General features: G+C 56.6%; 101 protein-coding genes and 1 other RNA gene (2 of these 102 cut by a window edge). 70 read left to right on the top strand and 32 right to left on the bottom strand.

Annotated elements, in window-relative coordinates; all coding sequences use genetic code 11:
• Together G5315_RS02960 and pbpC are read left to right on the top strand one after the other, a co-directional pair.
• On the top strand, nucleotides 1-2,723 hold the 3' portion of the coding sequence (locus tag G5315_RS02960) for an alpha-2-macroglobulin family protein (protein ID WP_421332368.1). 2,164 nt of this gene lie to the left of the window's left edge; the window shows 2,723 of its 4,887 coding nt (coding positions 2,165-4,887); its start codon lies beyond the left edge, outside the window; the stop codon is at nucleotides 2,721-2,723.
• Entirely contained in the window at nucleotides 2,689-5,121 is a 2,433-nt protein-coding gene (pbpC, locus tag G5315_RS02955) for a penicillin-binding protein 1C (RefSeq protein WP_421332366.1), read from the top strand. Before G5315_RS02960 ends, pbpC begins: the two co-directional genes overlap by 35 nt.
• 426 nt (nucleotides 5,122-5,547) lie before the next feature.
• Here the strand turns inward: pbpC and G5315_RS02950 are convergent, their stop codons facing one another.
• The gene (locus G5315_RS02950; protein WP_421332365.1) at nucleotides 5,548-6,513 is read right to left on the bottom strand and encodes a hypothetical protein; all 966 of its coding nucleotides are present in this window, start codon (nucleotides 6,511-6,513) and stop codon (nucleotides 5,548-5,550) included.
• A gap of 178 nt (nucleotides 6,514-6,691) precedes the next feature.
• On the opposite strand from G5315_RS02950, the gene thiI reads away from it, so the two are divergent.
• Nucleotides 6,692-8,140 carry a tRNA uracil 4-sulfurtransferase ThiI gene (gene thiI / locus G5315_RS02945; RefSeq protein ID WP_421298638.1) on the top strand — a complete coding sequence of 483 codons (1,449 nt, stop codon included), beginning with the start codon at nucleotides 6,692-6,694 and terminating at the stop codon, nucleotides 8,138-8,140.
• 72 nt (nucleotides 8,141-8,212) lie between these two features.
• Here the strand turns inward: thiI and G5315_RS02940 are convergent, their stop codons facing one another.
• Both G5315_RS02940 and G5315_RS02935 read right to left on the bottom strand, forming a co-directional pair.
• Nucleotides 8,213-8,605: a hypothetical protein gene (locus G5315_RS02940; RefSeq protein WP_042053183.1), complete on the bottom strand. Its 393-nt coding sequence runs from the start codon at nucleotides 8,603-8,605 to the stop codon at nucleotides 8,213-8,215.
• 99 nt (nucleotides 8,606-8,704) lie between these two features.
• Complete coding sequence (locus G5315_RS02935) at nucleotides 8,705-9,337, bottom strand: trimeric intracellular cation channel family protein (protein WP_129503709.1); 633 nt, start codon at nucleotides 9,335-9,337, stop codon at nucleotides 8,705-8,707.
• Between the two features lie 382 nt (nucleotides 9,338-9,719).
• On the opposite strand from G5315_RS02935, the gene flaA reads away from it, so the two are divergent.
• From flaA to G5315_RS02875, 12 genes are all read left to right on the top strand, one after another.
• A complete protein-coding gene (gene flaA / locus G5315_RS02930; protein WP_129503710.1) occupies nucleotides 9,720-10,631 on the top strand; it encodes a flagellin A in 912 nt (303 codons plus the stop codon).
• A gap of 579 nt (nucleotides 10,632-11,210) precedes the next feature.
• On the top strand, nucleotides 11,211-12,116 hold the full coding sequence (flaB, locus tag G5315_RS02925) for a flagellin B (protein WP_129503711.1): 906 nt from the start codon (nucleotides 11,211-11,213) through the stop codon (nucleotides 12,114-12,116).
• Nucleotides 12,117-12,149: 33 nt separating this feature from the next.
• Nucleotides 12,150-12,590: a flagellar protein FlaG gene (locus G5315_RS02920; RefSeq protein ID WP_129503712.1), complete on the top strand. Its 441-nt coding sequence runs from the start codon at nucleotides 12,150-12,152 to the stop codon at nucleotides 12,588-12,590.
• Between the two features lie 26 nt (nucleotides 12,591-12,616).
• Complete coding sequence (fliD, locus tag G5315_RS02915; protein ID WP_216954022.1) at nucleotides 12,617-14,035, top strand: flagellar filament capping protein FliD; 1,419 nt, start codon at nucleotides 12,617-12,619, stop codon at nucleotides 14,033-14,035.
• Between the two features lie 25 nt (nucleotides 14,036-14,060).
• A complete protein-coding gene (gene fliS, locus G5315_RS02910) occupies nucleotides 14,061-14,483 on the top strand; it encodes a flagellar export chaperone FliS (RefSeq protein ID WP_005346697.1) in 423 nt (140 codons plus the stop codon).
• Nucleotides 14,480-14,788 carry a hypothetical protein gene (locus tag G5315_RS02905; protein ID WP_129503714.1) on the top strand — a complete coding sequence of 103 codons (309 nt, stop codon included), beginning with the start codon at nucleotides 14,480-14,482 and terminating at the stop codon, nucleotides 14,786-14,788. Before fliS ends, G5315_RS02905 begins: the two co-directional genes overlap by 4 nt.
• A 6-nt stretch (nucleotides 14,789-14,794) precedes the next feature.
• Complete coding sequence (locus G5315_RS02900) at nucleotides 14,795-16,879, top strand: 6-hydroxymethylpterin diphosphokinase MptE-like protein (protein WP_421332364.1); 2,085 nt, start codon at nucleotides 14,795-14,797, stop codon at nucleotides 16,877-16,879.
• A gap of 85 nt (nucleotides 16,880-16,964) precedes the next feature.
• On the top strand, nucleotides 16,965-18,584 hold the full coding sequence (locus G5315_RS02895; protein WP_421332363.1) for an HAD-IIIC family phosphatase: 1,620 nt from the start codon (nucleotides 16,965-16,967) through the stop codon (nucleotides 18,582-18,584).
• Nucleotides 18,577-18,810, top strand: a complete 234-nt coding sequence (locus G5315_RS02890) for an acyl carrier protein (RefSeq protein WP_129503716.1) — start codon at nucleotides 18,577-18,579, stop codon at nucleotides 18,808-18,810. Before G5315_RS02895 ends, G5315_RS02890 begins: the two co-directional genes overlap by 8 nt.
• Entirely contained in the window at nucleotides 18,807-19,562 is a 756-nt protein-coding gene (locus G5315_RS02885; protein WP_164979937.1) for an AAC(3) family N-acetyltransferase, read from the top strand. The genes G5315_RS02890 and G5315_RS02885 overlap by 4 nt, the downstream gene beginning before the upstream one ends.
• On the top strand, nucleotides 19,559-19,963 hold the full coding sequence (locus G5315_RS02880) for a VOC family protein (RefSeq protein WP_421332362.1): 405 nt from the start codon (nucleotides 19,559-19,561) through the stop codon (nucleotides 19,961-19,963). The genes G5315_RS02885 and G5315_RS02880 overlap by 4 nt, the downstream gene beginning before the upstream one ends.
• A complete protein-coding gene (locus G5315_RS02875) occupies nucleotides 19,960-21,321 on the top strand; it encodes a DUF4910 domain-containing protein (protein ID WP_421332361.1) in 1,362 nt (453 codons plus the stop codon). The genes G5315_RS02880 and G5315_RS02875 overlap by 4 nt, the downstream gene beginning before the upstream one ends.
• On the opposite strand, the gene G5315_RS02870 is transcribed toward G5315_RS02875, so the two are convergent.
• Genes G5315_RS02870 through pseF form a run of 6 tightly spaced genes read right to left on the bottom strand, consistent with a single transcriptional unit; the run spans nucleotide 21,303 to nucleotide 26,588 of the window.
• A complete protein-coding gene (locus tag G5315_RS02870) occupies nucleotides 21,303-22,049 on the bottom strand; it encodes a class I SAM-dependent methyltransferase (protein WP_421332360.1) in 747 nt (248 codons plus the stop codon). The genes G5315_RS02875 and G5315_RS02870 overlap by 19 nt on opposite strands.
• On the bottom strand, nucleotides 22,049-22,309 hold the full coding sequence (locus tag G5315_RS02865) for a hypothetical protein (protein WP_129503720.1): 261 nt from the start codon (nucleotides 22,307-22,309) through the stop codon (nucleotides 22,049-22,051). Before G5315_RS02865 ends, G5315_RS02870 begins: the two co-directional genes overlap by 1 nt.
• Nucleotides 22,306-23,601: a motility associated factor glycosyltransferase family protein gene (locus G5315_RS02860; RefSeq protein ID WP_421332358.1), complete on the bottom strand. Its 1,296-nt coding sequence runs from the start codon at nucleotides 23,599-23,601 to the stop codon at nucleotides 22,306-22,308. Before G5315_RS02860 ends, G5315_RS02865 begins: the two co-directional genes overlap by 4 nt.
• Complete coding sequence (gene pseI, locus G5315_RS02855) at nucleotides 23,594-24,640, bottom strand: pseudaminic acid synthase (RefSeq protein ID WP_421309654.1); 1,047 nt, start codon at nucleotides 24,638-24,640, stop codon at nucleotides 23,594-23,596. The genes G5315_RS02860 and pseI overlap by 8 nt, the downstream gene beginning before the upstream one ends.
• A gap of 6 nt (nucleotides 24,641-24,646) precedes the next feature.
• Nucleotides 24,647-25,903, bottom strand: a complete 1,257-nt coding sequence (gene pseG / locus G5315_RS02850; protein WP_421332357.1) for a UDP-2,4-diacetamido-2,4,6-trideoxy-beta-L-altropyranose hydrolase — start codon at nucleotides 25,901-25,903, stop codon at nucleotides 24,647-24,649.
• Complete coding sequence (pseF, locus tag G5315_RS02845; protein ID WP_227340789.1) at nucleotides 25,893-26,588, bottom strand: pseudaminic acid cytidylyltransferase; 696 nt, start codon at nucleotides 26,586-26,588, stop codon at nucleotides 25,893-25,895. The genes pseG and pseF overlap by 11 nt, the downstream gene beginning before the upstream one ends.
• Before the next feature lie 173 nt (nucleotides 26,589-26,761).
• On the opposite strand from pseF, the gene G5315_RS02840 reads away from it, so the two are divergent.
• The 19 genes from G5315_RS02840 (at nucleotide 26,762) to G5315_RS02750 (ending at nucleotide 49,572) form a co-directional block, all read left to right on the top strand.
• Nucleotides 26,762-27,298: a GNAT family N-acetyltransferase gene (locus G5315_RS02840; RefSeq protein ID WP_421332356.1), complete on the top strand. Its 537-nt coding sequence runs from the start codon at nucleotides 26,762-26,764 to the stop codon at nucleotides 27,296-27,298.
• The gene (locus G5315_RS02835; RefSeq protein WP_021230851.1) at nucleotides 27,295-27,528 is read left to right on the top strand and encodes an acyl carrier protein; all 234 of its coding nucleotides are present in this window, start codon (nucleotides 27,295-27,297) and stop codon (nucleotides 27,526-27,528) included. Before G5315_RS02840 ends, G5315_RS02835 begins: the two co-directional genes overlap by 4 nt.
• Entirely contained in the window at nucleotides 27,528-28,277 is a 750-nt protein-coding gene (locus G5315_RS02830; protein WP_421332354.1) for an SDR family NAD(P)-dependent oxidoreductase, read from the top strand. Before G5315_RS02835 ends, G5315_RS02830 begins: the two co-directional genes overlap by 1 nt.
• On the top strand, nucleotides 28,274-29,632 hold the full coding sequence (locus G5315_RS02825) for an AMP-binding protein (RefSeq protein ID WP_421332353.1): 1,359 nt from the start codon (nucleotides 28,274-28,276) through the stop codon (nucleotides 29,630-29,632). Before G5315_RS02830 ends, G5315_RS02825 begins: the two co-directional genes overlap by 4 nt.
• A complete protein-coding gene (locus G5315_RS02820; protein WP_421262791.1) occupies nucleotides 29,629-30,684 on the top strand; it encodes an acyl-protein synthetase in 1,056 nt (351 codons plus the stop codon). The genes G5315_RS02825 and G5315_RS02820 overlap by 4 nt, the downstream gene beginning before the upstream one ends.
• Nucleotides 30,663-31,868: an acyl-CoA reductase gene (locus G5315_RS02815; RefSeq protein ID WP_421262790.1), complete on the top strand. Its 1,206-nt coding sequence runs from the start codon at nucleotides 30,663-30,665 to the stop codon at nucleotides 31,866-31,868. The genes G5315_RS02820 and G5315_RS02815 overlap by 22 nt, the downstream gene beginning before the upstream one ends.
• A gap of 168 nt (nucleotides 31,869-32,036) precedes the next feature.
• Nucleotides 32,037-33,008: a glycosyltransferase family 2 protein gene (locus G5315_RS02810; RefSeq protein WP_421332352.1), complete on the top strand. Its 972-nt coding sequence runs from the start codon at nucleotides 32,037-32,039 to the stop codon at nucleotides 33,006-33,008.
• A complete protein-coding gene (gene glf, locus G5315_RS02805) occupies nucleotides 33,005-34,186 on the top strand; it encodes a UDP-galactopyranose mutase (RefSeq protein ID WP_421332350.1) in 1,182 nt (393 codons plus the stop codon). The genes G5315_RS02810 and glf overlap by 4 nt, the downstream gene beginning before the upstream one ends.
• A gap of 113 nt (nucleotides 34,187-34,299) precedes the next feature.
• On the top strand, nucleotides 34,300-36,660 hold the full coding sequence (locus tag G5315_RS02800; RefSeq protein ID WP_129505120.1) for an HAD family hydrolase: 2,361 nt from the start codon (nucleotides 34,300-34,302) through the stop codon (nucleotides 36,658-36,660).
• A gap of 19 nt (nucleotides 36,661-36,679) precedes the next feature.
• Nucleotides 36,680-38,302: a glycosyltransferase gene (locus G5315_RS02795; RefSeq protein ID WP_421332349.1), complete on the top strand. Its 1,623-nt coding sequence runs from the start codon at nucleotides 36,680-36,682 to the stop codon at nucleotides 38,300-38,302.
• Between the two features lie 14 nt (nucleotides 38,303-38,316).
• Nucleotides 38,317-39,480, top strand: coding sequence for a hypothetical protein (locus tag G5315_RS02790; protein ID WP_421332348.1), 1,164 nt, complete (start codon nucleotides 38,317-38,319; stop codon nucleotides 39,478-39,480).
• Between the two features lie 60 nt (nucleotides 39,481-39,540).
• Entirely contained in the window at nucleotides 39,541-41,349 is a 1,809-nt protein-coding gene (gene asnB / locus G5315_RS02785; protein WP_129505123.1) for an asparagine synthase (glutamine-hydrolyzing), read from the top strand.
• 223 nt (nucleotides 41,350-41,572) lie between these two features.
• On the top strand, nucleotides 41,573-42,568 hold the full coding sequence (locus tag G5315_RS02780) for a hypothetical protein (protein WP_216953979.1): 996 nt from the start codon (nucleotides 41,573-41,575) through the stop codon (nucleotides 42,566-42,568).
• Between the two features lie 257 nt (nucleotides 42,569-42,825).
• Nucleotides 42,826-44,415: a hypothetical protein gene (locus G5315_RS02775; protein ID WP_421332347.1), complete on the top strand. Its 1,590-nt coding sequence runs from the start codon at nucleotides 42,826-42,828 to the stop codon at nucleotides 44,413-44,415.
• Nucleotide 44,416: 1 nt separating this feature from the next.
• Complete coding sequence (locus G5315_RS02770) at nucleotides 44,417-45,118, top strand: WbqC family protein (protein ID WP_421332346.1); 702 nt, start codon at nucleotides 44,417-44,419, stop codon at nucleotides 45,116-45,118.
• An 11-nt stretch (nucleotides 45,119-45,129) separates the two neighbouring features.
• Complete coding sequence (locus tag G5315_RS02765; RefSeq protein ID WP_129503726.1) at nucleotides 45,130-46,083, top strand: radical SAM/SPASM domain-containing protein; 954 nt, start codon at nucleotides 45,130-45,132, stop codon at nucleotides 46,081-46,083.
• Nucleotides 46,080-47,219 (top strand): dTDP-4-amino-4,6-dideoxygalactose transaminase, encoded by a 1,140-nt coding sequence (rffA, locus tag G5315_RS02760; RefSeq protein ID WP_421332344.1) that lies wholly within the window; start codon nucleotides 46,080-46,082, stop codon nucleotides 47,217-47,219. The genes G5315_RS02765 and rffA overlap by 4 nt, the downstream gene beginning before the upstream one ends.
• A 161-nt stretch (nucleotides 47,220-47,380) precedes the next feature.
• Entirely contained in the window at nucleotides 47,381-48,406 is a 1,026-nt protein-coding gene (locus G5315_RS02755; RefSeq protein WP_421332343.1) for an NAD-dependent epimerase, read from the top strand.
• Nucleotides 48,406-49,572 (top strand): nucleotide sugar dehydrogenase, encoded by a 1,167-nt coding sequence (locus tag G5315_RS02750; protein WP_421332342.1) that lies wholly within the window; start codon nucleotides 48,406-48,408, stop codon nucleotides 49,570-49,572. Before G5315_RS02755 ends, G5315_RS02750 begins: the two co-directional genes overlap by 1 nt.
• On the opposite strand, the gene pseC is transcribed toward G5315_RS02750, so the two are convergent.
• From pseC to suhB, 7 genes are all read right to left on the bottom strand, one after another.
• Nucleotides 49,569-50,690: a UDP-4-amino-4,6-dideoxy-N-acetyl-beta-L-altrosamine transaminase gene (gene pseC, locus G5315_RS02745; protein ID WP_421332341.1), complete on the bottom strand. Its 1,122-nt coding sequence runs from the start codon at nucleotides 50,688-50,690 to the stop codon at nucleotides 49,569-49,571. The two genes, G5315_RS02750 and pseC, sit on opposite strands and share 4 nt — an antisense overlap.
• Complete coding sequence (pseB, locus tag G5315_RS02740; protein ID WP_421332340.1) at nucleotides 50,687-51,691, bottom strand: UDP-N-acetylglucosamine 4,6-dehydratase (inverting); 1,005 nt, start codon at nucleotides 51,689-51,691, stop codon at nucleotides 50,687-50,689. Before pseB ends, pseC begins: the two co-directional genes overlap by 4 nt.
• A gap of 156 nt (nucleotides 51,692-51,847) precedes the next feature.
• Nucleotides 51,848-52,693, bottom strand: coding sequence for a cobalamin-binding protein (locus tag G5315_RS02735; protein ID WP_421332338.1), 846 nt, complete (start codon nucleotides 52,691-52,693; stop codon nucleotides 51,848-51,850).
• Nucleotides 52,686-53,648, bottom strand: coding sequence for a cobalamin biosynthesis protein CobD/CbiB (locus G5315_RS02730; protein WP_421332337.1), 963 nt, complete (start codon nucleotides 53,646-53,648; stop codon nucleotides 52,686-52,688). Before G5315_RS02730 ends, G5315_RS02735 begins: the two co-directional genes overlap by 8 nt.
• On the bottom strand, nucleotides 53,645-54,337 hold the full coding sequence (gene mtnN, locus G5315_RS02725; RefSeq protein WP_005333935.1) for a 5'-methylthioadenosine/S-adenosylhomocysteine nucleosidase: 693 nt from the start codon (nucleotides 54,335-54,337) through the stop codon (nucleotides 53,645-53,647). Before mtnN ends, G5315_RS02730 begins: the two co-directional genes overlap by 4 nt.
• A 167-nt stretch (nucleotides 54,338-54,504) precedes the next feature.
• Entirely contained in the window at nucleotides 54,505-55,437 is a 933-nt protein-coding gene (locus G5315_RS02720) for a ZIP family metal transporter (RefSeq protein WP_005361496.1), read from the bottom strand.
• Between the two features lie 322 nt (nucleotides 55,438-55,759).
• Nucleotides 55,760-56,563 (bottom strand): inositol-1-monophosphatase, encoded by an 804-nt coding sequence (suhB, locus tag G5315_RS02715; protein ID WP_005352992.1) that lies wholly within the window; start codon nucleotides 56,561-56,563, stop codon nucleotides 55,760-55,762.
• A 199-nt stretch (nucleotides 56,564-56,762) separates the two neighbouring features.
• On the opposite strand from suhB, the gene G5315_RS02710 reads away from it, so the two are divergent.
• The 3 genes from G5315_RS02710 to emrD all read left to right on the top strand — a co-directional run bounded on the left by G5315_RS02710 (nucleotide 56,763) and on the right by emrD (nucleotide 59,509).
• Nucleotides 56,763-57,218, top strand: coding sequence for a hypothetical protein (locus G5315_RS02710; protein WP_421235863.1), 456 nt, complete (start codon nucleotides 56,763-56,765; stop codon nucleotides 57,216-57,218).
• 168 nt (nucleotides 57,219-57,386) lie between these two features.
• On the top strand, nucleotides 57,387-58,049 hold the full coding sequence (locus tag G5315_RS02705; protein ID WP_005333923.1) for a glutathione S-transferase family protein: 663 nt from the start codon (nucleotides 57,387-57,389) through the stop codon (nucleotides 58,047-58,049).
• Between the two features lie 263 nt (nucleotides 58,050-58,312).
• Nucleotides 58,313-59,509: a multidrug efflux MFS transporter EmrD gene (gene emrD / locus G5315_RS02700; RefSeq protein ID WP_005333920.1), complete on the top strand. Its 1,197-nt coding sequence runs from the start codon at nucleotides 58,313-58,315 to the stop codon at nucleotides 59,507-59,509.
• Nucleotides 59,510-59,674: 165 nt separating this feature from the next.
• Here emrD and ssrS read toward each other — a convergent pair.
• A non-coding RNA gene (gene ssrS / locus G5315_RS02695) (6S RNA) lies at nucleotides 59,675-59,856 on the bottom strand.
• A gap of 16 nt (nucleotides 59,857-59,872) precedes the next feature.
• Entirely contained in the window at nucleotides 59,873-60,205 is a 333-nt protein-coding gene (zapA, locus tag G5315_RS02690; RefSeq protein ID WP_005333910.1) for a cell division protein ZapA, read from the bottom strand.
• A 173-nt stretch (nucleotides 60,206-60,378) separates the two neighbouring features.
• Here zapA and G5315_RS02685 point away from each other — a divergent pair, with 173 nt between their 5' ends.
• From G5315_RS02685 to gcvP, 6 genes are all read left to right on the top strand, one after another.
• The gene (locus G5315_RS02685; RefSeq protein WP_005346580.1) at nucleotides 60,379-60,948 is read left to right on the top strand and encodes a UPF0149 family protein; all 570 of its coding nucleotides are present in this window, start codon (nucleotides 60,379-60,381) and stop codon (nucleotides 60,946-60,948) included.
• A gap of 177 nt (nucleotides 60,949-61,125) precedes the next feature.
• Entirely contained in the window at nucleotides 61,126-62,349 is a 1,224-nt protein-coding gene (ubiH, locus tag G5315_RS02680; protein WP_421332336.1) for a 2-octaprenyl-6-methoxyphenyl hydroxylase, read from the top strand.
• A gap of 128 nt (nucleotides 62,350-62,477) precedes the next feature.
• Nucleotides 62,478-63,746, top strand: coding sequence for an FAD-dependent 2-octaprenylphenol hydroxylase (locus G5315_RS02675; protein WP_421332335.1), 1,269 nt, complete (start codon nucleotides 62,478-62,480; stop codon nucleotides 63,744-63,746).
• A gap of 416 nt (nucleotides 63,747-64,162) precedes the next feature.
• Entirely contained in the window at nucleotides 64,163-65,260 is a 1,098-nt protein-coding gene (gene gcvT / locus G5315_RS02670) for a glycine cleavage system aminomethyltransferase GcvT (protein WP_058056652.1), read from the top strand.
• Nucleotides 65,261-65,344: 84 nt separating this feature from the next.
• Nucleotides 65,345-65,734, top strand: a complete 390-nt coding sequence (gene gcvH, locus G5315_RS02665; protein WP_005333898.1) for a glycine cleavage system protein GcvH — start codon at nucleotides 65,345-65,347, stop codon at nucleotides 65,732-65,734.
• Nucleotides 65,735-66,033: 299 nt separating this feature from the next.
• On the top strand, nucleotides 66,034-68,910 hold the full coding sequence (gene gcvP / locus G5315_RS02660; RefSeq protein WP_421332333.1) for an aminomethyl-transferring glycine dehydrogenase: 2,877 nt from the start codon (nucleotides 66,034-66,036) through the stop codon (nucleotides 68,908-68,910).
• A gap of 91 nt (nucleotides 68,911-69,001) precedes the next feature.
• Here the strand turns inward: gcvP and G5315_RS02655 are convergent, their stop codons facing one another.
• Entirely contained in the window at nucleotides 69,002-70,555 is a 1,554-nt protein-coding gene (locus tag G5315_RS02655; protein ID WP_216953960.1) for a methyl-accepting chemotaxis protein, read from the bottom strand.
• Nucleotides 70,556-70,759: 204 nt separating this feature from the next.
• On the opposite strand from G5315_RS02655, the gene G5315_RS02650 reads away from it, so the two are divergent.
• Both G5315_RS02650 and G5315_RS02645 read left to right on the top strand, forming a co-directional pair.
• Complete coding sequence (locus tag G5315_RS02650; protein ID WP_216953957.1) at nucleotides 70,760-71,002, top strand: HAD family hydrolase; 243 nt, start codon at nucleotides 70,760-70,762, stop codon at nucleotides 71,000-71,002.
• 291 nt (nucleotides 71,003-71,293) lie between these two features.
• Nucleotides 71,294-71,458 carry a hypothetical protein gene (locus G5315_RS02645; RefSeq protein WP_204381166.1) on the top strand — a complete coding sequence of 55 codons (165 nt, stop codon included), beginning with the start codon at nucleotides 71,294-71,296 and terminating at the stop codon, nucleotides 71,456-71,458.
• A gap of 126 nt (nucleotides 71,459-71,584) precedes the next feature.
• Here G5315_RS02645 and G5315_RS02640 read toward each other — a convergent pair whose 3' ends face one another.
• Nucleotides 71,585-72,655 carry a permease gene (locus tag G5315_RS02640; RefSeq protein ID WP_266133857.1) on the bottom strand — a complete coding sequence of 357 codons (1,071 nt, stop codon included), beginning with the start codon at nucleotides 72,653-72,655 and terminating at the stop codon, nucleotides 71,585-71,587.
• 106 nt (nucleotides 72,656-72,761) lie between these two features.
• On the opposite strand from G5315_RS02640, the gene G5315_RS02635 reads away from it, so the two are divergent.
• Complete coding sequence (locus tag G5315_RS02635) at nucleotides 72,762-73,088, top strand: ArsR/SmtB family transcription factor (protein ID WP_005344826.1); 327 nt, start codon at nucleotides 72,762-72,764, stop codon at nucleotides 73,086-73,088.
• A gap of 88 nt (nucleotides 73,089-73,176) precedes the next feature.
• Here G5315_RS02635 and G5315_RS02630 read toward each other — a convergent pair whose 3' ends face one another.
• Nucleotides 73,177-74,559 carry an amino acid permease gene (locus G5315_RS02630; protein WP_201989206.1) on the bottom strand — a complete coding sequence of 461 codons (1,383 nt, stop codon included), beginning with the start codon at nucleotides 74,557-74,559 and terminating at the stop codon, nucleotides 73,177-73,179.
• Nucleotides 74,560-74,945: 386 nt separating this feature from the next.
• On the opposite strand from G5315_RS02630, the gene G5315_RS02625 reads away from it, so the two are divergent.
• Nucleotides 74,946-75,242: a hypothetical protein gene (locus tag G5315_RS02625; protein ID WP_421332332.1), complete on the top strand. Its 297-nt coding sequence runs from the start codon at nucleotides 74,946-74,948 to the stop codon at nucleotides 75,240-75,242.
• A gap of 239 nt (nucleotides 75,243-75,481) precedes the next feature.
• Here the strand turns inward: G5315_RS02625 and ppsR are convergent, their stop codons facing one another.
• Nucleotides 75,482-76,294, bottom strand: a complete 813-nt coding sequence (gene ppsR, locus G5315_RS02620; protein ID WP_005333888.1) for a posphoenolpyruvate synthetase regulatory kinase/phosphorylase PpsR — start codon at nucleotides 76,292-76,294, stop codon at nucleotides 75,482-75,484.
• A 347-nt stretch (nucleotides 76,295-76,641) separates the two neighbouring features.
• Between ppsR and ppsA the strand changes: the two genes are divergently transcribed.
• The gene (gene ppsA / locus G5315_RS02615; protein ID WP_421332330.1) at nucleotides 76,642-79,014 is read left to right on the top strand and encodes a phosphoenolpyruvate synthase; all 2,373 of its coding nucleotides are present in this window, start codon (nucleotides 76,642-76,644) and stop codon (nucleotides 79,012-79,014) included.
• A gap of 82 nt (nucleotides 79,015-79,096) precedes the next feature.
• On the opposite strand, the gene G5315_RS02610 is transcribed toward ppsA, so the two are convergent.
• Both G5315_RS02610 and ubiU read right to left on the bottom strand, forming a co-directional pair.
• Nucleotides 79,097-79,969: a U32 family peptidase gene (locus tag G5315_RS02610; RefSeq protein ID WP_421332329.1), complete on the bottom strand. Its 873-nt coding sequence runs from the start codon at nucleotides 79,967-79,969 to the stop codon at nucleotides 79,097-79,099.
• Between the two features lie 11 nt (nucleotides 79,970-79,980).
• Complete coding sequence (ubiU, locus tag G5315_RS02605) at nucleotides 79,981-80,976, bottom strand: ubiquinone anaerobic biosynthesis protein UbiU (protein WP_421262768.1); 996 nt, start codon at nucleotides 80,974-80,976, stop codon at nucleotides 79,981-79,983.
• A 189-nt stretch (nucleotides 80,977-81,165) separates the two neighbouring features.
• On the opposite strand from ubiU, the gene ubiT reads away from it, so the two are divergent.
• Nucleotides 81,166-81,699, top strand: a complete 534-nt coding sequence (gene ubiT / locus G5315_RS02600; RefSeq protein WP_101530750.1) for a ubiquinone anaerobic biosynthesis accessory factor UbiT — start codon at nucleotides 81,166-81,168, stop codon at nucleotides 81,697-81,699.
• Here ubiT and G5315_RS02595 read toward each other — a convergent pair.
• On the bottom strand, nucleotides 81,652-82,068 hold the full coding sequence (locus G5315_RS02595; RefSeq protein WP_139474391.1) for a hypothetical protein: 417 nt from the start codon (nucleotides 82,066-82,068) through the stop codon (nucleotides 81,652-81,654). The genes ubiT and G5315_RS02595 overlap by 48 nt on opposite strands.
• Nucleotides 82,069-82,256: 188 nt before the next feature.
• Here G5315_RS02595 and trmJ point away from each other — a divergent pair, with 188 nt between their 5' ends.
• The 20 genes from trmJ (at nucleotide 82,257) to G5315_RS02495 (ending at nucleotide 101,357) form a co-directional block, all read left to right on the top strand.
• Nucleotides 82,257-82,979, top strand: coding sequence for a tRNA (cytosine(32)/uridine(32)-2'-O)-methyltransferase TrmJ (gene trmJ, locus G5315_RS02590; RefSeq protein ID WP_005359790.1), 723 nt, complete (start codon nucleotides 82,257-82,259; stop codon nucleotides 82,977-82,979).
• Between the two features lie 92 nt (nucleotides 82,980-83,071).
• Nucleotides 83,072-83,575, top strand: a complete 504-nt coding sequence (gene iscR, locus G5315_RS02585) for a Fe-S cluster assembly transcriptional regulator IscR (protein ID WP_026035025.1) — start codon at nucleotides 83,072-83,074, stop codon at nucleotides 83,573-83,575.
• A gap of 53 nt (nucleotides 83,576-83,628) precedes the next feature.
• Nucleotides 83,629-84,843 (top strand): IscS subfamily cysteine desulfurase, encoded by a 1,215-nt coding sequence (locus G5315_RS02580; RefSeq protein WP_013723838.1) that lies wholly within the window; start codon nucleotides 83,629-83,631, stop codon nucleotides 84,841-84,843.
• Between the two features lie 41 nt (nucleotides 84,844-84,884).
• On the top strand, nucleotides 84,885-85,268 hold the full coding sequence (iscU, locus tag G5315_RS02575; RefSeq protein WP_005333813.1) for a Fe-S cluster assembly scaffold IscU: 384 nt from the start codon (nucleotides 84,885-84,887) through the stop codon (nucleotides 85,266-85,268).
• Nucleotides 85,269-85,283: 15 nt separating this feature from the next.
• On the top strand, nucleotides 85,284-85,607 hold the full coding sequence (gene iscA, locus G5315_RS02570; RefSeq protein WP_043823953.1) for an iron-sulfur cluster assembly protein IscA: 324 nt from the start codon (nucleotides 85,284-85,286) through the stop codon (nucleotides 85,605-85,607).
• A gap of 236 nt (nucleotides 85,608-85,843) precedes the next feature.
• Nucleotides 85,844-86,362 (top strand): co-chaperone HscB, encoded by a 519-nt coding sequence (gene hscB, locus G5315_RS02565; protein WP_421332327.1) that lies wholly within the window; start codon nucleotides 85,844-85,846, stop codon nucleotides 86,360-86,362.
• A gap of 28 nt (nucleotides 86,363-86,390) precedes the next feature.
• A complete protein-coding gene (hscA, locus tag G5315_RS02560; protein WP_149153151.1) occupies nucleotides 86,391-88,238 on the top strand; it encodes a Fe-S protein assembly chaperone HscA in 1,848 nt (615 codons plus the stop codon).
• A gap of 1 nt (nucleotide 88,239) precedes the next feature.
• Nucleotides 88,240-88,578, top strand: a complete 339-nt coding sequence (gene fdx, locus G5315_RS02555) for an ISC system 2Fe-2S type ferredoxin (RefSeq protein ID WP_005333808.1) — start codon at nucleotides 88,240-88,242, stop codon at nucleotides 88,576-88,578.
• A gap of 173 nt (nucleotides 88,579-88,751) precedes the next feature.
• A complete protein-coding gene (gene pepB / locus G5315_RS02550; RefSeq protein WP_107684978.1) occupies nucleotides 88,752-90,056 on the top strand; it encodes an aminopeptidase PepB in 1,305 nt (434 codons plus the stop codon).
• Nucleotides 90,053-91,336 (top strand): aminopeptidase PepB, encoded by a 1,284-nt coding sequence (gene pepB, locus G5315_RS02545; RefSeq protein ID WP_005359802.1) that lies wholly within the window; start codon nucleotides 90,053-90,055, stop codon nucleotides 91,334-91,336. Before pepB (G5315_RS02550) ends, pepB (G5315_RS02545) begins: the two co-directional genes overlap by 4 nt.
• 267 nt (nucleotides 91,337-91,603) lie before the next feature.
• Entirely contained in the window at nucleotides 91,604-92,032 is a 429-nt protein-coding gene (gene ndk / locus G5315_RS02540) for a nucleoside-diphosphate kinase (RefSeq protein WP_005333805.1), read from the top strand.
• Nucleotides 92,033-92,199: 167 nt separating this feature from the next.
• A complete protein-coding gene (locus G5315_RS02535) occupies nucleotides 92,200-93,303 on the top strand; it encodes a bifunctional tRNA (adenosine(37)-C2)-methyltransferase TrmG/ribosomal RNA large subunit methyltransferase RlmN (RefSeq protein ID WP_005344856.1) in 1,104 nt (367 codons plus the stop codon).
• 11 nt (nucleotides 93,304-93,314) lie between these two features.
• Entirely contained in the window at nucleotides 93,315-94,106 is a 792-nt protein-coding gene (gene tapF / locus G5315_RS02530) for a PilW family type IVa pilus biogenesis/stability lipoprotein TapF (protein WP_085943024.1), read from the top strand.
• A complete protein-coding gene (rodZ, locus tag G5315_RS02525; protein ID WP_421332324.1) occupies nucleotides 94,096-95,064 on the top strand; it encodes a cytoskeleton protein RodZ in 969 nt (322 codons plus the stop codon). Before tapF ends, rodZ begins: the two co-directional genes overlap by 11 nt.
• Before the next feature lie 10 nt (nucleotides 95,065-95,074).
• A complete protein-coding gene (ispG, locus tag G5315_RS02520; RefSeq protein ID WP_005333801.1) occupies nucleotides 95,075-96,190 on the top strand; it encodes a flavodoxin-dependent (E)-4-hydroxy-3-methylbut-2-enyl-diphosphate synthase in 1,116 nt (371 codons plus the stop codon).
• A 138-nt stretch (nucleotides 96,191-96,328) separates the two neighbouring features.
• Nucleotides 96,329-97,606 carry a histidine--tRNA ligase gene (hisS, locus tag G5315_RS02515; RefSeq protein WP_005351051.1) on the top strand — a complete coding sequence of 426 codons (1,278 nt, stop codon included), beginning with the start codon at nucleotides 96,329-96,331 and terminating at the stop codon, nucleotides 97,604-97,606.
• A 3-nt stretch (nucleotides 97,607-97,609) separates the two neighbouring features.
• Nucleotides 97,610-98,260: a YfgM family protein gene (locus G5315_RS02510; RefSeq protein WP_021229680.1), complete on the top strand. Its 651-nt coding sequence runs from the start codon at nucleotides 97,610-97,612 to the stop codon at nucleotides 98,258-98,260.
• Entirely contained in the window at nucleotides 98,253-99,437 is a 1,185-nt protein-coding gene (gene bamB / locus G5315_RS02505; protein WP_005333796.1) for an outer membrane protein assembly factor BamB, read from the top strand. The genes G5315_RS02510 and bamB overlap by 8 nt, the downstream gene beginning before the upstream one ends.
• A gap of 74 nt (nucleotides 99,438-99,511) precedes the next feature.
• Complete coding sequence (gene der, locus G5315_RS02500) at nucleotides 99,512-101,008, top strand: ribosome biogenesis GTPase Der (RefSeq protein WP_043823902.1); 1,497 nt, start codon at nucleotides 99,512-99,514, stop codon at nucleotides 101,006-101,008.
• Between the two features lie 124 nt (nucleotides 101,009-101,132).
• Nucleotides 101,133-101,357, top strand: coding sequence for a zinc ribbon domain-containing protein (locus G5315_RS02495; protein WP_421332322.1), 225 nt, complete (start codon nucleotides 101,133-101,135; stop codon nucleotides 101,355-101,357).
• A gap of 372 nt (nucleotides 101,358-101,729) precedes the next feature.
• Here the strand turns inward: G5315_RS02495 and mltF are convergent, their stop codons facing one another.
• The gene (gene mltF / locus G5315_RS02490; RefSeq protein WP_266133867.1) at nucleotides 101,730-103,214 is read right to left on the bottom strand and encodes a membrane-bound lytic murein transglycosylase MltF; all 1,485 of its coding nucleotides are present in this window, start codon (nucleotides 103,212-103,214) and stop codon (nucleotides 101,730-101,732) included.
• 149 nt (nucleotides 103,215-103,363) lie between these two features.
• Here mltF and purL point away from each other — a divergent pair, with 149 nt between their 5' ends.
• Nucleotides 103,364-107,287 carry a phosphoribosylformylglycinamidine synthase gene (gene purL / locus G5315_RS02485; RefSeq protein WP_421332319.1) on the top strand — a complete coding sequence of 1,308 codons (3,924 nt, stop codon included), beginning with the start codon at nucleotides 103,364-103,366 and terminating at the stop codon, nucleotides 107,285-107,287.
• Nucleotides 107,288-107,359: 72 nt separating this feature from the next.
• Here the strand turns inward: purL and G5315_RS02480 are convergent, their stop codons facing one another.
• From G5315_RS02480 to nuoL, 6 genes are all read right to left on the bottom strand, one after another.
• Nucleotides 107,360-108,901, bottom strand: a complete 1,542-nt coding sequence (locus G5315_RS02480) for an HD domain-containing phosphohydrolase (protein WP_421312101.1) — start codon at nucleotides 108,899-108,901, stop codon at nucleotides 107,360-107,362.
• Nucleotides 108,902-108,917: 16 nt separating this feature from the next.
• Nucleotides 108,918-110,348 (bottom strand): HD domain-containing phosphohydrolase, encoded by a 1,431-nt coding sequence (locus tag G5315_RS02475; protein ID WP_227340748.1) that lies wholly within the window; start codon nucleotides 110,346-110,348, stop codon nucleotides 108,918-108,920.
• Between the two features lie 2 nt (nucleotides 110,349-110,350).
• The gene (locus G5315_RS02470) at nucleotides 110,351-111,475 is read right to left on the bottom strand and encodes an FIST signal transduction protein (protein WP_421332318.1); all 1,125 of its coding nucleotides are present in this window, start codon (nucleotides 111,473-111,475) and stop codon (nucleotides 110,351-110,353) included.
• A gap of 181 nt (nucleotides 111,476-111,656) precedes the next feature.
• Complete coding sequence (gene nuoN, locus G5315_RS02465) at nucleotides 111,657-113,120, bottom strand: NADH-quinone oxidoreductase subunit NuoN (RefSeq protein ID WP_421332316.1); 1,464 nt, start codon at nucleotides 113,118-113,120, stop codon at nucleotides 111,657-111,659.
• Nucleotides 113,117-114,661, bottom strand: a complete 1,545-nt coding sequence (nuoM, locus tag G5315_RS02460) for an NADH-quinone oxidoreductase subunit M (protein ID WP_266133872.1) — start codon at nucleotides 114,659-114,661, stop codon at nucleotides 113,117-113,119. Before nuoM ends, nuoN begins: the two co-directional genes overlap by 4 nt.
• A 98-nt stretch (nucleotides 114,662-114,759) precedes the next feature.
• Nucleotides 114,760-115,343: the 3' portion of an NADH-quinone oxidoreductase subunit L gene (gene nuoL, locus G5315_RS02455; RefSeq protein WP_421332314.1), read on the bottom strand. Its footprint extends 1,264 nt past the window's final position; only the last 584 of its 1,848 coding nucleotides appear in the window; the start codon falls outside the window, past its right edge; the stop codon is at nucleotides 114,760-114,762.

Raw genomic sequence — 115,343 nt, 5'->3', positions numbered from 1 at the left:
CCTGGGGCGGCGGTGGCGAGCAGGCAAGGCCCGACAAGATTGCCATCACTCTCGACAAGCGCGCCTATCAGGCGGGCGACAAGGCCAAAGTGACCCTGGTAGCCCCGCGCCCCGGTAAGGGCTTGCTGCTGGTGGAAGATGGCGACGGCCTGCGCTGGTGGCAGCGTATCGAGCTCAAGGGGGCCGGTGGCGATGCCAAGGATGCCCGCGGCGAGTTCGAGATCCCGGTCAGTCCCGAGTGGCAGCGCCATGACTTGCATATCTCGGCCCAGATCGCCGCGCCAGACAGCGCCTCCAAGCCGGTCAGTAGCCAGCAAGGGCAGAGCTTGCGCTCGGTCGGGCTGGTGCCGCTCACCCTGGATCGGGAAGCGCGCCGTCTGCCGCTCACCCTGAGCGCGCCTGATAAAGCGGTGCCGCTTACCCGGCTGGAAGTGACCGCCACCTCCACCCCCAATAGCCAAGGCCGCGTGGTGCTGGCGGCGGTGGATCGGGGCGTGCTCAACATCAGCGACTACCAGCCCCTCGACCCGTTCGAGATCTTCTTTGGTCGCAAGCGCTTCTCCCTAGATTTGTTCGACAACTACGGCCAGGTGATCCCGCCGCAGGATGGCAAGCTGGCCCGCCTAAACTACGGGGGCGATCGGGCGCCGCTGAAAAAGGGTGGCGCGCTGGAGAGCCGGGTCGAAGTAGCTGCGCTCTGGAGCGGCGAGGTGAGTTTTGACCAGCAGGGCAAAGCGGTGATCCCGCTCGATTTGCCCAACTTCAACGGTGAGCTGGCGCTGATGGCGCTGGCCTGGAACGAACAGCAAGTGGGTGAGGCCGAGCGCGCCGTCAAGGTGGTGGCGCCCTTGGTGGCCGAAATTGGCTGGCCACGCTTTGGCGCCAGAGGGGATGAGACCCGGGCGCTGGTGCAGCTGCGCAACATGAGCGGCGAGGATCAGACCCTCTCCCTTGTCTGGACCCTCAATGGCGGACTCAAGGCAAACGGCGAGCTGCCCGGCACCCTGGCTCTTAAAAATGGCGAGGAGCAGTGGCTGACCCTGCCGCTCACCGTGACCGGGGCGAGCGGCATGGCAAGCCTGCAGTTGGCGGCCAGCGGCAAGGATTTTGCCATCAGCCGCGACTGGACTTTGCCGCTGCGCTCCCCCTGGCCTGCCGAGACTCGCCAGCGTTATCAGATGCTGGCCCCCGGCCAGCAGATGAGCTTTGCACCAACTGAGCTGGCCGGGCTGGATCGCGCCAACCTGCAGGGGCTGCTCAGCCTCTCCGGCACTCCCCCCTGGGATCCGGCAGCCCAGTGGCAGGCGCTGGCCGACTACCCCTACGCCTGTCTGGAGCAGACCCTGTCGCGGGCCTGGCCTTACTTGCTGACCACGGCCGATGAGCGGGCCGCCTGGAGCAAACCCGCAGAGGGCAAGAAAGCGGCGAGCGAGTCAGATGTGCAGCGCGCCCTGCTGCAACGGCTGCAGCGGTTGCAACTGCCAAGCGGCGGATTTGGTCTGTGGGATGGTCGCTCCGATGAGGAGCAGTGGCTCACCGCTTATGCCGCCGACTACCTGCTGGCGCGCAAGGAGGCGGGTGACGCCGTGCCGGAGGCGATGCTCAATCAGGCGCTGAACCGGCTGCAAAGCTATCTCACCGACAGTCAGTATGGTGAGCGCTGGAGCAGTGTCCCCGAGCACAGCCGGCTGGCCTATCAGGCCTACAGCGCCTATGTGCTGGCCCGGGTGGGCAAGGCGCCGCTCGCTACCCTGCGACTTATCTGGGAGCAGCAGGCCGATCATGCCCGCTCAGGTTTGCCGCTCTTGCACCTCTCGCTGGCGCTCTCGGCCATGGGGGATGAGCAGAACGCCGCCAAGGCCCTCAGCCGGGCATTGGCGACCGAGCGCGGGGATGACTATCTGGGTGATTACGGCTCACCGCTGCGCGATGAAGCCCTTGAGCTCTCCTTGCTGCGTCAGCACAAGCTGGCTGCGGAGCGCTGGCCTGATCTCAGCGCCAAGGTGGCCGACACCCTGGCCCACCGTCAGTGGCTAAGCACCCAAGAGCGGCTAGCCCTGTTGCGACTCGCCCGCTTCGACTCGGCCGTCGACTGGCAGGCCAGGGTAACTTCCTCTCTTGGCAGTGGATCCCTGAGCGGTTCGGCTTCGCTGCAGCAGGGCTCCCCCGAGGCACTGGCCGCCAGCGCCGTTACCAACGAGGGAAAGGGATCCCTCTATGTGCAGCGCACTCTAATCGGTTACCCCGAACAGGCGCCAGCACGGATTAGCAAAGGGATGAGTGTGACCCGCAGCTGGTTCAACAGCGACGGTCAGCGTTTTGACCCGGCCAAAGTGAAGGTGGGCGATCTGGTGGTGGTGCGGCTCAATGTCAGCAGTGAATCGGCGGTGCCTGATGCCCTGCTGGTAGAGATGGTGCCCGCTGGCTTCGAGCTGGAGAACCCGGCCCTTGGCAACAGCATCAAGCTCGAAGAGCTCTCCATCGAGGGGAAACCGGCGTGGCAGAGTGAGTGGAACGACTATCTCAAGCATCAGGAGTTTCGCGATGACCGCTACACGGCAGCGCTGGATCTGAGCGAGGGGAGCAACCAGCAGCTGGTCTACCTGATGCGTGCAGTGACGCCGGGTCGCTATCAGGTGCCGCCGACCCAGGTGGAGGATATGTACCGGCCCGAGCTGCGGGCAGTGGGTGAGGATATCCACGAGGTGCGTATCTCTGAGTAACAAACCCTTCCTTGAGCGGGTTCGCCCGCTCACTTTCTGGCAGCGTGGTTGGCTGAGCCTGGGGCGCAGTGGCCGCGCAGGCTGGCGCTGGCTTGGCGGTCTGCCGCGCTGGCTGCGCTTTTCGGTGCTGGGAGTTGTCGCACTGCTGCTGTCATTGCTGGCGCTGGATCGGATTTTCCCGCCGCCGCCACTCGACCCCGCCTATGCGCGGGTGGTGCTCGACATGAAAGGGCGGCCGCTGCGCGCCTTTGCCGATACCAGCGGCGTGTGGCGCTACCCCGTGACCCTGGAGCAGGTCTCCCCCCGCTATATCGAGGCGTTGCTGGGTTACGAGGATCGCTACTTCTGGCGCCATCCCGGGGTCAATCCGGTGGCCATGGTGCGCGGGGTCTGGCAGTGGCTGCGTTACGGGCGCGCCGTGTCGGGCGGCTCGACTCTTACCATGCAGGTTGCCCGCCTCATCGAGCCTTACCACAGGAGTGTGCCCGGCAAGTTGCGCCAGATGGCCCGTGCGCTGCAGCTGGAGTGGCACTATGACAAGCGCACCCTGCTCACAGTCTACCTCAACCGGGCGCCGTTTGGCGGCAACCTGGAGGGGGTGCAGGCGGCAAGTTTTGCCTATCTCGGCAAGAGCGCGGCCAAGCTGACCTATGCCGAGGCGGCGCTGTTGGCGGTGCTGCCGCAGGCTCCCAGCCGCAACCGGCCGGACCGGCATCCCGAGCGGGCCCGCGCCGCCCGTGACAAGGTGATGCAGCGGCTGGTGGCTCAGGGTGTCTGGCCCGAACAGGTGTGGTTGGAGGGACGTATCGAGCCGGTGCTGGCCCGAGGTCACTTCACGCCGATGGAGGCGCCGCTCTTTGCCCGTCTCGCCGCCGACCATCAGGCCGGGGCGCTGGTGCACACCACCATCGACGGGGATCTGCAGCGCTGGCTGGAGGGACGGGTGGCGAGCTACATTCGCCGTTTCCCCGAGCAGACCTCAGCGGCGTTGCTCTTGGTAGACAACAAAACCATGGCGGTGCGCGCCTATGTGGGCAGCGCCGAGTATGGCAATTTGCGCCGCCACGGTTATCTCGACATGGTGCAGGCAATCCGCTCTCCCGGCTCCACCCTCAAGCCATTCATCTACGGTCTGGCGATGGACGAGGGGCTGGTGCACTCGGCTTCTCTGCTCTCCGATGCGCCGAGGCTGGGATCTGACTATCGCCCCGCCAACTTCTCCGGTGCCTTTCAGGGGCCGGTGACGCTGGCCCAAGCGCTGCAGCAATCCCTCAACGTACCGGCGGTGCAGGTGCTGGAGGCGCTTGGGCCGGATAAACTGGTCAGTCGCCTCGACAACGCCGGGGTGAGACTGGCGCTCTCCGATAAGCCCAACCCGGCCATCGCGCTGGGGGCGGCGGGTATTCGGCTCGAGCAGCTTGTCGCGCTCTACAGCTCGCTCACTCGACAGGGGCAGGTGGCAATGCCGGTCTGGCTGGCGGGGCAGCAGGCGGTGTCGCGCCCCTTGCTGAGTCCGGGCGCGGCCTGGATCATCTGGCAAATATTGAGCGCGCAGGGACGGGCTGATCAGCCCTTTGCCAGCGAGGCGACTGGCCGGGTCAACAGGCTGGCCTGGAAGACCGGCACCAGCTACGGCTATCGCGACAGCTGGGCGATGGGAGTCTCCGGTCGCTGGACCATCGGCGTCTGGCTTGGGCGCCCCGACGGCACCCCCATGCCCGGTTTTTATGGCCAGAGCGCGGCGGTGCCGCTGCTGCTCTCGGTCTACTCGCGGCTGGCTGACAACAGCCCCTTGCCGGCACAACCCAACACGGTGAGTGAGGCCGAGATCTGCTGGCCGCTGGGGCGCAAAATGAGCGCGACCCTGCCTGAAGCCTGTTTGCAGCGCCAGAGCGCCTGGTTGCTGGAAGGGCGCGATCCTCCCACCTTGCCGGATCCCATGGACTGGCCCTCGCCGCTGCGGCAAGTTGCACTCACTGCTGAAGGCAAGCCGACGCTGACCCGTTGCCCCGATGCGGCACAATCCGGTTTTCGGGCACTCTGGCCGTTGTCGTTGGAGCCTTGGCGGTCCCCCAGCGAGCGGCGGCAGTCGCTGCTCGCCAGCAGTTGTGCTGGGGAGGGGCAGAGCGCCGAGCTGCAGGCCCCCATTCGCATCGTGGCGCTGGGGGAGGGCAACCTTATCCGCAGCCAGCGCTATCGGTTGCAGCCCAAGGTGCTGGGCGGTGTCGGCAAGCCGGCCTGGTTTCTCAACGGCCAGCGGCTGCGCTGGGATGGCGATCTGGTGCTGAGCGAGGCGGGTCGATACCAGCTGGTGGTGGTGGACGAGGCGGGCAACAGCGATCGTATCGAGTTTCGCGTGGTGCATCCTGACAGTGATGCCGGCACCATCTCCCGTTGATCGTTTTGCCGACAGCCATTGAGGTGAATGTAATTAACCATTTGAAATGCATCAATATTTGATTGGATGAATTAATTTATGAATAATTACGAGTTCATTCAAATCCAATCGGGAGTTCTCTTTTGCTGCGTGTTCTGTGTCCCTTGCTGGTGCTGATGAGTTCGGGTTGTGCCACAACCAATCATGGTGATCACCATGTTTCTCCTGAACGTACCGGGTTCTATTCACCTTTCGAACCCGCTTCCGAGAGTTTTGCGCGTTGCTATCAGAAACAGTTTGCCTGTACCCCTTCCAATATCCGCCGTGACAGGGCGATGGAGGCGCGCAGGAAGGCGCAAGAGCGGGCCAATCATCGTGGTGATGATTGGTAGGCCGCAGATAACGAGAGGGGTTGGCAAATGCCAACCCCTTTTTCATTCCGCCCATTCAGCCCGGTTGGCGCAGATGGCCGAGCCGGGTGAAGAAGTGCTGGCTCTTGCGCTGGTGAAAGTGGCTCTTCTTGATGGGATGGAAGATGAGGTTGCTTTCGGGGTGGCTCGCCTTTAACTGGTGGAGCATGGCTACGGCGGGCAGGCTGGTGCTGACCAGGGTGGTGAGTGGCATGCTGAGGGTCTCGGGCCCGAGCAGTTGATTGAGCCCTTGCTGAGCCTGCTCAAAGCGGGTCAGGGCCGCCGGGTCGGCATAGCCGCTGCCCAGCATGGCGAGCAGGGCATCGAGCGCCTGATTAAACTCGGCCAACTGCTGGCGAAAGCCGCTGCGACTGCGCAGGGCGATCAGTTCTGCAAACGGGATGTCGGCCAAGTGAGTGGGCACTTGCAGCGGGATCTCCAGATGGAAGCAATCCTGACCACCGCGGTTGTGATAGCGGGATTCAAGCAGGTGCAGCAGCCGGTCGAGATAGTCGTGATCGGTGATGAGGGCTCCCTCATTGGCGAGTGCCCACTCGCGGGCGAGCCGCATGGAGAGCAGGTTGGCAAAGCGGCGTGCCATCCTGAACCCGCCCTCCTCCCGGCTGGCAAAACCGTGGGCCAGGCAAAAGCCGTGCAGCCGCTCCAGCCCTGCCTGGGCCGGGCAGAAACAGTCGTGGTTGGCCGGTGTACGCCAGCGACCGATCAACTCCTTGTTACCAAACACCTTGTGACGCACGAAGTCAGGGGCGACAAGGCCGGCAATCTGACTCTCTATCTGGGGAGTGATGGCGGCAAAGAAGGCGGCATCCGGCCGCTCGGCCAGCAGGTCCGTCTCCTGTTCGAGCGTCTGCAGCAGGGCGGTAAGGCCGCTCTTCTCACTGACGGTGAAGACGAAGGCGAGCCGCTCCAGATAGAGCAGGGCAAACTTGAGCCACAGCTCGTCGCGTACTTCCATGCCGGGGTAGTAGATGTAGGTCTTCATCGAATGGGTCTGTGGTCAGGAATGTTGCCGGGACGCAGGTTCGGGAATATACGCAAGATTGCCTCGGTGCGGCAAACATTGCGTGGGGGAATGTGAGCAAACGCTCATCCAGTAGGCGCTGGCCACAAAGTTCTGATATAATTCGCGCCCTTAAATCAAGGTCACCCGAGTCATTACCATGAAGTTCATTATCAAGCTGTTCCCGGAAATCACCATCAAGAGCAAGTCGGTTCGCCAGCGCTTTATCAAGATCCTGCAGGGCAATATCCGCAATGTCCTGCGCCGCTTCGACGACGATGCCCGCGTACGGATGGATTGGGACAAGCTGATCGTGAGCTCCCGCAATGACCAGTTCCGCGAGCAGGCAATCGAAGCCCTGGCCTGCATTCCCGGCATTCAGGCCTTCCTCGAGGTACAAGCCAGCAAGTTTACCGATCTGCACGACATCTTCGAGCAGGTGAAAGCCGTTTGGGGCGACCAGCTCAAGGGCAAAACCTTCTGCGTGCGCGCCAAGCGCCACGGCAAGCATGAGTTCTCCTCCCTCGAGGTTGAGCGTTACGTAGGCGGTGGATTGAATCAGCACTGCGAAAGCAATGGTGTGCGCCTCAAGAACCCGGATGTGAAGATCAACCTCGAGATCGACGGCGAGGAGCTCTTCATCGTCAGCGCCATCCATCAGGGCCTGAGCGGCATGCCCATCGCCACTCAGGAAGATGTGCTGAGCCTCATCTCCGGCGGTTTTGACTCCGGTGTGGCGTCGTTCCAGTTCATCAAGCGCGGCTGCCGCGTGCACTACTGCTTCTTTAATCTGGGCGGTGCTGCCCACGAAATCGGCGTCAAGCAGGTGGCCTATCACCTGTGGAACCGCTTCGGTTCATCCCACCGGGTGCGTTTCACCGCTGTGGACTTCGAGCCGGTGGTCGCCGAGATCCTCGAGAAGATCGACAACGGTCAGATGGGCGTGGTGCTCAAGCGGATGATGATGCGTGCTGCCGCCAAGGTGGCCGATGAATTCCAGATCCCGGCGCTGGTGACCGGTGAGTGTGTGGGTCAGGTCTCCAGCCAAACCCTCACCAACCTGAACGTCATCGACCGGGTGACCGACAAGGTGATCCTGCGCCCGCTCATCACCTGGGACAAGCCGGACATCATCAGTGAAGCCCGACGCATTGGCACCCTAGAGTTCGCCGAGACCATGCCGGAGTATTGTGGGGTCATCTCCAAAAAGCCGACTGTGAAGGCCGAGCTCTCCCGCATTGAAGAGGAAGAGGCCAATTTTGACTTCTCCATTCTGGACAAGGTGGTCTCCGAGGCCCGTTACCTCGATATCCGTCGTATTGGTGAAGAGACTGCCGCTGAAGTGCAAGAGGTGGAAACCACCCAGGTGCTGGGCGCTGACGAGGTGATCCTGGATATCCGCTCTGCCGACGAACACGACGAGAAGCCGCTGGTGGTGGAAGGTCGTGAAGTACTGCATATCCCCTTCTTCAAGCTGGCCACCGCCTTTGGCGATCTGCCCAAAGAGAAGACCTACCTGCTCTACTGCGATCGCGGCGTGATGAGCAAGCTGCAGGCGCTTTACCTGAAAGAGAAAGGCTTTGCCAACGTCAAAGTTTACCGTCCGTAATTTGACGCTCAATCTCCCATAAAAAATCCGGCCAATGTGCCGGATTTTTGTTTTATAGCTCGGAGCTTGGATTTATGGACAGGGAACGGGAGTGAAGGAGTGCTCCCCCAGGCAACGCCAACCCATTTCCGCTCCCCTCATTTGCCAAAGGTTATCGCTGCGATAGAGAGTCAGGATATAGAGCATGTCGTTCTTGCTGCCATCGAGGGCAACCGAGAGTACCAGATCATTATCCAGTTGCTGTGCATGGATGCGACTGGGGATGTCGCTATGACCGACAAAACGAAGTGCTACCTCACGGTAGTCATTGACCCATTTCTGATGTAGCTCGTTCGCCTGACGTATCTGCTGGTTGAACTGCTGCACTGGCGCCGATGCCAGTCGTCCAAAAACGGCTTGTGCTTCGGCATGTGCTGCTGTCACGTTCGCAAGGAGGAGAGTGGTAAGCATACCGATTTTGTGCATGAGAATATCCGGCTAACAACGACTGCTTCTATGACAACAGAAAAGCCCATTTGGTTCAACGCACAACCCACAGAGCCATATTCCACTGCGGGCGTGCTTTCAGTTGCGTTGCAGCGAGAAGGTTGGTAGCGACAGGTGCCAGTAGATAGCAGCTACCCGCAAACCGAACACTGCTGTCATACAGATGAGCATGGCGGTTACTCTGTCCATGTTCGCCTCCAGTGCCAGGGTGTAGAGGATTCCGCCCAAAATGCAGGCTGTTGCATAGATCTCTTTTTGCAACACCATAGGCACTTCCCTGGCCAGTACATCACGGATCATGCCGCCTGCTACCCCTGTCATGGTCCCCATCAGCACGGCGATCAGTCCCGGGGTACCGAAGTTGAGGGCTTTTTGCGCCCCAATCACCGTAAAGAGGGCCAACCCGAAGGCATCCGCGACGGGCAGTACATACCAGGGCATTCTGCGGGGCAGTTTGACCATCCACATCCCGATCAGCGCCGTTGCAATGACCACCCAGATATAGAGAGGATCGCGAACCCAGAACACCGGGGTTGCTCCCAGGATCATGTCGCGGATGGTGCCACCGCCGATGGCGGTGACTGCCGCCAACACCATGACGCCAAATCCGTCCATTCTGAGCCGGCCCGCCACCAGAACCCCTGAAAACGCGAATACCGCAGTACCAAACATGTCGCTGATGTAAACAATCTGCTCAACCAGTGTCTGCATGGAAAACAACTCACGCCAAATTGTTGATGGGGCCGCGATTTTAGGGGCTGGAGAGCCCAATCGCCAACTGTGCTCGACAAAATTGAGAGTCGACACCGCTTTTTTCTCGCATCATGGACAGGGAGGGGCTCGAGTGTGCCTGTTTACCTCCTTGTTGGAGGAGGGGCGCGATGAGTTTCTGCCACGTTTTAGTGGGCGTTTTTTTCCTTAAGTTTATCCCCGACCTGTCGATATATAGGGTAAGCGGCGTTAACGTGATGAAGCGTTGAAAAAAATGCTAAAGACATCGAAAAACGGGCCGTTAAATAAGACGCATCGGGCACAGAAAATAATAAAGCCAGAGCAAATAGAAGAGTAAATTTAATAGCTTAGGAGAATAGTCATGGGCCTTTATATCAACACTAACGTTTCATCACTCAACGCTCAGCGTAACCTGATGAATACGACCAAATCACTGGATACATCCTACACTCGACTGGCATCCGGTCTGCGTATCAACAGCGCCAAAGACGATGCCGCCGGCCTGCAAATTGCCAACCGTTTGACCTCCCAGATCAACGGTCTGGATCAAGGTAACCGTAATGCCAATGACGGTATCTCTGTTGCCCAAACTGCCGAAGGGGCAATGGATGAAATTACCTCCATGCTGCAACGGATGCGTACGCTGGCTCAACAGTCAGCCAACGGTTCCAATAACACTGATGACCGTACTGCGCTGCAGCAAGAGTATACCCAGTTGATGACTGAAATTGACCGGGTAGCCAAAGATACCACGTTTGGTGGTCAGAACCTGCTTAATGGCGGCTATGTGGGCACCTTCCAGGTGGGGGCAGACGCAGGGCAGACCATCACCTTCCGGATGACGACCGCCTTTACTATCTCGGGCATGGCCTCTGCCACCAGTGGTAGTGCGACAGTGGCAACCACGACCTCGGGCGAGCCGTATAACATCACGAAGACAGCAGGAACGCCGGTCACATCTACCAGTATGTCGACCATTACAGCTGCAAGCTCGGCCCAGTCGGCTATGGCCAACCTGGATTACATGATAAAGGTGGTGGACAGCAAGCGTGCTGAACTGGGGGCGGTACAAAACCGGTTTGACTCGACCATTCGCAACCAGGCGAACGTCTCCGAAAACGTTAGTGCTGCACGCTCACGTATCCGTGATGCAGACTTCGCCACCGAGACTGCAAACCTGACCAAGCAGAATATCTTGCAACAGGCCGCATCAACCATACTGGCCCAGGCGAACCAGCGCCCCCAGTCAGCTCTTTCGCTGCTGCAAGGCTAACAAAAGAAAACAGGGCGGTTGTTCAGGCCGCCCTGGTCAAGAGATGGAACAAAGGGGTGTTCGGTTCGCACTCTGTTCTATCGGGAGAGATATAATTCTCTACTAGTAATGCCAAGTGTTGCCCAGCTGTTCAGTTCTGTCACGCTTGGTCATATTCTCCTGAGCATATGCTCATCTTTAGGCCGGTTTACCGGCCTCTTTTTATTGTGTCGTCAAATCGACGTCACTCTACCCAACCTAAGCACAAACCGTGCCACAAAAATAATCCTGTCACACCATCTTGCAACCCCTCTATTACGTCTTGCACTATGTTTGCCATCTGACTTTCCTTGCCATGTACCGGAGAAAAATTGCCGCGTTAGGCAACAATTTTCCTAAAGCTTGCCTCTGCACTGCCGTTAAACAAGGTGAAGCAATCGAGGGGTGTTCGGAATCCAACGTTTGCACTACTGCGGGTGACCTGTCCGTTCAAACAGACACCCGCCAGAAGACTCAGGCTCGTTCAACCTGTTCTTCTAACGGTGGGACGCCGCTTTGACGGCGCAACCCGCAGTCGCATGTTCTTCGGGAGAATATTTTATGGCCATGTATATCAACACGAATACTTCATCACTGAACGCCCAGCGTAACCTGATGAATACCAACAAGTCTCTGGATACCTCTTACACCAGACTGGCATCGGGACTTCGTATCAACACTGCCAAAGATGATGCTGCCGGTTTGCAGATCTCCAACCGTTTGACTTCCCAGATCAACGGTTTGGATCAAGGTAACCGCAACGCCAACGATGGTATCTCGGTTGCTCAAACGGCTGAAGGGGCCATGGATGAAGTGACCAGTATGCTGCAGCGTATGCGCACGCTGGCACAGCAATCTGCTAACGGTTCCAACAACACCGATGACCGTACTGCATTGCAGCAAGAGTTTGACCAACTGACTACAGAGATCAACCGTATCTCCAACGACACCACTTTCGGTGGCCAGAAGCTGCTGGATGGCAACTACAAGGGGTCGTTCCAGGTGGGGGCGGATGCTGGTCAGACTATCACCTTCAAGATGACTTCCGCCTTTACCATCAGTGGGATTGCGGCATCAACCAAGGGAAGCGCGACCGTTGCTACCAGTGCCTCTGGCGAGCCCTATACCGTGACCAAGGGAACATCTGCAGTAACCTCTACCAGCGTCAGCAGCATCAGCTCTGCCAGCGCCGCCCAGCTGGCCATGGCCAACCTTGATTTCATGATCAAGGCGGTAGACAGCAAGCGGGCAGAGCTGGGTGCGGTGCAGAACCGGTTTGACTCCACCATTCGCAACCAGTCCAACGTCTCTGAAAACCTGAGCGCAGCACGTTCTCGTATTCGTGACGCAGACTTTGCAACCGAGACCGCTAATCTGACCAAGCAGAACATTCTGCAACAGGCTGCTTCCAGCATCCTGGCTCAAGCCAACCAAAGACCGCAATCAGCCCTGTCCCTGCTGGGTTAACAGGCTGTGATGAGATAAAAAAGGAGCGACGATATGGCCAATGAAATTGGAATTCCGTCATCGGTCACTCCTTCTTCTCTTCAGTCAAGTAGCAAGAGCGGCCAGTCGGCCGCTCAAGTGCTATCTGGCACAGCAGAAGAGCAGCGGGGGACGGCAAAGGACATGGAAAAGCAACAGGGGCTGCCTGAGCAGGAGAGGGCTGGCAAGCCGAAGATTTCAGACAAGGAAATTGAGAAAGGGGTACAAAACTTGCAAGAGTTCAGTCAGTTGCAAGGATGGACCGTCAATTTCAGTGTTGAAAAGGAACTGGAGCAGGTTGTTATCAAGGTTATGGATGCCGATACCAAATCAATGATCCGTCAGATACCAAGCGAAGAGTTGCTGGCTATCAGCAAACGAATCCAGGCTCTGCGCGAAGGTGATGTGATTGGCGGTGGCTCTCGAGTCGGGTTATTGCTTGATAAAGAGATTTAATAGTTACGTTTGCGAGGAGAGTGAGTATGGCTACTATTACGTCTGCTGGTGCGGGCTCTGGACTGGACTTGGAGTCTGTCATCGCTGCAAGCGTTGATGCCAAAAAGGCGCAGCTGTTGCAGCCAATTACCACCAAAAAGACCAACGCCCAGATCACTCTCTCAGGGGTAGGCCAGCTGAAGTCAGCGATCGCGACTTTTGTCACCACTCTGCAGGCTATGTCAAAGGATGACGCGTTTAACAAACGTGCGATAAACATCACCCAGGATAAAGATAATCCGGTTCTCAAGGTGGAGAGCAAGAGTGGCGCTTCCAACGGGCAATATGACATCAGTGTCGAAAAATTGGCGAAGACCAGCAAATTTGAAGGTAGTTTCGCCTCTTCTACCACGCCCATGATCACTCAAGATGGCACCCTGACATTCAAGGCAGGTGACAAGACCTTTGATGTGGATGTCAAAGCAGGGGATTCACTCCAGTCCATTCGCAAGCGGATCAACAATGATAGTGACAACTTTGGTCTTAGCGTCAATATCATGAATACCTCCGATGGCAAGGCGGCCCTTGTGATTGACTCCGGTGTCAGTGGAACAGGTAAAGATCTGCAGATAACCGGCAGTACACCTGAACTGACTGACAATTTCATCTCCAAGCTGACCCAGAAGCAACAAGCCCGTGATGCCGAGATAAGCGTGGATGGCAATAAATTGACCAGTGCGACCAACACCTTTGATGGCACCATTGTGGGTCTCAAGATTACGGTGTTGAAAGAGTCGGAGAGCACCACTACCACGAACCCGAGTGATGGTACCGTGACGACCACTTACAAGCCAAACAGAGTGGATGTGACGACAGACAAGGCTGGCATCAAGACCATGGTGCAGAGCTTCATCGATGGCTATAACGCTCTGGTGAAGAAGAGCACCGATCTGGGCAAACGCAGCTCTATCGTGGCCGGTGTCAGCCAGAATGATGGTGGAGCCCTGGCGGGGGATGCGACGACCAAGGCTGTGACCAACCTGATGAGTGGCACCGTCACCGAGCCTTCTAACAACTCTTCGACCTTCTCTACCATCTTTCAGTTGGGGGTCAAGATGGACAACAAGGGAGTGCTCTCACTTGATTCGACGAAATTCGATGAAGCGGTCGAGAAGAACTTCGACCAGGTAGTGGCTGTATTTGGTGGCAAGGACGGTGTTGCTGGCAAGTTGGCCAGCCAGCTTGAGACCTACTCCAAGACAGGGGGACTGCTTGCCAAGCGGGAAGAGACACTCAATTCTGATCTGCGTGATGTCAACCGCAAACAAGCAGATGTCGCGGCGCAGCTCACCAAGTATGAAGAGACGTTGAGGGCACGCTACGGCAGTCTGGATACCTTGCTGGCCAAGATGAACAAATCTGCCTCCTATCTCAACCTGCTCAATACCAACAACAAAACCAGTTAATTTGTAGTCAGGAGCTGAGTCTCGTATGTATCGAAAAACGATCAAGGCCTATACAACCCAGAGTTTGCAGTCTGAGCTGGCAGTGGCGGATCCCTATCGCGTGATCCAGTTATTGATGCAAGGGTGTCTCGAACGTCTCGCTCAGGCTCGCGGTGCAGTCGAGCGTCGCGATTTCGAGGGTAAGTCCCAATCTATCTCCAAGACGCTGGCCATTATCAATGGTCTGCAAGATTCACTTGATCTCTCTTATGGCAAGGTCCCCGAAGACCTGTTCGCACTTTATGACTATATGAAAGTGCGCATGATGGATGCCAGCCGTGACATGGATGTAGGCGCCATTGATGAAGTGATGAACCTGATGCTGACGGTCAAGAGCGGTTGGGATGCCATCCCTGTCGATGAGCGAGACAAGGCGCTGGCACAGCAAAAGGTAGGCAGACCGGCATGAATGAGGTCAATAGTACTTCTGTGTCTGCCTTGATGAGACAGGGCGAGCAGTTGCAGTCTCTACTGGTGCAAGGTGAGCTGGTTGCAGCAGAACAGCTGGCTGAACTTTATCTGCATGCTCTGGAAGAGGTATTTGGGTCACTGCCTTGGGGAGAGACACTCAATGTGGAACAGCGGCAGGCACTGATGCAGTTCCAGCTTATTTATGATTGGGTGGGTCAGGAAAAGCAGCAGGCTGAAGCACAATTACGACAATTCTCCCAGGCCGGACGTGCATCCGGTCTTTACAAGCTGAATGCAGGTTAGTCTGACATGGATATCCATCACAAGATTCATGATGTAGAAAGTGAACTGGCACGCCTGGCTCTGCAAAAGCAGCAGGAGGCCGCCATGCTGGAAGTACTCCCCGTTCGTTATGAACTCAATATGGCTGCGTTTGCCAAATACATGCCCGCCATTCATGACTTTTTCAAGGAGTACCAGCCTGCCAGGCCTTTTCGTTTCTTCTGTAATGAAAACGGCGTTCCCAATATTCTGTGGCTCGATGAGGGTATCTCGCTTTATGGGGATGATCCATTTAGCGAGGTTCAGTCGCAGATTGCCGAGGTCATTAAACACAGTGTCTTGCAGTGCATCGATTTTGTGCCCCAGTGGTATATCGATGGCCAAATCCATATCAAATACAACAATGAAATCTCCAAATTAAAAGAGAACTCAGCTCTGGAAGGGTTGCGTCTAAAGGCAGCATTACATACCGATATTCCTCTGGCACTGATGTATGGCATTGGTTTGGGCTACCAGCTCGGTTGCTTGTATGAACAGTGCAAGATCAAGAATCTGTTTGCTTTCGAGCCTGATCTTGACATGTTTTACGCCTCGCTCTTCTGTTTTGATTGGCATCAGCTGCTCGCCTACATGGAGGAGGAGTCGATCAGTCTGCACCTCTTTATCGGTGTTGACGAGCGATTGCTGGTCGCTGACATGATGGAGGCGCTGCATCGCAAGGGGGCATTCTGGTCGGCAAGCTATTTCTCGTTCTGTCATTACCATTCCCCCAAGCTGCACGCCTTGATAACACAGGTGGAAAGGGAGTTCTATCTGCTCAAAACGGGGTGGGGGTTCTTTGATGACAACATCTATGCACTTGCCCATAGCCACACCCATCTGCAAGACGGCACCCCCTTTCTGAAACGGTGGCGCGATAGCCGTGCCTTCGAGCAGATCCCTGTCTTTGTGGTTGGCAATGGCCCCTCGCTGGATCAGAGCATCGAGTTCATCCGGCAGCATCAGCAGCAGGCAATCATTATCGCCTGCGGTACTGCGGTCAGTGCACTCTACAAAGTTGGCGTAAAACCGGATATCTACGTTGCAGTGGAGCGCACCAAGAGCTCAGCCGATTTTCTGAGCATTCTCAATGCCGATGACTTTATAAAGGACACCGTGTTTCTGAGCGTTGATGTCATTCACCCTGAATGCAAGCGCTTCTTTCGTAAAACAGGGTTGGCGTTCAAGCCCAACGAGCCGATGTTCTCCATGCTGATTAGCGCGTTTGGTCAGGCATTTGAGTACGATACCATTGAATTTTCCAACCCGTTCGTCGGCAATACCGGCCTCAATTATGCGGCCTTGCTTGGTTTCAAGCAGGTGTATTTGTTTGGTATCGACAATGGCTATAAAACAGCCGGACAGCATCACTCCAGCCTGAGTCTCTATTACAACGACAAGCAAGAGGCGAAATACGAGGAAAATTTAAAGGATACTTTCCCGGCTCCGGGTAACTTTGGCGACGAAGTGCGTATCAATCATCTGTTTGGGCTAGCCATTCACAATATGGCCAGTGTATTGCGTGATTATCCCGAGATGCAGTGCGTCAACAGTAGTGACGGCGCTTATATAGAAGGGGCAATCCCTCGTCGTGTTGAATCGTTGCAACCTGAATGGCCGGTACTCGACAAAATCCCGCTCATGGATGAAGTGATGGCCACTTGTTTCCAGTCCTTTGACATGAGCAGCGTTGATTTCGCTGCTGCATTGCAGGTGTCGCTGTTCGTTGAGCTGGTAGACAAGTTGCGCGATGACTGGCGCCAGGTAGCCTGTGAACACAATGCGGTATTGGCCATGATGCAACGCCATCACGACTATCTGCTTTATCTGTTGATGAGCCGCGAATCGCATCTCTATCGGGTCTTGATCGGTTCAATGAACTATTTCTACGCCAATATCATCAGCCTGATGATGTCGCAGGTGACAGCAGAACCCGAGGTACTGGCGGTCAAGATAAAAGAGGCGCAGGCAATCCTGGAGTTATTTTTCGAGGACAGCAAAGTGATGTATGCCGATGCGTTCGATGGCCATGATACCACCTATTTTACCGGCCTGGATGTGTTCAAGCGCTAGTCCTTGAATCGGATGGGGATGACTCTGTTCATCTCCATTCCCTAACAGTATGATATAGAAGTATTTAATCCTTTCAGGTGCATATATGGCCACCCTTTCCCTGGCATCCACCGCATTTCTCATGCCCGGTAATGTGGCATGGGCTCCTTTGGCCCGACATGCACAGTTGCAATTTTGCCCTCAAGGTCAATGGCAGCCGATGGCCGCTTGTGACGGACATCTGGTGCTCTGGTTTTGGGAGCAACTGCTGACCGACAGCGAATGCAAGCATTGGTACACCTTGGCTGAACCCGCATTGTCCGAGACCATCGACACCTGGTTGGAAGCATTGCTCTCGCCACTGCGGGGGCTCCCTCATCTTTATCTTGGTGCCTGTTCACTGCAAGGCGGTGGTGTGAGTAGCGCTCTTCATCCCTGGATGATGCAGCTGGATGTCTGCTTTACCCGAGCGCTTGCACGTCACCACATTAGGGATTTGGGGCTGGGTCGCTGGCTCTCTGAGCAGGGGCGAGCCCATTGTGTGGACGAGCGTAATCGTTACCTTCTTTCTTGTCCTCTCTCGATGCACGGCTTGACCAGCCTTGCCGACTGGATTGCCGCGCGTTGGATGCTTGATCAGGCGCCAATACGCAAGGTGCTGGTGCTCGATTGTGACAATACCCTGTGGGGGGGGGTAGTGGGTGAAGAGGGGTTGACTGGCCTTTACCTTGGTCAGGACGGTCTCGGCAAACTCTATCAGTCGTTTCAGGATGCGGCGCTTTACTGGTATCAGCGCGGCGTGTTGTTGGCATTGTGCTCTAAAAACGAGCCTGCAGATGTTTGGCTGGTGTTTGAGCAGCATGGCGCCATGAGACTCAAAAGGCGAAATATTGCAGCATCTGCCATTGGTTGGGGCTCGAAATCTCAAGGTTTGCGACATATTGCCGCCAGCCTCAATCTGGGGCTTGAGGCCTTGGTCTTCTGGGATGATTCCCCCCTGGAAAGGGCTGAAGTTCGCCATGCCCTGCCACAAGTCGATGTCATTGAACCACCAGCAGATATTTGGGCATGGCCTACAACCTTGCTCACTTATGGGGGGTTCTCCCGCATCTTCAGTGGTGATGACGCTCTTCGTCAGGCCTCCTATCTGGCATTGGCAGATGCCGCCCGGTTACGTAGCGAGGTTGGCAGTGAACAACATTTTCTCGCCTCTTTGTCGTTGCGTGCGGCGATACAGCCGTTGGCGGTGGATAACCTTGCTCGTGCCGAGCAGATCATCCATAAAACCAACCAGTTTAATCTCTCCTGTCAGCGATATGAGGCGAGCGAGCTCAAACGGCTGGCGCAGTCTGGCTGGTGCTGGCTAGTGTCGTTGCAGGATCGCTTTGCCGATCATGGTTTGGTTGGCTTGGTGCTGATCATAAACCTCACGCCCAAACTGGCATTGCTCGATACGCTGGCTCTGAGTTGCAGAGTGTTGTCCAGAGGACTCGAATATTGGTTACTGGATAGCGTCTCGGCTGTATTGCGCGAGGCGGGGGTCGAGCGTCTGGTTATTGGCTCGAACCGTTGTGCACGTAATGAACCTGCGCTGACATGGTTGGCATCCCTGTCGTTGGCCCCCTGTGATAATCCGGATCCCGCCCGTTTTTCCCATGAGCATTACCATAGTCTGGCGCTCGAACAGCTGAATTTGCCTTTTTTGGAGTTTTATCACCATGACTGATCTCTTCACTTTGTTGGAACAGCAGTTTCCTTTTGCAACCGTCACGCGAGGCGACTATCAGTTGGGACTTGGGGCCTTTCCGGAATGGGATTCGCTCGGTCATTTCAATTTTCTGTTACTGGTTGAACAGACGTTCTCGGTACGCTTCGAGCCTGAAGAGCTGGCGACGATGAAGCAACTTCGGGATATTCGTGATGCGCTGTTGCGTCGTGGTCTTGCCCTGTGATTGAGGCTCTCTCTCATGCGTTGAGCACTCTCGGGATCGCGCGCGGAAGCGCCTTGATGGTTCACTCTGACGCCATGGCGGTAGCCCAGTTTCCAGGACGGGGCAATGAAGCCGGCATGCATGCTTTTTGGTTGGGGATGCAGGAGTGGCTTGGAAACGAGGGCACTCTGCTGGTGCCAACATTCACGTATAGCCTGACTCGCCAGAGCTGTTTCGACAGGGCGACATCCCCCAGTGAAGTCGGGTTGATGACGGAGCAGTTTCGCACTCTGCCAGGGGTTGCGCGGACCCGCGATCCCATCTTCAGCGTTGCGGTATGGGGAGCGGGGCGTGACCAGGTGGTTGCAGCAGGGGGCCATGACTGCTTTGGTGAAGAGAGCCCCTTCGCCTGGTTGGCGGCCCACGATGGCTGGATTGCCGGTTTTGCCTGTCATCCAGATCGCATTACCTTCACCCACTATGTCGAGCAGCAACTAGGTGTCGATTATCGCTTTATGAAACGCTTTGAGGGTGATGTCCGCGAGCAGGAAATGGTGCGCCCCTGGCATTGTGACTACTTTGTGCGAAGACTCGATCTGGCCAGCGAGATAGATCTTTCCCGTCTGGTTGATGCGCTCAAGTGCCAGGGCAAGTGGCGACAAGCGCTGTTTGGCAGGTTGCCGGTCTGGGCGGTTCGCTGCGCCGACTTTGCCGCGGTGGCAAAAGAGCTGATCGCTGTCCATCCCCATGCGCTCATCAGGGAGGGGAGATGAAACTGCACCATATTGGGCTGGTGGTGGCCGAACTGGATCTTGGCGTACGTTATTGTTGCGAGACCCTCGGGCTTTCCCACTTTAGCGAGCCGGTGCTCGATCCGTTGCAGCGGGTGTATATCTGTTTTGCCTATGATGATGCGGGGATTTGCTATGAACTGATTGCACCTGCCAGTGATGATAGCCCCGTCAGTCAGGCGCTACGTACCCGTCATAATCTGCTCAATCATCTGGCCTATGAGGTGGCAGATCTGGCAATGGCTGCCGAAAAACTGCGGGCCCAGCGTCATCTTCCCCTCGGACCCAGCCAGCAAGCCATCGCGTTTGGCGGCGCCCACGTCCAGTTTTTCCTGAGCCCGCTAGGCCACATTGTCGAATTGATCGAGGCACCCACCCCATGAGTTTTTCACCCAAGAGCGGTTATCTGCCCACCGACTGGGACGACCAGGCACAAGTCGGTGAACAGCTGCATCGGCTGCTCACCCTGCTGTTTCCGCTCAATCGTAGCCTGACCGGGGACGGGGTTCGGCAGTCGCTGGCCCTGTGGCGCGAGCTCTGCCTGCCTGAGCTGCAGATCCATGAAGTGGCCAGCGGCACCGAGTGCTTCGACTGGACAGTGCCTGACGAGTGGAACGTGCGGGAGGCCTACATAGTGGGGCCGGATGGTCGCAGGGTGGTGGATTTCCAGGATCACAACCTGCATCTGGTCGGTTACTCGGAGCCGGTGTGCTGTACCCTCTCGCTGGCCGAGCTGCAGCCCCATCTCCACTCTCTGCCCGAGCAGCCGGATGCCATTCCCTATGTGACCTCCTACTACAAGCGCCGCTGGGGCTTCTGTCTGCCCCATCGACTGCGAGAGGCGCTGCCGGAGGGAGAATATCAGGTAGTGATCGATGCCACCCTGGCCCCGGGTTCGCTCACCTATGGTGACTGGGTGCTGCCGGGGGAGAGCGAGCAGGAGATCCTGCTGTCGAGCTACACCTGCCACCCCTCCATGGCCAACAACGAGCTCTCCGGCCCCTGTGTTGGTGTATTCCTGATGGCCTGGCTTGCGTCACTGCCCACACGTCGCTACAGCTACCGGCTGATGCTGGTGCCTGAAACCCTGGGGGCCATCGTCTATCTCTCCCGTCATCTGGACCAGCTCAAGCAGCGCACCCTGGCCGGGTTCAACCTGACCTGTCTTGGCGATGACCGCAGCTACTCCTTCCTCCCTTCCCGCCAGGGCAACACGCTGGCGGATCGCATCGGTCGCCATGTGCTCGGCCATCTGGCACCGGGCTACAAGGCTTACAGCTTCCTGGAGCGGGGCTCCAACGAGCGGCAGCTGTGCGCACCCGGCATCGATCTGCCGGTCACCTCGGTGATGCGCAGTCGATACGGCTGTTATGCCGAGTACCACACCTCACTCGATGACCTCTCGCTGGTGACGCCGGCCGGTCTGGTGGGCGGCTTCATGGCGCTGCGCCGGGCCATCGAGTGTCTGGAGCTGGACGAGCGCTGCGAGGTCACCGTGCTGGGCGAACCCCAGCTCGGCAAGCGGGGGCTCTACCCGGATTTGTCGACCCGCTATTCGGGCTGGCAAGTGAGGGAGATGATGAATCTGCTGGCCTACAGCGACGGCAAGCTGACCCTGTTCGAGATCGCCGAGACCATAGGGGCGCCGTTCTGGCGGGTGGAGCCGCTGGCGCGGATGCTGCTGGAGGCCGGGCTGCTGCGTCGTCTCAGCCCGCAACCGGACTACTCGATCACCAGATAGGCTGGTCCCGGGTTGTGCGGGGTGCGACGGATGGCGTAGCGATCCAGCCCCAGCACCTCCTTGAGGGCCAGAGTCTCCCCCGGAAAGGCGGGCCAGTTGAGCTCATCGAATGCCAGCACCGACCCCTTGGTCAGGTGCGGCTTGATGAGCTCGAGGCAGCGGCGGGTCGGCTCGTAGAGATCAAAGTCAAAATAGGCCAGCGCAACCATGGTCTCCGGCTGGCGAGCCAGATAGGCCGGCAGGGTCTCGGTCACATCCCCCTTCACCAGCTCATGCTTGACGATATGCTCCAGCGGGCTTTCCGCCTCATGGGCGGCGAGCAGTTGGGCCAGATGCTGCTCATAACCGGGCGTCACCCCGTATGCACCCGGCTGGATGGTGGCGTCACTGCCATCCTGCGGAGCGTGGGAAGGGAAGCCGCTGAAGGTATCGAATCCCACCAGCTTGCGGTTGTAGTTGTAGGGTTCATACATGCCGCGAAACGAGGAGAAAAGCGCCAGGTTTTGACCCCAGCGGGTACCGAAATCCATGATGACGCCGTGGACCGGCACGATCTTCTGATACAGCTCGTGCATGAACAGGATGCGGGAGAGCGACTGGCGCTTGAGGTAGAGGCCCAGGTTGTTCTGCAGCTCGGCTGCGGGCAGCGGGCTGGCGTGCAGCAACTCGCTGAAGGCCTGGCGACGTGACAGCTCTTTCTCGGAGGCGTTGGAAATGGCCTTGATCATCAGTAGTCTCCTGTGTTTGTGTCGCCGGCCGGGGTCGACAGGCAGTGCACCACTTCATATTCGAGGTAATCGGCCAGCCCTAGCCAGTCCTGCCGTTCCTGGCACTGCAGCAGGGCGGCTACCAACCCGGGCGGCAGGTTGCCCTGCTCGGTGAGCACCTCTTGCAGCAGTTCCGGCAATGCCTGACTCGCAGCAACCGACTGCCCCAGTCGAAACTGGTGCGCCAGGGCGGTTAGGCGGGTGATCTGGTCGTTTTTCATTGCACGTACTCCGGGTGATAGCGGCAGCCGGCGATCTCCGCGCCTTCCCGGCTGCAGTTCCAGAACTGTACCTCGGGGTGGCGCGCTATGTAGCGCTCGAGCTCGGTGCGGTAGGCGGAAAAGTTCGGATTGGTCTTGACCCGCCGGCCATGGCCGTCGAGGGCCCAGCTGAGTGCCTGCGCGGCGCTGGGGCCGAGCGCACCATCGGCCCAGCCCGAGTGGGTGAGTTCGCCGGGAAAGGCGAAGTCGGTGCCCAGCAGGATGACCTGGTGGCAACCCATCTGTACGGCGAGATCCACCGCGGGATGAATGACGCTGCCGCCCGAGTGCAGCACGCCCTTGGGGTGCGTCTGCCGCAGCTGCTGATACATGGGGCTGCGGGAGTAGGCGGTCTTGCGCGGCCCCTGCCAGGCCAGCAGGGCTGCCGTGGGAACCGTGGGGTAATAGACCAGGGTGGTCTGGGCCGACTGGGCGGCGGGCAGCCGGTTGCCGTGGATGGCGTCATCTATGGTGACGACGATGTCGGGCCGGATACCGTGGCTGAGCAAAAACGCCAGCGCGGTATCGACGCTAATCAGAAGATAGTCCTGCCGACGGCGCTGCAACTGGGCCTGCAGGGTGGCCAGGTTGTGCTGCAGGGTTGGGCCACTCGCCACGATCAGCGCCTGCTTGCCCTGAGCCAGACCGAACAGGGAGGCCACATCGCCGTCGCCGGCCAGCAGATCGCGGTTTTCCGCCAGCCGCCGGGTGATGTCGGGGTGCTCGGCGTCGAACCTGGCCCGGGCGAACGGCAAATCGATTTCACTCACCAGCCGGTCGCGGATGCGGGCGGCAGCATCTTCCACCAGCAGCAGCTCGGGCGGCAGGGCGAAGAAGGGCAGCCGCACCTCCCCTTCGTCGCCGGCCATCATCAGCTCGACCCTGGGGTCCGTCAGCCAGTCCTGCTGGTCTAGCAGCCGCAGTACAAGGGCAAACAGGGCGCCATTCATGATCTTCACTTCCAGCCGCTTGAGGCTACTGCGCCCCAGCAGGGTGCGCGGCAGATCGCCGAGCCCGGTGCCGTAGAGGTGCAGCACCGGCTGCTCGGGCAGGCTGGCGGCCTGCAGCTCGGCTTCCTTCACCCGGTCGTGCCGGCTGGTGAGCTGTATGCCGTGGAGGCTTAGGGTGGAGCCGAGACCTTCGGTCAGCTCGGCCGGCAGGCTTTCAACGTCCTGTGCCAGCAAGCGGGGCCAGAGGGCGGGCCAGCGCTGGCTGATGAGCCTACCGTGCTGGTTGAAGAGATCATCACTCATCGTTGTCTATCCACTCCCAGCTCAGCGGTTGATTGGCACTCAGGCTGCGGTTGACCCGCTTGCCGATGAGCCGATCGTAATCGGCCGGGGGCAGGCCGAGGGCGGGGCGCACCGACTTGATATGCTCTGCGGTGAGCTGCTCGCCGGCGGCCATCTCCTTGACCAGATAGAGGGAGCGGCGAAATGCACGGTTACCCTGTTCACTGGCGGTGAGCTGGTAGTCAGCCACCCCAAGGGCGGCATGGGCGGTATTGACCGAGGCCACCAGCTCGGTGAGCTCGGCCGGTTCCATGGAGAAGGCGCAATCCGGTCCGCCGTCGGCGCGGGCCAGGGTGAAGTGTTTCTCGATGAGGGTGGCCCCGAGCGCGGTGGCGGCGATGGCGGTGGCAGAGCCGAGGGTGTGATCGGAGAGCCCCACCTCGACCCCGAAGCGCTGGCGCAACATGGGGATGGTACGCAGGTTGTACTCGGCTGCCGGCGCCGGATAGCCGCTGACACAGTGCAGCAGGGCCAGCTGGCCGTTGCCATGCTTGAGCGCAATATCGACCGCGGCGGAGATCTCGGCCTCGTTCGCCATGCCGGTGGACATGATAAGCGGCTTGCCGGTCTGGGCGGCGTAGCGAATCAGGGGAAGATCCACCAGCTCGAAGGAGGCGATCTTGTAGGCAGGACAGTCAAGTGATTCAAGCAAGTCCACCGCACTGAAGTCGAACGGACTGCTAAAGACCGTTAGGCCCAGCTCGCGCCCCTTGGCAAACAGCGCCTGGTGCCACTCCCACGGGGTATGTGCCCACTCATAAAGATCGTAGAGGCTGTGGCCATCCCACAAACCGCCATGGATCTGAAATTCCGGTCGATCACTTTTGAGGGTTATGGTATCCGGGCGGTAGGTTTGCAGCTTGACGGCGCTGGCACCCGCTGCTTTGGCGGCGGTCATGATGGCCAGGGCGCGGTCCAGATTGCCATTGTGGTTGGCCGACAGTTCGGCAATCACATAGGGGGCCTGTTCCTGGTTGATGGGGCGATGATCGATCTGCATCTGTGTTCAGATTCCTGTGCCAAGTTGCCAGCCTTGCGGCGCCGGCTGCCAGGGGGCAGGGGGCGCTATCTGCGGTGGCTCGGCAAGATAGAGGGGAAATTGGGAGAAAATTGTTTGCAAGCGATGTGCCAGCTCTTGCCACTCCGCTGGTTGAAGTGGCCGGGCGGCCTGCCATGTCAGATGCTGACCGTCCAGAGTCAGGGTGAGCAGCAGTTGGTCATCATGGCGTAGTTGCCACTGTTGGCCATCTGGCAACAGTTGATAATCGGATTGTGGTAGCAGCCAGGCGGTGAGCCGATCCAGCCCCAGCCCATCCACCTGTTGCTGGCCGTGGCAGCGATAGTCATCTGCTTGCAATTCAAGTCGTTGCAGGGCCTGCATCAGCCGCTCAGGTTCATCCAGTTCGCTCAGGGTCAGCCGCTCTGCCAGCTGAAAGCGGGCGATCACCTCATCGTTAAACTGTTGGTTGTCGACGATGGGCACCGCCAGGGTCGGCAGGCCGAGACAGGCTCGCTCCCAGGTCATGCCGCCCGCAGCGCCAATGGCGAAGTCGTGTCGGCTCATCAGGTCGGCCATCTGGTCGCTCTGACGCAGCAAGGTGAGCGGCAGATCGGGCAGTTCGGCAACCCTTTGTTGCAGCTCGGGCCAGAAAGGATTGGCCCCACCGGCTACCAGAGTCCAGTTGACGGTTTTAGCCCATGGCAGTCGAGCCAGCGTATTGAGGGTGATGAGGCAGGCTCCGGCCGGATCGGCACCACCAAAGCAGATGAGGCCATGTCGCCACCGGCTGGCCTTTTGGCGTGCTAGCTGGCGATAGGCAGGGCGCAGCAGGGCATAGTCGGTGCCCAGCAGCAGCCGACAGTCGGCAGGGACGAGTGACTGGTAATCGGCTGTGCTGCGCTGTGGCCCCTGATCCAGCAGCAACTGACCATGATGAGGGCGATCGGCCAGATCGTCGATCACCAGCAACTGACCACAGTGACTTGCCAGTGTCTGCTCGATTTGCCGATCAATCTGGTAGTGATCACACACCAGCCACTCCGGGCGCAAGGTGGGCAAGGGGCCTGCATCGTCCAGATCACAGAGAGCGTGATGCTGGTGGGAGTGCAGCAGTGGCAACAGGTGCATAGGTAGCTGATGGCAGAGGAAGTGGCACTCGGCGCCAGCCGTTTTCAGCCGATCGGCGATGGCCAGACAGCGCATCAGATGACCCAGCCCAATCTCGGTGCCGGCGTCGAGCCGGAAGGCAACCTTAAACGTCATCTTGGGCCAGCACTTGATAGAGCAGTTCGGCCAGGTGCCAATCTTCCGGCGTGTCGATGTCGACCACCCTGTGTCTTGGCAGAATATGGCCAATCCCTTCTCCCCCTACCGGGCTGATCCCTCCCAGCCAGGCCGCACGGCTGCCCCAGTAGAACTGGCCGGCATCCTGATAGGCAGGCTCCAGATCCTGAGAGCGTTTCGCCATCTGCTCCGGCCAGAAGGGGGTGACCCGGCCCTGCTCGTCCATGCGCACGGCGCGCTGAATAGGGAAGCCAAACTCGGCCACGGTATAGACAAAGGGAGCATTACTTGCGATCAGTCGCTGATGGGCGGCCTTCAAGTCATCGGCTTGAATAAGCGGGACCGTGGCATAGATGCAGCAGTAGTGCTCTGCCTGGATGCCGAGCTGGTCGAGCCGCTGGATGGTGTCGATCACCACAGGGGTGGTACCTGTGTGATCATCGGCGAGGTTGGCTGGCCGCAGAAATGGTACTTCCGCGCCCAGTTGACGAGCAACTTCGGCAATCTCCTCATCATCGGTGGAGACCACCACCTTGTTGAAACAGCCTGATTGTTGCGCTGCTTGGATGGCATAGGCGAGCATGGGCTGGCCACAAAAGGGGCGGATATTCTTGCGTGGAATGCGTTTGCTGCCACCCCGGGCCGGGATAATGGCGATGGCCATGATGGGTTCTCTCTGCTGGATTAATGACTGGCCAAAGCCAGGATAATCGATGACAACTCTTTGATTATTTTTGATATTATACTGGTTTTTCTGCTTGTATTATCGATTTTTGCTACGGAATGGCGGCCGTGTGGTCGATAAGAGAGACAGGTCATGGAAGTCATGGAAACTGTATGGCGTTGAAGATGAGTTATGGCGTTGAGCTACGCCCGATAGCGCCGTGGGATCTTCCCGCTTTGCGGCGTTGGCGCAATCAGGATGAGGTGCGAATGCAGATGGTATCCCAGACGCGTATTTCGCCACGGCAACAGCGCCAATGGTTCACCGCCACCCGTGAGCGGCGGGATCAGCAGCACTGGGTGCTCTGGTGCAAAGACGTGCGAGTGGGCTACGTCAATCTTAAAGGTGAGTCTCAGGGCGAGCTGCTGGGTCAGGCGATCGCCGATGCGGGGCTCTATCTGGGCAACTCAACCGTGCGGCATCCCATGCTGGCTGTCGCTGCTGCCTTATCTCAGCTTGATCAGGGTTTTGATGAGTTGCACATCGGTTGTATCCGCACCCTGGTTCGGGAGAACAATCGCTCTGCCCTGCGCTTGAATGAACAACTGGGTTACCGCCAAGTTGGGCAAGAGAATGGATTTTTTGCATTGGAACTGCTGCCGGCGAATTATTATGCCGCCCGTGAGCGGCTACGGAGATTTTTCAGATGACAATCGCATTGGAACAGGTTTTTGCCGAGGCGCTGGGTCTCGATATCGGCAGCGTCAGCGATGGGCTGGCCTACAACAGTATCCCGCAGTGGGATTCTGTCGCCCACATGGGGCTGATTGCCCAGTTGGAGGATAACTACGGCGTGCTGCTCGACACCGATGACATTATCGACATGAGTTCGGTCGGCAAGGCGCGCGAGATCCTGGCCAAGTATGGAGTCGCTTTCTGATGCAGGGGCTGTTGCAGGGCAAGCGGGTGTTGATCACCGGTGCCGGGCGTGGCATCGGTCTTGCCATTGTCCGCCAGTTTGCCTCTCAGGGGGCTGAACTGTGGCTGGGAGGCCGTGATGAGGTGACCATGAGCCAGCTGGCGACCGCGATTGGTACCGAGTTTGGCGTGCCTTGCCAGCCTCTCTGTTTTGATGTGGCTGATCCGTCGGCGGTTAAGCAGGCTTTTCAGCAGCTGTTTGCTCAGACTCGTCAGCTGGACGTGTTGGTCAACAATGCCGGCATGCTGGAAGAGGCGTTATTGGGGATGGCGAACCAGACCCATCTGCAAAAGACATTCAGCAACAATACCTTTAGCGTGATCTATTGCAGCCAGTATGCCGTCCGCCTGATGCAACGCAGCGGTGGTGGCAGCATCATCAATCTCGCCTCCCTGATGGGGCAGGTGGGGGCGGCGGGGCTCAGCAGCTATGCCGGTAGCAAGGCGGCGGTGATCGGTATTACCCAGTCACTGGCCAAGGAGCTGGCCGCCAGCCAGATCCGGGTCAATGCGATTGCCCCAGGTTTTATTGATACCGATATGGCGCACGCCATCCCGCAAGATAAGTTTGCCGAGCGGGTGGTCAGCATAGCAATGGGGCGGGTTGGCACGCCAGATGAAGTGGCCAAGGTGGCCCTGTTTCTCGCATCCGACTTGTCGAGTTATGTGACCGGGCAGGTGATTGGGGTCGATGGGGGGATGGTGATTTGAGCCAGCCTGATTTGTTGACACATCTGGTTGAAATCAATGAGGCGCCAGCCTGGCGAGATCCGCAAGAGGGGTGGCTCAGTTATGGTGAGCTGGCTCGGCGTGTGGCGCAGTTGGCCACCACCTATCCCGTCGGTCGTCATTTGGTCTACCTGCCATTTGTGACGTCCACCCGGCATCTGCTGCACTACTTGTTGGCCCTGCGTGATGGCCACGCCATCATGCTGGCCGATCCTGCACAGGATGCCCGGTTGCACCATGAGCAGTGCCAGCGCTTTGGTGTCAGCCTGCGGGTATTGGAAGATGGGGCAGTTGCGCATCTTGGCGATGCGCCCTCGCTTCACCCTGAGCTGGCCATGCTGCTGCCGACATCGGGCAGTACCGGCTCCTGCAAATGGGTGCGATTGTCGCGAACCAATCTTGATGCCAATGCCACGGCCATCGCCGAATATCTGGCGCTGAACGGGCGTGAGCGAGCCATCACCTCGTTGCCACTTTTTTACTCCTTCGGGATGTCGGTACTTAACAGCCATCTTTTGGTTGGCGCCTCGCTGGTTTCATGCACTGCCAGTCCCCTTGAGCGCCACTTCTGGGATGAGGTCAATCGCCACCAGGTCACCAGTGTGGCGGGGGTACCCTTTACCTTTCAGATGCTAAACCGCTTGCGTTTTGACTGGGCCCGCTATCCCAGTCTGATGACCCTGACCCAGGCCGGAGGGCGGCTTGAGCCGGCACTGGCAAAGCAATTTGCCGAACAGGCCTCCTTACTGGGACGCCGTTTTTTCGTGATGTATGGCCAGACCGAAGCGGCACCGCGCATCGCTTGGTTGGCACACGATGAAGTGATGATTGCCCCGGATGCCATCGGCCGTGCCGTACCGGGCGGGCGTCTCTCTCTGCGTCATGAGCCCGGCTTTCCTGACGGGGAGGGAGAGCTGGTTTACCAAGGGCCAAACGTGATGCTGGGCTATGCGGAGCGCCCTGAAGATCTGGCTCGGGGGCGTGATATGGATGCGCTCTTTACTGGCGATCTGGCTCGTTGTGATGAGGCGGGCCGATTCTATCTGACCGGACGGATCAACCGTTTCCTGAAGCTGTTTGGCAAACGGGTGAGCTTGGCTGAAGTGGAAGCCTGGTTGCAGGGGAGGGGCTATTCCTGCGCCGCGACCGGCCGCGATGATCGCCTGTTGGTAGCCATCGAGGCAGACGCGTGCCCCTGTGACGCACTACAGCTGGAGGTGGCCCGCTGGCTGATGGTGCCACCATCAAGCGTGCGTATCTACCAACACCATTTGCCACGACGCAGCAATATGAAGATTGATTATCCGGCCCTGTTAACAGAGCTGGAGCAACTATGAACAAGCTGTTTGATGCGCCGGTTTTTGGGCTGCCCCAACAGGAAAAAAGTGGGCTGCTCCTTGCTCGCCTGAATGAATTGACGCAGCGGCATGGGCAGGGGTGTCCAGCTTTTGCCAATATTCTGTCGGCGTTTGGCTGGGGTCAGGCCTCGACCTACCAAGAGCTTCCCTATCTGGCCGCCCGTCTGTTCAAATTGGCCCAATGGCAGAGCGTGCCGCAAGAAGAAGTATTCAAGGTGCTCACCTCGTCGGGCACCACGGGGACGCCGTCACGCATTGTGCTGGATCGGGATACAGCCGCGTTGCAGAGCAAGGTGCTGGTGAAGATCCTGCAAGAGTTCGTCGGCAAGCAACGGCTGCCTATGCTGCTGGTGGAGCAACCCGCCCTGATTCAAAACCGCAGCGGTTTTTCCGCTCGGGGAGCCGGTGCGCTGGGGCTCTCCTTCCTTGGCCGTGACCATACCTATGCCCTCGATGAGCAGATGCGGCCCAACTGGCCTGTCATCGAGGCGTTTTGTGACAAATATGCGGGCCAGCCGGTCCTGCTGTTCGGCTTCACCTTCATGGTCTGGCAATGTTTGCTGGAGCCGCTGCGTGAGCGAGGTCTGCAACTGCCGTTGACGCACGGCACGCTTTTTCACAGCGGTGGCTGGAAAAAACTGCAACACCTCGCGGTGGATAATCCGGCTTTCAAGCAACGTTGCCATGAACAGCTGGGGCTGAGTCGGGTGCACAACTTCTATGGCATGGTGGAGCAGGTGGGGTCGGTATTTGTCGAGTGTGAGCATGGCCATCTTCATGCTCCCCTCTTTGCCGATCTGCTGGTGCGGGATCCGCTGACTCATCGACCGCTCGGGGTCGGCCAGCCAGGCTTGTTGCAGGTGATCTCCGCCATTCCCCAAAGTTATCCCGGCCACAGTTTGCTCAGCGAGGATCTTGGTGTGCTGCTGGGGGAGGATGATTGCCCCTGCGGCCGTCGTGGCCGTTATTTTCAGGTATCAGGACGTCAGCAAGGCGCAGAGGTGAGGGGATGCAGCGACACTTTCCAGTGAGCCGGTCAGATGTAGAAGATGCCGTGTGGCAAGCGGGGCCAGAGGTTGCTTTCGCGGCTCCCGTCAGCGGCTGGCAAGGTTTTGTCACTCACCCACTGCCAAGCTTTGCGCCCGTCATCTGCGATTTTGTGGCTGCGCTCTCTGCACGTCTGCTGAAGGAGGGGCGAGAGAATCCGGATCTGGCCGCCTTTGGCTTTTGGTTGCGGCCGCGCCAGATTCAGGTACAGCGCAAACGCATGGCAGGACGTGCACCCTTGGGGATGGTTTTTCATCTGGTCCCCTCCAACGTGCCGACCGTCGCGTTCTACTCCTGGATCATGGCGCTACTGATGGGCAATGGGGCCGTGGTACGTCTCTCATCGCGCATCGACCCGGTGCAAGAGGCCATGCTGGCCATCCTGAACAAGCTCTTCTCTCTGCCCGAGTGGCAAGAGATTGTCTCCCGTACCCGTTTTATCCGCTATGACCACGACGAGGGCATCACCGCCTGGCTGTCGGCCCGGTGTCGGCTTCGTATTATCTGGGGAGGTGATGAAACCATCAGCCGGGTACGGGCTATTCCGCTCTCACCCCGCGCTCAGGAAATCGTGTTTCCGGATCGCCGCTCCATGGCGGTGTTGGATAGCCAGTGGCTCGCCAACCTGGATGCTGCTGCGTGGCGGCAAGTGGTCGCGGCTTTGCAACAAGACTTTACCCGTTTCAATCAACAAGCCTGCGCCTCACCCACTACGATTTGCTGGTTGGGCACTCCCGCCAGTACGTTGCGCCGTCGTCTGCTCGAAGGGATCTTCGCCCCATTTGCAGATAATCCCTCCCTGATGATGGAACGCCTTCTCAATAGTCAACAAAATGCCGCCCATGATGGCCAGATGCAGCTGGACACCTTTTCTGGCGTCACCTTATTGACTCCCACCGCCTCTTTGCGGCTTGCACATATCGGAGGAGGTACAGTCGCCGAATTTGTTGCCGATAACCTTGATGAGTTGCTGCTACAGCCTTGGGATATGCAGACCTGTGTCTGGGCTGGCCCGGATATAACGCAGCTTGAGCATGCGCTCCTGGTATCGCCAGGTTGTCGTATCGATAGGGTGGCAAGTCCGGGACAGGCGCTGGCATTCGAATGGCTCTGGGACGGCATCGACATGCTAGCCGCCTGTAGCCGTCGGCTTGCCCGCATTGAATAGTGGATTCCAGGTCACATAAATCAAGTCATATCAATCAATTAGCTTGGTCAGGCACAGCTCTTGCAGTAAATATTGCCATGAAGGGCAGGAAGGGTTGACAGAGACCGTGCGGTAGCCTTGTCCATTTTCTCCAATTCGCTTCTTTTTTACTCTACTTCTGGATCCTCTATGAAAGTCAGCGTACTGGTGCCGGTGTATAACCTCGGGCGCTTTATCGAGCCCTGTCTGCTAAGTCTGCTGGAACAGCAAACCAATTTCGATTTTGAGGTCATTGCCATTGATGATGGCTCGAGCGATGACTCCTGGGCCATTATGCATCGGCTGGCACAGCAGTGGCCGCAACTCAAGGCACTGCAGAATGCGCAGAATATGGGGTTGGCCAAGACCCAGAAACGCTTGCTGAGAGCGGCTACCGGTGAATACATCGCCTATGTCGACGGGGATGATCTTGCTCTGCCGGGCAAGCTGCAGAGCCAGGCCGATTATCTTGATTTGCACACTGACTGCACGCTTTGCTACCACGAAGCGGAGATGTTTGATGATGAAACTGGCGCACGGATCAAGCTATTCACCCGCGATTATTACAATGCCCGCTATCTTGAACCTGTGATGACACGGGAGGCATTGATCCGCTTCGGGGTGTTCGTCAATGCAAGTTCCATAATGTTTCGCCGTTATGAAGGGATGGAACATGCCATCGATGAGGGGTGCAAGATCATCCTCGATTATCCTTGGCACATCTTGAACCTCTCCCACAATCCGGGGACGCTGGATTTTATCCCCGAATTATTGGGCCGCTATCGCTTCCATACCCAGAGCTTTGGCGGACAGACCCGCAAATCGGCAGAACGTCGTGAGCAGTCGCTGCGCGATCTGCTGCGGGCCTGTGATAACGCCGCTGCGTTTGGGGCGGATCCCTTGGTTATTGCCCAGGGGCGTGCCCATCACTACTACTCTGCCGCACTCTACTTTCTGCGGCAGGATGATGTCGTGCGCTTCACTCAGCTTATCGAGCAGTCGGTCGATGCTGTGGCAAGGCTAGCACCGGGTTGGTTCTTCGACGAACGACATCAATTGGCATGGGCAGAACGGGCCCATCCCGCGCGTGTCATGCAGCAACTGTTTGGAGATAGAGCGTGAGCTATCAGGCGATCGTCATCGGCGCCGGGCTGTCCGGTGCCGTCATGGCTGAACGAATGGCCAGCCAGCTCGGTTGGAAGGTGCTGGTGCTGGAGCAGCGCGACCATATCGGGGGTAACTGCTTCGACGAGTATGACGAGCATGGTGTGTTGGTCCATCGCTATGGGCCACACCTCTTCCATACCGACAACAAGGAGGTGTGGGACTACTTGTCGCAGTTTACCGAGTGGTTGCCTTACGAGCATCGTGTGTTGTCACGCATTGACGGGCAGTTGGTGCCGATCCCGTTCAACCTGACCAGCATTGAACGCTGCTTTCCGGCGGAGAAGGCAGCGGCCATGATTGAGGCCCTTCAGGCCAGATTTGGTGAGGGGGCCAGAGTGCCCATCATGGCACTGCGGCAGGAAGCTGAGCCTCTGCTGGCTGAGCTGGCCCAGTTCATCTATGAGCGAGCCTTCGTCAACTACACCAGCAAGCAGTGGGGTGTATCGCCAGAGCAGGTCTCGCCCGAGGTCACTGCGCGCGTGCCGGTTGTCGTCAATCGTGATGACCGTTACTTTATTGATCCCTTGCAGGCGGTGCCCGCGCAGGGTTATACCGCCATGTTCGAGCGCATCTTGGCGAACCCCTTGATTGAGGTGAGGCTATCCATTCCCATGGGGTCCCGCGTCAGTCTGGATTGGCAACAGAAACGGATACTGCTGGATGGCGTGCCCTTTGCCGGGCCCTTGGTCTATACGGGGATGCTGGATCAGCTGATGCCGGCGGGGCACGACGGCTTGCCGTACCGTTCACTGCGCTTTGAGCACTGTCATCTGCCGCAAGCTCAATTTCAGCCGGTGACCACGGTCAATTATCCGAATGAAGAGGCCTATACCCGCATCACCGAATTCAAGCATCTGACGGGGCAGCAACATCCCGGCACCAGCATCGTTTATGAATACCCCTGCACCTATGTGGCCGGGCAGGGGCTGGAGCCTTACTACCCGCTGTTTACCGATGCAGCCAAACAGCATTATCAGACTTGCCGCGATGAATTGGCCCAGTTCCCGCAACTGATTGCTTTGGGCCGCCTTGCCGAGTATCGCTATTTCGATATGGATGATGCAGTGGATAACGCGCTGAACAATTTCTCTCGATTGGTTTCCGATGCCTGTTTTGCTGTTTTAAATAAGTAATGAATATAATCTATTGCAGAGATAGATATTTTCATTCCGCAAAAGCATTCGAGTTTTTGAGTGTGAATGCTTTTTATGTGATTTCTTTTATTTTGATGCATGTGTAGGTATATATGAGTCATTATGCGGTGATGTCTCCCGAGTTGCGTGATTTACTAGAAAATAGCCAGTTTCTAACTGCTCTTGATCAGTATCTTTGCATTGATAAAATAACACATATTTCATTGGATATTTTTGATACATTATTGCGTCGTGCATGTGATGAACCCTCGTGGGTTTTTGAGGAAGCAGCGAGACGGTTGCTAAATAGAGGTCTTAATCTGCCAATAGAGGCAGAAGATTATAGATTTTGTCGCCTCGAGGCTGAAGCTCGTGCTCGCAAACTAATTTCAGGTGAAGAAATTAGTTTTGACAATATTTTTGAACAGCTGCCTTTTAGTGATGAAATTAAGGCGGTGCTTAAAGTTGAAGAGCTGAAAGTAGAACGAGAAGTTCTTTATCCAGACCCGATTATTCAAGAAGTTTTGGTGCGTGCACAACGTAACAATAAACTGATTGTTTTTATTTCCGACATGTATTTGCCAGAAGCTTTTTTGCGTGACTTTATTTCAGAAAAATGCCCTGAAATTTCTTATAATTATCTGTTTGTTTCATCAAGTGTTGGGTTGACCAAGCAGAGTGGCGCTCTCTTTAGCCATGTAATTACTCAGATAAAGCTGAAACCAGAGCAAGTTTTGCATATCGGTGACAATCCCAGGGCTGATGTGCAGTCGGCACGGCAACATGGTTTGGCTTCATTGCATTTTGATATCCCAGAGAATTTGTCTGAGGTGTTGGAAAACGAGAAAATTTATCGGGTAAATGTGCCATCGACCATGCAACATGCCAGGAAGCTGGCCGTCCTGTCGATGCCACAACAGCTTTCCGAGGAGGAGCAATTTTTCTACACATATGGCGCCTTCATCCTTGGACCCGTCCTGACGGCATTTGCCAAGTGGGTTCTGCAGTCAGCCAAACGACTGCAGGTAAAAAACATTTTGTCACTGATGCGAGAGGGCGGCATCTTTGCTGCCTGTATCAACCGCCAGGTCGATTTTCAATCACAGCAGTACCCAGATATACGCTGTCAGACCTGTTATGCCTCACGCAAGGCAACCTATTTGCCCGCGATAGATGATAGCCAAGTGGAAGAGGCTGTTTCCCAGACCTTGATGCGCCGCAATTACACCGTTCGTGACTTTTTCAATGAATTTGGTGTTCAGGATGTCAGGTTGGCATCCTTTCTTGACACGCCACTGGCGCTTTTGGATCAAATTGCCATCGATGGGCAAGATGGTCTGCAACTGATGGCTGAAGTGTTTGAGCAAAATATCGAGCAGATCAAGAGCAGTATTCAGCAAAGCAGGCTGGACATGCGAGATTATTTTGTTGGCTTGACGGGAAATGCTCCCTATCTGCTAGTCGACTTGGGTGGCGGTGGGACGATTCCCTCTCAAATTAGCAAGGCCATGTTGCAACAGCCAATGAGCAGTCTGTTGCTCTACTGTAACCATAGAGGCAGCAAAAACTCCGTTATCACGCCGATCAGTGCCTTTATTCCGGTGCGTAACGATACCATAAAGGGGATCAAGAAGATTGCCCGTTCACCAGAGATTTTTGAAATTGTTCTCGTTGGTTTGGAAGGGAGCACACTGGGGTATCGGCGCACAGCGGAAGGGAAAGTTGTGCCGCGACAGGCAGAGGTTCGCTACAGTGCCCAGCATCAGCAAAATATCCGGAGTTTTGAGGCTGGAGTTAATGCCTATCAGTTATGGGACCAGTCGCTGGGCATCGCCGAATCCGATTTGAGTGAGCGCATCTCTTTTTTACGCATGATGGAGCGTCTGGTCGAGTGTCCGGTATCGAGCGAGGTGCACTATCTTGGTAATCTGGTTCATGAAGACAACTTTGGCTCGGAGCGTAGTTACAAGGTTATTAATTCCTCCGGGTTGGCGCGGATCCACTCAGAAGGAATAGAAACCTTCTATCGCAAGTTCAGTAAAAACATGTCTTATGGTGAGCGTTGGTTGGCTTGGCCACAAGGTTCCCTGAGTCGGCTGGATCCTGATTTGATGATGGATTTTGTCGGCTTACGCGATGCACGTTATAAGCATGCCCAAGCGATCGATAGACTTCTGGAATTGATGCAAAGTCAACATGCCACCGAAGTCATAGTGTATGGGGCGGGAGAATTCTTTGAGTGTCTGGCACCTGAACTGATTAAAAAAAGCATCCGTATCCGTACCGTGATCGATAAAAAAGCCAACTTTGGACACTACCAAGTGATGGGATATGACGTTATATCATTATCCGAGTGCTCAATTCCATCTGGTTCTGTACTGATTGTCGCGTCCGCCTCCTTTGTGGACGAAATAAAACGAGACATCTTTGCGACTATATCCAGCCAAGATGTGACCATATTGTCATTGAATTGAATTCCAAGGAAACCGACACATGCTGGATCTGTCGATGAAACATGCCCTGCCTTTTGATGCGTTATTGCATCAGGAACTGCTGTCCGGGAAACGCAAGGCGATTGCCTGGGGGGTGGCGGGAAATCTTTATTATCATGTGCTCCAATCCCCTTATCCATTCGTCGCCATCATCGATGGTCTTAACGGTCCTCAAGTCGGTCAGTTCGCCTGTGGCATTCCGATTGTAGGGCCAGATATGCTTAATAATTGCGCAGTAGAGGAGGTGGTCATTGTCATCTTTTCAGATTTACAGCAATTCGGTGGGCAGATTATCGAGCAACTAGGTCATTATGGCGACTATCCCTATATCACTCCCTATGTTGAGGCAACCTGCCAGCCATCGGCGATGTTGCAGCAAAAGCTTGAGCGGTTGATCCGCGAGCGTCGAGCACATCGGCTGCCCCAAGTAGTGCAGCGTGTCGTGCTATATATCCACTCCTTGGTCAAAGGAGGTGCTGAGCGGCAGATAGTATTGCTGGCCATCGGATTGCGCCAGCTGGGATGGGAAGTGCATTTGATCTCGGTGAAGAATAAGGGGTTGGAGGTTAATCACTGGGAGGCGCTTCTTCGCTCTCATGGTGTAGAGCTCTACTTCGTGCCTTCTGCCCGTGAGTGCTGGCCGAACTTGGAGCAGGAGGAAAATAGCTACCAGTTGGCTAATCAATTGGCACCCTTCTTTGAGCCCGGACTGCTTCACGGCATTCTCACTGCCTATGACTATATGCAACGTGTTCAGCCCAAACTGGTTATCGCCTATCTAGAAGACGGTAATGTCATTGCTTCTATGGCCGCAATTTTCGCGGGAGTAGAACAGATCATTATCTCTGGAAGGAGTGTTGCACCCTCAGAGTTTCCTGAATACCTGGCCGTTTATGATGAGTCGAGGTTGGCAGCTTACTATCGTCTGATGACCGAGGTGCCAGGAATCGTTTTGAGTGTTAACTCCATGGCAGGGGCGCAGTCGTATGCTCGCTGGCTAAATTTGCCTGAATCTAGCATCCCCGTAGTGAAAAATGCGGTCATGGCCAAGCGGGTTGAGGGACAAGAGCCTTTACAGCAGTTAGATATTCATTTATCGGCCCCAATATTGATGGGGATAATGCGACTGTCTCCGGAAAAGTCCCCATGTCGCTTTATAGAGGTTGTCGCTTCTGTCATTGCCAAACTTCCTCAAACCCATGCAATTTTAATCGGTGATGGACCATTGCGCTCAGAGGTCCTTGCTTGCATTGCGCAGCAGCCGTGCCGCGATAACATTCATGTCGTGGGTGTGAAAGATAATATTTTTGAATGGTTAAGTTGTGCCAGCCTGCTCATTTCCACCTCCAGTCATGAGGGAATGTCTAATGTTATTTTGGAAGCACAGGCACTTGGTTGTCCTGTTGTAGCGACAGATATTCCAGGAAATAGCGAAACTGTACTGACAGAGTTTTCTTGTGACTTGATTCCCTATGGGGAATGGGGTTTGATGGTTGAAAAGATAGTGTCATTATTAATGGGGAGTGGAGAGAAGACATCAGTTGGTTTGGTGGAAAAGATGAGTGAGCATTATTCACCACGTATACTTGCTGAAAAAACACTGGCACTGACTAATAAAAAATAAATCGGAGACGGAATATGGATGTTATCTTGTTCGGTGCTGGTGAAGTTTGTGATTCATTTATAAAAAGACTTCCTAAACGATTTTCAATATTGGCTATTGCTGATAATAACGAAAATTTACATGGTCAGTTTAAAGGTGAGCTTCCTATTATCTCTCCTGATGAAATTCATCTATATAAGCCAAATTTTATTATTCTCTCTTGTCTTCAGAGGCATGTCTCAGATATCTGTGCTCAACTCGTCAAATTGGGGCTGGATGATTTATATTTACCCTTTCCTTATGATGAGGAAAGTGAAATAAAAGATCGAGAGAAGCAGGAAGTGAAAGGGCTAATCGGACGTGAGCTCGTGGATGAGATAATAGGAAGTAAAAACACTAGCGGTAGTGTATTTTATCATATATCACTTGGTAATCATTTCGAGAAATGCCGTGAACAATATATTTCAAAGCCGGTAAATCGATTTTTACATATAGGTTCTGGTCATTCCCTTGGGGTGGAGATATATAGTCTATTACGATGGGGCGGGGAGTGGACCGCGATCGAACCATTCCCGGGACTAAGCGGGAAATATCCTTTCAATGATCATGTTTCAATGATTAAAGATTTAATGGGGCTTTTCAATGTCCCATGTAAGGTAAATGATGGTATTGTATTTAATGATGATGTTGAATCATTCCATCTTCATGATCATCATGGCACTAGACTAAATTACTTTCCTGAGATAAAGCTTGAAGATTTCAATGATGATGAAAAATATGATGTATGCTATTCGTGTGCCGTAATGGAGCATGTTGTAGATATTCATTCATTCGTAGCCAAGACATTTGAGCTATTAGCATCAGGTGGTTTTGCTTTTCACTGGATTGACCTCCGAGACCACCGGGATTTTTCACGACCACTTGATTTCCTGACAATAGGCAAGTCAGAGTGGCGTGACCATTATGGTGATGCTGGCCACTTTTTACATGGTAATCAGCTGCGTTATAGTGATTATCGACAGATATTTTTACAATGTGGCTTCAGGATTGTTGCTGAAGATAAATATATGAAGAATGATAGAGAGCATATTCAGGAAGTCTCTGTCGATTTCGCAGATGAGTATGCATCACTGGGATGGGAGGATTTGGAAGTCGCTGGTGTGCTATTCGTTCTGGAAAAGCCATCGCATGATAGTTGATTATTCTATGATGTCTCATGCGTGACATCATGTGTTGGCTTACCTTTAGGGAGTTATAAAATGTGCGGTATAGCCGGAATAATGAGTATTCATGGTCAACATGATCCTGCGTGGTTGAAACAGCAGGCTAATAGAATGGCGGAGGCGATGACCTATCGAGGGCCTGACGACCGGGGTCTTTGGGAGTCGGATGACGGACGCTGTGTTCTGGCACATTGTCGATTGAGTATTCTGGATGTATCGCCTGCCGGGCATCAACCAATGCATGATGCACAGCAACGAGCCTGTATCGTATTTAATGGGGAGATCTACAACCATCTTCAGTTGGGGGGGCGTCTTAAAGACGCCGGCATATCATTTACTGGCCATTCTGATACCGAGGTATTGGTCAATGGCCTGGTACGGGAAGGTGCTGACTTTCTGACCCGGCTCGAGGGGATGTTTGCACTTGCCTACTATGATCGTGAGCGCAGGGAGTTGCTGCTGGCGCGTGATCCGTTTGGCGAGAAGCCACTCTATTATGCCGAGTTTGACGGTTTGTTGGTCTTTGCCTCCGAGCTGGCGGCTTTGACCCTGGTGCCAGGATTCCCTGCCCGCATTACGGTTGATACAGTCGCCCATTATCTGGCTTTCCAGCACCCCGTCGGGGAACGCACCCTGTATCAACACGCCAGAAAGTTGCTGCCGGGGCACTTGATGCGTGCCGTGACAGGGGCGGTCTCACAGGCAGAGCGTTACTTCCACTTTATCTGTGCCGGTGACCATATGCCGTCACGCCCGCTGGAGGAGCAGGTTGACCAGCTTGAGGATCTGTTGCTGCGTTCGTTATCGCGCCGCTTGGTCGCCGATGTGCCGGTGGGGGCTTTTCTCTCCGGTGGTGTCGACTCCTCGACGGCGGTGGCCCTGATCACCCGTCGTTTGCAACGGCCGATCCGCACCTTCTCCATCGGTTTTGAACAGGCGCCGGAGAGCGAACATGAGGAGGCTCGGGCTTTTGCCGATTTCCTCGGAACCGAGCACACCGAACAGCTGCTTCGTCCAGAGGCTTTTGTTGAACAGGTAGGTGATCTGGCGCGGCGCATGGATGAGCCCAATGCTGATACTTCCTGTGTGCCAACTTATATGGTCTCGCAGCTTGCTCGTCAGCAGGTCACCGTCGCGATTACGGGTGACGGGGGGGATGAGCTGTTTGGCGGTTATGGCCGTTACCTGCAGACACTGGTCGCCGCCGAGGGCAGAGAGCAACAGATGCAGGCGCGTAGCTGGCATCTTGGGCGGGAGTACTACTCTGGTCGCATCTTGCTGTATGCCGATCGCCAGTTGGAACAGTTGTTCGGTCGGATTCCGTCCGGTACTGGTGATCACTTGATGGCGCTGCGCAGGCGTATCGATATGGATAGCCGCCCGTATCTTAATCGCCTTCGTGAGGCCGATATTGCCAATTATCTGCCGTTGGTATTGGCCAAGGTAGATCGAATGAGCATGCTGCACAGCCTTGAGTGCCGCACGCCCTACCTGTCGACCGAAGTAGCTCAGTTTGCCGCAGGTTTGGCACAGTCAGAGCTGATTGCACAAGGACAGGGTAAGTTCCTGTTGCGCCAGTTGGCCAAACGCTACTTGCCGGCGGAATGGATCGACAGGCCGAAAAAGGGTTTCAGCATAGATCCGTTCAATCAACAGGCCAAACAGAGTGCGATTACGCAACTGCGTCAGCAGGCCTCTTCAGGCCAGCTCTGTCTGCATCAGTTTATCGCTCCCGACCGGTTGCGGATGTTGCTGGATAACCAGTTTGACGGTATGACCTTCTATCATGTTTGGGGTTTATTGGTGCTTGAGATCTGGTTGCAGTCCCATGAGTTCAATTTGTGAGATAACGCTTTGGGCTAAAAGTTATTAAATAATATTAATTATAATGACCGAGCCCACTATTATGAATATATTTTATGGCTATATAATAAAGGCGAAGAATTTTTGAAGTTTATAACTGCGGTTGAAATTATAGCCTTGTTTACATTGTTTGTGAAATATAATTCATTCGTGAATTGATAAGTCTTTCTTATAACTTCATATTATATGTTACGGGAGTTCTGTGATGGGTATGACGCCAGCTATGTTTAATAAAATGAAGAATCACTTTCCTGAAAACTTTAATTCGATAATTGAGTTAGGGTGCCAGCAGTTTTATTCATTAAACTCGGCAGAGATAATTGATGAAGAATTAAAGAATTATCAGGATGGTGATTTTACAAAATCTATGTATGAAAACCTAGGTTTAAAATATGATTCTGTGGATGTTTATGATGGGACAATATTTTGCGATTTTAATAGTCAGATGCTCGAGTTATCTCATCAGTATGATGTGGTAACTAATCTTGGAACTAGTGAACATGTTTTTAATCAATATAATGTTTTTGCGTCAATACATAACATTACAAAGAAAAATGGATTAATGATTCATTGTTTGCCTATGAAGCATTCCCCACATGGACTTTTTACATATAATGTTGATTTTTTCATTTCACTTTGTTTTTCAAACAACTATGAAGTCGTTGAGTTAGTATTTGGTTGGAGAGGTACTGATGGTGAGTATACATTTGGCTCATTGTCAGACGTCGTTGAGCATCAGACAACTGAACAATATGCTTTCCTAGTGGCTAGAAAATGTCTGGAAGATAAATTTGTTTCTCCGCAGCAGATAATATATAACCCTTTGATATCTATTGATAAAGTGATAGCGTTGTGCTCTGATGACATCTATTTGTTGAGCCAAGTTGTTCAATATCCTTTCACGGATAATGTTCTAAATCATACGCTCATCTTCGATGAGGTAAGCAATAGTTATTCTGAAGTACTTCTATATGGTGCTGGTCATATCGGACAGGCCATTTTAAAATTTTCCAAGCACAGGAAAAAAATTAATATTATTGTTGATGAACACTCGCATGCTATGAATGACTTCAAGGTTAACACGTTGGGGGATTTAGATGCTATTAATTCACCAGTCTATATAGCATCGGATTTCTATCGAGAGGAAATTAGACGTGCTTTATTGATGAAATTTGATGGGAGAGTTGTTTTTTTAAACTGATAAATAGCTATAGATATTATAAGTTATTTTATTACTTTCCTTTTGTTTTTAGTCTCCAATTTTTTATGAATTACTCTTTAAATTTATCCTTTGATTCTTCCTTGACGAACCAGTTCGAGCTAGTGTATTGATTTTTAGAGATTCCTATATGTTATAGATTGTTCATTTTTTGAAAAAATGGTATTAATCGCATCAGTTATTATTTAAGGCTGGTAATTTTATTCGGCGTATTGTTAACACAGGGTTGTGGGGGCGGCGTGAACATTGTTGTTTTTGATTTCAATAAGAGTGTCGGTGGTGCGGAGACATTTAACTGTAGATTTATTGACTATCTTGTTGGATTAGGTGATTCCGTTGCCGTAGTTGGATACGAGGATTCTGCACTTTTTGGGCTATTGGATAACAAGAGTGTAAAGATAAAAAAGTATATCATTCCAGAAATGGATGATTTCTTTGTTTCTATTTCAAATCAATCGTATCTGGGGGCACTTGGACAGAAAATTATTGATGATTTTTTTGGGGAAGATATATATGTTCTCGCTTCATATTTTGAAGTTTTGCATAGGGCTATGCATGTCTTCAATGGAAATAAAAGAATTCATATATTGACTGGGATGTTGCATCCAGAAGCTTGGAGTATCTGGGAGCCAGGGATTGGATTTAACGCATCTCGTGCATTCAAACCAAAGTTAATTAATGAAACTTGGCACTACCAGCGCCAATTATTATTAAAGTTGGATCGAGCACATGCAATCTGGTATCCCAATGACATATATCGTAAATATAATTCTGAGTATTTTTCTGTTCCACTTAATCATCACTCATCTGCCACTGTTCCTGTTGAGCCCGTAACACAAAAGATACGGTACAATATTTCTGCTCCAGAAGAGTTTATGAAGGTGCTCTGGCTCGGGAGATTTGACTTTTTCAAGAATGAAAGCATCTTGAGTTTTATTGACAGCTTGAATGTTGTTCTTAACAATAAACCTCAGCTGCATATACTTTTTGATTTGATAGGATATGGATATGCTCTCTATGAGGATGAAGTTGAATCATATAAAAAGCTTGCGCATGAACGCCTTGAAATTCGTATCTTAGGAAAGAGAAATGAATCTGATATATACAGCCTAATTGAATCTGAAAAATATCATTTCGGTGTTGCAATGGGCTCCTCAGCATATCATCTTGCAATGATCGGATTACCTGTGATTGCCATAGACTCTTGTGTTAAAGGATACCGTCGTCTAGTGAAAGGGGTGTGGCTTGATGAAGCTTCAGACGAGTTTGATGAAGGCTCAAGTCTTTATCTCTCGCTAATTGGGGAGCCTTCCCCACAGCGAAATGATATTCATGTTATGCTTGAAGATGTATTCCAATATGGTTTTCTCGAAAATAAATCAAGAAGCTGCTGCAACTATGTTGAACAGTTTCATAATATTGACGTTATTTTGCCGAAAATCAGAGGTTTTTTACTTGAAAGTTCATTTTCAGAGAAATTTACGTATCGATTTAAACGAAATTTGCCAGATGAGTTTTACTATCGATTTGGAAGAAAAAGAAATATTAAAATAGCTATTTTTGGCACTGGCTCTGGCGCAAAAAAATTCTATGGAAAACTTCATTCTGACCTTGTTTTTTCTGACAGGGAAATAAAGGTGAAGTGTTTTTTTGATAATGACGATAGTAAATTTGGCGCTATATTTTGTAATGCCCCAATAGAAAAGTTTACACTGGAGGCCACCAATGAACTTGATGTGGTTATTATTGCTTCTGATTACTGGCCCGAGATTAAAGCACAGATGATTTCATGTGGTTTAACACGTTCAAAAATATTAAGAGCATACTAACTTGCATAAAAAGATAGCAATCATTCAATCTAATTATATTCCTTGGATAGGCTACTTTGATATTATAAACAGGGTGGACGAATTTATATTTCTTGATTCTGTCCAGTATACAACAAGAGATTGGCGTAACCGCAATAGGATTATGACCACACAGGGTGCTGTATGGTTAACAATACCCGTATGTCATGTTGATAGAAATCAGAAAATATCATCCACAAAAGTTGTCGATAATCTATGGTGTCAGAAGCATTTTGCTATAATTAAAGAGCGATACAAAAAGGCGCTTTTTTTTGATAGATATATAGATGAAATTAAATCATGGTATGAAGATGCACGTGAATTTGAGTATATCTCTGATATAAATATCATGTTTATTAAAAAAATCATGCATTTATTAGGGATCACCACCCCCATCTTTACGGATAGTCATTACTTGAATGGGGGGGAGGTTAGCGATGCAACGGAAAGACTGATCGTCATTGCTGAAAGAGCTGATGCAAGTATTTATTTTTCTGGGCCGGCGGCAAAAAATTATTTAGATATCGGGCGCTTTGAAGAAAGGGGTATCGGTGTTGCCTGGATGGAATATCCTGAATATGCTCGCTATCCCCAGAACGGATCTGGTTTTGATTGCCGCGTCAGTATTATCGATGCTTTATTATGTGCTGGCGGTGATTTTGTTCATAGCGAACTAAATTATTAGTAGGAGGACTCATGGCTAAATATGGTTTCTATGATCGACTGTCATCGGAGTTTCCATCACAGGTCATTGTAGATATTGCTGAAATTTGTAATTTAAGATGCATACATTGTCCACACCCTCAATTTAAAGAGTCTGAACATTATTCCGCAAGATTGTTAGACCCTGAACTAAACAAGAAGCTGATCGATGATATAAGAGACAATAGCGACGGACATTGCCAGTATATACGATATACCAGCAATGGTGAGCCACTTATGCATCCACATGCACATGAAATGATCCAGTATGCTGTCGAGCATAGTGGCACGTTTGTCACGTTAACCACTAATGGTACAGTTCTTAATGAGAAAAAACTAAAACAGTTATTAGAAAGTGGCCTTCATATGATTGATGTCAGCATTGATGCCTTTAACGATGAGACTTATGCGAATATTCGTGGCGGGCGTCTTGAGCAAGTGCGACGTAATATAATTAGAATGATCGAACATATCAAGACAGGGCAATACAGAACTCGTATTGTTGTGAGTTTTATTCGTCAGGCAGGCAATGAAGATGAGGTAGATGATTTTTCTCTTTTTTGGAAAAATCAGGGAGCTGATGAAGTGCTGATCAGGAATTTACATTCGGCGGCAGGTATGTTGGCTCAAGGGGAAGCTCATTCCCATGAGTCAAGGCGCCCATGCTTATATCCATGGGAGCGTTTGACCCTGGATCCAAAAGGTGAGCTTTCTTTTTGCCCGACAGATTGGGCGTATGCATCCAGTTTCATTGATTACAGGAAGACAACGCTAAAAACTGCTTGGCAGGGAGCATTTTTAAACGAACTGCGAGAGGCTCATCTTAATAACGATTTCAAATGCCATACTTTTTGTGGGCAATGTCCTGATTGGAGACTGACAACATGGCCTGATTCAGGAAGAAGTTATGCAAATCTTGTCAGTGACATTAAGGTTATTATGAAATGAAATCATATCGCAATTGGATACCATATAATCGCCCCAATAATATTGGCCATATCACTGAAAGTGATGGAGAATGTTTAGGTATCGGTGTTAATAAAAAAAAATGTGAGGAACTATTACACGATATATATAATGCAAGGCGAGTTTTTTTAACGCCATCCTGTAGTGCATCTTTGGAGATGGCAGCTTTAGCTATGGATTTGCAGCCAGGGGATGAGGTAATACTGCCAAGTTTTACATTTGTTACCTCTGCAAGTGCTTTTGCCTTAAGGGGCGCAAAATTAGTATTTGTCGATATCAGGCCAGACACTTTGAATATAAATGAGCAGCTTATTGAAGAGGCTATTACAGTTAGAACGAAAGCCGTAGTGGTTGTTCACTATGCCGGTGTTGCATCAGAAATGTCTTCTATAGTCGATATATGCAATCGCTATAATCTTGTATTGGTTGAAGATGCTGCACAAAGTATCATGTCAACATATAAAGGACGGCCACTTGGTTCAATTGGTCAATTTGGCTGCGTCAGCTTTCATCATACTAAAAATATTCATGCCGGTGGTGAGGGCGGGGCTTTTTTAGTAAACGAAGATAAGTACCATGGTATATGTGAAATCATTCAGGAGAAAGGAACTGATCGTTCAAGGTTTTTGCGTGGAGAGGTTGATAGATATACATGGCAAATTTTATCATCTAGTTATGTAATGTCAGAGGTTCAAGCTATAGTCTTGTTGCAGCAATTACAAAACGCGAGAGAAATTACGAATGCTAGATTAAAAAAATGGCTTTTTTATCATACATGTTTATCTGAGTTGGCTAATGCTGGAGTGCTCACACTTCCTGCCGTTCCGGCACATGTTGAGCATAACGCTCATATATATCATATAAGAACAAGATCCCCTGACGAACAACAGGGATTATTTAAATTCATGCGCAATCTTAATGTGGAAGTTACCTCACACTTTGTACCTCTGCATTCTAGTCCGGCTGGTATTCGATATGGTAGATTTCATGGCGATGATATAAATACCACAGCGGTTTCTAGAATGCTGTTACGTTTACCTTTACATGCAAGCCTGACTGAGTCGGAGCAAGTATTCATTATTGATGCGGTCAGACACTTTTTTGTAGTCAATAATTAAAGCTAATCATAAATTTAAATGAATTAGATGCATTTTATTAATGATCTTATAAATATTCATAAGCTATAATATTTGTAATATACATATGGATATTGGCACTCAGTAAGATAATGATTTCACCTTAGCGTATAACCAAAAGCAATTTTTAACAGGTATGTCGTATGAAATATTTTGTAACTGGTGCAGCGGGATTTATCGGTGCGAAGGTGTGCGAACTACTGTGCTTGAAAGGGTATCAGGTTATAGGTATTGATAACCTAAATGATTACTATGAGGTATCTCTTAAATTAAGTAGACTTGAACAGTTAACTCCATTTTCTAACTTCAAGTTTGTAAAAATGGATGTCTCTGATAGAAAATCTATCCTGACTCTTTTTTCCAAAGAGAAGTTTGACAGAGTAATTCATCTTGCCGCTCAAGCCGGTGTTCGCCATTCAATGGAATCTCCCTTTTCTTATATTGATAGCAACGTAGACGGATTTTTGGCAATTCTGGAAGGTTGTCGTCATCATCATATTGAGCATCTTGTTTATGCATCTTCTAGCTCCGTATATGGAATGAATGAGGAAATGCCATTTAGAGTGAGTGAACCCACGGACCATCCTATTTCGTTATATGCAGCGACAAAAAAAATGAATGAGCTGATGGCGCACACATATTCTCATTTGTATGGTATCCCAACCACAGGATTGCGTTTTTTCACAGTTTATGGCCCGTGGGGACGGCCGGATATGGCATTATTTAAATTTACTAAATGTATGCTGTCTGGACAGCCAATAGATGTATATAACAATGGTCTGTTAAGCCGAGATTTCACATATATAGATGACATTGCTGAAGGTGTGATCCGGGTAGCGGACGTGATACCGGTTGAAAATCCTGCCTGGCGTTGCGCAACTGGTTCTCCAGCTGATAGCAGTGCCCCTTATCGTGTATTTAACATTGGTAATGGTAGGCCGATTAAAATAGTTGATTTTATTCAATCTCTCGAGCAAGCGCTGGGGGTTAAAGCTATAAAAAATATGATGCCCATGCAGTCGGGTGATGTTTATGCGACATGGGCGGATACTGAGGATTTATTTGCTACTATTTCATATCGCCCATCAATGAAGATAGAACAGGGCATTCAGAATTTTGTTGAATGGTATCGCTCTTATTATCAATTTTGGGATGTGAAGGTTCAATAATGAAAATTGCCGTTGTCGGTATAGGTTACGTAGGTTTGTCTAATGCAATATTGTTAGCTCAGAACCATCATGTTGTTGCATTTGATGTTAATCCAGAAAAAGTGTCCATGATTAACAGGCGACAATCTCCCATTATTGATTCTGAGATCGATCTGTTCTTTAAACAACGGACTTTGGATCTTACCGCAACCTTGGATAAGTCAACTGCTTACGAACATGCTGACTATATTATAATTGCGACGCCCACTAATTATGATCTTGATACAAATTGCTTTGATACTGCGTCGGTAGAGTCAGTTATTCTTGATATTATGGACGTTAATCCTGATGCAGTAATTGTAATAAAGTCTACTGTTCCTGTTGGTTTTACCGCTAAAATGCGGATGACTCATAATTACGAGAATATTTTCTTTTCCCCCGAGTTTTTACGTGAAGGGAGAGCATTATATGATAACCTTTATCCATCACGTGTTATAGTCGGGGCAACAAGTGAATATGCACGAACATTTTCTAGACTTATGATTGAGGGGGCAATAGAAAAAAATGTTTCTGTAATTTTTACTGAAAGCACGGAAGCAGAGGCAGTAAAATTATTTGCTAACACATATCTGGCGATGCGAATCGCGTTTTTTAATGAGTTGGATACATATGCTCAAAAAAATAATCTAGAAACAAAGGATATTATTGATGGTGTTTGCCTTGATCCTCGTATTGGCCACTATTACAACAATCCATCTTTTGGTTATGGAGGCTATTGTCTGCCAAAAGACACCAAGCAGCTTCTGGCAAATTTCAACCAAGTGCCCAGCAACCTGATTAGAGCTATAGTTGATGCTAATACAACGAGAAAAGATTTTATAGCTGATACAGTCATCGCGACTAATCCTAAACGAGTGGGTATTTATCGACTAGTTATGACGGCTGGCTCGGATAATTTTAGAGCATCGGCAATACAGGGAGTCATGAAAAGAATAAAGGCGAAGGGTATTGAGGTTGTTGTTTATGAACCATCCTTAATGGAACCTTATTTCTTTAGGTCAAAAGTCATCACTGAAGTATCCGAATTTAAAGGTATGTGTGACATTATACTTGCCAATCGAATGAGTCCTGAATTGGTCGATGTGATTGATAAGGTCTATACACGCGATATTTTTGGCTACGACTAAAGCAAACTGCATATTTTCAATTGCTGTGCGTTTGTCAAACCAGGAAAGAGTGGCAAGGTCATTGCTCCTGCGTAATATTGCTCTGTAGAGGGCAGAGGAGTTTGAGTCCACTTTTGATACCAAGGTTGTTTGTAAATAGGTATATAGTGCACGTTGGCGCCGATATCCTGTTTGCGTAACGTTTGGAAGAGCGCACTGCGTTGTTCAGGGGCTACATGGTGAACATAGAGATGGAAGGCACTACGCCGCTCGCTGTTGAAATATCGAGGTAGCTGTTGTGGTGCCAGTCTTTCGAAGTAGTACCGGGCAATCTTGTTACGCGTGTTAATCCATGTCTCCAGATTGGCCATCTGGCTCAGCCCTAGTGCGGCTTGTATATCGGTTATCCGGTAGTTGAAGCCAAGCATCTGTTGCTCATAGTACCAAGGGCCGTCCGGTTCATTGATAAAGTCTTCCGGTTCACGGGTGATGCCATGGCTGCGGAGCATGCGCATCGTCTTGGCAAGCGCAGGGTCGTTGGTCATGGCCATGCCACCCTCGCCAGTGGTGATGATCTTCACCGGGTGGAAGCTGAATACTGTGATGTCGCTATAGCGGCCATTGCCGGTAGGCTCACCATGATAACGGGCACCAAGGGCGTGGCAGGCATCTTCGATGATCTTGAAACCGTACTTTTGTCCCAGGCGGTGGATCTCCTGCATATCGCAGGGGAGGCCGGCAAAGTGCACCGGTATTACTACCTTGGGTAGTTTCCCTTCCGCCTTGGCAGCAATCAGCTTCCTCTCCAGTTCCACTGCGCACATGTTGCCGGTATCTGGCTCAATGTCGACGAAGTCGACTTGTGCACCGCAATAGAGAGCGCAATTGGCTGATGCCACGAAGCTGATGGGGGATGTCCAGACCCAATCACCGTGGCCGACGCCCAGCGCCAGACAGGCAATGTGCAATGCTGCAGTACCTGAATTGACCGCCACCCCGAATTTGGCTCCACAGTAGTCGGCAACCGCTTGCTCGAAGCTTGGAACGACTGGCCCTTGGGTCAGGAAGTCGGACTTGAGAACTTCCACGACAGCATCGATATCTGCCTGGCTGATGGATTGGCGGCCATAAGGGATCATTCAGTTCTCCCCTTTTGGTTCATTTTCAAAAGCTGTTCAATGGTAAAAAAGTGAGGGTTGCTGCGAGAGTTATATTCGAAGCCCTGTTCTACCATTTTTCCTTTTTCGCCCGCCGCTGTTTTGGAGAAATCGTTGTTGCGATTATTGAAGTTGATGGTTGGACCAATCACGAAGAAGTCATCAAACTCGAAGGTGTGATAAGAGTCATCGGCAGGGCACATCACTTCATGGAGCTTCTCTCCCGGGCGAATGCCGATGATCTTGTGTGGCAGGTACGGTGCCATGGCACTGGCCAAATCTGTGATGCGAACAGATGGCAATTTGGGAACGAATATTTCCCCCCCCTTCATCCGCCCAAAATTATCCAGAACGAAATCCACCCCTTGTTGCAAGGTGATCCAGAAACGAGTCATCTCTTCATGGGTGATGGGCAAGGCGTCAATACCCTGATCAATCAGCTTTTGGAAGAAGGGAACGACAGAACCGCGGGAACCAACAACGTTGCCGTACCGAACGACTGCAAAACGGGTGGGGTCTTGCCCCGCAATGTTGTTGGCCGCCACGAAGAGTTTGTCTGATGCCAGCTTGGTGGCGCCATAGAGATTGATCGGGTTGGCGGCTTTGTCAGTTGAGAGGGCGATAACCTTTTTGACTTGATTGAGCAAGGCTGCCTGGATGACATTCTCAGCACCATGGATATTGGTTTTGATGCACTCCATGGGGTTGTATTCAGCGGCTGGAACCTGTTTCAGTGCTGCTGCATGAACCACGTAATCGACGCCACGCATTGCCATGGTAAGCCGGTTGGCGTCTCGGACATCACCGATAAAATAGCGCATGCAGGGGTCGTTAAACTCCTGCTGCATCTCGAACTGTTTCAGTTCGTCACGAGAATAGATGATGAGCCGTTTCGGCTTATAACGTTCCAGTACTGTCTTGACCAATCGTTGGCCAAACGAGCCGGTGCCACCTGTGATCAGTAGCGTTTTATCGTTGAACATTGTGGGCATCTCGTCATAAAAACAGTAGATGAATCATATGCTAGCAAATAAAGTACCAGCTTTTTTGGCAAAGAGTGTGATCCATTCACAAAAACAGTTTTAAAGATTTGGGCGCACCCAGACCACCTCGGATTGGCTCGCATCAGTAGAGCTTTATCAAGATGTGCTGGAGCTCTGCGTGCTTAGCTGAATAGCCTGGCAAACCTCTTCAACCCCCTTGAGGGCTCTCGGGGTGAAGCGGTGCAGTTCATCCGAGTTGATTAAATCGAGTCGTTGATGCTGCACCGCATCGAGATTGGGCCACTTCTGCCAGTGACGCAGGGCGTCAGGATCTTGACTCCCTGCCAGGATCAGCGCGGGGTTCGCTCTGATCACCTGTTCCATGTCCACTTGAGGGTAGGGGGTCTTGGCATTCGCCATGACGTTGATCCCGCCGCAGAATTCGATGGCCTGAGCAGGCCAGGCATTGCCACTGACGCTGGTGAGCGGAGGGTACCAGAGCTGGTAGAACACCTTGACGCCGGTTGGTTGGCCATAGCGCTGTTGTAGCTCATGCAGGCGCGCCAGATAGCGATCGGCGGCCTCGTTAGCACTCTTTTCCACACCCAGCAATTTGCCCAGCGCCCGCATCTCGGTGGCCAGCGAGGCAAAATTGGTGGGCTCCGAGTAGAAAACCGGGATCCCCAGCTGTTCCAGCGGGGTCAGCATGCGAGACTGGGCCGAGCGCCAGCCGAGGATCAAGTCCGGCTTTTGCGCCAGCACTGCCTCGACATTGATGCTGCGATAATTCGCTACCTTTGGCTTGGTTTTGACCTCGGCTGGGTAGTCGGATGCATCGTCAATGGCCACCAGTTTGTCGCCGGCACCGATGTCATAAAGCAGTTCGGTCAGGTGAGGAACAACGCTCACCACCCGGGTCGGTGTGGCGGCAAGCAGGGCACCGGGCAACCAGGCAAGCAGCACGCAGGGCAGCCAGACAGCCAAGCGCAACACTCTACCCATGAAATAACCCCGCTACCGTGACAACCAGCGCCAGTATCAACCAGCCCCAGCCGCACCCTTGCAGAATGTTGAGCACCTTGCGCGGTGTCTCGCTATCTGGTTCAGCACCAGTGCCGATGACGGGCCAACGCTGGAGAGCCCCCTGATAGTAGCGAGGGCCACCAAGTCGGATCCGGCACTTGTCTACCAGCAGAGTGAGCAGCATCCCCATGGCGGGATAGGGCCAGAGCGCGCCACTGCGCAGCAGCTGTGCTGCCTGTTTGAGACGGCTTGCCAGCAGTGGCAGCCCCAGCAGCAAAATGACGGAGGCATTGAGCACCTGATAGAGGGCACTGGCGGCGCGACCAAAGTGGTCGAAGGCGGGGTCTTTGCGACTCCAGCTCTGATTCATCAGCTGTACCAGCCGCCAGAGCAGGGCGCCCTGTACGCCAGCCAGGGCATATCCCAGCAGCGGGCCAGCCCATTGGCCGACCAGACGCAGGGCGCTGCTCTCCGTCACCGCTTTGGCGAGCCCCATGGCCGAGAGTTTGCCTGTCTCCCGTTTGAGCCAGGGGGCGGACTGCAATCGTGCCAGCGGCAGGGTCTCCTGGGTGGCGAGCGAGCGGGTGGCATGGGCGAGTTCGCGCAGCGGGCGGGATTCGAGCATCAGCAGCAGGAACAGCAGGTCGAAGATCGGCTCGCTCAGGGCCAGATTGCGTAATGACCAGAGCCCGGCGGCGCAGGGTACCCAGACCACCAGCATCGCCAGCATACCTGCTTGTAGCTGCTGGCGTGGCGTGCCATCGGGTCTGTGTACCTTGTGCCCCAGCCGGGTCAGCAGGGGCGTGACGGCCGAAAGACGCAGATGGGATGGCCACGGGATCACCGCCTCCAGCAGGGCTGCCCCCACCAGAATGGCCGCCGTCGTCGAGAGGAGGGCGTCGGCCATCAAATCAAGCGAGCCGGTCTCGCTCACAGTTTGCCGAGCATCTTGATAATCACTTCGGCGGAGTGCTTGCCGGCCACTTCGATGAAGGCATCGAAGGATTCAACCTGTTCCTTGCCAGCGATATCGGACATGGCGCGCACCACCAGATAGGGCACGTTGAACATGTGGCACACCTGACCGATGGCGGCACCTTCCATCTCGACCGCCAGCATCTGCGGGAAGTCGGCGCGAGCCTTGGCGATGGCGTCCGGTTTGCACATGAACTGATCGCCGGTACAGATAAGGCCGACCTTGGTCTGGTGCTTGCCCTGCTCGGCGATGCAATCCTGAGCGACCGCGATGAGCTTCTCGTCGCAGGGGAAGGCGGCAGGTTGCTGCGCCATCTGGCCCATCTCGTAACCAAAGGCGGTTACATCTACATCGTGGAAACGCATCTCGCTGGCGATCACCACATCACCGATGTGCAGGTCCTGGGCAAAGCCGCCCGCAGAGCCGGTATTGATGACGCAGTCGGGGGCGAATTTTTCCAGCAGCAGGCTGGTGGCCACGCTGGCGGCGACCTTACCGATACCGGAGCGGGTCAGGATCACCTCTTTGCCTGCCAGCATCCCTTGATAGAACTCGCAGCCGCCCAGTTGCAGGGTGGTGGGGTTGCTCATCTGGCTGCGCAGCAGGGCAACTTCTTGCTCCATGGCGCCGATAATACCTACTTTCATTGCTGACCTCGTCTTGATAGCCGTGTGGCTGAATTTAAGTTGCTGTAGATCATAACAAAAGATGGCGTCGGCGCCGAGAGGCACAAGCGAAAGGAGAGATGAAGCGCGGCGCTCCATATGGGAGGCCGCAGGTGACAAAAAGCATTGATGAGGAGGGGAGAGTGCCTTTAGCCGAGCGCAGTATCGAGGGTCATCATCAGGGCAAAGCCTGCCATCAGACCGAGGGTGGCATAGGTCTGGTGACCGTTGCGGTGAGTCTCCGGGATCACCTCGTGCGAGACCACAAACAGCATGGCGCCGGCGGCGAGCCCAAGTCCGATGGGGTAGGCGATGGCAAGGCCACTGGAGAGCCCCACTCCGAGCAGGGCGCCAACCGGTTCGAGCAGGCCGCTGGCGATGGCAACCAGCACCGCGACAGAGGGGCGAAAACCGGCGGCGCACATGGCCAGCGCCACCGCCAATCCTTCCGGAATATCCTGTAGTGCGATGGCAGTGGTAAGCGGCAGCCCCACCGACATATCCCCCTGCGAGAAGCTCACCCCGATGGCCATCCCCTCCGGCAGGTTGTGCAGGGCGATGGCAAAGACGAACAGCCAGACCCGGGAGCAGCTCTCGTGGCCGGGGCCGCAGGGGCCGGTTTTGTCATGCTCGTGCGGGGTGAACTGATCCAGCCCCAGCATCAACAGCACCCCGAGGGTCATGCCGACAACCACCACGGCGGCGGCGCTAAAGCCGTTGCCGGTGATCCCCTCGGCAGCCTCCAGCCCCGGCAGCAGCAGGGAGAAGGCGCTGGCCGCCAGCATCATGCCTGCGGCAAAGCCGAGCATGGTGTCCTCCACTTTTTGCGGTACCGAGCGTAGAAACAGAGCGGGCAGGGCGCCGATGGCGGTGGCGGCAAACCCGGCGGCACCACCTATCAGGCCATAGCGCACGCCGCTGGTCACCTCGCCGGTAGCGAGCATGATGAGACTCTGCAACAGCAGCAACAAGACGGCAGCCAGCGCGATAAAGAGGCCGAGAGCAGTGAGCGGGCGGCTTTGCATCTGGCTGCGCAGTTGCTGTGACCAGGATAACGGAGGAAGAGCTGAGAGATGGTCCATGGCATGACCTCAAGGTGTGCAAAGTGGATGGTGGCATTACATCGATTCGGCCGCCCCTTGTCCATGTCTGCAGGGCGATTGCCGCTATCTGAAAATCTGGAAAGAGTTTATCCAGGCAACCACATGGGAACTCTTATCGGTAGCCAAAGGCGGGGGGCAAGAGGGGTTGTCTGCAAATGGCTGAAGTGGATGTTGAGAGGCAAGTGGGGATGCATCGCGAACTCTTTTAAATCAGCTGTAGATGTCTGCCTTGGTGTTCGGATAACAGATACAAGAAAACCGGCTTGCGCCGGTTTTGTTATCTGTCTGCTCGAAGGCTGGCTTATTTCGCCAGGGACTCCGGCAGCTCTTCACGGATCTTGCCGAGCATCTCTTTCAGGACACGCGGGTTGGCAACCACGATGTTGCCGGAGTTTTCGTAGTTGTGACCACCTACGAAGTCGGTGACGATGGCGCCAGCTTCTTTGGCCAGCAGTTCACCGGCAGCGGTGTCCCAGGGCTTGAGGCCGATTTCCCAGAAACCGTCGACGCGACCGGCAGCCACGTAGGCCAGATCCAGTGCGGCAGAGCCGGAGCGACGGATGTCGGCACATTCGATGAACATGCTCTGGAACATCTTCAGGTAGGACTCGATGTGGTGCTTTTGCTTGTAGGGGAAACCGGTCGCCAGCACGGTGCCAGCCAGCTCTTTGGCTTTGCCGACACGAATGCGGTAGCCGTTCAGCTGGGCGCCGCTACCACGGGTAGCAGTAAACAGCTCGTCACGGATGGGATCGTAAACAACGGCTTGTTCAGTCTTGCCCTTGACACGCAGGGCGATGGAGACGGCAAAGTGCGGAATGCCTTTGACCAGGTTGGTCGTGCCATCCAGTGGGTCAATGATCCATTGATAGTCCGGATTGGTACCGGCAATCTCACCAGACTCTTCAGCAACAATGCTGTGCTCCGGGTAAGATTTTTTGATGGTGTGAATGATGGCCGCTTCGGCTTCACGGTCAACGTTGGTCACGAAGTCATTGCTGCCTTTTTGGATAGCCTCAATGTTCTCGGGCTGGGAGAAGGCTTTTACTACAACTTGACCGGCGTTGCGCGCAGCGCGCACGGCGATATTCAGCATCGGATGCATAGGTTCACCACTGGATGTTAAAGAACGGGGGATAACAGGACGCGGTATGATACCAGTATTTTGTGCGATGGCAACTGTTATCCCCCTACGACTAATTGATTGCGACTGCCAGATCTGACGGCTCCAATATAGACCAGATCTGCGCTAGTCTTATCCCAGCAGCCGGATACAGGCTGTCATGAGCATAGGGATATGAGCCATGAATTTGTCATTAGTGAGTCAGAACGTGTCTGCGGCCAGCGAGGGACTGTTGGCCATCTTGCGGTCATCACCCGAGTATGGTGATCACTTTGCCCACATCACCGTGACCCCCCTTGCCCAGTGGCAACCGGCCAAGACGGAGGCGGCGATCCTGCTGATCGACGGCGATGCGCCCTGGCAGGATGCCGGATTTACCCGGGGAGAGGATGAGACGATCGGTTTGCCGGTCTTGCCGTTGCTGATCCGCAAGGGAGACAAGGAGCTGACGGTCTGTGGGCCGGATGTGCGTGACCCCCGTTTCTATTTTGTCTCAAACGGCATCGTGCTGGATGAGTCTGAGCTGGCCGAGCCTGCCTGCAGCCGGGTGCTGCTGCGCAAACTGGAGTCTTACTTCCCGTTGCTTTCCCGCCTGATCATGCTGCGCCAGCGCAAGCCGGTCGCCATGCTCAACTAGCATTTACCATTGCCAGAGCGCACCAGCGGCGCACCGTGGCCTTGTTTGGCCTACGGTGCGCCGCTTTTTAATGGTCTGGAGCCGGTCACTTGTTGCAAGATGAGGCGGCTATGGTGTTGCACCCTGTTCCAACCGTGCAATCTGGCTATGACCAACAAGGAGTGAATCATGATCGACTTTTACACCGCCGCGACCCCCAATGGTTTCAAAGTGGCGATCGCCCTCGAAGAGCTGGGTTTGCCCTATCGGGTCATTCCTCTCGATCTTTCGGCGCTGGATCAGAAGAAGCCCGAGTTTCTCGCCATCAACCCAAATGGCCGTATTCCGGCTATCGTCGATCGGGATAACGACGATTTCGCCGTATTCGAGTCGGGGGCCATCCTCATTTATCTGGCGGAGAAAGCGGGCAAGTTGCTGCCCGCTGATCCCAAACGCCGCTCTCAGGCCATCCAGTGGCTGATGTTCCAGATGGGCGGGGTAGGACCCATGATGGGGCAGGCCAATGTCTTCTACCGCTATTTCCCCGAGAAGATCCCCGCCGCCATCGAACGCTATCAGAAAGAGGGGCGCCGTCTATTCGAGGTGCTCGACAGCCATCTGGCCCATCACGAATATCTGGCGGACGAGTACAGCATCGCCGATATTGCCACCTGGCCCTGGGTGCGTATTTATGACTGGAGCGGCATCTCCATTGAGGGATTGCCCCATCTGCAAGCATGGATGGATCGCATGGCAGAGAAACCTGCCTGCCAGAAGGGGATCACCATACCGCCACGCAAGGAGCAGCCCGATGAGCTGATCAAGCAGGCGCAGCAGATGGTAACCCGTTGATTTTTAACTGCTGACGGGGCGTAAAGCCCCGTAATATTAGAAAAACTAAGGCAAGCCGATTATAAAGATTCGTTCGTTTTTTGTGAGCTGAATCACTATGATGCCCCCATACCACCAAGCGTCCTGTGCGGTGGCTTGGCGGGCTCCCCGCCTACTGTTTCCAACACTGTTTTTGATTGCATCACAGCCTCTGTGATCAGATTCCTCTGGGCCATTTTGTGCCAGAGGTGCGGCAGCATTTTTTCGATTTTTTTGGGACTGATATGGATCGGCACAGTTTTTATCCGTTGTTTTTATTGACCATTCTGATGGTCGCTGTGGGCCAGATGACCCAGACCCTTTATGTTCCCTCCATTCCCATGATGGCGGGGGACTTCAATGTGGCCTCGGGCCAGTTACAGGCGGTGATGGCCTGTTACCTGATCCCCTATGGCCTCTCCCAGTTTGTCTACGGGCCGTTGTCGGATCGCATCGGCCGTCGCCCGGTGCTGATCGTCGGCATGATGGTGTTTCTGGTAGGCACCCTGATCATTCAGGTCATCCCCCATTTTGCCGCCCTGCTGGTGGGCAGCTTTATTCAGGGGCTGGGTACCGGTGCCGGTGGCGCCATGAGCCGTACCGTGATGCGCGATCGCTACAACGGCGCCGAGCTCAACCGCGCCAACAGTCTGGTGAGCATGGGGGTGATCTTCTCCCCGCTGCTGGCACCGGTGCTGGGGGGATGGCTGACCGAGCTGTTCAACTGGCGCGCCGGTTACTGGTTCCTGTTCGGTTTTGGTGCCGTAGCCACTCTGGCGATCATGGCCTGGTTTGGTGAGACGCTGCCTGCTGCTGCCCGTCAGCCGCTGCGCGTCGGTGCTGCCTATCGTCATGTGCTGGGCAACCCCAAGTTTCAGGGCAACCTGCTTTGCCTGATGGCGACCTTTGCCGGTTTGGCAGTGTTCGAGGCTGCGGCCGGTGTGCTGCTGGGCGATGTGCTGAAACTGAGCGCCCGTACCGTGAGCGTGCTGTTCGTGCTGCCGCTGCCCGGCTATCTGTTCGGGGCCTGGCTCTCTGCCAAGCTGAGCTTCCGTTTGACTCAGGGCAAGCTGATGCGTCTGGGGATCGCCTTTCTGGCGCTCGGCTCCCTCATCATTCTGGTGCCGGGGCTGTTCGGGGTGGTGAGTGCCGCCTCGCTGGTCGGTGGTGCGGCTGTCTACTTCATCGGTAGCGGTATTCTCTACCCGACCGCCACTTCCTGTGCCATCGAGCCCTTCCCGGGTCAGGCCGGTACCGCGGGTGCCATTCTCGGCGGGATGCAGAATCTGGGGGCCGGTGTGGTGACCCTGCTGGCGGCCGGTTTCCCGATGACCGGTCAGGTGACTCTGGGTGCCATCATGACCCTGATGGTGCTGATCGTGGCGCTGAGTTTTGTCTGGTTACGCCACCATGGCTCCCCCCACGAGCAGATGGCAATTTGATCTGCCGCTCTCTTTGCATCTGGAGCAAGCCCACCCTCAGCGGTGGGCTTTGTTTTATCCGGAGAGCGGGCTAGGAGATCGCATTGGCTTGATGTAGTGATCGATGTTGTGAGGTTAATTCCGGAAAAGAAAAAGCCCGTCACGCTGGTGACGGGCTTTTGCTGTTGGTACCCCGAGATGCCGTTGCCGGTTTGGGCCCTTGAACCGTCGGTTCAAGGCGGGGATCGGATCTGACCGCAGGCTTCTCGGTCGTGCCGAGCATGCGCAATAGCCAGAAGGCAGATCCCCTGTTTGGTATGAATATCGGCTCGGGGACTTGAACCGGCTGACAAACATCCCAGGGAATTTTAAAACGGTTTGCGATTAGGGCTGTTGCCCCTCTTCGCTGGAATCACCATATTGTCCGTGCTCGATCAGGGCCGCTTCGATGGTGCGCTGCAGCATCTTGATCCGCTTGTCCATGGTCTCAGAGTATTGGTGGTTCTTCTCTTTTTCAAGGCAGAGCTCATGACAGAAATTGAGCGCTGCCATGATAGCCAATTGCTCGTTGCTGGAGACTTTGGAGCGTTGACGCAGGTCGATCAACTTGTCGGTCAGCTGCTCGGCGGCCTGGCGCAGGGCATCCTGCTGTCCCAAGGGACAGGATACCTTGTAGGGACGTCCCAAAATGACGATTTCTACGGCCTCTGTGCTCATGCCTTCCTCAATACGGCGGAGCTGATTTCCGCCTTTATCCACGTGGACAACTGGGCGGGACTATATAGCGCAGATGCATAAGTTTCAAGGCCTTGCTGGCTCTGCAAGAGGGAGAATGCTAGGATCCTGACCATTAATTCTGCAAATTTGACTGAACTTTGAGCGGATCCTCGATGAGCAAAACGAACCCCCTTAAATATGCGGCAGTGGCCGACATCATGGAACAACATGAGCTGATGGCCAGCGCAGTAGAGGCACATGGTGTGATCTGCGGTCTGGTGTGCGGCGGTGTGGCACTGGACGACAAGAGTTGGGTGCCCCATTTCAACGATCTGGTGAACGACGGTTTCGGCCTGCCGGCCCCGGTGCGCCAGGTGATGACCGATCTTTATCACAATGTAGTCGAGAGCTTGATGGCCCAGAAAGGCGTCGAGCTGCTGCTGCCAAGTGATGATGCCCCCCTCGACGAGCGCATCGATTCGCTGGTGGACTGGTCACAGGCGTTTCTGGCTGGTTTCGGCGTGGTGCAGCAGGAGCTCTCCCGCGCGTCGGAAGAGCTGCAGGAGATGATCCAGGATATCGCCAGCATCACTCAGGTCTCTGCCGAGTTCGATCAGGAAGATGACGAGAACGAAGCCTCCTTCCTGGTGCTCTACGAACACGTCAAACTGGGGGTCATGATGGCCTTCGAAGAGTTTGGCAAGCGCCCCGATACCCCGAGCGCGCCGCCGACCCTTCATTGAGGCGCGGGTCAACGCGATCCTAACTGAATCTGCAAGAGCGCCTGATGGCGCTCTTTTTTATTCCCTTGTGGTGGCTAACCCTGTGAGGCGCAACCGGTTTTTTGCCGGTGACCTCGCATTCGGCCAGCGGCTTTGTGATAGCATGAGGCCACCTTTTTCACTTCTTCCTCTCTGCTTATGTCTCAATCTGATGTGCGACAGGTCGATGTCACCCTGGTCGGCGGTGGAATGAGCGGTGCCGTGCTGGCCCTCTCGCTGGCCGCCCTGCTTCGATCCGATGGCTCCCCCCTCGAGATCCTGCTGCTGGAGGCAAGCGTCCCCGAACAGCACACCCATTCAGGGTTCGACGTCCGCGCCATTGCGCTCTCGGCCGGTACCTGTGATGCGCTGTTGCGACGCGGACTCTGGCCGCTGTTTGCCCCCCATTGCGCCCCCATTACCCAGATTCATGTCTCGGATCGGGGCCACTTCGGTCAGGCTCGCCTGTCGGCTGCCGAATACGGTCTGCCCGCGCTGGGCCAGGTGATCGAGCTTGCCGCTGCCGGTCATGAACTGCAACGGGCGATGGCGGCCTCTCCCAATATCCGGGTCTGCTGTCCGGCCCGGGTGAGCGAGATTGTGCCCGATGAGGAGAAGGTGACCCTCACCCTTGAGGGCGGTGAACAGATTGAGACCCGCCTGCTGGTGGCGGCAGACGGCGGCAACTCCTTTGTGCGTCAACACTTCAAGTTGCCGGTGACCCGCCACGACTTTGAGCAGCACGCCATCATCGCCACGGTCAAAACGGCGCAAGACCCTGCAGGACGCGCCTTCGAGCGCTTTACCGAAGGGGGGCCGCTGGCCCTGTTGCCGATGCAGGAGGGGCTCTCCTCTCTGGTATGGAGCGTCGGGCAGCATGAGGTGGATGAGCTGATGGCCCTCGATGAGGTGGCGTTTCTTGCCCGTCTGCAGCAGGCCTTTGGCTGGCGGCTCGGTCGCTTCGAGCGATGTGGCGTGCGTAATGTCTATCCGCTCATTCTGACCGCCTGCGACTATCCGCTGGCCCAGCGTACCGTGCTGGTCGGTAATGCCGCCCACGCCCTGCACCCTATCGCCGGACAGGGCTTCAACCTCGGGATGCGGGACCTCGACCTGCTTACCGGCGGCGTAGCCAAGGCGTTGGCAGAGGGGGAGGATATCGGCAGCTTCAAGGTACTGAGCGGTTACTGGCAGCAGCGTCAGCGCGATCAGGAGCAGACCGTCTGGCTCACCTCTTCGCTGGCCCAGCTCTTCTCCAATGGTCACGATCCGCTGGTGGCGGGGCGCAATCTGGCGCTCACCCTGATGGGGCGATTCCCGTGCCTCAAGGCGCCGCTTGCCTCGCGCACCTTGGGCTTTGTCGCCGATGTGTGCGGCAACTAGCCAGCACTTGTTGAGTGGAACCTGTTGACCACCATTCGTTGATCAAAACCTATTGAATAAAGAGGTGATGCCTGCGGGCGTCCCCTCGCTGGCCAGCCGGTCAGCCCTGAAAGGATGAGATGATGCAGATGCAGATGCAAAATGTGGATGTGGTGATTGTCGGTGGCGGCATGGTGGGGCTGGGGCTCGCTGCGGCCCTGAAACATAGCGCCCTCAAGGTGCTGGTGGTGGAGGGACAACTGCCCGACCCGCAGCTGGGGGAGGTGGCCGATAACCGGGTCAGCGCCCTGAGTCTGGCCAGCCAGCAGATCCTGCGCCATGTCGGCGCCTGGGACGGCATTGAAGCGCGCCGCCTGCAGGCCTACGACAAGATGGCGGTGTGGGAGCAGGACAGTTTTGGCCATATCGACTTCGATGCCGCCAGCCTGCGTCAGGCCAACCTCGGCCACATCGTCGAGAATCGGGTGATCCAGCTGGCGCTGCTTGAGGCAATTGAAGGTGCCAGCAATATCCAGTTGCTGACCCCCGCCAGAGCCAAGAGCCTGCAGAGCGGCCCGGCGGGCGCCCTGCTGCTTCTTGAAGATGGTCAGGCCATCTCGGCCAAACTGGTGGTGGCTGCCGATGGCGCCCACTCCTGGGTGCGCCGTCAGGCTGATATCCCGCTTACCAGCTGGGATTATGGCCACCACGCGCTGGTGGCGACGGTGCGCTGCGCCGAACCCCATGAAGCTGTTGCTCGCCAGATCTTCACCCCGGATGGTCCGCTCGCCTTTTTGCCGCTGTGGCAGGAGAACCTCTGTTCCATCGTCTGGTCGCTGCCTGCGGCCCGCGCCGAGGCGCTCTGCACCTGCGATGACGAGCAGTTCAATCGCCAGCTTACCGCCGCCTTCGATGCCCGGCTCGGTCTGTGCAAGGTGGAGGGGCCGCGCAGCGCGATTCCTCTTACCGCCCGCTATGCCCGTGACTTTGCCCGCGAGCGGCTGGTGCTGGTGGGAGATGCCGCCCACACCATCCACCCGCTGGCGGGGCAGGGGGTCAACCTTGGCCTGCTGGATGCTGCCGCGCTGGCGGAGCAGATCTTGCAAAATCATGCCGCGGGTGAGGATATCGGCCTGCTCGCCAACCTGCGCAGCTACGAGCGCTGGCGCAAGAGCGAAGCGGCTCGCATGCTGGCGGCGATGGAGGGGCTCAAGCGGCTGTTCAGCGGGGCCAACCCGCTCAAGAAGCTGGTGCGGGGCGTGGGATTGCGCGCGGCCAATCTGCTGACGCCCTTCAAGGAGGGGGTGATCCGCGCCGCTATGGGGCTGGAGGGCGAGTTGCCCGCATTGGCCCGTCCTGACTGGGCTGTTGCTGCGACCAAGGGCAGTACCATGCAGGCCAAGGGTGAAAAAAACTAATATTACTCGCGTTTTTTGACAACAAAAGTAATCCGACAAGGCTGATGACCCGTTTTGGGTGTCAGCCTTTAATTTTGCTCTGGAGCGAAACGTTTTTCTGCAAATTGTGACGAAACGGTAAAAATCAAAATTTAATCTCGCCTGAGTCGGCTTATAGCTGTTTTTATCACTGCATTTATCTTAGTGTCTGGAGTCAGTTTTACGGGAGGGGATTAGTTTTTTTTGAGCGGCACGCTCGCCTGCTTGTCATATAATCCGCTCCGTTCAAGGAATCCCTCTTGCCTGGCAAGGGCAGGAGCGAGCACACACTTTTGGATCCGGTCGCTTTTTGCTGTACGTAGTGCAGTCAGAGCGGTGGCGCGGGTCGCAAGGGTGGTCGCCAAAGCGAAAAGGCTTTTTGCTAAGGAAAGAATGCGATGATCCAGACTACTGTACTGCATCCCAAACACCTGGAAGCCGGCGCCAAGATGGTGGACTTCCACGGTTGGGAAATGCCCATCAACTACGGCTCCCAGCTGGAAGAGCACCACGCGGTGCGCAGCGATGCCGGTATGTTCGATGTCTCCCACATGACCATCGTCGATTTGACCGGCGAACGGGTCAAAGCCTTTCTACAACACCTGCTGGCCAACGACGTGGCCAAACTCACAGCCCCCGGCAAGGCCCTCTACAGTGGCATGCTCAATCCGGAAGGCGGCGTCATCGATGACCTCATCACCTATTACCTAACCGATACCTTCTACCGGCTGGTGGTCAACTCCGCTACCCGCGAGAAGGATCTGGCCTGGATCCGCCATCACGCCATCGATTTCGATATCACAGTGACCGAGCGTCCCGAGCTTGCGATGATTGCGGTGCAGGGCCCCAACGCCAAGGTCAAGGCCGCAGCCGTGCTGAGCGCCGCTCAGCGTACCGCCGTGGTGGGGATGAAACCCTTCTTCGGCGTGCAGGCTGGCGATCTCTTTATCGCCACTACCGGCTACACCGGCGAAGATGGTTATGAAATCGTGGTGCCGCAAGAGAAAGCCTGCGAGCTGTGGCAGGCACTGCTGGATAACGGCGTCGCCCCGTGCGGCCTCGGTGCCCGCGATACCCTGCGCCTCGAAGCGGGCATGAACCTATACGGTCAGGATATGGACGAGTCAATCTCTCCACTCGCCGCCAACATGGCCTGGACCATCGCCTGGGAGCCGAGCGATCGAAATTTCATCGGCCGTGACGTGCTGGAAGCCCAGAAAGCGGCGGGCAACCAGCCCAAGCTGGTGGGGCTGGTGATGGAAGAGAAAGGGGTGCTGCGTGCCGGTATGCCGGTCACCTTCACAGCGGCAAACGGTGAGAAGCGGGAAGGTGTGATCACCTCCGGCTCTTTCTCCCCCACCCTGGGCTACAGTATTGCCCTGGCACGGGTGCCCCGCGATATCGGTGAATTGGCCGAGGTGGAGATCCGCAAAAAGCTGGTCACCGTGAAGGTCACCAAGCCCGCTTTCGTCCGTAACGGCCAGAAGCTGGTTTAATACCGTTTTGGGGGAGGGCTGTGCCTCTCCCATCCCTTTTCATATTCGTTTTTAAACGCGACTCAAAGATCAAAGGAAGCACAAATGAGCCATATCCCGAGCGAACTGAAATATGCCACTTCCCACGAGTGGATCCGTGTTGAAGCCAACGGCGAGGCCGTGGTCGGTATCACCGAGCACGCCCAGGAGCTGCTGGGTGACATGGTGTTTGTCGAGCTGCCGGAAGTGGGCAAGCAGGTCAGCGCCGGTGACGACTGCGCCGTGGCCGAGTCGGTCAAGGCGGCCTCCGACATCTACAGCCCGGTGAGCGGCGAGATCATTGCCGTCAACGAAGAGCTGGAAGGGAGCCCCGAGCTGGTCAACTCCGATCCCTACAGCGCTGGCTGGCTGTTCCGAATCAAGCTCGATGACGAGAGCGAGCTGGCCAACCTGCTGGATGCCGAAGGCTATCAGAACGTGGTGGACGAAGAGTAATGCCCCCGGGCCCTGCCAACACAGCAGGGCCCCTTTGTATGACCACCAGCCGGGCAAGCGCCGGCCGGTGGAAGGGTGAAGTCGCCCGCGCCTGCCGTTTGCCAGTCTAGGTGCCTAGGGGGCAAACAGGCCGGTTCGCAACAAGGCGATCCCCTCTTGATGCTGCCGCAGCATCCGGTGCCGCACCCTGTCTGCGGGACCCAGAACATGAGTGGAGTCGGTATCAGCCGACGATCAGGAACATCAGGTCTTGGTTATCAGGATGTCATGCCAGGACTTATTTATCAGGAAATAGGGAAATGACCCAGTCACTGTTTGAACTCGAGCAAAAAACCGATTTTGTCCGCCGCCATATCGGCCCGGGCGAGGAAGAGCTGCGCCAGCTGCTGGCGACCGTTGGGGCCGAAAGCCTGGACGATTTGATTGAACAGACCGTGCCCGCCGCCATTCGCCTGCCGGGTCCGCTGGGGATCGGTGCCGGCATGACCGAGGTGGAAGCGCTGGCCAAGCTCAAGGGCTATGCCGCTCAGAACAAGATTGCCAAGAGCTATATCGGTATGGGTTATCACGATACCCATGTGCCCCACGTCATTTTGCGCAATGTGCTGGAAAATCCGGGCTGGTATACCGCCTACACCCCCTATCAGCCCGAGCTGGCACAGGGCCGTCTCGAAGCCCTGCTCAACTTCCAGCAGCTGACGCTGGATCTGACCGGCATGGATCTGGCAAGCGCCTCCCTGCTGGATGAAGCGACCGCCGCCGCCGAGGCGATGGCGCTGGCCAAGCGGATGGCCAAGTCCAAATCCAACCTCTTCTTCGTGGCCGATGATGTGCACCCGCAGGTGATCGATGTGGTCAAGGAGCGCGCGGTTCACTTCGGTTTTGACGTGGCGGTTGGCGCCGCGAGCGATGCAGTGAGCGAAGAGGTGTTTGGTGCCCTGTTCCAGTACCCCACCACCACAGGTGAGGTGAAAGATCTGCGCGCCCTGATTGCCGCGGTACAGGCCCAGAAAGGATTGGCCTGTGTCAGCGCCGATCTGCTCTCTCTGCTGCTGCTCAAATCCCCGGGTGAGCTGGGTGCCGACGTGGTGTTGGGCTCCGCCCAGCGCTTTGGTGTGCCCATGGGCTACGGTGGCCCCCACGCCGCCTTCTTCGCTACCCGCGATGCCTACAAGCGCTCCATGCCGGGCCGTATCATCGGTGTCTCCAAGGATGCCCGCGGCAAGGCCGCCCTGCGCATGGCGATGCAGACCCGCGAGCAGCACATCCGCCGCGAGAAAGCGAATTCCAACATCTGTACCGCTCAGGTGCTGCTGGCCAACATGGCGAGCTTCTATGCCGTCTACCACGGTCCGGTGGGGCTGAAAACCATCGCCTCCCGCGTGCACCGCCTCACCACCATTCTGGCGCTTGGCCTCAAGGCCAAGGGCGTGGCCCTCAAGCATGCCAGCTGGTTCGATACCCTGACCGTGCAGACTTCTGACAAGGCCGCGCTGATCGCCAAGGCCGAGGGGCTCGGCATCAACCTTCGTGCAGACCTAGATGGCGCGGTAGGGGTGTCACTCTCTGAAACTACCACCCGCGCTGATGTGGCCGAGCTGTTCGATCTCTTCCTCGGTCAAGGTCATGGGCTCGATATCGAGGCTCTCGACAAGGCGGCTCAGGCCCATCACGCTATCCCGCAGGATCTGCTGCGCACCGATGCCGTGCTGACCCACGAGGTGTTCAACAAGTACCACTCCGAAACCGAGATGCTGCGTTATATCCACCGTCTCGAAGCGAAAGACCTGGCCCTCAACTACGCCATGATTTCGCTCGGCTCCTGCACCATGAAGCTCAACGCCACCGCCGAGATGATCCCGGTGACCTGGCCCGAGTTCGGCAAGTTGCACCCGTTCGCTCCGCTGGCGCAGGCCAAGGGCTACCAACTGCTGCTGGCCGACCTCGAAAACTGGCTGGTGAAGGTGACCGGTTACGATGCGGTTTGCATGCAGCCCAACTCAGGTGCTCAGGGCGAGTACGCTGGTCTCTTGGCCATCAAGAAGTACCATGAATCCCGCGGCGAGGGGCATCGCGACATCTGCCTTATTCCGGCTTCTGCCCACGGCACCAACCCGGCCTCTGCCCAGATGGCGGGGCTCAAGGTGATCGTCACTGCCTGTGACAAGTCCGGCAACGTGGATCTCGACGACTTGCGCGCCAAGGCCGCCGAGGCGGGGGATCAGCTCTCCTGTCTGATGGTGACCTACCCCTCCACCCACGGGGTGTACGAGGAGACCATCAAGGAGGTGTGCGACATCGTTCACCAGCACGGTGGTCAGGTCTATCTGGACGGCGCCAACATGAATGCGCAAGTCGGGTTGACGGCACCGGGCTTTATCGGGGCGGACGTATCTCACCTCAACCTGCACAAGACCTTTGCCATTCCTCATGGCGGTGGCGGCCCGGGCATGGGCCCCATCGGCGTGAAGAAACATCTGGCACCGTTCGTGGCCGGTCACGCCGTGGTCAAGACCGACAAGGAGAGCCGTGACAACGGCGCCGTGTCGGCGGCACCGTTCGGCTCGGCCAGCATCCTGCCCATCAGCTGGATGTATATCGCCATGCTGGGCGACGAGGGGCTGAAGAAATCCACCCAGGTGGCCATCCTCAACGCCAACTACCTGGCCAAGAAGCTGGGTGAATCCTTCCCCGTGCTCTACTCCGGGCGCAACGGTCGGGTGGCCCACGAGTGCATCCTGGATATCCGCCCGCTCAAAGAAGCTTCCGGCATCAGCGAGATGGACGTGGCCAAGCGGCTGATGGACTACGGCTTCCACGCGCCGACCATGAGCTTCCCGGTAGCGGGTACCCTGATGGTCGAGCCGACCGAATCGGAATCCAAGCGCGAGCTGGACCGCTTCGTGGAGGCGATGACCGCCATCCGTGCCGAGATCGCCAAGGTGCAGGACGGCCACTGGAGCCTCACCGACAACCCGCTGGTCCATGCGCCGCACACCCAGGACGACGTGATGGATTCAGAGTGGTCCCGTGGCTACAGCCGCGCCGAGGCGGTCTTCCCGTCCGACGCCGTGCGCGCCAGCAAGCTGTGGCCCTCTGTGAACCGCATCGACGATGTCTACGGGGATCGCAACCTGTTCTGCTCCTGTATCCCGACTGAGGATTACGCCAAGTAAGTGGCGTCCAGGAGCAACAGTTAAGCCGTATAAACAACAGGGCCACCCAGACGGGTGGCCCTTCGTTTACATGGACTTTATCTGCATGCTGCTATCCGAATGTCCGGCTTAGGTCCTTGAGCTGGCTCGCTTTGCTCTGCAAGTTGGCACTGGTTTTACTGACCTGATCGATTTTGAGGCTGTTATCGTGAGAAAGTGAGGATATCTGATTGATATTACGACAGATCTCCTCGATCACCGCTTGCTGCTGGGTCGCTGCAGCGGAAACTTGATTGGAAAAATCAGAGACCTTGTCTATTTCGATCACGACCTGATTCAGGTTGCCGGTGCTTGCCCGAGTGGTTGCGAGGCAATCATTGGTTCTGGTCACATTGAGATGCATCATCTCTTTCCATCCCCCGAGGGTTTGCTGGATATGACCAATGCTGCTCTGGATCTGCTCTGTTGCTCTATGGGTTCTGGTCGACAGGCTGCGTACCTCGTCAGCCACCACTGCAAAGCCGCGTCCCTGATCGCCCGCCCGCGCTGCTTCAATGGAGGCATTGAGTGCCAGCAGGTTGGTTTGATCCGCAATCCCGCGAATTTCACTCATGATGCTGCCGATCCGTTCGGACTCGCTTGCCAGCTCGACGGCTGACTGGAAGGCCTGCTCTGCCTGGGTAGCCAGTGCCGACATCTCTTCTCCCGCATCGGAAAGCTGATTGCTGGTGGTGATGCAATGGTTGCGCGCCTCTTCGATCTGCTGGTTGCTGTCCTGAATATTGCGGCTGATCTCTTCGGCAGCTGATGCCATCTGGGTAACTGCGGTGGCGACTTGCTGAATTTGCATATCCTGTGAGGAGATATCCCTGCTGGCCAGTGCGGCCGAACCACTCAAATTGTTGGCCATGGCATTGAGCGAGAGTGTGGTGTCATCGACTCTTCCCAGCACGGTACGGATTCTGGCTTGCCAGAGCTTGATATGGAAATCGGCAATGCTGTGGGGGGCATCCCCCGAGAAGATCAGGCGGCTGATGCTGTCGTAGTCCTGCTCAAGCTGTTGCAAGAATCGCGGTGTGAGGAAGAGCGCATTACGGTTGAACCAGAGGGTGGCCAATAGGGGAATGATGATCCAGAGCGCCTGCAGTGGTGTGAGCAGCCAGAGCGCGCTGATCACGCTGAGCAGCAGCAGGGGTATGGTCATGATGGCCGGAGTGAGCAGGCGCTGCCCCATGTGAATGGCGGAGCCGGTTTCGCGTGCCTTAAGGGTTTTGTACATCTTGTTGGCACGCGCTTTGTGCTCTGCGGAGGGTCGGCAACGAACGGATTGGTAACCCACCATCTTGCCATCTTCATAGATCGGGGTGACATAGGCATCAACCCAGTAATAGCTACCATCCTTGCAGCGGTTTTTGACTATGCCCCGCCACGGCTTGCCCGCTTTTAGATGGGCCCAGAGATCGGCGAATGCCGCCTTGGGCATGTCTGGGTGGCGTACCAGGTTGTGATGTTGTCCCAGCATCTCTTCAAGGCTATAGCCTGCCACCTGACAAAACGCCGGGTTGGCGTAGGTGATGTCCCCTTTGAGATCGGTGGTCGATACCAACTGGACGTTGTCGGTAAATTCAACTTCGGTATCTGTAGTGTGAGGTGTGTTGGTTACCATGATCAGGCTCCGGTTTTACCATAACGGAATGCATCGTCTGAGTATGGCAGAGGCTGCTCATTTTATTGTGTTGTTGCTCATTAACTGTTCTGCGCCTAGCAGGGGCATCTACACATCTTCCATCGCAACGGTTTGGCGGGGGACGCAAGCCAAGTAACATCGCATGACTTATAGCCACGCAGCGATACAGGTAAGGCAATTAAGTTGGGGGCGATTTTATGGAATTATGACGGCACCCTGGTCAATTCGGTGCCGCAGAATATCGATATCGCCAAGCAGATCCTGGCTGAAGTCGCCCCCCATCTGACCGGCGATCAGTTACCTCGTTATCTGCGCAGCGAAGCGGAGTATCACCATGCCAATCACGCCGCCAAGAACTGGCAGGATCTCTATAGGGATTACTACGGTTTGTCGCGGGACGAGATGGTGCAGGCTGGCAGTCTGTGAGCCAAACATCAGGAGAGACAGGGACTTAGGTGCATTTTTTAGGAGCTGGAGGTGGTGATTGACCATTTCTCTGCCATTTCCCATGGCATTTGTTCGAAAAACGCCTAAAAACCCTTCTCCGGGAGCTTGAACTGCATGGTGTGAACAGCCAGTTCAAGGCCGTGGCTGGCTACGATGACGTGCCCGCACAGTAGCAAAAAACACCCTTTCGGCGGCCTCAAATGTCTGGAGTCTATCTTCGGCCCAGCCAGGTGTCCGTCGCTCATCTATATCGGTGATCATGAAGCGGATGTGCAGTTTGCCCGTCATTTGCAAGGGGCGCTTGGCGAGCAGAGCCGTGTGATCTCGGTGGCTGTCGCCTATAGCCGCGCGACCCCGGAGCGCTGGGAACACCAACCCGACCATATCGCCCGTGACGTCGAGGATCTGCTCCCCATCGTCGGGCAATATCTGTAACGCCGGTTGCAGATTGCCGTACGGAATAGACAAACGCCGATCAGTTGATCGGCGTTTTGTCTATGGGAAGCCTGATGGTTTCACACTCAGCTGGCTTAACACCCTGTCTGTTTAATGATGGGCGACTTAAAACAGCAGTTGCATCAGGTAGCCCATCAGGATCGCCATGCCGAGGATCACGGTAAGGAAGGCCGCAATCATCGGAGTTCTGAACATCGATTTGAGCAGGATCACCTCGGTCAGACTGGCACCGGCACTGCCGATGATCAGCGCCATGACTGCGCCCATTCCCATCCCTTTGCCCAGTAGTACCGACGCCAGCGGGATCACGGCCTCGGCACGGATGTAGAGCGGGATCCCGACGATGGCGCTGAAGGGGATGGCCAGCGGGTTGTCGGCACCAGCATGGGCGGCGATCCACTCGGCCGGAATAAAACCGTAAATAAACGAGCCGATGAGCACCCCCAGCAGCAGGAAGGGCAATACCGCTTTGAACTGCTGCCAGGCATCGAGGCGAGCTTTGACCCAGGCGGTGGGGAGCTGTGGCGCACGAGTCAGGGTTGCCGTGCCATCGCCGCAGCAGGAGAGGGTGGCCTGTTCTGCCATCTCTGGTTGCGGTGCCGGGCAGCACGCTGCCCCGTTGAGGGGTTTGATTGCACGAATGGCGCTGCGTTGGTTGTCACTGCAATGTGCTTGAGTGGTGGCGCGGGTCGCCGGGCCACAGCCGCTACCGCAAGAGGGGGTGGCCTCTTTGGGGTCGATGACATGGCGCTCGAACCCGAGCCTGTCGAGCAGCATGCTCGCCATGACGGAGACGCTGGCAGCGATCACGGCGTAGAGCAGGGTCACTTTCCAGCCAAAGGTGGCCCACATCAAGCCGACGATGATGGGGTTCAGCAGTGGCGAGATAAACAGGAAGGTGAGGGTGGGGCCAAAGCCAGCCTTGGCCGAGAGCAGCCCTCTCAGCATGGGGATGGTAGAGCAGCTGCAAAAGGGGGTGACGGCGCCGAGCAGGGCAGAGAGCAGATAGCCCTTGCCGTGGCGGGCCCCCAGCATCCGCTGGATCTTCTCGTCGGGGATCTTCTGGCGGATCAGGCTGACCCCGGCGCTAATGACCAGAAACAGCACCGACAGCTCGACAGCCAGAAACAGGAACATCTGGGCTGCATCGGTCAGCATGGTTAACCACTCATTCATTGTCGTATCCTCACCTGGTTTCTATATTTCCAAAATAATCGAAATGAATGGCCGGTCAAGATATTTCTGGTATTATCGAAATATCAAATTTGTGGAGGGCGCAGAGATGCAACTGGAAGAGGTCGCCAAGGCATTGAAAGAGCTGGGTCATCCGACTCGGCTGTTTATCTTCAAGCATCTGGTCAAGGCAGGAGAGCAGGGGCTGCCGGTGGGTGAGCTGCAAAAGCAGCTGGCGATCCCCGCTTCCACCCTCAGCCACCATATCGCGGCGCTGGTCTCGGTGGGGCTGGTGAAGCAAAACCGGGAGAGTCGCACCCTGCTTTGCGTCTCTCAATACGCGGTGCTGGAGGAGATCATCGCCTTTTTCCGCGACGAATGTTGCGTCAACAGCCCGGAGCATCGGCAAGATCAAAGGCAAGAACTGCCTTCCTGAGGGCTACGGCTGCTAGTCGTGCTGCGCGCAATCAAAAAACGCCGATCATGCGATCGGCGTTTTGCATTGTTTTTCTCAGCTACGGGCATTAACCCAGATTGGCTGCGACCTTGCTTTGGGCTTGTCCTTTGCGCTTGATGACGAAGCCGATGCCCAGTACCACCAGCCAGGCCGGGATCAGTTCGACCGAGATGCGGAAATCGGGGGTCATATACATGATCACCAGAATACCGGCCATGAACGCGAGGCAGAGGTAGTTGCCGAAGGGATACCAGAACGCCTTGAACTTGGGCTGGACGCCTTCTGCGACCTTGGCCTTGCGGAACTTGAGGTGCGCGAGGCTAATCATCGCCCAGTTGATCACCAGTGCGGAGACCACCAGCGCCATCAGCAGACCGAAGGCCTTGCCCGGCATCAGGTAGTTGATCAGCACGCAGAGCAGGGTAGCGATGGCAGAGACCGAGAGGGCAACCAGCGGTACACCGCTCTTGTTGGTCTTGAGCAGCACTTTCGGGCCGTTGCCCTGTTTGGCCAGACCGAACAGCATGCGGCTGTTGCAGTAGACGCAGCTGTTGTAGACCGACAGCGCCGCCGTCAGCACCACGATGTTGAGCACGGTGGCGACCAGATCGCTGTCCAGTGCGTGGAAGATCATCACGAACGGACTGCCGCCTTCGACCACTTTACCCCAGGGGTAGAGGGACATCAGGATGGCCAAGGCGCCGATGTAGAAGATCAGGATCCGGTAGATCACCTGATTGGTGGCCTTGGGGATGCTCTTCTCGGGGTTGTCCGCTTCCGCGGCGGTAATGCCCACCAGCTCCAGACCGCCAAAGGAGAACATGATCACCGCCATTGCCATCACCAGACCGCTGATGCCGTTGGGGAAGAAACCGCCCTGAGCCCACAGGTTGGTGACGCTTGCCTCGGGTCCGCCGGCACCGGAGATGAGCAGATAGCCGCCAAAGCCAATCATGCCGATGATGGCGACCACCTTGATGATGGCGAACCAGAACTCCATTTCGCCAAACGCTTTGACGTTGGAGAGGTTGATGGCGTTGATCAGCACGAAGAAGAAGGCTGCCGACATCCAGGTCGGGATCTCTGGCCACCAGTACTGGACGTAGATGCCCACCGCGGTCAGCTCGGCCATGCTCACCAGCACGTAGAGCACCCAGTAGTTCCAGCCGGACGCAAAACCGGCAAACTCACCCCAGTATTTGTAGGCAAAGTGGCTGAATGAACCGGCTACCGGCTCTTCCACCACCATTTCACCGAGCTGGCGCATGATCAGGAAGGCGATAAAGCCGCCGATGGCATAACCCAGCAGGACTGAGGGGCCTGCCATCTTGATGGTTTGGGCAATGCCCAGAAAGAGGCCGGTGCCGATGGCGCCGCCCAAAGCAATCAACTGAATGTGGCGGTTTTTAAGGCCGCGCTTCAGCTCCTCACCGTCTTGTTTCAAATCCATGGGTCTGTCCTTACGTCTCTGTTGTCTCTGGTCGGTGTTGGGCTCATCCTGAGCAGGCCGCAGTGCGTAGCCAAAACCTGACGAAAGCTGTATTTATTTCGTTACGCAATGCCATTTTCAATTTTTAGTGTTGGCTGGCAACCGAAGCAGAATAGTGATAATCCGCCATGAATGCACCTGTTTTCCATCTCTAATGGCCGTGTTTTGTACCAAAGGCAGCTTTTTCATGATCTGAAGAGGCTTCTTGGTAGTTTTTGGTTGATATTTGTGCAATCGAATTCTGTTTTGTTGACATTTTGTCTTGTTGGTGTGCTTTTGTTGTGCCAAGCCACAAATGGATGCAAATGATGCCAAACAAGCGAGAGTACAGGGAAGAGTGCAGGGAGTTGGAGTACAGGGAACGCGAAAGCGTGCTGCAACAAGGGGTTGGCCGGGGAGTGTTGGTGGCGCTCTGGTTAGGGATTGCCGCCAGTCCGCTGTTGTTGCTGGTGGCCGCAACCATGCTGCTGGGCTGGCTCTCGCTCGGTGATCAGGGGTTGCTGCACTACTGGCAGCAGCTGTTGCTGGTTGGCGGGGTAACGGGTGCTGTTGCTGGCGGTTGGTTGGCAGAGCGGGTTCGCCTGCGCCACGGTTTGCTGGCCTTCTATGCCCGGTTGATGAACAACCCTGAGCTCAATCGTTAGGTAACGCTGGCTGTTTGCCGAGCGCAGCAGAACGGAATCGAATAGCGGCTAACTGGCAGCAGGTGACAAGGGCACAACGCTAAGGTCGACAAGAAGAGGGATAAGCATTTGTGGTGCTTATCCCTTTTTTATCCACGCTTTTCACTGTCATCTATGTGAATTGCAGTTCGCCACAGCTGACTTTCGCCGCGACACTGTAATTTTTATCTTTTGTTGATGCCGACAGCTGTCAAGCTGGCTTAACAGAGCTGGCGGCGCAGACCGGTCGCCTCGAGGACCTTGGCGCTGATCTCCTCCACCGAGTGGGAGCTGGTATCGAGGAAGCGGATCGCCTCCTGGCGAAACAGTCGCTCCACGCAGGCCAGCTCCTGCTCGCACTGTTCGATGGAGGAGTAGCGGCTGTTGGCACGGCGCTGGTTACGGATCTCATGCAGCCGCTGCGGCGCTATGGTGAGGCCAAACAGCTTGTGACGGTTGGCCTTGAGGGGGGCGGGCAGCTCCAGCATGCCCATGTCCTGCTCGATAAAGGGGTAGTTGGCGGCACGAATGCCGAACTGCAGCGCCAGATAGAGGCTGGTGGGAGTCTTGCCGCAGCGGGAGACCCCGATCAGGATGATGTCCGCCTCATCGTACTCCCTGGTGGTGATGCCATCGTCGTTGGCAAGTGCGAAGTTGACCGCCTCGATGCGATCGTCATAGAGCTTGCGGTTCTCCATGCCGTGGGTGCGGTGGAGGCGGGGCTCGGCTTTGACCCCCAGTTCCTGCTCCAGCGGGCTGACGAAGGTATTGAGAAAGTCGTGGCCGCACGCCTCCGATTTCAGTACCTCTTCCCGTACCAGCGGGTCGACGATGGTGTGAAACAGAATGGGGCGTACCCCGGTCTGGCGAAACTGCTCGTCGATCCGCATCCGTACCTGACGGGCTTTCTCCAGTGTCTCCACAAAGGGGATAGTGATCTGCTCGAAGGCCAGCGGAAACTGGCTCAGTACCGCGTGGCCGAACACTTCGGCGGTGATGGCGGTGCCGTCTGAAACATAAAATACGGTGTGCACGTAGGGCTCCTGTGATACCGCGGGTGGGGTCGCATGGGGTAAGGGGTGAGAAGTATCTCCCGAAACCATACCTGTTTTGTCAACCGGTCTGCTGTGCCCAAGTTGTGAAGTGGCTTGCAAACCTGAATCGTTATCTTTTTGTGTCGCCATTGTAGAATGTTCCGGTCATTCGACCATCCCCAACGCTTGCTCGGGGATTTTTTTGAAAACCAATAGAAAACGTTTTCATGGTCGTTGGCAACAGAAGAAACAGACAATAACGCACCTGACTTACCCATAACCTCATCGATTAAATCGGGCGCACGAGGTGCTATGGCATCGGTGCCCACCAACCTGGAGACATCCAAGTGCAACAGTACGTGCTCTGGTACGAACAACTCGGAATGCAGGACGTAGAACGAGTTGGCGGCAAGAACGCATCCCTTGGCGAGATGATCAGCAACCTCTCTGGCGCCGGCGTATCCGTGCCGGGGGGCTTTGCCACCACCGCCTTTGCGTTTAACGAGTTTCTGGAGTCAAGCGGCCTCAACGGCAAGATCCACCATCTTCTCGACAATCTGGACGTGGACGATATCGCCGCCCTCAACCGGGCCGGTCAGCAGATCCGCGACTGGGTGATCGACGCCCCGTTCCAGCCCGAGCTGGAGCAGGCGATCCGGGTTGCCTATGAAAAGTTGAGTGCAGGAGTCGAGGCCTCGTTTGCGGTGCGATCCTCCGCCACCGCCGAGGATATGCCGGACGCCTCCTTTGCCGGTCAGCAGGAGACCTTCCTCAACGTACGTGGCATCGATGCCGTCATGACGGCGGTCAAGCATGTGTTTGCTTCCCTGTTCAACGATCGCGCCATCTCCTATCGGGTGCATCAGGGCTATGACCACAAGGGCGTTGCCCTCTCGGCCGGGGTGCAGCGGATGGTGCGTTCCGATCTCGCCGCCTCCGGCGTCATGTTTACTCTGGATACCGAGTCCGGCTTCAACGACGTGGTTTTTATCACCGGGGCCCATGGTCTTGGCGAGATGGTGGTGCAAGGGGCGGTCAACCCGGACGAGTTCTATGTGCACAAGCCGACCCTCAAGGGGGGGCGCCCGGCGGTGGTGCGCAAGACCCTCGGCTCCAAGCTTATCAAGATGACCTACTCGGACGATGCCGGTCACGGCCGCCAGGTGAAGATTGTCGACACCGATGAGGCCGAGCGCAGCCGCTTCTGCATCAGCGATGAGGAGGTGATGGCGCTGGCGAAACAGGCCCTTATCATCGAGCAGCACTATGGCCGCCCGATGGATATCGAGTGGGCTAAGGATGGTCAGGATGGCCAGCTCTATATCGTGCAGGCTCGCCCGGAAACCGTGCGCAGCCGTCAGGAGGCCAACACCCTCGAGCGTTTTGCCCTCAAGCAAGCGGGTAAGGTGTTGATCGAGGGGCGTGCCATCGGCCACAAGATTGGCGCGGGCCCGGCGCGGGTCATCTCCTCCATCAGCCAGATGGACGAGGTGCAACCCGGCGACGTGCTGGTGACTGATATGACCGATCCGGACTGGGAGCCCATCATGAAGCGGGCCTCCGCCATCGTCACCAACCGTGGCGGCCGCACCTGCCATGCTGCCATTATCGCCCGCGAGCTGGGCATTCCGGCAGTGGTCGGCTGTGGCAACTCCACCGACCATATTCAGCCGGGCCAGCGGATCACCGTCTCCTGTGCGGAAGGGGATACCGGTTTTATCTATGACGGCGAGCTGGACTTCGATGTGGCGGTGACCGAGGTGGGCAATATGCCGCGCCTGCCCATCAAGATCATGATGAACGTCGGCAACCCGGACCGCGCTTTCGACTTTGCCCAGTTGCCCAATGCAGGGGTTGGGCTGGCGCGCCTTGAATTCATCATCAACCGGATGATCGGCGTGCACCCCAAGGCGCTGCTGGAGTTTGACCAGCAAACCCCAGAGCTGCAGACCACCATCGGCAAGATGATCGCCGGTTACGACAGCCCGCGGGAGTTCTATGTGGCCAAGCTGACCGAGGGGATCGCCACTCTGGGGGCCGCCTTCTGGCCGGAGCGGGTGATCGTGCGGATGTCGGACTTCAAGTCCAACGAGTACGCCAATCTGGTGGGCGGTTGTGGCTACGAGCCCCACGAGGAGAACCCGATGATCGGTTTTCGTGGCGCATCCCGCTACATCGCCGACAGCTTCCGCCCCTGCTTTGCCCTCGAGTGCGAGGCGATCAAGCGGGTACGCGATGTGATGGGGTTGACCAACGTCGAGGTGATGATCCCCTTTGTGCGCACCGTGGGCGAGGCGGAGCAGGTGATCGACATCCTGGCCGAGAACGGTCTGCGCCGCGGCGAGCGGGGGCTCAAGGTGATCATGATGTGCGAGATCCCGAGCAATGCCCTCTTGGCAAACAAGTTCCTCGAGCACGTGGATGGCTTCTCCATCGGCTCCAATGACATGACCCAGCTCACCCTTGGGCTGGATCGGGACTCGGGGCTGATTGCCCACCTGTTCGACGAGCGCAACGAGGCGGTCAAGGCACTGCTGTCGATGGCGATTCAGGCCGCGCGCAAGGCGGGCAAGTACGTGGGGATCTGCGGTCAGGGGCCATCCGATCACCCTGACTTTGCCGCCTGGCTGGTGGAGCAGGGGATTGACTCGGTGTCGCTCAACCCCGATACAGTGGTCGATACCTGGCTCTATCTGGCGGAGCAGCATGGCGCCAAGTAAGTCACTATCGACATGAGTGATTAGAAAGGGGGGCCTAATGGCCCCCTTTTGATCGCTATTATCTTATGTTTTGCCCTTGGGCTTATTCCACCAAGCTCATGCCAGGGATCTGGCGCCAGTAGCCGTTGCAGTCGCTTCCTTGCTGCAAGGAGAGGGGAGCCTGGCCCTGCCGGTTGGCTTTGAAGCGGGCCAGCATCTCCAGCGTTTCCATCCCTTGCGGCGAAAGCCTGACCACATCTACCAGACCTTCCATACCAGCCAGCTCGTTACCCAGGTTGTAGCAGTAGCCGGACTGGGTCTGGATCCCGTTGAGATTGAACACCCGCTGCCCCTCGCGGCTGTTGGCCAGTCGTCCGGTGGGGTAGTTGATGCAGGCGAGCTCGCAGTTGTCTTTCGGTTTGTCGAGGGAGCGGGCGGTGAAGCAGCGCGCCGAGTAGGCGAGCGGCAGATGGCCGTAGGCAAACACCTCCACCTCAAATTGGTCGCGCAGGGAGCCCAGATCCTGATTGAGCTGGATCAGCCAGTCACGGGAGAGCTCCACCGGCATGACCCAGCGTTTCATCCCCTGTTTGAGCAACATGCGCAGCACATCGGCGTTATAGGCGTTGATGGCGGGGCCACAGACGAAGGGGATCCCTGCCTCCCAGGCGAGTTGCACTGTACCGAGATCGTTGGCTTCGACCATCAGGTCGCCATTGTCGACCAGCCGCTTCACCTCCTTGAGTTCGGAGGGAGCGGAGATAAGGGCGAGGGTCGAGAGCACCACCTGCTTGTCGGAGCAGGCCATCTGACGGGCCAGCGCAATCCAGTCATCGACTTTGAGTTCGCGTCGCTTGCTGCAGACGGTCTCCCCCAGATAGATGATGTCGGCCTGACTGTCGGCAGCGGCATGGTAAAAGGCTTCGGTATCGGCTTTGGGCCAGTAGAAGAGCAGAGGCCCGAGAGAAAATTGCATGGGTGGACTCCTTATTGCCACTGACGATGGTAGGCGCCGAGGGTAGTCTGGCTACCTTCGGAGACGCGGGCGAGCTGGGCATCCCACTCAGCTTTGACCTGATAGGCCTCGGGATTGGCCTGATAGACATCGATGGCTGCACGCCAGACCCGGGTCACTTGCTCCACATAAGCGGGGCTGCGCTGGCGCCCTTCAATCTTGACCGACTGGATCCCGGTCTTGAAGAGCTCGGGCAGGAGACCCAGGGTATTGAGACTGGTGGGCTCTTCCAGCGCGTGGTAGGTCTGGCCATCCACGTCGAAACGCCCCTTGCACAGGGTCGGATAGCCAGCATTTTCGCCTGGGCCGTAGCGGTCGATCAGCACCTCGTTGAGCCGCGACTCGAGACCATTCGGGGTCTCTTCCCAACGGACGAACTTGGCCGGTGAGCAGGCGCCGACGGTGTTGGGACTCTCGCCAGTCATGTAGGAGGAGAGATAGCAGCGCCCCTCGGCCATGATGCAGAGGCTGCCAAAAGCGAATACCTCAAGGCCAACATCGGTCTCGCGGGCCAGCTGCTTGACCTGATGCATGGAGAGCACCCGGGGCAGCACCACCCGTGTGACATTGAATTGCTGCTGATAGAAGCGAATGGCGGCGGCATTGGTGGCGCTGGCCTGCACCGAGACATGGAGTTCCATCTCGGGGTAGTGGCGGCTGGCATATTCCAGCACGGCGAGATCGGCGATGATTAATGCATCGGCGCCGAGGGCCACCCCGCGATCAACCGCCTGTTTCCAACGCGCATCGGCCCCGGGATGGGCAAAGGTATTGATGGCAATATGCAGCTTGCGACCATGTTGATGCACATAATCTACCGCCTTCTCCAGTTTGCTGTCGGTAAAGTTGAGACCGGCAAAGTGGCGGGCATTGGTGTCATCCTTGAAACCGATATAAACGGCATCGGCCCCGTTATCCACGGCGGTTTTCAGTGCCGGCAAACTGCCTGCCGGACAGAGTAATTCCATTGGTACGCTCCGAGAGTGCATATGAAGGGCAAACGAGCCCTGATTGTATGCAGCCATGCACTCCCGCTTTTTGACCTGAGGCAGCTTTGTGTGGCTTTACCCTTCTTGAGGTAACCCTGCACAAGTTTGATTTCCAACAGGATCTTGCCGCTCTCCCTGTGTTTGAATGCGCAAAAAAGGGAGTCTATCGTGTTTCAACAACTGCAACGCCGCCTGGTCGAACAGGCTCCGCGCTTCTTGCGCCATCCCCTCAAGCTGGTTCCGTTCAATCTGCAAAAGCAGCTGATGGAGAGTTTGCTGGCCCGGGTTTTCAAAGAGGCTATCGAAGATGGTGATTTCGAGTTTCTGGCAGACAAGTGGCTGAAAGTCGAAGTCTCTGATCTGGAGTTGTGCTGGTTTATCAGTGAGCAGAATGGCCAGCTGGTGGTGGCTCGCGAGTGTGACAAGGCCGATGTCTGCTTCAGCGGTACTGCCAACGACCTGATCCTCATCGCTGGTCGCAAAGAGGATCCGGACTCGCTCTTTTTCCAGCGTAAGCTGAAGATAGAAGGGGATACCGAACTGGGTCTTGAGGTGAAAAACCTGATGGACAGTCTGGATCTCGATGGCTTGCCAAGCCTGATGAAGTATCCCCTGATGGATCTGGCGACGTTTATCGAACGCGCCCGTACCGCGTCAGCGCAGGCTCCGGTGCAGACGGCGCCGGGCGGGATCCCGTCTTAAGTGGGCAATCACCCCATGGGCATGGCGACGATAATGGTGCCGTGCCCAGAGGCAACGACAGGCCCACAGACAGGGCACCAAGGCGATGAGTGCTGCAGGGGCGGGCAGCTGTGACATGGCCAGCCCCGCAGCCAGCCAGATAAAGGGTTGCGCTTCATACAGCCACTCCGGCTGTAGCCAGCGTTTGCTCGGAAAGATAATCAGATCGGTACGCCGGTAGCTGGAGCGCATCATCCAGGTCACCGCTCCGGCGATAAACAGCAAGGCGCCTGCAAACCAGAGCAGGGGCTGTTCACTCAACGTAATAATGGCAATGGCTGCCAGCAGGTAGAGGCTGGGCAATCTCTCATAGATAAAGGGAGGAAGCATGGCGTGGTGTCTCCTGTGCCGTTTATCGGATATCCATCAAGTTTAGTCCCCCCCCTCTCACTTCCCTCATGCTGGTTTGTTATACAAACGGGTGGTTTTGTTCTGAAATGGCTCGGCTTTTACGGTGCCAACATCGTGTTCTCTTATGTTACAATTGCGCGCCATTTTTGACTGAAGATTGACTGGGCATGTTGGATCAGATTCGTATCGTTTTGGTAAACACCTCTCATACCGGCAACATGGGGTCTGCGGCACGCGCCATGAAGACCATGGGGTTGACCCAGCTGGTATTGGTTGATCCGCAAGCCTTGCCGGATGACAATGCCTTCGCCCTGGCGGCTGGTGCCAGCGATGTGCTTGCCAATGCCCGTATCGTCCCGACTCTGGACGACGCGATCGCCGATTGTGGTTTGGTGATTGGCACCAGCGCCCGCTCGCGAACCCTGAGCTGGCCCATGCTCGATCCCCGTGAGGCCGGCGAAAAGTCGGTAGTCGAGGGGATGCAGCACCCGGTCGCGCTGGTGTTTGGCCGTGAACGCACTGGTCTCACCAACGACGAATTGCAAAAGTGCCACTACCACGTGGCCATTCCGGCCAATCCTGATTACAGCTCCCTCAATCTGGCCATGGCGGTGCAGACTCTCTGCTACGAAGTGCGGATGCGCTGGCTGCAGGGGCAGGCCGCCGAGCCTGAAGATGAAATGGCCTATCCGAGTGCCGCCCAGCTGGAAGGGTTTTATCAGCACCTGGAACAAACCCTGATGAAGACCGGTTTTATTGCCGATGACCATCCGGGTCATGTGATGAGCAAGCTGCGTCGCCTGTTCAATCGGGCTCGGCCGGAAGCGGCGGAGCTCAACATTCTGCGCGGTATTCTGACCTCGGTGCAGAAAGCGCGCGTACCGGATTAATCCGACTGATTTACTCAACCATATACTTGACTGTTTTTGTCGGGTATGTGACCATGTGCCCCATTAAATTGCTTCGCAAGACGGTAAGGCACATGAGACTGACTTCAAAAGGACGTTACGCTGTAACCGCCATGCTCGACGTGGCGCTGCATGCAGAGCAGGGGCCCGTCCCCCTTGCCGATATTTCCGAGCGCCAGGGCATCTCGTTGTCCTATCTCGAGCAGCTCTTTGCCCGCCTGCGTAAACATGGTCTGGTGAGCAGCGTGCGTGGCCCGGGTGGTGGTTATCGCCTCGGGTTGGCCCCAGGCGAGATTTCGGTTGGTCAGGTGATCACCGCGGTCGATGAGTCGGTCGATGCCACCAAGTGCCTCGGCAAGGGCGGCTGCCACGGTGGTACCCAGTGCCTGACGCACTCCCTGTGGCGTGATCTGAGTGAGCGGATCTCCAGCTTCCTCGGGGATATCACCCTGGCCGAGCTGGTACGCCAGGCCGATGTGCGCCGCATTGCCGGCAAGCAAGATGAACAAATGAAGACCGTGTTGTCCCTGGTTGATCGGGCAGAACACGGCGATGTGAGCTTGAAAGTCCAACTATAAACGTGCTTTCCACAGCGGGACTCTGTATGACCCGGACTGTGACGGAGAAAAACATGAAACTGCCTATTTACCTTGATTATTCGGCAACCTGTCCGGTGGACCCGCGTGTCGCAGAAAAAATGATGCAGTGTCTCACCATGGATGGCCTGTTCGGCAATCCGGCTTCCCGTTCTCACCGCTTTGGCTGGCAAGCCGAAGAAGCGGTGGATCTGGCCCGTAATCAAGTGGCAGATCTGATCGGTGCCGATCCCCGCGAGATCGTCTTCACTTCCGGTGCGACCGAATCCAATAACCTGGCCATCAAGGGTGTTGCCCACTTCTATGCCAGCAAGGGCAAGCACATCATCACCTCCAAGACCGAACACAAGGCGGTGCTCGATACCTGTCGCCAGCTGGAGCGTGAAGGGTTCGAGGTGACCTATCTTGAGCCGATGCCAAACGGCCTGTTCACTATCGAGATGATCGAGAATGCCATGCGTGATGACACCATCCTGGTCAGCATCATGCATGTGAACAACGAAATCGGTGTGGTTCAGAACATTGCCGCCATCGGCGAGTTGTGCCGTTCCCGCAAGATCCTGCTGCACGTGGATGCCGTTCAGAGTGTGGGCAAGATCCCGGTAGATGTGGAGGCACTGAAAGTGGATCTGCTCTCCGTCTCTGCGCACAAGGTGTATGGTCCGAAAGGGATCGGTGCACTGTTTGTTCGCCGTAAACCCCGCGTTCGTCTGGAAGCCCAGATGCACGGTGGCGGCCACGAGCGCGGCATGCGTTCCGGTACTCTGCCGACCCACCAGATCGTCGGGATGGGCGAAGCTTTCCGCATCGCCAAAGAAGAGATGGTGAGTGAAGGCGAGCGCATCTTGGCTCTGCGCCAGCGTCTGTGGAATGGCATCAAGGATATTGAAGCCGTCTACATCAATGGCGATCTGGAGCAACGTGTTCCGGGCAACCTCAACGTCAGCTTTGCCTATGTGGAAGGGGAATCCCTCATCATGGCGCTGAAAGATTTGGCGGTCTCTTCCGGTTCGGCCTGTACCTCCGCCAGCCTGGAACCCTCCTATGTGCTGCGCGCACTGGGTCTGAACGACGAGCTGGCACACAGCTCCATCCGTTTCAGCATGGGTCGCTTCACCACCGAGGAAGAGATTGACTACGCGGTCAAGCTTATTCGTGACTCCATCGGTCGTCTGCGCGAGATGTCCCCACTGTGGGAGATGTACAAAGACGGCGTCGATCTGAACACGGTCGAATGGGCTCATCACTGATCCACCGGGTCAGTGAGCAACAGAATTAGCAGGAGTGAGATATGGCTTACAGTGAAAAAGTAATCGACCACTACGAGAATCCTCGCAACGTCGGTGGTTTCGACAAGAATGATCCCAGCGTTGCAACCGGCATGGTCGGTGCGCCCGCCTGTGGTGACGTGATGAAGCTGCAATTGAAGATCAGCGACGAAGGCATCATCGAAGATGCCAAGTTCAAGACCTACGGTTGCGGTTCTGCCATCGCCTCCAGCTCCTTGGTGACCGAATGGGTCAAGGGCAAGACCCTGGACGAAGCGGCTGGCATCAAGAACACCGATATCGCTGAAGAGCTGGCCCTGCCACCGGTGAAGATCCACTGCTCCATTCTGGCTGAGGACGCCATCAAGGCCGCCATCGCCGATTACAAGCAGAAGAAAGGTCTCTAAGCGCCGGAGAGCAGTATGGCTATTACCATGACAGATGCCGCCGCGGCACGGGTTTCCTCTTTTCTGGCTAACCGGGGCAAGGGCATTGGCCTGCGCCTCGGCGTCAAAACCACAGGCTGCTCCGGTCTGGCCTACGTGCTTGAGTTCGTTGATGAACTGACCGATGAGGATAAGGTGTTCGAGCAGCAGGGCGTCAAGATCATTGTTGATGCCAAGAGCCTGATCCATCTGGATGGCACCGAGCTGGATTTCGTCAAGGAGGGCCTCAACGAGGGCTTCCAGTTCAATAATCCCAACGCCAAAGGCGAGTGTGGTTGCGGCGAAAGCTTCAGTGTCTGAGATGTTTGACGTGAATGATCTTTCGTCTGTTGTTGAACGGGTCAGATATGTTTAGTTCAACAATACCTTCTCATGCGCCAAAGGCGAGTGTGGTTGCGGCGAAAGCTTCAGTGTCTGAGTTTTTTGACGTCAATGATCCTTCGTCTGTGGTTGAGCGGGTCGCACATGACCCGTTCAACCACATCTCATTTGCCAGGGGCGAGTGAGGTAGTGGCGAACGTTTCCAAGAGGTTTGCATGAATCATTTCGAGCTGTTTGGGCTGGTTGAAGGCTTCGAGCTCGATACCCGTCAGTTGGCTGATACCTACCGCCAGCTGCAAACCCAATTCCATCCTGATCGTTTTGCCACCTCCCCCGAACGGGAGCAGCTGGCTGCGGTGCAACGTGCCGCCCAGATCAACGAAGCATTCACCACCCTCAAGGCGCCGCTGCGCCGTGCAGAATATCTGCTCTCCCTGCGTGGCACTGATATCCGTGGTGAACAGCAGACCCTGCAAGATAGCGCGTTTCTGATGCAGCAGCTGGAGTGGCGCGAGCGTCTGGCCGATCTGAAAGATGACGCCGACCCTGAGCGCGCCATCAAGGATTTTCGCAGCGAGATCAGGCATGATCACCAGATGTTGATGCAGCAGCTGACCGAGTCTCTTGCCGCCGGCAGAGATCTCGTTGCCGCTGATTGCGTTCGCAAACTCAAGTTTGTCGACAAGCTCCTCGAAGAGCTGGAACGATTCGAAGACTCGCTTCTCGAGTCTTGATCCTTTAACGCTGGAAGTTTCATTACCCATGGCATTACTGCAAATCGCCGAACCCGGCCAGAGCGCTGTTCCTCATCAGCACAAACGTGCCGTCGGCATCGATCTCGGCACCACCAACTCTCTCGTCGCTGCGGTTCGCAGTGGTCACGCCGATACCCTTTGCGATGAGCAAGGGCGCGACCTGCTTCCGTCAGTGGTGCACTATCAGAGCGACACCATTCGGGTCGGGATTGATGCCAAGCGCGAAGCGGCGCTCGATCCTCACAACACCATCGTCTCGGTCAAACGGATGATGGGCAAGGCGCTGGCCGATATCGATACCCGCCAGCAACCTTACCAGTTTGTTGCCGCCGACAATGGCATGCCGCAACTGCAAACCCGTCAGGGGCTGGTCAATCCGGTGCAGGTCTCGGCCGAAATTCTCAAAAAGCTGGCCGAGCGTGGCGCCCAGACTCTCGGGGGCGATCTCGATGGCGTGGTCATTACCGTGCCCGCCTATTTCGATGATGCCCAGCGTCAGGGCACCAAGGACGCGGCCCGTCTGGCCGGTCTGCACGTGCTGCGCCTGCTCAACGAGCCGACTGCGGCCGCGATTGCCTATGGCCTCGACTCCGGTCAGGAAGGGGTGATCGCGGTTTACGATCTGGGGGGCGGCACCTTCGATATCTCCATCCTGCGTCTGCACCGCGGTGTATTTGAAGTGATGGCGACCGGCGGCGATTCCGCTCTCGGCGGCGATGACTTCGATCACCTGCTGGCAGACTGGATCAAGGAGCAGGCGGGCCTCTCCGGTGAGCTGGATGCCCATCTGCAGCGCGAATTGCTGGATGTGGCCGCGGCCGTCAAGCACGGCCTCACCGATACCGACAGCGTTCCCTGCACCTTTGCCGGCTGGCAGGGTTCAGTGAGCCGCAGCCAGTTTGATGAACTCATCACCCCGCTGGTGAAACGGACCTTGCTGGCCTGTCGCCGCGCCCTGCGCGATGCGGGCCTTGAGCAGGTGGAAGTGCTGGAAGTGGTGATGGTCGGTGGCTCCACCCGGGTGCCGTTGGTGCGTGAACTGGTGGGCGAGTTCTTCCAGCGTACGCCGCTGACCAGCATCGATCCGGATAAAGTGGTCGCCATCGGCGCCGCCATCCAGGCCGATATTCTGGTGGGTAACAAGCCCGATGCCGAGATGCTGCTGCTGGACGTTATCCCCTTGTCGCTGGGTCTGGAGACCATGGGTGGCCTCGCCGAGAAGGTGATCCCGCGCAACACCACCATCCCGGTTGCCCGCGCCCAGGAGTTCACCACCTTCAAGGATGGTCAGACCGCCATGGCCATTCACGTGGTACAGGGTGAACGCGAGTTGGTGGCCGATTGCCGCTCCCTGGCCCGCTTTACCCTGACCGGTATTCCGCCGATGGCAGCCGGCGCCGCCCATATTCGCGTCACTTTCCAGGTGGATGCGGATGGTCTGCTCTCGGTCAGCGCCATGGAGAAATCCTCCGGCGTGCAGGCCGAGATCCAGGTCAAGCCCTCTTACGGGCTGGCGGAGCAGGATATCCTCAACATGCTGAGTGCCTCCATCGAGAATGCCCAGCAGGATATGGATGCCCGCATGCTGGCCGAGCAGCAGGTTGAAGCCGACCGGGTGGTCGAGAGTCTCAATGCGGCGCTGGCCGCCGATGGCGATGCCCTGCTGAACGCAGCCGAGCGTGCCGAGATTGATGCCGCCATCGCCCATCTGCTGACCATGCGCAACAGCGGCGCAACCCATCAAATCAAAGAAGCCATTGAGGCAGCTGATGCTGTCAGTGGCGAGTTTGCAGCCCGCCGGATGGACGCCTCCATCCGCAAGGTGCTGACCGGACAAAACGTCAACAAGGTGTAATATGCCAAAACTGATCATTCTTCCTCATCCCGTACTCTGTCCGGATGGCGCCGCCCTCGAGGGGCAAAGCGGCGAGACCATTCTGGATGTGGCGCTGCGCAACGGTATCGAAATCGAGCACGCCTGCGAGAAATCCTGTGCCTGCACCACCTGCCACTGCGTGGTGCGCGAGGGCTTTGACTCGCTCGAGCCAAGTGACGAGCTGGAAGACGACATGCTGGACAAAGCGTGGGGGCTGGAGCCGGAATCCCGTCTCAGCTGCCAGGCAAAACTGGCGGACGAGGATCTGGTGGTGGAACTGCCCAAGTACACCCTGAACCTTGCCTCTGAACGCCATTAATTACACATGAGTGAATTGCACGTGCAGCATCCTGTGGTGCTTCAGTGATATGGTGGAAGGCCGTGACCCTCGTGGGCACGGCCTTTTTTGTATTCGTTATTCTCTCTTTGCCAATAAGCTCTTTCCCATAAAGAGTGCTTATACATAGTGCCAGTAAAAAGGAAGCAAACACGATGGCTGACATGATGAAGGTAGCCTTATCCACCCAGGCTGCGGCCGCCTATTGGGGCGAGGGCGCCCAGCTCAGTTTCAATGGCGACGAGGCACTGATCCATCTTGGTGCCGCCGGTCAGGAGAAGGATGTTCTGCGCACCGTTCAGCGCGCCGCCCGTCGCCTCGAATCGAGCGGGATCAAGCGGGTGACGCTGGTCGGTGAAGGCTGGGATCTGGAGCGTCGCTACGCGTTCGCCCAGGGGTTCTACGCCGCCAAGGGATCGCGTGAACTGGATTTCGGCCAGCAGAGCGACGGGGATGCCCGTGAACTGGATGCGCTGCTCAAGGCGGCTCGCTGGGTACGTGACATCACCAATGGCTGTCCGGAAGAGATCTACCCCATGAGTCTGGCGGAATCGGCCCTGTTGCTCATTCGTGGTCTGGCCGGGGATCAGGTTACAGCTCGCATCACCGCCGGTGAAGCGCTGCGCGAGTCCGGCCATATCGGGATCTGGTCGGTTGGCCGTGGCAGCGAGCGCGAGCCTGTGTTGCTGGAGCTCGACTACAACCCGACCGGTGATCGCAATGCACCCGTGGTGGCGGCGCTGGTGGGCAAGGGGATCACTTTTGATTCCGGTGGCTACTCCATGAAGTCCTCTGACAACATGCTGCCGATGAAGTCCGATATGGGCGGCGCGGCCATGGTGACCGGCGCGCTGGCGCTGGCTATCAGCCGCGGTCTGAACCAGCGGGTGAAGCTCATTCTCTGCTGCGCCGAGAACCTGGTCTCCGGCCACGCCTTCAAGCTAGGCGACATCCTCACCTACAAGAACGGCATCTCGGTCGAGATCCAGAACACCGATGCGGAAGGTCGTCTGGTGCTGGCCGATGGCCTGATGGCGGCCTCCGACAGCGGTGCGGCTTATATCCTTGACGCAGCCACCCTGACTGGCGCCGCCAAGATGGCGCTGGGGCGCGACTACAATGCGGTGTTTGCCCTCGATGAGACCGAACAGCAGCGTGCGCTGGCCGCCGCCAAGGTGGAAAATGAACAGGCGTGGGCGCTGCCGCTGGAGCCCTGGCATGCCAGCCAGCTCACCTCGGCCTTTGCCGATCTGGGCAACGTCGCCTCGGCAGAAGGCACGGCCGGTGCCACCACGGCTGCTGCGTTCCTTTCCCGTTTCGTACGTGATGAGGGTAAGGGTTGGGTGCACCTGGATCTGGCGGCCTCTTATCAGAAATCGGGCAACGATCTCTGGGCGACCGGTGCCAAGGGGCACGGTCTGCGCACCATCGCCCGTTGGCTGCAGGAGGTGACCGCATGAATGTCTGGTTAAGTCGTGAATTTGCACCGGCCGAGTGGGGGGAGGGGGCGCTGCTCTCTCACCGTGCCGACGGCATGGTGATCCATCTGGTGACGGCCAATCCGCTGCTCGATATCCAGCAGGCGGCCCGTCGCCTCTGCCAGCAGGGGATCCAGAAAGTGACCCTGGCTGGTCACTGGGAGCGTGAACAGCAGTGGGCTTTTGCCCAAGGGCTGCAAACCCCCAAGGCGGAGGTGCAACTGCAGTGGGCCATGTCCTCGGAAGAGGACAGAGAGGAGCTGGAAGCGCGTTGGCTCTGCGGCCGCTGGGTGCGCGAGATGACCAATGCCACCCCGGAGCAGTTGGGCCCGCTGGAGCTGGCGGTGGAAGCTGCCTCCTTTATTACCGAGCTGGCGCCGGACAAGGTGAGTCATCGCATTTTGAAAGGCGAAGCGCTGCAACAGGCGGGCTGGGTCGGCCTCTATCAGGTGGGCCGCGGCAGTGCGCGCGAACCGGTATTGCTGGAGCTCGACTTCAACCCGGGGCGTGACCCCAAGGCGCCGGTAGCGGCAGCGCTGGTGGGCAAGGGGATCACCTTTGACTCCGGCGGCTACTCCATGAAGAGCTCCGAGGGGATGCTCACCATGAAGTGCGACATGGGTGGTGCGGCGATTGTCACAGGTGCGCTGGCGCTGGCTATGCTGCGCGGGCTCGACAAGCGGGTGAAGCTGATCCTCTGTTGCGCCGAGAACCTGGTCTCCGGCCACGCCTACAAGCTGGGCGACATCCTCACCTACAAGAACGGCACCACGGTCGAGATTGTGAATACCGATGCCGAGGGGCGGCTGGTGCTGGCCGACGGCCTGCAACTGGCGAGCGAGTCCGGCGCACCGCTGATCATCGATGCCGCGACCCTGACCGGCGCAGCCGTGATGGCGCTGGGTGGGCGCTACAATGCTCTGTTCGGCCTCGACAAAGGGTTGGTAAGCCGCGCAATGACCTATGCCGATGCCGAGCATGAGCCTGCCTGGCCGCTGCCGCTGGAGCCCTGGCACCGCCAGCAGTGCCCCTCCCATTACGCCGACACGGCCAACAGCCGTCCGGTGAAGGGGGGCGGGCCGGGTGGCGCCTCCAACGCGGCGGGTTTTCTCTCCCGTTTCGTTGCCAACGAAGGGATGGGCTGGTTGCATATCGATCTGGCAGCTTGCTTCAGTGACAACGGCGATGCCCTCTGGGCGCCGGGGGCCAATACCCTGGGGATGCGCACCATAGCGCGGGCCTTGCTGGCGGAAGCCAAATAGGCGAGACAAGGCACCTTCGGGTGCCTTTTTCATGCTGTTCGAATTGTGAACAAAAGATGGGGTTTTGGCGGCTTAAGGTAACTATCGTGCGCAAGCGCACATATTTTCCGGCTCTGCTCGGTCAAGATGAGTGTGGATGTTGATTGCAAGGGAGTGATGTTTAATAAAAAGTTGCTTGTTTGTGTGTTTTTCCGGTTTTTGTTTACGTATAATCGCCAGCGAACATGGATTCTAACAATAAAACTCTGTAGTTAAGGAAAGATATCAATGGCCATCGAACGTACCTTCTCTATCGTCAAACCGGATGCTGTCAGCAAGAACCTGATCGGTGCCATCTATAGCCGTTTCGAAAGCGCAGGCTTGAAAGTGGTGGCATCCAAAATGCTGCACATGAGCAGTGAACAGGCTGCCGGTTTCTATGCCGAGCATCAGGGCAAGCCTTTTTATGACAATCTGGTCAGCTTCATGACCTCTGGCCCTGTCATGGTGCAGGTGCTGGAAGGGGAAGACGCCATCCGTCGCAATCGCGAGATCATGGGCGCTACCAACCCAAAAGAGGCGCTGGCTGGTACCTTGCGTGCCTGTTATGCCGAGAGCATCGATCGCAACGCAGTGCATGGCTCCGATGCACCTGCGTCCGCTGCCCGCGAAATTGCCTACTTCTTCTCTGACAACGAGATCTGCCCGCGCGGCTGATTTTTGTGGATGATGACCCAAGGGAGCCTCGGCTCCCTTTGTTGTTTTCGCCGTTTACGCAATATCCCTCTATTCTCCAGGTGGAAAGCCAGACCCATTATTTGTACAATGCCGCCCCCTGACGTCGTCAGCCAATAATTGATGAAGTGTTTGAACTGAGGCCATTGATGAGCGAAACAAAAATCAACCTGCTGGATCTTGATCGGGATGCCATGCGTGCCTTTTTCGTCGAACTGGGCGAGAAGCCATTCCGGGCAGATCAGGTCATGAAGTGGATCTATCACTTTGGGTGTGATGATTTCGATCAGATGACCAACGTCAACAAGGTGCTCAAAGAGCGCCTCAAGGCGATCGCCGAGATCAAGGCGCCCGAGATCAGCCGCGAGCAGCGCTCTGCCGATGGCACCATCAAGTGGGCTCTGCAGGTGGGCGATCAGGAGGTAGAGACCGTCTACATCCCGGAAGATGACCGCGCGACCCTCTGCGTCTCCTCTCAAGTTGGCTGTGCGCTGGAGTGCAAGTTCTGCTCCACGGCTCAACAAGGCTTCAACCGCAATCTGAAAGTCTCCGAGATCATCGGTCAGGTGTGGCGTGCGGCCCGCGTGGTCGGTGGCAAGCGTCCCATCACCAACGTGGTGATGATGGGGATGGGCGAGCCGCTGCTCAACCTCGCCAACGTGGTGCCCGCCATGCGTCTGATGATGGATGACTACGGCTTTGGCATCTCCAAGCGCCGGGTGACCATCTCCACCTCTGGCGTGGTACCTGCGCTGGACAAGCTGGGTGACCAGATCGACGTGGCGCTGGCTATCTCCCTGCACGCCCCGAACGACAAGTTGCGTTCAGAGATCATGCCGATCAACGACAAGTACAACATCGAGGAGTTCCTCGCCGGTGTCCGTCGTTACCTGGCCAAATCCAATGCCAACGGTGGTCGGGTGACCGTCGAATATGTGCTGCTCGATCATATCAATGACGATATGCAGCATGCTCACGAGCTGGCCAAGGTGCTCAAGGATACCCCGAGCAAGATCAACCTGATCCCGTTCAACCCCTTCCCGGGCAACCCTTATGGCAAGCCGAGCAATAGCCGTATCGATCGCTTCTCCAAGGTGCTGATGGAGTACGGTTTCACCGTGATTGTCCGCAAGACCCGTGGTGATGACATTGATGCCGCCTGTGGTCAGCTGGTGGGTGACGTGATTGACCGTACCAAGCGAACTATCAAAAATCGGATGCAACAGGATGGGATTTCCGTCAAAATGGTTTAAATGCTAAGCCATTGTATAGACAGGGAATGGATACACGTACATTGATCGTAGTGGCAGCGCTCTGCGCGCTGCCAGGCTGTGTGACCGAGACCACTTACGCTGGCCAGAACTCGACCCAGCGTGAAGTGGGTCCTGACCTCAAGGCGGCTGCCCAAACCCGCCTCGACCTGGGTATCCAGTACCTGCGTCAGGGCAATGCCGAGCAGGCCAAGTTCAATCTTGACCGTGCCCTCCAGTATGACCCCTCCAACCCCCAGATCCAGATCGGTTTTGCCTACTTTTACCAGAAGGTAGGAGATTTCAAGGCAGCCGAGACCCATTACAAGAACGCCCTTGCCATGGATCCGTCCAATGCTGACGCAATGAACAACTATGGTGCCTTCCTCTGTGATCGCGGCAGGTATGCCGAGGCAGATCAGGCGTTCAACCAGGCTGTTATTCAGCCAGGCTACGTAAAAATTGCCGATACCTATGAAAATGCGGCACTTTGTGCGCTGCAAAATCGCAGAAATGATAAAGCAGGCGAGTACTATCGCCTGGCCTTGGGGTATAATCCCCGCAATCCAGGGTTATTGCTGGACTTGGCCGAGCTTTCCATGAAAGATGGCAAGCTGCCTGATGTGCAGTCCTACCTCGCCCGTTTTGCCGATGTGTCAGACGAGAACGAGGAGAGTCTCTGGTTGAGACTTCGGCTGGCACAGGCGATGGACAAGCCGGCATTACTTCACCAATTCGGGACTGAGCTGGTAAGGCAATATCCCACTTCGCAACAAGCCAAGCGTTATTTAGCCAATGACTATTGAACAGCAACACGATTTTCAAGACGACTCCCAGGCAGTAGGCCCAGGCCAATTGCTGCGCAACGCCCGTGAACAGCTTGGCTGGACACGAGAACAGGTTGCGTCCCGCATTCACCTTCGTCTGACCCTGATCGCCGCTATCGAATCGGATACCTACGACAAGCACACCTCCCATACCTTTATTCGGGGCTATCTGCGTACCTATGCCAAGCTGGTCGGGATCCCCGACGAGACCATTCTGGCCGCTTACGACAAGTTGGGTCTGACTCCTCCCGACAATATCGACATGCAGAGCTTCTCCCGTCGCTCCCGCCAGCAAGCCAACGACAGTCGGCTCAAGGTGGTGACCTGGCTGGTGATCCTGGTGTTGATTGCGCTCTCGGTCGCCTGGTGGTGGCAGAGTACTTCCCGTCGCTCCGCCGGTGATGAAGCGCTGGCAGCCACCGAGATGAGTGCAACCAGTTCGACTCCGGCTGAACCTGCTATCACGCCGCCCGATGCGATCAACACCGCCCCGGTGGAAGGCGCAGCCATCGCACCGGCCGCAACTGACATGACTGCCCCTGCGGTGGTTTCCGATGCGACGGCTACCTTGGCGCCTGCTTCTGCGGCTGTGGCCCCGAGCGATGTCAGTGCGGCTGTCGGCACTGCGACTGATGCTGCGGTATCCGGTGCCAATGGCACCGAATCTGAAGAGGCTGTCGTTGATCCGGCGACTGCGCCGCAACTGAAGATGAGCTTCACCGCCGATTGCTGGCTGGATGTGAAGGATGCCAACGGCAAGACCCTGTTCAGTGGTCTGAAGAAGGCCAACGACGAGCTGGTGCTGGAAGGCGCCGAGCCCCTGAAGTTCATCATTGGCGCGCCCATGGCCGTCAAGCTTGACTACAAGGGGCAGTCGTTTGATATGAGCCGTTACAACAACGGTCGTACAGCCCGCTTCTCACTGCCGCAGGAGTAATCTGTTTCCCATGTCTTCTCACGAATCTCCCATCATTCGTCGTAAATCCAGACAGATCATGGTTGGTAATGTACCGGTTGGGGGCGATGCCCCCATTACCGTGCAGACCATGACCAACACCAAGACCACAGATGTCGCCGCCACCATCGAGCAGATCCAGCGGATCGAGCGGGTCGGTGCCGATATCGTCCGTGTCTCCGTGCCCACCATGGAAGCGGCGGAAGCCTTCCGGCTCATCAAACAGCAAACCCGCATCCCCATCGTTGCCGATATCCACTTCGACTATCGCATCGCCCTGAAAGTGGCCGAGTACGGTGCCGACTGCCTGCGTATCAACCCGGGCAACATCGGCAACGAGCAGCGGGTGCGCTCGGTGGTCGATTGTGCACGCGACCTCAATATCCCGATCCGTATCGGGGTCAATGGCGGGTCGCTGGAGAAAGATATCCAGGAGAAGTACGGCGAGCCGACCCCGGAGGCGCTGGTGGAGTCCGCCATGCGCCACGTGGACTATCTCGATCGCCTCGATTTCCAGGATTTCAAGGTGAGCGTCAAGGCCTCCGATGTGTTCCTGGCAGTCGGTGCCTATCGCCTGCTGGCCAAGCAGATTGAACAGCCGCTGCACCTTGGCATCACCGAAGCGGGCGGTTTCCGTGCCGGCGCGGTGAAGTCTGCCATTGGTCTGGGTATGTTGCTCACCGATGGCATCGGCGATACCCTGCGTATCTCGCTGGCGGCGGATCCGGTGGAGGAGGTAAAGGTCGGTTTCGATATCCTCAAATCCCTGCGTATTCGCTCCCGTGGCATCAACTTTATCGCTTGCCCATCCTGCTCACGGCAGGAGTTCGATGTGATCGCTACCGTCAATGCACTGGAAGAGCGGCTCGAAGACATCATCACCCCGATGGATGTTTCCATCATCGGCTGTGTGGTGAATGGCCCGGGCGAAGCGCTGGTCTCCGACCTTGGTCTGGCGGGTGCCGCCAACAAGAGTGCCTTCTATGAAGGGGGCCAGCGGGTCGATCGGCTCGACAACAAGGATCTCATTCCAACTCTGGAGCGCCGCATTCGCGCCCGCGCCGCCATGCTGGATCCCGCTAACCGGATCCCGATGGACAAGGAGTGAGCGAAACAGGGCCACATTGGGTGGCCCTGTTTCCAGGTGACTGATTTTAAATCCCGCATCCGGATTCCCTGATTTTACCTTGGGGGGGAAAATCCCTATAATGCGGCCAAATTTTACCTCTTTTTCTCGAGTATCAACGTGGCAAAACAGATCCAAGCTATTCGCGGTATGAATGATTGCCTGCCGGAGCAGAGCCCGGTATGGCAGAAGGTTGAACAGATCCTGCGCCAGGTCGTTGCCAGCTATGGCTACAGCGAAGTGCGCATGCCGATTGTCGAGCAGACTCATCTGTTCAAGCGCGCCATCGGTGAAGTGACCGACGTGGTCGAAAAAGAGATGTACACCTTTGAAGACCGTAACGGCGACAGCCTGAGCCTGCGTCCGGAAGGGACCGCCAGCTGCGTCCGTGCCGGTATCGAACACGGTCTGCTCTACAACCAGGAACGCCGGATGTGGTACATGGGCCCCATGTTCCGTCACGAGCGTCCCCAGAAGGGCCGTTATCGCCAGTTCCACCAGTTCGGTGTCGAGCTGTTTGGCATCAACGGGCCGGACATTGACGCCGAGCTGATCATGCTGACCCACCGTCTGTGGCGTCTGTTTGGCATCAGCGAGCATGTCACCCTGCAGCTCAACACCCTGGGTCAGAGCGCCGAGCGTGCCGCTTACCGCGATGCGCTGGTGGCCTATCTGGAGCAGTACAAGGAGCAGCTGGACGAAGAGAGCCAGCGCCGCATGTACAGCAACCCGCTGCGGGTGCTCGACTCCAAGGATGAAAAGGTGCAGGCCATTCTGGCGGGGGCCCCGCGTCTGTTTGACCATCTGGGCGAAGAGAGCCTGGCCCACTTCGAGGGGCTCAAGCGCCTGCTCGAGTCTGCCGGTATCAAATACGAAGTGAACGAGCGTCTGGTGCGTGGTCTTGACTACTACAACCTGACCGTGTTCGAGTGGGTCACCAGCAGTCTGGGTGCCCAGGGCACCGTCTGTGCCGGTGGCCGCTACGATGGTCTGGTAGAGCAGCTGGGCGGTCAACCGACCCCGGCCGTGGGCTTTGCCATGGGCATGGAGCGTCTGGTGCTGATGCTGGAAACTCTCGAGCTCAACGCCGATATCCGCCCGGCGGTGGATGTCTATCTGGCGATGGTGGGCGAGGGGACCGAACAGGCTGGCTTCCAGCTGGCCGAGCGTCTGCGCGATGCCCTGCCGGACCTGCGCCTCATGAGCCACTGCGGTGGTGGCAACTTCAAGAAACAACTCAAACGTGCCGACAAGAGCGGCGCGGCAATCGCCCTGATCCTTGGTGAGACCGAGGTGCAAAACGGGGAGATCACTATCAAATATCTGCGTGGTCAGGCCGAGCAACAGACCGTCAAGGTTGACGCCGCCATTGCCCTGCTGGCAGCCAAAGGAGAGTAAGCTGTGGAAGTCTATACCACCGAAGAACAACAGGTTGAGGTTATCAAGGAGTGGTGGAAAGAGAACGGAACCTCGGTGATTGCCGGGACCGTGATCGGTCTGGTCGGTCTGTTCGGCTGGCGCTATTACAACCAGCACCAGCAAGAGACCATGGAGGCCTCCTCCCACTCTTACAACCAGGTGATTGAGCAGCTGGCCAAGGGCGATGCCGCCGGTTTCGAGCAGGCACAGCAGTTTGTTACTGCCAACAAGGGTGACTCCTACGGTGAACTGGCCGCGTTGCAACTGGCTGCCGCTGCCGTCAAGGCGGGCAAGCTGGATCTGGCTGCCGAGCAGCTGGAGCTGGTGGCGACCACGGGTGACGAGAGCATTCGTCCCATCGCGGCGCTGCGTCTGGCCCGTGTGCTGAATGATCAGGGCAAGGCAGATGAAGCGCTGGCCAAGCTGGCAACCATCCAGAATGAGGCCTTCAAGGCGCAGGTAGCCGAAGCCCGTGGTGATGTGCTGCAAAAGCAGGGCAAGACCGAAGAGGCTCGTGATGCCTATCAGGCGGCGGCGGATGCCGGCGGCCTGCAGGGTAGCGCCGAGCTCAAGCTGAAAATGGACGATCTGGCCCTGCCGGCCGTAGCGACTGGTGAGGCACCGGATGCGTAATCTATTCAAGATGGTGGCGCTGGGGGCTGCGGTCTCCTTCGCTCTGCAGGGTTGCTCCCTGTTCAGTTCCGAAGAGGATCTCAACCCGATGGCGCCGCTGCCCAAGGTTGAATCTGCCTTCACTGCCGACACCGCATGGTCATCTACTGTGGGTGATGGCATCGGTGACTTCTACTCCCAGCTCAAGCCGGTGGTGGAAGAAGATCGTATCTATGCGGCGGCCCGCGACGGCGATGTCAGCGCCTTTGACCGTGCCAGTGGCGATCGCCTCTGGACTGTCGATCTGGCCGACCTGCCGGTCAACGCCGACAAGCGCAGCGCCCGCCTTTCCGGCGGCCTGGTCTCCCGTTACGGCAAGCTGTTCCTCGGTTCCGAGAACGGGGTGGTCTACGCCCTGAACGAAGAGAATGGCGAAGTGCTGTGGCAGACCAATGTGCCCGGCGAAGTGGTGGCAAGCCCCGCGGTGGAAGATGGCCGCGTGGTAGTGCTGACCACCTCCGGTCGCCTGATCGCCCTCGACACTGATGAAGGCAAGATGCAGTGGTCGCTCTCCGAAGAGCAGCCGCCACTGACCCTGCGCAGTGCCGGTGCACCGGTGATCACCAACGGCGCCGTGATTTACGGTCGTGCCGATGGCAAGGTGGGCATCGCCCTGCTGAGCAATGGCCAGCCTGTGCGCCAGTCCAAGGTGGCTGATCCGCGCGGTGCCACCGAGCTGGACCGCATGGTTGACGTCGATGCCAGCCCGCTGATTGCCGGTGATGAGCTCTACGCCATCGCCTACAACGGTCAGCTGATGGCGCGCAAACTGATGACCGGCGATGAAGTGTGGAAGCGCAAGTATTCCGGCTATCGCGATCTGGCGATGACTGGCAATGCCATCGTGCTGACCGACAGCCGCAGCCATCTGTTTGCCATCGACCGTCGCAACGGTCTGGAGCTGTGGTCCAACACCCAGCTGGAAAATCGTACCGTCACTGCACCCGTCATCTTCGGTGACTATGTGGTGGTGGGTGATGTGGAAGGATACCTGTATTGGCTTGATCGTACCGACGGTACCATCAAGGCGATGCAGCAGCTCGATAGCAGTGGTCTCTATGCCGCCCCGCTGGTGGATGGCGAGACCCTGTATGTGCAGAGCCGTGACGGCAAGTTGTACGCCCTCAAGCGTCCTTGATCGTCCGATAATGTGAATATCCGGCTCCTGGTCTTCGGACCCGGAGCCTTTGTCGTCTTGAGAATGAGGCTTTTATGACTCCTGTAGTAGCCCTGGTGGGCCGCCCCAACGTGGGGAAATCCACCCTGTTTAACCGCTTGACCCGTACTCGGGATGCCCTGGTTGCCGATTTTCCCGGTCTGACCCGGGACCGTAAATACGGTCAGGCGAAGTTGGGCGAGCTGGAATTTATCGTGGTCGATACCGGCGGTATCGATGGCACCGAAGAGGGGATCGAGCTGAAGATGGCCGAGCAATCCCTGCTGGCCATCGAAGAAGCGGACGTCGTGCTGTTCATGGTGGATGCCCGTGCCGGTCTGACCGCGGCGGATCAAGCCATCGCCGAGCACTTGCGCAAGGCCCACAAGAAGGTATTTCTGGTGGCCAACAAGACCGACGGTATCGACGGTGATTCCGCGGTCTCCGAGTTCTACGGTCTGGCGCTGGGCGAGGTCTACCAGATCGCGGCCGCCCACGGTCGTGGCGTGCTGAGCCTGCTGGAACTGGCCCTGGCTCCCCATCTGGAGACCCTGGTCGACGCTGCTACCGATGAAGATGCGCAGGATGAGGAAGAGGAGGACTTCGACGAAGAAGCCCTGCTGCGCATGGTGGCTGCCGGTGAACTCGATACCAAAGAGGACACCAAGGAGACCCCGTTTGCCGACCTGCCCATCAAGTTCGCCATCGTTGGTCGTCCCAACGTCGGTAAATCTACCCTGACCAACCGTATGCTGGGTGAAGATCGGGTCATCGTCTATGACATGCCCGGCACCACCCGTGACTCCGTTTACATTCCGATGGAGCGTGACGAGCAGAAGTATGTGGTTATCGACACCGCCGGTGTGCGTCGTCGTGGCAAGGTGCACGAGACGGTGGAGAAGTTCTCCGTTATCAAGACCCTGAAAGCTATCGAAGATGCCAACGTCTGCCTGCTGGTGATCGACGCCCAGGAGACCATCACCGATCAGGACTTGAGCATCCTTGGCTATGTGCTCCACGCCGGTCGCTCCGTGGTGCTGGTGGTGAACAAGTGGGATGGTCTGGATCAGAAGGTGAAAGAGGATGTGAAGAACGAGCTGGATCGTCGCTTGGGCTTCATCGACTTCGCTCGCGTCCACTTCATCTCCGCCCTGCACGGCAGCGGTGTCGGCCATCTGTTTGAATCCATTCAGGAGGCTTACCAGTCCGCCACCCGTCGTACCAGCACGGCCATGCTGACCCGCATCATGCAGATGGCGCAGGAAGATCACCAGCCGCCGATGGTCAACGGTCGCCGCGTCAAGCTCAAGTATGCTCACGCCGGTGGCTACAACCCGCCGCGCATCGTGATCCACGGCAACCAGCTGAACGACTTGCCGGACTCCTACAAGCGGTATCTGATCAACTACTTCCGCAAGTCCCTCAAGATCATGGGCTCGCCGATCCGGGTCGAGTTCCAGGAGTCGGTCAACCCGTTTGAAGGGAAGAAGAACACCATGACCCTGAGTCAGGAACGTCAGCGCAAACGCCTGCTGAAGATGAAGAAGAAATAAGCCCTTGCGGCTGCCCTCACCGGCAGCCGCTTTGTTATCCTCGCCATGTTAAGGTGAGGAATAAGGGGAGGGGGATCTGCCATGGAACAAGACCATGGCAGATCCACTTTTCGAGGAGTTGATTATGGAAGTCCTGCTTTGTCCATCATGCCAGGCTGAACTGGATACCCGCAGCAAGGAGCAAACCTGTGGTCAGTGCCAGGCCATTGTGCGGGTCACCGCGCTCTGTCCCACCTGCCATATGGAGCTGGAGCGGCTCAAGGCGTGTGGTGCGGTGGATTACTTCTGCAACCACTGCAACTCGCTGATCTCCAAGCGGACGGTACAGTTCAAGGCTGAGCTGGTTTAAGACGATATTCAGGTGAGAAAGAAGATAAAAAACCCGGCGAATGCCGGGTTTATGCTGTGTGCTCTGCAATAAGCAGGGTATAGGATCGATTTCTGCGCCACAGGTTGCGCTTGATGTCATTAAGCTTGAGTTTGCGTCTGGGGCTCCAGCTGCACTTCGCTTTTCTGACCAGACTGATTTTTCTACGTTTTTGCATCTTGGTCTCCTCCCAACTCAGGTGGCCGTCCCGGCCTTGGGTCATTGATGGAGCCCATCCGAAATTGCTGTTATTTAATCTCTCAACATAATGAAAACAATGCGATTTCGGATAGGCTCCGATGTGAATCGATGGTAACAGAGAAGTTTGTGTGAAGACAGCCGAATAATGGCTGGTTAGCGCATGGTGATCTGATTGACCACTTCGGCGATGATAGTCGGGCGCTCGGCGATCTCCGGCTCGCTGTCGTTGTCGAGACTCTCCCGCTGGTGGGCCTTCTGTTGCTCGTTATCGAGCCAGAGCAGGCTCTGGTAGTACTGACGCACGTTGTTGACATAGTTGCGAGCTTCGCTGCCGCGGGCATAACCGTAGCGCACCTTGCGATGCCAGCGTGCTTGCTGCAGCAGAGGCAGCACATCCTTGACGTCGCTCCAGGCGTCGGGATTCTTGCCGAGCTCTTTGGTCAGGCGGCGGGCATCCATCATGTGGCCGTAACCGATGTTGTAGGCGGTGAGGGCAAACCACACCTTCTCGTCATCGGGCACCGAATCCGGCACCTTCTCCATCATCTGTTGCAGATAGAGGGAGCCACCCTTAATGCTCTCTTCCGGATGAAGCCGGTTGTTGACCCCCATCGCCTTAGCGGTGGGCTCGGTCAGCATCATCATGCCGCGCACGCCGGTGTAGGAGCGGGCCTGCGGGTCCCAGTGGGACTCCTGATAGCTGATGGCGGCGAGCAGACGCCAGTCGATATTCTTGGCGTGAGTCTGGAACAGCGGCTGGTACTTGGGCAGCAGACTCTTGGCGCGCTTGAGGAAGGTGCGGGTATCGACAAAGTCGAAGTTCTGCACGTGGCCGAAGTACTTCTCGTCCAGCTTTGCGATGGCACCATCCATAAATCGCTGACCGAAAAAGTCGATGACGCTGGCGTAGAGGCTGTCATCGGGCAGCTTGCTCATGGCCCAGGCAACAGTCTGCTTCTGGGCCAGGGTCAGCCCTTCGGTGAGCTCGGGGTAGTAGCGCTGACTGCGTGCCAGTACGGTATCCTGCACCACCGTGTAGTCAATCTTGCCATCCACCACCTGCTTGAGCAGCTCCTCCACATCGGCGTTGTGGCTGGTGCTCCAGGCTAGTTTCGGATTCTCTTTGCTCATCTCTTTGAGTAGGTCTTCCCCGGTGGAGCCTGCGGCCACCATCAGCTTGCCTTTTATGTCGTTCAACGAGGCCGGCTTGGGCTTGCCGTTACGGTAGACCAGCTTGGGGGAGACCTGGTAGAAGCCCGGACCGAAGCGAAACAGCTCGCGACGTTCCGGTGTGACCATGATGGCGGCCGCCGCCAGATCGACTTTGCCCTTTTTCAGCAGTGTAACCAGTTCGTCAGTGGTGTTGACCGGGATGATGGTGAGTGTCACCCCCAGCCAGTCGGCATAATTTTGTGCCAGCTCGTAATCGAACCCCTGGGCGAGGTCGTCACGCTGGTAATAAGAGGTGGGACCATAGATGGTGCCAACCCGGATCTCGCCTCGCTGGCGGATCTGCTCCAGCTGGCTGGAGGGGCTATAGAAGTCGCAGCCAACCAGCGTCAGCGTCAACAACAGCCCGATAAACAGTCGAAAAATGCAGCGCAAGTAGGTGAGTACCTTTGTTGAAAAAATCGGCATTTGTCAAAAAAGAGGCACCTTTATACCAGAGAGTGTGCGCAGAGTCACACTGCTCGAAGTGAGAAAAACGTTTGTCCGCTGTGAGCCAGATCCCTATAATACGCGCGTCTCAATTCCCCCCCACTTTAAAACTTGGTGAGAAAGGTCATATGGATATCTTGCGTGGTGCCCCAGCACTGTCTGATTTTCGTGTCCAAAAACTGCTGCAACGCTTCGCACAGATGAGAAACGAGAGTGGAGTAGAGAGCGGAGTAGAGATAGAGGATGTCTATGCCGAGTATGTGCACTTTGCCGAGCTGACAAGCCCCCTCTCTCCCCCCGAGCGAGCGACCTTGGGCCAGCTCTTGCGCTACGGCCCGACCATCCCCGAACACACCCCCAGCGGTCAGCTGTTTCTTGTTACCCCCCGCCCCGGCACTATCTCCCCCTGGTCTTCCAAAGCAACCGACATCGCCCACAACTGCGGCCTGAAACAGGTCAAGCGGCTGGAGCGTGGTATTGCCTATTACCTGACCATCAAGGGGCAGGGTGAGCTGAGTGCCGCCCAGCGCAGCACCATTGCCGCCGTGCTCCATGATCGGATGATGGAAGTGGTGTTTGCCAAGATGAGCGAAGCTGCCGCCCTGTTTGCTCACCACGAGCCGCGCCCCTTCACCCAGGTGGATGTGCTGGGCGGTGGTCGAGCAGCCCTGGCCGAAGCCAACGTGGCGCTCGGTCTGGCGCTGGCCGACGACGAAATCGACTATCTGGTGGAGAACTTCACCAAGTTGGGTCGCAACCCCAACGACATCGAGCTCTACATGTTCGCCCAGGCGAACTCCGAGCACTGCCGTCACAAGATCTTCAATGCCGACTGGACCATCGATGGCGAGCCGCAGCCCAAGTCGCTATTCAAAATGATCAAGAACACCTTCGAGCAGACGCCGGATCATGTCCTCTCTGCCTATAAAGACAACGCCGCCGTGATGGAAGGGAGCCAGGGTGGCCGCTTCTTCCCGAGCCCGGCCAACGGCGAATACCAGTATCACCAGGAACAGGTTGACATCCTGATGAAGGTGGAGACCCACAACCACCCGACCGCCATCTCCCCGTTCCCGGGCGCAGCTACCGGCTCCGGCGGCGAGATCCGCGACGAGGGTGCAACCGGTCGCGGTGCCAAGCCCAAGGCGGGTCTGGTCGGTTTCTCCGTCTCCAACCTGCGCATTCCCGGCTTCGAGCAGCCCTGGGAGCAGGATTTCGGCAAGCCGAGCCGCATTGTCAGCGCCTTCGACATCATGCAGGAGGGGCCGCTCGGCGGCGCCGCGTTTAACAACGAGTTCGGCCGTCCGGCCATTCTCGGCTACTTCCGTACCTTCGAAGAGGAGGTGCCGAGCCACAACGGCGTCGAGGTGCGTGGCTACCACAAGCCCATCATGCTGGCAGGCGGCATCGGCAACATCCGCACCGAACATGTCCAGAAAGGGGAGATCCCGGTCGGCGCGGCGCTGATCGTGCTGGGCGGCCCGGCGATGAACATCGGTCTGGGCGGTGGTGCCGCATCCTCCATGGCCTCCGGCCAGTCGGCCGAAGATCTCGACTTTGCCTCGGTGCAGCGTGATAACCCAGAGATGGAGCGCCGTTGCCAGGAGGTGATCGATCGCTGCTGGCAGCTGGGTGACGACAACCCTATCGTCTTTATCCACGATGTGGGGGCGGGTGGTCTCTCCAACGCCATGCCGGAGCTGGTCAACGACGGTGAGCGCGGTGGTCGTTTCGATTTGCGCGCCATCCAGAGCGACGAGCCGGGCATGAGCCCGCTAGAGATCTGGTGCAACGAATCCCAGGAGCGTTACGTGCTGGCGGTAGCGCAGGACAAGCTGCCGCTGTTCAAGGTGCTGTGCGAGCGCGAGCGCGCCCCCTATGCCGTGATCGGCACCGCGACCGAAGAGAAGCATCTGACCCTCTCTGACAGCCACTTTGACAACCAGCCCATCGATCTGCCGCTGGACGTGCTGCTCGGCAAGGCGCCCAAGATGCACCGCGACGTGGTGACCCTGCCTGCACAGGGCAAAGCGCTCCAGCTCGATGGCATCACTTTGAGTGACGCGGCCGAGCGGGTTCTGCGTCTGCCGACCGTGGCGGAGAAGTCCTTCCTTATCACCATCGGCGATCGCAGCGTGACTGGCTTGGTCAATCGCGACCAGATGGTTGGCCCCTGGCAGATCCCGGTGGCCGATTGCGCCGTCACCGCTGCCACCTATGACAGCTATCACGGCGAAGCCATGTCCATGGGCGAGCGCACTCCGGTGGCGCTGCTCTCCCACGCCGCCTCCGCTCGCATGGCGGTGGCGGAAGCGCTCACCAACCTGGCGCCGGCTCATATCGGGTCGCTGAAGCGGGTCAAGCTCTCCGCCAACTGGATGGCCGCTGCCGGTCACCCGGGGGAAGATGCCGGTCTCTATGAGGCGGTCAAAGCGGTAGGTGAGGAGCTCTGTCCGGCCCTTGGCATCACCATTCCGGTGGGCAAGGACTCCATGTCCATGAAGACCCGCTGGCAGCAGGATGGCAAGGAGCACAGCGTCACCTCGCCGCTCTCCCTGCTCATCTCCGCCTTTGCCCGGGTCGAGGATGTGCGCAACACCGTCACGCCACAGCTGCGTACCGATCTCGGTGAAACCGACCTTATCCTCGTCGACCTTGGCAATGGCAAGCAGCGCCTCGGCGCCTCGGCACTGGCGCAGGTCTATCGCCAGCTGGGTGACAAGGCGCCGGATCTCGACAATCCGGTCCAGCTCAAAGGCTTCTTCAACGCCATTCAGGCGCTGGTGGCCGATCGCAAGCTGATCGCCTATCACGACCGCTCCGACGGCGGCCTGTTTGTCACTCTGGTGGAGATGGCGTTTGCCGGACACTGTGGTCTCGACATCCAGCTCGATCGTATCGGTGGCGAGCTGTTGCCTGCGTTGTTCAACGAGGAGCTGGGCGCCGTCATTCAGGTGCGTCGTGAAGATAAAGAGGCGGTGATGACCCTGCTGGCCGGCCACGGTCTGGCAGCCAGCTCCCATGTGCTCGGTACCGTGCGCGAAGGGGATCTCATCACCCTGCAACGGGCCGGTCAGGAGGTCTATCGTGCCAGCCGTACCGCCCTTCGCACCATCTGGGGCGAGACCAGCTGGCAGATGCAGCGCCTGCGCGACAACCCCGAGTGCGCCGACAGTGAGCACGCGGCCCGTCAGGACGCCACCGATCCGGGTCTGCATGCCAAGCTGACTTACAACCCGTCCGAGGATGTGGCTGCTCCCTATATCGCCCGTGGGGTCTCCCCCCGTCTGGCGGTGCTGCGCGAGCAGGGAGTCAACTCCCATGTGGAGATGGCGGCGGCGTTCGATCGTGCCGGTTTCGCGGCGGTCGATGTCCATATGAGCGACATTCTCTCCGGTCGCATCAAGCTGGAAGAGTTCCAGACCCTGGTGGCCTGTGGCGGTTTCTCCTACGGTGACGTGCTGGGGGCGGGGGAAGGCTGGGCCAAGTCCATCCTGTTCAATGACAACGCCCGCGAGCAGTTCCAGCGCTTCTTCGAGCGCGGCGATACCCTCTCTCTGGGTGTCTGCAACGGTTGCCAGATGATGTCCAACCTGCGAGACCTCATCCCGGGTGCCGATCTCTGGCCGCGCTTTGTACGCAACCGCTCCGAGCGCTTCGAGGCCCGCTTCAGTCTGGTTGAGGTGCAGGAGTCCCCATCGGCCTTCTTCGCTGGCATGGCAGGCTCCGTGATGCCCATTGCCGTTTCCCACGGGGAAGGGCGTGTCGAGGTGCGCGATGCCGCTCACCTGAACGCACTGCAGCAGAGCGGTCTGGTAGGACTGCGCTTTGTCGACAACCGCGGCAGCGTGACCGAGCTGTATCCTGCCAACCCGAACGGCTCGCCGGATGGTATCACCGCCGTGACCACCACCGATGGCCGCGCCACCATCATGATGCCGCACCCGGAGCGGGTGTTCCGCACCGTGGCCAACTCCTGGCACCCCGACAACTGGGGCGAGGATGGGGCCTGGATGCGGATGTTCCGCAACGCCCGGGTTCGTCTGGGTTAATCGCGACTGCGCCAGCGCATAAAAACAGAAACCGGCCAAATTTGGCCGGTTTTTCAATATGGGCTCTGTCGATCAGGTTTGGCCGTGGCCAAGTTCATGAGGGGTAAACTCTCCCCGATCCAGAATACGCAGACAGGCATCGACCACGGCTTCATCCAGCTGGACTCCCCGCATGGCCATGATATGGGTTCGGGCCTGCGCAATCCCCAGGGCAGCACGGTAGGGACGATCCGATGACATGGACTCCACTATATCGGCGACCGTGAGAATGCGCGCTTCCAGCAGGATCTGCTCGCCTTTTAACCCTGATGGATAGCCGGAACCGTCGAGATACTCGTGGTGCTGGTGGATCATCCGGGCTATGGGCCAGGGCAGGGCGATATCCTTGAGCACCAGATAACCTGCTGTCGGATGCTCCTTGACCAGATTGAACTCCTGGGGGGTCAGTTTGCCCGGTTTGGTGAGGATCTCGACAGGGACCTGGATTTTGCCGATATCGTGCACCATGGCGCCCAGATAGAGACCGCGTAGCGGTTTATCACCCAACCCCAGTTCTCGGCCGATGGCCAGCGCCAGGGTAGCGACATGCTTCTGGTGTCCGGCGGTGTAGGGATCGCGTTGTTCCAGCACGGCAGCGATGGCTCCCAGCGCATCCTCCAGGGCCAGCTCCAGTTGGCGGGCATGCATGGTTTTTTCACGCTGGGCGGCAAGATAGGCCTGCTGGGTTCGACGTGCCTGCAGGCCATAGGTCAGGTAGTCGGCCAGTCCGTTGAAGAGATGCACCTCCTCATCGGTGAAGGCTCTGGCCTGCGTGCTGTGAATAAGCAGTCCGCCTGGCACAGTGGCTTGCCACTGCAATGGCAGCAGCAGCCGTCCCCTCAAGGTGGCGGAGTGGTGGACCAGTTCGGTGCCAAGTGCTTCGTTGCGCATCTCGCCTGAACTGATTGCACTGATCAGGGCTGCGTCCCGGGTGAGCCAGTTATCGCTGGCAAACCAGACGGCCTGACCTGCCTGCGCCAGGATCTGTACTCTGTTCTGATCAGCGGTCTGCAGTACGGTCACCAGGGGAAAACGGCCATCGAAAGTGATGGCATCACAGATCTCCTGCAGTAGTGTCTGTTCATCCCCCTGCTTGAGCATGGCATGGTGGGCGCGGGTTATTGCTTCCAGCGTCCAGGTATATTGCTGGAGACGCTCCTGCTGCTGTTTCTGGTCGGTGATATCTTCGAAAAAGACAGCGACACCGATCACCTTGCCCAGCTCATCGTACAGGGGAAACTTGGTGGTACTGAGCCAGCGGTCTTCACCCCCTTTCAGATAGGGTTCTTCGTGATGCCGGGTTTTGCCGCTGGCCATGACCTGGAGATCGTCATCCCGGTAGCGTTGGGCCAGCTCGGCCGGGAAAAAATCGGCATCGCACTTGCCAACCAGTTCGGCCGGGGTGAGGGCCAGATCGTCGGCCAGCAGTCGGTTGCAGGCGATGAAGTGTGAACGGGTATCTTTCAACAGGACGCGATAGGGCAGCTGTTCCATCACCTGATGGAGCAGGGCTGCGGTGGGGTGAGAGCTGACGCCCGGTGGCTGAATGGATGGCGGTAGATCTTTTAACATCATCTTGGTGCAACCAGAGTCAGGTGGTAGTAAAGCGGTAGCCCGCTTGCCAGACGGCGAAACAGGCATCGACCACCTGTTCGTCGTAATGCACACCGGCATAGCGCGTCAGCTCGGCGAACGCATCGGTGAGAGAGAGGGCGCGCCGGAACGGACGGTGGGCCGTCATGGCGGCCAGGGAGTCGGCGACCCGTATAATCCTCGCCTCCAGCGAGATCGCATCCCCCTGTAGCCCTTGTGGGTAGCCGCTACCATCGAGATTTTCATGGTGCTGCATCACTATGGTGGTGATGGGCCAGGGGAAGTCAATCTGTTGCAGGATCTCGCGGCCAGTGTCCGGATGCTGTTTGATCAGTTCGAACTCAACCGGCCTCAGTTCCCGCGGGCGTGTGAGGATCTCCGCCGGGATCTGCAGCAGGCCGATGTTATGCACCATGGCCGCAAGACCCAATCCATCCAGCTGCTCTTGCGGCAGTTGCAGCTGTTGACCTATAGCCAGCGCGAGATCATGCACGCGCCGTTCGTGTCCTGCCGTGACCGGATCTTTGTGGGCAATCGCGGAGGAGAGGGCCGCGATGGTCTGAAACAGCAGGGTGCGCTGGCGCTGCTCGCTTTCCTTGATATGGGTGATGTCGACCAGTGCCCCTATGATTCCGGCCACCTCGCCCTGATGGTCATAGAAGAGATCCTTGAAGTTGAGCACCTGGTAGCGGTGGCCGCTGCGATCAAACAGCGTGTGTTCAAAATATTGCGGCTGCCTGCTGCGCAGCACCTCCATGTCCCTTTGGGTATATTCGTCCGCCATCTCCGGGGGCAGGATTTCGTCCACCCGCTTCCCCTGCAGCTCGGCCTTGCTGATCCCGGTGACCTGGGTAAAGGCCGGGTTGCAGCTGAGAAAGCGCCCTTCGACATCCTTGTAGAACACCGGGATGGGAATGGCCTTGAGCAGGGATTCGTTGAGGCGCTGCATGTCGACCAGCTCGGCCTGCTGGCGCCTGGCGAGCTGTTCGCTGTCCTTGCACAACTGGATGGCGCGCGCCAGATTACCGAGAACCGGGCTGAACAGATGGCAGACCGGCACTGTGTGCTGCTGGGGTTGGGGGGCCAGCAGCAAGATGAGATATCCCCCGTCAACCCTGAGCCGATAGGCAAAGTGGTACGGTCGGCCACCGGGGAGAGGCAAGGTCGTTTGCAGCGCACATTGGTCACCTTCAACAATCCAGGCAGGCAAGGAGAGCAGCGAGCCACTGTGCCGGGATAGCTGATCATCACCAATGACCTTGAGCAGCTCATATCCTTCCCGTTGCTGCTGCAATACCACACCAACCGGTGTGGCACAGTGAAACATAAAGCGCTGCAACACTTTGGTGAGCAGGGCATCGAGTGTGACCTCCCGACCGATGCAGAGGGCGAGATCGCAGACAATGGCCATGGCGTGATCGTTATTCATTGCTAACCCTCGCTGAGACAGAGGATGGCACCGTTGTGAAAGAGCGGGTAATCCCCCGGCCTTACACTTCCTATCTCGCCAAGAGAGAGGGCCCCGACCAGCTCGTGGGCTCCGCTGTGGCTAAAGAGGGTCTCCAGCTCCAGAGTGCTCTGTTCGCCGAAGTGCTGCTGACGGCCGGCGCAGTAATAGATCTCGAGGCGCTCGGGTGTACCGTGCCGGCCGAGCTTTTCGGCCAATTCGACAGCGTGCTCTGTGGGGCTTTCCGGGGCTTTCAGCAGTGTGAGAATACTGTGGTCAGGCACCTCTCCGACGCAGAGCAGGGCACCTTCGTCGGTAACGGCGACCGGGATCCGCACGATCACATCGCCATTGGCTCGCAGCAACCCCAAGGGCAAATGTACACCGTACCGATAGAACTGCTCTGGTGTGAGGTTTTGCTGGAACTGCTGCCGGATCAGGGATTGATAGCGGCTAAAAGCCGGCTCCCAGTCGATAAAGGAGATCTTGTTGCCTTCACTGCTGGTGGCGAGCATGGGCTGGGCAGTGAGTTGATAGCCGTGCTCCAGCAAGGGGGGACTGTGGGGGGAGAGCAGTGCACAGCTGACCCCATGCCCCAGCAATCTCTGGGTGTCAAACAGGCAGGGCATGGCTGTGAACTGGCCGCTACCTGCATTGACACCCGCATAGTTGACCCTGTCCGCCAGCCTTAGATAGATCCCCTCGAGCAGGGTTGCAATATTGGGGAGCATGGCGTCAAAGGTGAGAAAGAGGGTGGGAACCTTCTCGGTGTCCGGCCATTCTGCCAGTCGGGACGCCAACTGCTCGCAGATGATATCGGCCAGTGTATCGGCACTGGCTGTAGGGGAGAGCGAGAGCAGCAGAGGATTGTGGGATGCTGGTCGGGGCAACAGCCAAGCCCCCCTTTCGTGGAAACCGTGCCGACTGACAAGGCGTGGAAAGATGGCGCCGCAGAGTTGAATGTTGAGGCGCTGACACTGCAGCTGCAGATCGGCAACGCGTGCGGCATCCCGCTCGGCTAGCAACACATCGAGTCGTTGCCCCTCATAGGGAAGCAATGCATCGGCCAGTGGATGCGCATCAAATTGATGAAAAGTAGGCTGCATCATCGCTCGGAACTCCATTCCTGCCAGTCATCAATATATCAGCAAGGGGGTTGGATGAATACCGGACGAGACCAACGGCTGCACGGGGTGTGAGATGCCAACACAAAAGGGTCTCTGCCCGCAGGCAATCCACATAAAAAAGAAACCGGCCACATGGGCCGGTTTTGAAGGGGAATGAGCCGGGTTACTGCAACACCACCTGCTGGAACTCTTGTACCAGACTGATGACCGGCTGGGGATAGAGCCCCAGCAACACCACCAGGGCGGCAGAGAGCAGTACCACCACACCACCGGAGGAGAGCGCCCAGTCGGCGCTGGCATCGCGCTGCTGCATGCCCGGTTCGCGCAGATAGAGGGTCACCATCACCTTGAGGTAGTAGTAGAGACCCAGTGCGCTGCCGAGCACGATGGCGCCGGAGAACCACCAGAGCTGCGCCTCGACGGTGACGCCGATGAGGTAGAACTTGCCGATAAAGCCGAGGGTCATCGGGATGCCCGCGAGTGACAACATCATCACCGTCAGTACGGCAGTCAGATAGGGGCGCTTCCAGAACAGACCGCGATAGCTGTGCAGGGAGTCGGCATCCTTGCCGCGATAGGGGCTCGACATCATGCTCACCACCCCAAAGGCACCCAGGCTGGTGAACAGATACATCAGCAGGTAGACCCCGGCTGCTTCCACCGGCATCTGGCCGAATCGGCTCGCCACGATCACCGCCAGCAGGTAACCGAAGTGGGAGATGGAGGAGTAACCCAGCATCCGTTTGACGTTGGTCTGCACCAGGGCCAGCAGGTTGCCGACCAGGATGGATATGACCGCCATGGCTGCCAGCAGCCAGTGGATCATGGGATCGCTCGCCGCCGGTACCGCCAGATAGAAGCGCAGCAGCACGGCAAAGACCGCCACCTTGCTGACGGTGGCGAGGAAGGTGGCCACCGGTGCCGGGGCCCCTTCGTAGACATCCGGGGTCCAGAGGTGGAAGGGGGCCAGGGAGAGTTTAAAGGCAAAGCCGACCAGCATTAACCCCAAACCCCCCATCAGCAGCGGGTGGTGAGCCGGGCTCTCGGCCAGGGTCTGCCCCAGGGCTGCAAAGCTCAGGCTGCCTGCCTGTGCATAGAGCAGCGCCATGCCAAACAGCAGGAAGGCGGTAGCGGCGGCAGAGAGCACCATGTATTTCACCGCTGCTTCCAGCGAGTGGCGCTCGCGGTAGGCGTAACCCACCAGACCGAACATCGGCAGGGTCAGCATCTCGATCCCGATAAAGAGAGAGGCGAGGTGACGGGAGCAGGCCAGCACCAGACCACCAGCGGTGGCGATCAGCAGCAGCAGGAAGAACTCCTCCCGGTTGTCCGGGTAGGCTTTCAGCCACGATTGACCGAAGGTGCAGGTGGCCAGGGCGCCGATGAGTACCAGTCCCATGTAGAAGACGGCGTAACTGTCCACTTGCAGCAGCGGGGTGACCCCCTGATCCCCTTGCGCCATCACGATGGGCAGTGAGAACAGTGCCAGGTTGAGGCCAACAATGGTCACGGTAAAGGCGGTGGTGACACAGCGGCGCCAGGCGATGGCCAGCATCAGGGCCGCCATGGCCCCGGTGGTCAACAGCAGGGGAAGCAGTGCCAGCAGTTGGGAAGCGGAGAAAGTCATTGCAGGGCTCCAGCAGTCGGCAGCAGATACCAGTGCAGCACGTTGATAAGGCTGCTGCTGGCGGTGTCAATCACGGGTTGGGGATAGAGGCCAAGCAGAACCAGCAGGCCCGCGATCACCATCATCATGGTCAGCTCGCGGCGATCCAGCCCCTTGAGCATGCTCTCATCCTTGGCGGGGCCAAAGCAGGCGCGCTGCAACATGATGAGAGAGTAGACAGAGGCCAGTACCAGACCGAAGGTGGCGACTGCCGTGATGACAGGGGCAACCTGGAAGCTGCCGACCAGGATCAGGAACTCGCCGACAAAGTTGCCGGTGCCCGGCATGCCGAGCGATGCCACCGAGAAGAACAGCATCACACCGGGCAGATAGCGCAGACGCCCCCACAGGCCGCCCATCTGGCGCAGATCCCGGGTGTGCAACCGCTCGTAGAGCTGACCGCAGAGGATAAAGAGGCCGGCAGCGGAGAGACCGTGGGCGATCATCTGCACCACGGCGCCCTGCAGGGCCAGCTCGCTACCCGAGTAGATGGCGATCATCACAAAACCCATGTGGGAGATGCTGGTGTAGGCCACCAGCCGCTTGATGTCGGTTTGGGCGAACGCCACGATGGCGCCATAGACGATGCCGATAAGGCCCAGCACCATGGCGTAGGGGGCAAATTCGGCGGAGGCTTCTGGGAACAGCGGCAGGGCGAAGCGCAGCAGACCGTAGGCGGCGGTTTTGAGCAAAATACCGGCTAGATCCACCGAACCTGCGGTCGGCGCCTGACTGTGGGCATCCGGCAGCCAGCCGTGCAGCGGCACCAGCGGCATCTTGACCGCGAAGGCGATGAAGAAGCCCAGCATCAGTAGCCACTGTACACCCTTGCTCATCGGGGTATTGAGCAGATCCAGATAGTTGAAGGTGAATACACCGGTAGCATGCTGGTGGGTCAGCACCAGCCCGATGATGGCCACCAGCATGATAAGGCCCGAAACCTGGGTGTAGATGAAGAACTTGGTTGCGGCGTTGATCCGTGATTTGCCGTCAGTGACTGAATGGCCCCAGAGCGCAATCAGGAAGTACATGGGGACCAGCATCATCTCCCAGAAGAAGAAGAAGAGGAACAGGTCCAGCGCCATAAAGACGCCGAGTACGCCACCCAGGATCCAGAGCAGGTTGAGGTGGAAGAAGCCGATGCGTTGCACGATCTCTTTCCACGAACAGAGGATGGCCAGCACCCCGATAAAGCAGGTGAGCATCACCATCAAGAGCGACAAGCCATCTACCGCCAGATGCAAAGAGATGCCGAAGCGGGGGACCCACGGCAGGCGCCACTCGGCGGCCCAGGCGGAGGCAGCACCGGTGACGCCCGCGCTGTCGAGACCCGTGGTGGCAAGGGAGAAGTCACCACTTAGCCAGATGGCACAGGAGAGCAGCAGGCTGGCGCTCATGGAGAGCAGGGCTACCCAGCGGACAAACTGCCCGCCGAGACGCTCCATCTGCCAGCAGAGCAAGCCGCCGATAAAAGGAATTAGCAAGATCCAGAGTAAGGTCACGGTATCAGCTCTCGTTCAAGTTCATATGAGATTGCGCTCCCTGTTCCATCAGGGAGAGCAAACAGCCTGGCTGTATGATCGTCCGGTTGTTCATCGCGTTACCCCAGCAGCAACAGCGCCAGCACCAGCACGGCGCCGATCCCCATGGAGGCGGCATACCAGCGCAACTTGCCGGTCACGGTCCAGGCCAACAGCTGGTTGCCACGCAGGGCAAACCAGGCGGGCAGGCCCATCATCCAGTCCAGCGGATCCTGCCCGACCAGACGGGTCGCCAGCAGATAGGGTTTGACCCACAGCTGGTCATAGAGCCAGTCAAAGCCCCAGGCGTTGAACCAGAGGGTGCTGAGCAGGCGGCCCGGCGCACTGTTGGCAATGGAGGTGGCCAGACGGCGCTCACCAAGGAACAGAAACGCGGCCAGCGCGATGCCCGCAATGGCGATGATGCCGGAGGCAACCTCCAGTGCATGGCGCCCCTCTTCGATATGATCTCCCGGGCCTGCCGGCAGCACACCTGCCAGCGGCGGGGTGATCAGCGCGCCTATGCCGGTGGAGAGCACCAGCAATACCAGCAGCGGCAGGTGGTGAGCCAGACCGTGGCCCGCGTGGGCTTTGGTCTGCTCTTTGCCATGGAAGGCGATAAAGATCAGCCGGAAGGTGTAGAGCGAGGTGAGGAATGCCCCTA

It is taken from the genome of Aeromonas sp. 603607 (assembly GCF_049171595.1).
Classification (GTDB): Bacteria; Pseudomonadota; Gammaproteobacteria; order Enterobacterales; family Aeromonadaceae; genus Aeromonas; species Aeromonas veronii.
The sequence above is the reverse complement of the archived record's forward strand: the minus strand, read 5'-3'. Positions and strand labels throughout refer to the sequence as shown.

Excerpts from the sequence above, each read along its gene's own strand:
- G5315_RS02950 (WP_421332365.1), bottom strand. The coding sequence starts at position 6,513 with ATGAAGACCTACATCTACTACCCCGGCATGGAAGTACGCGACGAGCTG.
- thiI (WP_421298638.1), top strand. The coding sequence starts at position 6,692 with ATGAAGTTCATTATCAAGCTGTTCCCGGAAATCACCATCAAGAGCAAG.
- G5315_RS02940 (WP_042053183.1), bottom strand. The coding sequence starts at position 8,605 with ATGCACAAAATCGGTATGCTTACCACTCTCCTCCTTGCGAACGTGACA.
- G5315_RS02935 (WP_129503709.1), bottom strand. The coding sequence starts at position 9,337 with ATGCAGACACTGGTTGAGCAGATTGTTTACATCAGCGACATGTTTGGT.
- flaA (WP_129503710.1), top strand. The coding sequence starts at position 9,720 with ATGGGCCTTTATATCAACACTAACGTTTCATCACTCAACGCTCAGCGT.
- flaB (WP_129503711.1), top strand. The coding sequence starts at position 11,211 with ATGGCCATGTATATCAACACGAATACTTCATCACTGAACGCCCAGCGT.
- G5315_RS02920 (WP_129503712.1), top strand. The coding sequence starts at position 12,150 with ATGGCCAATGAAATTGGAATTCCGTCATCGGTCACTCCTTCTTCTCTT.
- fliD (WP_216954022.1), top strand. The coding sequence starts at position 12,617 with ATGGCTACTATTACGTCTGCTGGTGCGGGCTCTGGACTGGACTTGGAG.
- fliS (WP_005346697.1), top strand. The coding sequence starts at position 14,061 with ATGTATCGAAAAACGATCAAGGCCTATACAACCCAGAGTTTGCAGTCT.
- G5315_RS02905 (WP_129503714.1), top strand. The coding sequence starts at position 14,480 with ATGAATGAGGTCAATAGTACTTCTGTGTCTGCCTTGATGAGACAGGGC.
- G5315_RS02900 (WP_421332364.1), top strand. The coding sequence starts at position 14,795 with ATGGATATCCATCACAAGATTCATGATGTAGAAAGTGAACTGGCACGC.
- G5315_RS02895 (WP_421332363.1), top strand. The coding sequence starts at position 16,965 with ATGGCCACCCTTTCCCTGGCATCCACCGCATTTCTCATGCCCGGTAAT.
- G5315_RS02890 (WP_129503716.1), top strand. The coding sequence starts at position 18,577 with ATGACTGATCTCTTCACTTTGTTGGAACAGCAGTTTCCTTTTGCAACC.
- G5315_RS02880 (WP_421332362.1), top strand. The coding sequence starts at position 19,559 with ATGAAACTGCACCATATTGGGCTGGTGGTGGCCGAACTGGATCTTGGC.
- G5315_RS02875 (WP_421332361.1), top strand. The coding sequence starts at position 19,960 with ATGAGTTTTTCACCCAAGAGCGGTTATCTGCCCACCGACTGGGACGAC.
- G5315_RS02870 (WP_421332360.1), bottom strand. The coding sequence starts at position 22,049 with ATGATCAAGGCCATTTCCAACGCCTCCGAGAAAGAGCTGTCACGTCGC.
- G5315_RS02865 (WP_129503720.1), bottom strand. The coding sequence starts at position 22,309 with ATGAAAAACGACCAGATCACCCGCCTAACCGCCCTGGCGCACCAGTTT.
- G5315_RS02860 (WP_421332358.1), bottom strand. The coding sequence starts at position 23,601 with ATGAGTGATGATCTCTTCAACCAGCACGGTAGGCTCATCAGCCAGCGC.
- pseI (WP_421309654.1), bottom strand. The coding sequence starts at position 24,640 with ATGCAGATCGATCATCGCCCCATCAACCAGGAACAGGCCCCCTATGTG.
- pseG (WP_421332357.1), bottom strand. The coding sequence starts at position 25,903 with ATGACGTTTAAGGTTGCCTTCCGGCTCGACGCCGGCACCGAGATTGGG.
- pseF (WP_227340789.1), bottom strand. The coding sequence starts at position 26,588 with ATGGCCATCGCCATTATCCCGGCCCGGGGTGGCAGCAAACGCATTCCA.
- G5315_RS02840 (WP_421332356.1), top strand. The coding sequence starts at position 26,762 with ATGGCGTTGAAGATGAGTTATGGCGTTGAGCTACGCCCGATAGCGCCG.
- G5315_RS02835 (WP_021230851.1), top strand. The coding sequence starts at position 27,295 with ATGACAATCGCATTGGAACAGGTTTTTGCCGAGGCGCTGGGTCTCGAT.
- G5315_RS02830 (WP_421332354.1), top strand. The coding sequence starts at position 27,528 with ATGCAGGGGCTGTTGCAGGGCAAGCGGGTGTTGATCACCGGTGCCGGG.
- G5315_RS02820 (WP_421262791.1), top strand. The coding sequence starts at position 29,629 with ATGAACAAGCTGTTTGATGCGCCGGTTTTTGGGCTGCCCCAACAGGAA.
- G5315_RS02815 (WP_421262790.1), top strand. The coding sequence starts at position 30,663 with ATGCAGCGACACTTTCCAGTGAGCCGGTCAGATGTAGAAGATGCCGTG.
- G5315_RS02810 (WP_421332352.1), top strand. The coding sequence starts at position 32,037 with ATGAAAGTCAGCGTACTGGTGCCGGTGTATAACCTCGGGCGCTTTATC.
- G5315_RS02800 (WP_129505120.1), top strand. The coding sequence starts at position 34,300 with ATGAGTCATTATGCGGTGATGTCTCCCGAGTTGCGTGATTTACTAGAA.
- G5315_RS02795 (WP_421332349.1), top strand. The coding sequence starts at position 36,680 with ATGCTGGATCTGTCGATGAAACATGCCCTGCCTTTTGATGCGTTATTG.
- G5315_RS02790 (WP_421332348.1), top strand. The coding sequence starts at position 38,317 with ATGGATGTTATCTTGTTCGGTGCTGGTGAAGTTTGTGATTCATTTATA.
- asnB (WP_129505123.1), top strand. The coding sequence starts at position 39,541 with ATGTGCGGTATAGCCGGAATAATGAGTATTCATGGTCAACATGATCCT.
- G5315_RS02780 (WP_216953979.1), top strand. The coding sequence starts at position 41,573 with ATGGGTATGACGCCAGCTATGTTTAATAAAATGAAGAATCACTTTCCT.
- G5315_RS02765 (WP_129503726.1), top strand. The coding sequence starts at position 45,130 with ATGGCTAAATATGGTTTCTATGATCGACTGTCATCGGAGTTTCCATCA.
- rffA (WP_421332344.1), top strand. The coding sequence starts at position 46,080 with ATGAAATCATATCGCAATTGGATACCATATAATCGCCCCAATAATATT.
- G5315_RS02755 (WP_421332343.1), top strand. The coding sequence starts at position 47,381 with ATGAAATATTTTGTAACTGGTGCAGCGGGATTTATCGGTGCGAAGGTG.
- G5315_RS02750 (WP_421332342.1), top strand. The coding sequence starts at position 48,406 with ATGAAAATTGCCGTTGTCGGTATAGGTTACGTAGGTTTGTCTAATGCA.
- pseC (WP_421332341.1), bottom strand. The coding sequence starts at position 50,690 with ATGATCCCTTATGGCCGCCAATCCATCAGCCAGGCAGATATCGATGCT.
- pseB (WP_421332340.1), bottom strand. The coding sequence starts at position 51,691 with ATGTTCAACGATAAAACGCTACTGATCACAGGTGGCACCGGCTCGTTT.
- G5315_RS02735 (WP_421332338.1), bottom strand. The coding sequence starts at position 52,693 with ATGGGTAGAGTGTTGCGCTTGGCTGTCTGGCTGCCCTGCGTGCTGCTT.
- mtnN (WP_005333935.1), bottom strand. The coding sequence starts at position 54,337 with ATGAAAGTAGGTATTATCGGCGCCATGGAGCAAGAAGTTGCCCTGCTG.
- G5315_RS02720 (WP_005361496.1), bottom strand. The coding sequence starts at position 55,437 with ATGGACCATCTCTCAGCTCTTCCTCCGTTATCCTGGTCACAGCAACTG.
- suhB (WP_005352992.1), bottom strand. The coding sequence starts at position 56,563 with ATGCATCCGATGCTGAATATCGCCGTGCGCGCTGCGCGCAACGCCGGT.
- G5315_RS02710 (WP_421235863.1), top strand. The coding sequence starts at position 56,763 with ATGAATTTGTCATTAGTGAGTCAGAACGTGTCTGCGGCCAGCGAGGGA.
- G5315_RS02705 (WP_005333923.1), top strand. The coding sequence starts at position 57,387 with ATGATCGACTTTTACACCGCCGCGACCCCCAATGGTTTCAAAGTGGCG.
- emrD (WP_005333920.1), top strand. The coding sequence starts at position 58,313 with ATGGATCGGCACAGTTTTTATCCGTTGTTTTTATTGACCATTCTGATG.
- zapA (WP_005333910.1), bottom strand. The coding sequence starts at position 60,205 with ATGAGCACAGAGGCCGTAGAAATCGTCATTTTGGGACGTCCCTACAAG.
- G5315_RS02685 (WP_005346580.1), top strand. The coding sequence starts at position 60,379 with ATGAGCAAAACGAACCCCCTTAAATATGCGGCAGTGGCCGACATCATG.
- ubiH (WP_421332336.1), top strand. The coding sequence starts at position 61,126 with ATGTCTCAATCTGATGTGCGACAGGTCGATGTCACCCTGGTCGGCGGT.
- G5315_RS02675 (WP_421332335.1), top strand. The coding sequence starts at position 62,478 with ATGCAGATGCAAAATGTGGATGTGGTGATTGTCGGTGGCGGCATGGTG.
- gcvT (WP_058056652.1), top strand. The coding sequence starts at position 64,163 with ATGATCCAGACTACTGTACTGCATCCCAAACACCTGGAAGCCGGCGCC.
- gcvH (WP_005333898.1), top strand. The coding sequence starts at position 65,345 with ATGAGCCATATCCCGAGCGAACTGAAATATGCCACTTCCCACGAGTGG.
- gcvP (WP_421332333.1), top strand. The coding sequence starts at position 66,034 with ATGACCCAGTCACTGTTTGAACTCGAGCAAAAAACCGATTTTGTCCGC.
- G5315_RS02655 (WP_216953960.1), bottom strand. The coding sequence starts at position 70,555 with ATGGTAACCAACACACCTCACACTACAGATACCGAAGTTGAATTTACC.
- G5315_RS02640 (WP_266133857.1), bottom strand. The coding sequence starts at position 72,655 with ATGAATGAGTGGTTAACCATGCTGACCGATGCAGCCCAGATGTTCCTG.
- G5315_RS02635 (WP_005344826.1), top strand. The coding sequence starts at position 72,762 with ATGCAACTGGAAGAGGTCGCCAAGGCATTGAAAGAGCTGGGTCATCCG.
- G5315_RS02630 (WP_201989206.1), bottom strand. The coding sequence starts at position 74,559 with ATGGATTTGAAACAAGACGGTGAGGAGCTGAAGCGCGGCCTTAAAAAC.
- G5315_RS02610 (WP_421332329.1), bottom strand. The coding sequence starts at position 79,969 with ATGCAATTTTCTCTCGGGCCTCTGCTCTTCTACTGGCCCAAAGCCGAT.
- ubiU (WP_421262768.1), bottom strand. The coding sequence starts at position 80,976 with ATGGAATTACTCTGTCCGGCAGGCAGTTTGCCGGCACTGAAAACCGCC.
- G5315_RS02595 (WP_139474391.1), bottom strand. The coding sequence starts at position 82,068 with ATGCTTCCTCCCTTTATCTATGAGAGATTGCCCAGCCTCTACCTGCTG.
- trmJ (WP_005359790.1), top strand. The coding sequence starts at position 82,257 with ATGTTGGATCAGATTCGTATCGTTTTGGTAAACACCTCTCATACCGGC.
- iscR (WP_026035025.1), top strand. The coding sequence starts at position 83,072 with ATGAGACTGACTTCAAAAGGACGTTACGCTGTAACCGCCATGCTCGAC.
- G5315_RS02580 (WP_013723838.1), top strand. The coding sequence starts at position 83,629 with ATGAAACTGCCTATTTACCTTGATTATTCGGCAACCTGTCCGGTGGAC.
- iscU (WP_005333813.1), top strand. The coding sequence starts at position 84,885 with ATGGCTTACAGTGAAAAAGTAATCGACCACTACGAGAATCCTCGCAAC.
- iscA (WP_043823953.1), top strand. The coding sequence starts at position 85,284 with ATGGCTATTACCATGACAGATGCCGCCGCGGCACGGGTTTCCTCTTTT.
- hscB (WP_421332327.1), top strand. The coding sequence starts at position 85,844 with ATGAATCATTTCGAGCTGTTTGGGCTGGTTGAAGGCTTCGAGCTCGAT.
- hscA (WP_149153151.1), top strand. The coding sequence starts at position 86,391 with ATGGCATTACTGCAAATCGCCGAACCCGGCCAGAGCGCTGTTCCTCAT.
- fdx (WP_005333808.1), top strand. The coding sequence starts at position 88,240 with ATGCCAAAACTGATCATTCTTCCTCATCCCGTACTCTGTCCGGATGGC.
- pepB (WP_107684978.1), top strand. The coding sequence starts at position 88,752 with ATGGCTGACATGATGAAGGTAGCCTTATCCACCCAGGCTGCGGCCGCC.
- pepB (WP_005359802.1), top strand. The coding sequence starts at position 90,053 with ATGAATGTCTGGTTAAGTCGTGAATTTGCACCGGCCGAGTGGGGGGAG.
- ndk (WP_005333805.1), top strand. The coding sequence starts at position 91,604 with ATGGCCATCGAACGTACCTTCTCTATCGTCAAACCGGATGCTGTCAGC.
- G5315_RS02535 (WP_005344856.1), top strand. The coding sequence starts at position 92,200 with ATGAGCGAAACAAAAATCAACCTGCTGGATCTTGATCGGGATGCCATG.
- rodZ (WP_421332324.1), top strand. The coding sequence starts at position 94,096 with ATGACTATTGAACAGCAACACGATTTTCAAGACGACTCCCAGGCAGTA.
- ispG (WP_005333801.1), top strand. The coding sequence starts at position 95,075 with ATGTCTTCTCACGAATCTCCCATCATTCGTCGTAAATCCAGACAGATC.
- bamB (WP_005333796.1), top strand. The coding sequence starts at position 98,253 with ATGCGTAATCTATTCAAGATGGTGGCGCTGGGGGCTGCGGTCTCCTTC.
- der (WP_043823902.1), top strand. The coding sequence starts at position 99,512 with ATGACTCCTGTAGTAGCCCTGGTGGGCCGCCCCAACGTGGGGAAATCC.
- G5315_RS02495 (WP_421332322.1), top strand. The coding sequence starts at position 101,133 with ATGGAAGTCCTGCTTTGTCCATCATGCCAGGCTGAACTGGATACCCGC.
- mltF (WP_266133867.1), bottom strand. The coding sequence starts at position 103,214 with ATGCCGATTTTTTCAACAAAGGTACTCACCTACTTGCGCTGCATTTTT.
- purL (WP_421332319.1), top strand. The coding sequence starts at position 103,364 with ATGGATATCTTGCGTGGTGCCCCAGCACTGTCTGATTTTCGTGTCCAA.
- G5315_RS02480 (WP_421312101.1), bottom strand. The coding sequence starts at position 108,901 with ATGATGTTAAAAGATCTACCGCCATCCATTCAGCCACCGGGCGTCAGC.
- G5315_RS02475 (WP_227340748.1), bottom strand. The coding sequence starts at position 110,348 with ATGAATAACGATCACGCCATGGCCATTGTCTGCGATCTCGCCCTCTGC.
- G5315_RS02470 (WP_421332318.1), bottom strand. The coding sequence starts at position 111,475 with ATGATGCAGCCTACTTTTCATCAATTTGATGCGCATCCACTGGCCGAT.
- nuoN (WP_421332316.1), bottom strand. The coding sequence starts at position 113,120 with ATGACTTTCTCCGCTTCCCAACTGCTGGCACTGCTTCCCCTGCTGTTG.